The 96,568-nt window shown below is 53.5% G+C and carries 84 protein-coding genes; 54 read left to right on the top strand and 30 right to left on the bottom strand.

Going from position 1 to position 96,568, the window contains the following annotated elements:
* A partial coding sequence (locus AOY24_RS17235; protein ID WP_082366195.1) for an autotransporter outer membrane beta-barrel domain-containing protein occupies nt 1-2,315 on the bottom strand: 2,315 nt, incomplete at its 3' end.
* 600 nt (nt 2,316-2,915) lie between these two features.
* Between AOY24_RS17235 and AOY24_RS17230 the strand changes: the two genes are divergently transcribed.
* On the top strand, nt 2,916-3,626 hold the full coding sequence (locus AOY24_RS17230; protein ID WP_043000746.1) for a YnfC family lipoprotein: 711 nt from the start codon (nt 2,916-2,918) through the stop codon (nt 3,624-3,626).
* A gap of 16 nt (nt 3,627-3,642) precedes the next feature.
* On the opposite strand, the gene speG is transcribed toward AOY24_RS17230, so the two are convergent.
* Nucleotides 3,643-4,203: a spermidine N1-acetyltransferase gene (speG, locus tag AOY24_RS17225; protein ID WP_043000745.1), complete on the bottom strand. Its 561-nt coding sequence runs from the start codon at nt 4,201-4,203 to the stop codon at nt 3,643-3,645.
* A gap of 33 nt (nt 4,204-4,236) precedes the next feature.
* Nucleotides 4,237-4,578, bottom strand: a complete 342-nt coding sequence (locus AOY24_RS17220; protein ID WP_043000744.1) for a DUF1283 family protein — start codon at nt 4,576-4,578, stop codon at nt 4,237-4,239.
* Nucleotides 4,579-4,730: 152 nt separating this feature from the next.
* Here AOY24_RS17220 and AOY24_RS17215 point away from each other — a divergent pair, with 152 nt between their 5' ends.
* From AOY24_RS17215 to AOY24_RS17200, 4 genes are all read left to right on the top strand, one after another.
* Nucleotides 4,731-5,057, top strand: a complete 327-nt coding sequence (locus AOY24_RS17215; RefSeq protein ID WP_043000743.1) for a YnfA family protein — start codon at nt 4,731-4,733, stop codon at nt 5,055-5,057.
* 269 nt (nt 5,058-5,326) lie between these two features.
* A complete protein-coding gene (rspA, locus tag AOY24_RS17210; protein ID WP_043000742.1) occupies nt 5,327-6,541 on the top strand; it encodes a starvation-sensing protein RspA in 1,215 nt (404 codons plus the stop codon).
* Nucleotides 6,542-6,599: 58 nt separating this feature from the next.
* The gene (locus tag AOY24_RS17205; RefSeq protein ID WP_043000741.1) at nt 6,600-7,937 is read left to right on the top strand and encodes an MFS transporter; all 1,338 of its coding nucleotides are present in this window, start codon (nt 6,600-6,602) and stop codon (nt 7,935-7,937) included.
* Between the two features lie 213 nt (nt 7,938-8,150).
* Complete coding sequence (locus AOY24_RS17200; protein ID WP_043000740.1) at nt 8,151-9,617, top strand: mannitol dehydrogenase family protein; 1,467 nt, start codon at nt 8,151-8,153, stop codon at nt 9,615-9,617.
* A gap of 49 nt (nt 9,618-9,666) precedes the next feature.
* Here the strand turns inward: AOY24_RS17200 and ydfZ are convergent, their stop codons facing one another.
* From ydfZ to ydfG, 3 genes are all read right to left on the bottom strand, one after another.
* Nucleotides 9,667-9,870 carry a putative selenium delivery protein YdfZ gene (gene ydfZ, locus AOY24_RS17195; protein WP_042319125.1) on the bottom strand — a complete coding sequence of 68 codons (204 nt, stop codon included), beginning with the start codon at nt 9,868-9,870 and terminating at the stop codon, nt 9,667-9,669.
* Nucleotides 9,871-10,053: 183 nt separating this feature from the next.
* Nucleotides 10,054-10,740, bottom strand: coding sequence for a GntR family transcriptional regulator (locus AOY24_RS17190; protein ID WP_043000739.1), 687 nt, complete (start codon nt 10,738-10,740; stop codon nt 10,054-10,056).
* A gap of 86 nt (nt 10,741-10,826) precedes the next feature.
* A complete protein-coding gene (gene ydfG, locus AOY24_RS17185) occupies nt 10,827-11,573 on the bottom strand; it encodes a bifunctional NADP-dependent 3-hydroxy acid dehydrogenase/3-hydroxypropionate dehydrogenase YdfG (RefSeq protein ID WP_043000738.1) in 747 nt (248 codons plus the stop codon).
* A gap of 138 nt (nt 11,574-11,711) precedes the next feature.
* Here ydfG and dcp point away from each other — a divergent pair, with 138 nt between their 5' ends.
* Together dcp and AOY24_RS17175 are read left to right on the top strand one after the other, a co-directional pair.
* Nucleotides 11,712-13,757 carry a peptidyl-dipeptidase Dcp gene (gene dcp, locus AOY24_RS17180; RefSeq protein WP_054177042.1) on the top strand — a complete coding sequence of 682 codons (2,046 nt, stop codon included), beginning with the start codon at nt 11,712-11,714 and terminating at the stop codon, nt 13,755-13,757.
* A 124-nt stretch (nt 13,758-13,881) separates the two neighbouring features.
* Nucleotides 13,882-15,048: a serine hydrolase gene (locus AOY24_RS17175; protein ID WP_054177041.1), complete on the top strand. Its 1,167-nt coding sequence runs from the start codon at nt 13,882-13,884 to the stop codon at nt 15,046-15,048.
* Between the two features lie 540 nt (nt 15,049-15,588).
* On the opposite strand, the gene mgtS is transcribed toward AOY24_RS17175, so the two are convergent.
* The gene (gene mgtS / locus AOY24_RS25015) at nt 15,589-15,684 is read right to left on the bottom strand and encodes a protein MgtS (RefSeq protein ID WP_000901367.1); all 96 of its coding nucleotides are present in this window, start codon (nt 15,682-15,684) and stop codon (nt 15,589-15,591) included.
* Between the two features lie 103 nt (nt 15,685-15,787).
* Nucleotides 15,788-16,780, bottom strand: a complete 993-nt coding sequence (ftrA, locus tag AOY24_RS17170; RefSeq protein WP_043000736.1) for a transcriptional regulator FtrA — start codon at nt 16,778-16,780, stop codon at nt 15,788-15,790.
* 73 nt (nt 16,781-16,853) lie between these two features.
* Between ftrA and AOY24_RS17165 the strand changes: the two genes are divergently transcribed.
* From AOY24_RS17165 to urtE, 7 genes are all read left to right on the top strand, one after another.
* Nucleotides 16,854-17,255: a rhodanese-like domain-containing protein gene (locus AOY24_RS17165; RefSeq protein WP_043000735.1), complete on the top strand. Its 402-nt coding sequence runs from the start codon at nt 16,854-16,856 to the stop codon at nt 17,253-17,255.
* 151 nt (nt 17,256-17,406) lie between these two features.
* Nucleotides 17,407-18,510, top strand: coding sequence for a cobalamin-independent methionine synthase II family protein (locus AOY24_RS17160; RefSeq protein ID WP_054177040.1), 1,104 nt, complete (start codon nt 17,407-17,409; stop codon nt 18,508-18,510).
* A gap of 225 nt (nt 18,511-18,735) precedes the next feature.
* On the top strand, nt 18,736-20,007 hold the full coding sequence (gene urtA, locus AOY24_RS17155) for an urea ABC transporter substrate-binding protein (protein ID WP_043000733.1): 1,272 nt from the start codon (nt 18,736-18,738) through the stop codon (nt 20,005-20,007).
* Between the two features lie 167 nt (nt 20,008-20,174).
* Entirely contained in the window at nt 20,175-21,749 is a 1,575-nt protein-coding gene (gene urtB / locus AOY24_RS17150; protein ID WP_043000732.1) for an urea ABC transporter permease subunit UrtB, read from the top strand.
* Entirely contained in the window at nt 21,749-22,822 is a 1,074-nt protein-coding gene (urtC, locus tag AOY24_RS17145) for an urea ABC transporter permease subunit UrtC (RefSeq protein WP_054177039.1), read from the top strand. The genes urtB and urtC overlap by 1 nt, the downstream gene beginning before the upstream one ends.
* Nucleotides 22,822-23,619, top strand: a complete 798-nt coding sequence (urtD, locus tag AOY24_RS17140; RefSeq protein ID WP_044268069.1) for an urea ABC transporter ATP-binding protein UrtD — start codon at nt 22,822-22,824, stop codon at nt 23,617-23,619. Before urtC ends, urtD begins: the two co-directional genes overlap by 1 nt.
* A gap of 9 nt (nt 23,620-23,628) precedes the next feature.
* The gene (gene urtE / locus AOY24_RS17135) at nt 23,629-24,327 is read left to right on the top strand and encodes an urea ABC transporter ATP-binding subunit UrtE (protein WP_054177038.1); all 699 of its coding nucleotides are present in this window, start codon (nt 23,629-23,631) and stop codon (nt 24,325-24,327) included.
* A gap of 35 nt (nt 24,328-24,362) precedes the next feature.
* Here urtE and ydeE read toward each other — a convergent pair whose 3' ends face one another.
* A complete protein-coding gene (gene ydeE / locus AOY24_RS17130) occupies nt 24,363-25,550 on the bottom strand; it encodes an efflux MFS transporter YdeE (protein WP_044326680.1) in 1,188 nt (395 codons plus the stop codon).
* Nucleotides 25,551-25,746: 196 nt separating this feature from the next.
* Between ydeE and eamA the strand changes: the two genes are divergently transcribed.
* A complete protein-coding gene (gene eamA / locus AOY24_RS17125; RefSeq protein ID WP_054177037.1) occupies nt 25,747-26,649 on the top strand; it encodes an O-acetylserine/cysteine exporter in 903 nt (300 codons plus the stop codon).
* A gap of 273 nt (nt 26,650-26,922) precedes the next feature.
* On the top strand, nt 26,923-27,276 hold the full coding sequence (locus AOY24_RS17120; RefSeq protein WP_044258874.1) for a nuclear transport factor 2 family protein: 354 nt from the start codon (nt 26,923-26,925) through the stop codon (nt 27,274-27,276).
* A gap of 105 nt (nt 27,277-27,381) precedes the next feature.
* Here the strand turns inward: AOY24_RS17120 and marB are convergent, their stop codons facing one another.
* Genes marB through marR form a run of 3 tightly spaced genes read right to left on the bottom strand, consistent with a single transcriptional unit; the run spans nt 27,382 to nt 28,468 of the window.
* Complete coding sequence (gene marB / locus AOY24_RS17115) at nt 27,382-27,600, bottom strand: multiple antibiotic resistance protein MarB (protein ID WP_043000725.1); 219 nt, start codon at nt 27,598-27,600, stop codon at nt 27,382-27,384.
* A 33-nt stretch (nt 27,601-27,633) separates the two neighbouring features.
* Entirely contained in the window at nt 27,634-28,014 is a 381-nt protein-coding gene (gene marA, locus AOY24_RS17110) for an MDR efflux pump AcrAB transcriptional activator MarA (protein WP_139155862.1), read from the bottom strand.
* Nucleotides 28,015-28,033: 19 nt separating this feature from the next.
* Nucleotides 28,034-28,468, bottom strand: a complete 435-nt coding sequence (marR, locus tag AOY24_RS17105) for a multiple antibiotic resistance transcriptional regulator MarR (protein ID WP_043000723.1) — start codon at nt 28,466-28,468, stop codon at nt 28,034-28,036.
* Between the two features lie 259 nt (nt 28,469-28,727).
* Between marR and AOY24_RS17100 the strand changes: the two genes are divergently transcribed.
* On the top strand, nt 28,728-29,390 hold the full coding sequence (locus AOY24_RS17100) for a MarC family NAAT transporter (protein ID WP_043000722.1): 663 nt from the start codon (nt 28,728-28,730) through the stop codon (nt 29,388-29,390).
* A 34-nt stretch (nt 29,391-29,424) separates the two neighbouring features.
* Here AOY24_RS17100 and AOY24_RS17095 read toward each other — a convergent pair whose 3' ends face one another.
* Nucleotides 29,425-30,621: a sugar transporter gene (locus tag AOY24_RS17095; protein ID WP_043000721.1), complete on the bottom strand. Its 1,197-nt coding sequence runs from the start codon at nt 30,619-30,621 to the stop codon at nt 29,425-29,427.
* Nucleotides 30,622-30,714: 93 nt separating this feature from the next.
* Complete coding sequence (locus tag AOY24_RS17090) at nt 30,715-31,575, bottom strand: LysR family transcriptional regulator (RefSeq protein WP_054177036.1); 861 nt, start codon at nt 31,573-31,575, stop codon at nt 30,715-30,717.
* Nucleotides 31,576-31,674: 99 nt separating this feature from the next.
* Here AOY24_RS17090 and sad point away from each other — a divergent pair, with 99 nt between their 5' ends.
* The 10 genes from sad to AOY24_RS17040 all read left to right on the top strand — a co-directional run bounded on the left by sad (nt 31,675) and on the right by AOY24_RS17040 (nt 44,758).
* On the top strand, nt 31,675-33,063 hold the full coding sequence (sad, locus tag AOY24_RS17085; RefSeq protein WP_054177035.1) for a succinate-semialdehyde dehydrogenase: 1,389 nt from the start codon (nt 31,675-31,677) through the stop codon (nt 33,061-33,063).
* A gap of 101 nt (nt 33,064-33,164) precedes the next feature.
* A complete protein-coding gene (locus AOY24_RS17080) occupies nt 33,165-34,754 on the top strand; it encodes a methyl-accepting chemotaxis protein (RefSeq protein ID WP_054177034.1) in 1,590 nt (529 codons plus the stop codon).
* A gap of 63 nt (nt 34,755-34,817) precedes the next feature.
* Complete coding sequence (gene glsB / locus AOY24_RS17075) at nt 34,818-35,744, top strand: glutaminase B (RefSeq protein WP_044327163.1); 927 nt, start codon at nt 34,818-34,820, stop codon at nt 35,742-35,744.
* The gene (locus AOY24_RS17070; protein ID WP_043000716.1) at nt 35,744-36,103 is read left to right on the top strand and encodes a DUF4186 domain-containing protein; all 360 of its coding nucleotides are present in this window, start codon (nt 35,744-35,746) and stop codon (nt 36,101-36,103) included. Before glsB ends, AOY24_RS17070 begins: the two co-directional genes overlap by 1 nt.
* 183 nt (nt 36,104-36,286) lie before the next feature.
* The gene (locus AOY24_RS17065; RefSeq protein WP_044258890.1) at nt 36,287-37,723 is read left to right on the top strand and encodes a diguanylate cyclase; all 1,437 of its coding nucleotides are present in this window, start codon (nt 36,287-36,289) and stop codon (nt 37,721-37,723) included.
* 74 nt (nt 37,724-37,797) lie between these two features.
* Nucleotides 37,798-38,325, top strand: coding sequence for a GNAT family N-acetyltransferase (locus AOY24_RS17060; protein ID WP_054177033.1), 528 nt, complete (start codon nt 37,798-37,800; stop codon nt 38,323-38,325).
* A gap of 106 nt (nt 38,326-38,431) precedes the next feature.
* Nucleotides 38,432-39,883 (top strand): tagaturonate reductase, encoded by a 1,452-nt coding sequence (locus AOY24_RS17055; protein WP_054177032.1) that lies wholly within the window; start codon nt 38,432-38,434, stop codon nt 39,881-39,883.
* A gap of 206 nt (nt 39,884-40,089) precedes the next feature.
* On the top strand, nt 40,090-41,004 hold the full coding sequence (locus AOY24_RS17050) for a bestrophin family protein (protein WP_043000713.1): 915 nt from the start codon (nt 40,090-40,092) through the stop codon (nt 41,002-41,004).
* Between the two features lie 223 nt (nt 41,005-41,227).
* Entirely contained in the window at nt 41,228-44,011 is a 2,784-nt protein-coding gene (locus AOY24_RS17045) for an autotransporter outer membrane beta-barrel domain-containing protein (protein ID WP_054177031.1), read from the top strand.
* Nucleotides 44,012-44,332: 321 nt separating this feature from the next.
* Complete coding sequence (locus tag AOY24_RS17040) at nt 44,333-44,758, top strand: CaiF/GrlA family transcriptional regulator (protein ID WP_082366193.1); 426 nt, start codon at nt 44,333-44,335, stop codon at nt 44,756-44,758.
* A gap of 2 nt (nt 44,759-44,760) precedes the next feature.
* On the opposite strand, the gene tam is transcribed toward AOY24_RS17040, so the two are convergent.
* Entirely contained in the window at nt 44,761-45,519 is a 759-nt protein-coding gene (gene tam, locus AOY24_RS17035; RefSeq protein WP_054177029.1) for a trans-aconitate 2-methyltransferase, read from the bottom strand.
* A gap of 92 nt (nt 45,520-45,611) precedes the next feature.
* Here tam and AOY24_RS17030 point away from each other — a divergent pair, with 92 nt between their 5' ends.
* The 4 genes from AOY24_RS17030 to dosP all read left to right on the top strand — a co-directional run bounded on the left by AOY24_RS17030 (nt 45,612) and on the right by dosP (nt 52,160).
* Complete coding sequence (locus tag AOY24_RS17030) at nt 45,612-45,977, top strand: glyoxalase/bleomycin resistance/dioxygenase family protein (RefSeq protein ID WP_054177028.1); 366 nt, start codon at nt 45,612-45,614, stop codon at nt 45,975-45,977.
* Nucleotides 45,978-46,380: 403 nt separating this feature from the next.
* The gene (locus tag AOY24_RS17025; RefSeq protein ID WP_044268084.1) at nt 46,381-47,709 is read left to right on the top strand and encodes a glycoside hydrolase family 10 protein; all 1,329 of its coding nucleotides are present in this window, start codon (nt 46,381-46,383) and stop codon (nt 47,707-47,709) included.
* A gap of 636 nt (nt 47,710-48,345) precedes the next feature.
* Nucleotides 48,346-49,728, top strand: coding sequence for a diguanylate cyclase (locus tag AOY24_RS17020; protein ID WP_044268086.1), 1,383 nt, complete (start codon nt 48,346-48,348; stop codon nt 49,726-49,728).
* A 26-nt stretch (nt 49,729-49,754) separates the two neighbouring features.
* Nucleotides 49,755-52,160, top strand: a complete 2,406-nt coding sequence (gene dosP, locus AOY24_RS17015) for an oxygen-sensing cyclic-di-GMP phosphodiesterase DosP (RefSeq protein ID WP_054177027.1) — start codon at nt 49,755-49,757, stop codon at nt 52,158-52,160.
* Nucleotides 52,161-52,211: 51 nt separating this feature from the next.
* On the opposite strand, the gene AOY24_RS17010 is transcribed toward dosP, so the two are convergent.
* Nucleotides 52,212-54,143, bottom strand: coding sequence for a methyl-accepting chemotaxis protein (locus tag AOY24_RS17010; protein WP_054177026.1), 1,932 nt, complete (start codon nt 54,141-54,143; stop codon nt 52,212-52,214).
* A 157-nt stretch (nt 54,144-54,300) separates the two neighbouring features.
* Nucleotides 54,301-54,630: an acid-activated periplasmic chaperone HdeB gene (gene hdeB / locus AOY24_RS17005; RefSeq protein WP_054177025.1), complete on the bottom strand. Its 330-nt coding sequence runs from the start codon at nt 54,628-54,630 to the stop codon at nt 54,301-54,303.
* Nucleotides 54,631-55,032: 402 nt separating this feature from the next.
* On the opposite strand from hdeB, the gene AOY24_RS17000 reads away from it, so the two are divergent.
* Genes AOY24_RS17000 through AOY24_RS16970 form a run of 7 tightly spaced genes read left to right on the top strand, consistent with a single transcriptional unit; the run spans nt 55,033 to nt 61,920 of the window.
* Complete coding sequence (locus tag AOY24_RS17000) at nt 55,033-55,899, top strand: MurR/RpiR family transcriptional regulator (protein ID WP_044267623.1); 867 nt, start codon at nt 55,033-55,035, stop codon at nt 55,897-55,899.
* A 14-nt stretch (nt 55,900-55,913) separates the two neighbouring features.
* Nucleotides 55,914-56,501: a D-alanyl-D-alanine dipeptidase gene (ddpX, locus tag AOY24_RS16995; RefSeq protein ID WP_044267621.1), complete on the top strand. Its 588-nt coding sequence runs from the start codon at nt 55,914-55,916 to the stop codon at nt 56,499-56,501.
* Nucleotides 56,502-56,516: 15 nt separating this feature from the next.
* Entirely contained in the window at nt 56,517-58,067 is a 1,551-nt protein-coding gene (locus AOY24_RS16990; RefSeq protein ID WP_054177024.1) for an ABC transporter substrate-binding protein, read from the top strand.
* A 44-nt stretch (nt 58,068-58,111) separates the two neighbouring features.
* The gene (locus tag AOY24_RS16985; RefSeq protein ID WP_054177023.1) at nt 58,112-59,134 is read left to right on the top strand and encodes an ABC transporter permease; all 1,023 of its coding nucleotides are present in this window, start codon (nt 58,112-58,114) and stop codon (nt 59,132-59,134) included.
* Entirely contained in the window at nt 59,131-60,018 is an 888-nt protein-coding gene (ddpC, locus tag AOY24_RS16980) for a D,D-dipeptide ABC transporter permease (protein WP_044267615.1), read from the top strand. Before AOY24_RS16985 ends, ddpC begins: the two co-directional genes overlap by 4 nt.
* Nucleotides 60,018-61,004, top strand: a complete 987-nt coding sequence (locus AOY24_RS16975; protein ID WP_054177022.1) for an ABC transporter ATP-binding protein — start codon at nt 60,018-60,020, stop codon at nt 61,002-61,004. The genes ddpC and AOY24_RS16975 overlap by 1 nt, the downstream gene beginning before the upstream one ends.
* Nucleotides 60,997-61,920 carry an ABC transporter ATP-binding protein gene (locus AOY24_RS16970; protein WP_054177021.1) on the top strand — a complete coding sequence of 308 codons (924 nt, stop codon included), beginning with the start codon at nt 60,997-60,999 and terminating at the stop codon, nt 61,918-61,920. The genes AOY24_RS16975 and AOY24_RS16970 overlap by 8 nt, the downstream gene beginning before the upstream one ends.
* Before the next feature lie 75 nt (nt 61,921-61,995).
* On the opposite strand, the gene osmC is transcribed toward AOY24_RS16970, so the two are convergent.
* Nucleotides 61,996-62,427 (bottom strand): peroxiredoxin OsmC, encoded by a 432-nt coding sequence (osmC, locus tag AOY24_RS16965; protein WP_043000697.1) that lies wholly within the window; start codon nt 62,425-62,427, stop codon nt 61,996-61,998.
* Between the two features lie 227 nt (nt 62,428-62,654).
* Between osmC and sra the strand changes: the two genes are divergently transcribed.
* From sra to AOY24_RS16940, 5 genes are all read left to right on the top strand, one after another.
* Complete coding sequence (gene sra / locus AOY24_RS16960) at nt 62,655-62,798, top strand: stationary-phase-induced ribosome-associated protein (RefSeq protein ID WP_042319017.1); 144 nt, start codon at nt 62,655-62,657, stop codon at nt 62,796-62,798.
* Between the two features lie 171 nt (nt 62,799-62,969).
* Nucleotides 62,970-64,667, top strand: a complete 1,698-nt coding sequence (gene maeA, locus AOY24_RS16955; protein ID WP_054177020.1) for a malate dehydrogenase — start codon at nt 62,970-62,972, stop codon at nt 64,665-64,667.
* 308 nt (nt 64,668-64,975) lie between these two features.
* Nucleotides 64,976-66,691, top strand: a complete 1,716-nt coding sequence (locus AOY24_RS16950; protein ID WP_054177019.1) for an ABC-F family ATP-binding cassette domain-containing protein — start codon at nt 64,976-64,978, stop codon at nt 66,689-66,691.
* 179 nt (nt 66,692-66,870) lie between these two features.
* Complete coding sequence (locus AOY24_RS16945; RefSeq protein ID WP_043000694.1) at nt 66,871-67,149, top strand: type II toxin-antitoxin system RelE/ParE family toxin; 279 nt, start codon at nt 66,871-66,873, stop codon at nt 67,147-67,149.
* Complete coding sequence (locus tag AOY24_RS16940; RefSeq protein ID WP_043000693.1) at nt 67,149-67,433, top strand: HigA family addiction module antitoxin; 285 nt, start codon at nt 67,149-67,151, stop codon at nt 67,431-67,433. Before AOY24_RS16945 ends, AOY24_RS16940 begins: the two co-directional genes overlap by 1 nt.
* Before the next feature lie 44 nt (nt 67,434-67,477).
* Here AOY24_RS16940 and AOY24_RS16935 read toward each other — a convergent pair whose 3' ends face one another.
* The 4 genes from AOY24_RS16935 to fdnG all read right to left on the bottom strand — a co-directional run bounded on the left by AOY24_RS16935 (nt 67,478) and on the right by fdnG (nt 72,801).
* Complete coding sequence (locus tag AOY24_RS16935; protein WP_044257938.1) at nt 67,478-68,080, bottom strand: inorganic diphosphatase; 603 nt, start codon at nt 68,078-68,080, stop codon at nt 67,478-67,480.
* Nucleotides 68,081-68,206: 126 nt separating this feature from the next.
* Nucleotides 68,207-68,863, bottom strand: coding sequence for a formate dehydrogenase-N subunit gamma (gene fdnI, locus AOY24_RS16930; RefSeq protein ID WP_043000691.1), 657 nt, complete (start codon nt 68,861-68,863; stop codon nt 68,207-68,209).
* Entirely contained in the window at nt 68,856-69,740 is an 885-nt protein-coding gene (fdxH, locus tag AOY24_RS16925; RefSeq protein WP_043000690.1) for a formate dehydrogenase subunit beta, read from the bottom strand. Before fdxH ends, fdnI begins: the two co-directional genes overlap by 8 nt.
* Before the next feature lie 13 nt (nt 69,741-69,753).
* On the bottom strand, nt 69,754-72,801 hold the full coding sequence (gene fdnG / locus AOY24_RS16920) for a formate dehydrogenase-N subunit alpha (protein WP_109740241.1): 3,048 nt from the start codon (nt 72,799-72,801) through the stop codon (nt 69,754-69,756).
* Between the two features lie 235 nt (nt 72,802-73,036).
* On the opposite strand from fdnG, the gene yddG reads away from it, so the two are divergent.
* The 3 genes from yddG to AOY24_RS16900 all read left to right on the top strand — a co-directional run bounded on the left by yddG (nt 73,037) and on the right by AOY24_RS16900 (nt 76,069).
* Complete coding sequence (gene yddG, locus AOY24_RS16910) at nt 73,037-73,918, top strand: aromatic amino acid efflux DMT transporter YddG (RefSeq protein ID WP_044257934.1); 882 nt, start codon at nt 73,037-73,039, stop codon at nt 73,916-73,918.
* A 546-nt stretch (nt 73,919-74,464) separates the two neighbouring features.
* Entirely contained in the window at nt 74,465-75,541 is a 1,077-nt protein-coding gene (gene ompC, locus AOY24_RS16905; RefSeq protein ID WP_044257932.1) for a porin OmpC, read from the top strand.
* An 87-nt stretch (nt 75,542-75,628) separates the two neighbouring features.
* Complete coding sequence (locus tag AOY24_RS16900; protein ID WP_043000687.1) at nt 75,629-76,069, top strand: GFA family protein; 441 nt, start codon at nt 75,629-75,631, stop codon at nt 76,067-76,069.
* Nucleotide 76,070: 1 nt separating this feature from the next.
* Here the strand turns inward: AOY24_RS16900 and AOY24_RS16895 are convergent, their stop codons facing one another.
* The 8 genes from AOY24_RS16895 to AOY24_RS16860 all read right to left on the bottom strand — a co-directional run bounded on the left by AOY24_RS16895 (nt 76,071) and on the right by AOY24_RS16860 (nt 84,015).
* Nucleotides 76,071-77,558: an MFS transporter gene (locus tag AOY24_RS16895; RefSeq protein ID WP_054177018.1), complete on the bottom strand. Its 1,488-nt coding sequence runs from the start codon at nt 77,556-77,558 to the stop codon at nt 76,071-76,073.
* 211 nt (nt 77,559-77,769) lie between these two features.
* Complete coding sequence (locus AOY24_RS16890; RefSeq protein ID WP_054177017.1) at nt 77,770-78,543, bottom strand: 1,6-dihydroxycyclohexa-2,4-diene-1-carboxylate dehydrogenase; 774 nt, start codon at nt 78,541-78,543, stop codon at nt 77,770-77,772.
* Between the two features lie 9 nt (nt 78,544-78,552).
* Nucleotides 78,553-79,569, bottom strand: coding sequence for a benzoate 1,2-dioxygenase electron transfer component BenC (benC, locus tag AOY24_RS16885; RefSeq protein ID WP_044257928.1), 1,017 nt, complete (start codon nt 79,567-79,569; stop codon nt 78,553-78,555).
* A 9-nt stretch (nt 79,570-79,578) separates the two neighbouring features.
* A complete protein-coding gene (gene benB, locus AOY24_RS16880) occupies nt 79,579-80,064 on the bottom strand; it encodes a benzoate 1,2-dioxygenase small subunit (RefSeq protein ID WP_054177016.1) in 486 nt (161 codons plus the stop codon).
* The gene (locus AOY24_RS16875; protein ID WP_054177015.1) at nt 80,058-81,446 is read right to left on the bottom strand and encodes a Rieske 2Fe-2S domain-containing protein; all 1,389 of its coding nucleotides are present in this window, start codon (nt 81,444-81,446) and stop codon (nt 80,058-80,060) included. Before AOY24_RS16875 ends, benB begins: the two co-directional genes overlap by 7 nt.
* A gap of 122 nt (nt 81,447-81,568) precedes the next feature.
* Nucleotides 81,569-82,495, bottom strand: coding sequence for a catechol 1,2-dioxygenase (gene catA, locus AOY24_RS16870; protein ID WP_043000681.1), 927 nt, complete (start codon nt 82,493-82,495; stop codon nt 81,569-81,571).
* A 65-nt stretch (nt 82,496-82,560) separates the two neighbouring features.
* Complete coding sequence (gene catC / locus AOY24_RS16865; RefSeq protein ID WP_044257925.1) at nt 82,561-82,851, bottom strand: muconolactone Delta-isomerase; 291 nt, start codon at nt 82,849-82,851, stop codon at nt 82,561-82,563.
* A 12-nt stretch (nt 82,852-82,863) separates the two neighbouring features.
* The gene (locus tag AOY24_RS16860; protein ID WP_235507532.1) at nt 82,864-84,015 is read right to left on the bottom strand and encodes a muconate cycloisomerase family protein; all 1,152 of its coding nucleotides are present in this window, start codon (nt 84,013-84,015) and stop codon (nt 82,864-82,866) included.
* A 195-nt stretch (nt 84,016-84,210) separates the two neighbouring features.
* Between AOY24_RS16860 and AOY24_RS16855 the strand changes: the two genes are divergently transcribed.
* The 8 genes from AOY24_RS16855 to AOY24_RS16820 form a co-directional block, all read left to right on the top strand.
* The gene (locus AOY24_RS16855) at nt 84,211-85,047 is read left to right on the top strand and encodes an IclR family transcriptional regulator C-terminal domain-containing protein (RefSeq protein ID WP_161215637.1); all 837 of its coding nucleotides are present in this window, start codon (nt 84,211-84,213) and stop codon (nt 85,045-85,047) included.
* Between the two features lie 66 nt (nt 85,048-85,113).
* Nucleotides 85,114-85,692 carry a TetR family transcriptional regulator gene (locus AOY24_RS16850; RefSeq protein ID WP_054177013.1) on the top strand — a complete coding sequence of 193 codons (579 nt, stop codon included), beginning with the start codon at nt 85,114-85,116 and terminating at the stop codon, nt 85,690-85,692.
* Nucleotides 85,693-85,908: 216 nt separating this feature from the next.
* On the top strand, nt 85,909-87,297 hold the full coding sequence (locus tag AOY24_RS16845) for a NarK family nitrate/nitrite MFS transporter (RefSeq protein ID WP_054177012.1): 1,389 nt from the start codon (nt 85,909-85,911) through the stop codon (nt 87,295-87,297).
* A gap of 148 nt (nt 87,298-87,445) precedes the next feature.
* The gene (locus AOY24_RS16840; protein ID WP_054177011.1) at nt 87,446-91,186 is read left to right on the top strand and encodes a nitrate reductase subunit alpha; all 3,741 of its coding nucleotides are present in this window, start codon (nt 87,446-87,448) and stop codon (nt 91,184-91,186) included.
* Nucleotides 91,183-92,727, top strand: a complete 1,545-nt coding sequence (gene narH / locus AOY24_RS16835) for a nitrate reductase subunit beta (protein WP_043000675.1) — start codon at nt 91,183-91,185, stop codon at nt 92,725-92,727. Before AOY24_RS16840 ends, narH begins: the two co-directional genes overlap by 4 nt.
* A complete protein-coding gene (narW, locus tag AOY24_RS16830) occupies nt 92,727-93,422 on the top strand; it encodes a nitrate reductase molybdenum cofactor assembly chaperone (protein ID WP_044257968.1) in 696 nt (231 codons plus the stop codon). Before narH ends, narW begins: the two co-directional genes overlap by 1 nt.
* Nucleotides 93,419-94,099, top strand: a complete 681-nt coding sequence (gene narI, locus AOY24_RS16825; protein WP_043000673.1) for a respiratory nitrate reductase subunit gamma — start codon at nt 93,419-93,421, stop codon at nt 94,097-94,099. Before narW ends, narI begins: the two co-directional genes overlap by 4 nt.
* A 668-nt stretch (nt 94,100-94,767) precedes the next feature.
* Nucleotides 94,768-96,568 (top strand): autotransporter outer membrane beta-barrel domain-containing protein (locus tag AOY24_RS16820; RefSeq protein ID WP_152967208.1); only part of this gene is annotated, 1,801 nt, incomplete at its 3' end.

The raw sequence follows: 96,568 nt of genomic DNA, 5'->3' as shown, positions 1-96,568 counted from the left end.
TAGGCTTTGACGCCAAGACGCGTTTGCAGGTTGCCGTCGGTTTTATCCACCACCCGAGTGCCGTTTTTCTCAACGTGCGTATCAGCCTGCACGTCCATCCAGGTGATTTGCGCTTTAGGCTGGATGTACAGCGCGTTACGCTCGCTGAATTCGGCCAGTTTCCAGGTGTAGCCTGTTTCGACAGAGGCGGTGATACCGTCCGAGTCATACTTTTCAGACGCCAGACCCTGTCCGGACACGGTGTTGTCAAACCAGTTRTAGAGCAGCCAGCCATCGACATACGCACCGGTTTTATCGGCGTCGTTGGCATACCAGGTGCCGTACAGACCGGCGCTGTAGCCGCTGATCTCCCCGCGAGAGGTGTAGCCGGTCAGGCTGGAGTGGCTGCGGCTCTTACTGTTGGCGTAACCGGCCATCAGACCCAGATGCCAGCGATCGAGGCCGTCGGTGCTCCATTGTGCGATATCACCGCCCAGTTGCATCACGTAGCGGTTACTCTGGGTGCTGATCTGCCCGGAACTGTCTTTGAAGCGGTTATGCCCACCGACATGACGCATCCACAGGCTGGTAACCTTCTGCTCGCCGGTAAAGACGTCAGTGTACTGGGTTTCACCCAGACGATCGTGAAGCCGGGTGGTGAACAGCGTGTTGGCGGCAAGGGTGTTCGCCAGATAGCTGCCGGTTTCCGGGCGATACTGGTGTTCACCAGGCTGGGGAATAGGCTGCTCTGGCGTTTCCGGTGAGGCTGGCGCGGGTTCATCTGGCGGTAACGGAGTCGGAATCGCCTCGCTGGTCAGATGCCAGTTCTGGTTGTTCTTTTTAATGATGTTGTAATCGTAAGCACCCGCGACGATACGACCTTCTTTGACGAAGGTCCCGTTAGAAGCACCCTCGACTTCCACAATGGGGATGCCTTCTACCGTCTGCGAACCGCCGCCGCCAGCGTTGGTGACGCTGACACGTGTAGTGCCACTGGTGTCACCACGGACAATCATTTTATCAGTCGCGGAAAGGTCATCACCCAGTACGGTACGCAAGGCCAGCAGACCGTTGTTACCCGCGTAGTTGCCCGCGATGGTTAACGTGGTCGGCGTAAAGGCCGCTCTGGCTTGTGATGGGGAGGAGAGCGTTGCTGTACCTGCCAGATCCAGCGAGTTCAGGGTTTGCGAATAACCATTGAGATCCAGACTGGCGCCTTCGCTGACGGTGTAATCTGACGCGGCGCTAAACGTATTCTCCGCACCTGCGCGCAGCGTACCTCTGGAGACAAGCGTGTTGCCGCTGTAGGTATTGGCTCCTGTCAGCGTGGTGATACCGGACCCAACATGATTGACTTCACCATTACCGTAGATTCGTGATGCCAGCACGAAGTCGTCGCTGTTGTGATTAAAGTTGAGCTCTGCCGTGCTCATACCGCTGGTGTTGCCAAGGTAGATCCACGGCAGGTTCAGTGTTCCCGCAGCCTGTTGTGCTTCGCCCTTTGCGCCGCCAATATTCAGGATGCCGGTACTGCCTTCTCCCACTGCCAGCCAGATTAAGTTACCCGAGCGGACCGTTGCACCGTTGCTGACGGTGAGGATCCCGGTGGCGTCATTGGGCGTTGTTGCAAACCCCCCGAGGTAAATACCTTCCGTCACATCCAGCAGCGAGTTTTCACCGTCCACGAGGGCGACACCGTAGCCATTACGACTGGTGTTACTCGTATTGCCGACGTAGCCAATGTTCATGTGCTCCGTCGTTGAGAGTTTACCTCCATTGGTAATCAATAATTTACCGTGATTCTGATCTCCAACGATAATATGGTTGGTCGCAACGGATGAATTAGCACCGTCGATGGAAAGTAGACCCTCTCCCGTTTCGTAAAATTCGCCGACGCGTAATCCAGCAATACCGGTGATTTTGCTACCGTTATGTACATTCAGTATGCCGGTACCGCCCTCCAGCCCAATTTGAATTAACGAATTATTCAGTTCCCAGGTTGCGCCATTGGTTAATGTCACAGAGCCTGTTGCCGCACGGCCAATTTCCGCCCCTGTTGTTGTCAGAATATCCCGCCCGTCAATGATCATTGATCCGGCGCTAGCGTCTCCAACACGTAATGTACTGAAGTTATTCCAGTAACTCTCAGTATTTTCTGTGTTAGAAAGGGTGAGTGTGTCATTATTATTAACAAGGACAATACTGTTGCCTCCGGTCGGAGGGGTAACAGCTAACAGATTGATATTATCCACATTCGCTGCGGCGGCAGTTTGTACAGCCAGTGCCACAGCGATTGCGAGCATTGATTTTGGGTGGTGCAAGTATTTAATTTTCATAATTGTCTCTTCCATAAGAGAGTGCCTGGTGTTGAAAATAACATTTCGTCTTTAAAACAATCTCTTAATGCTTTTATGTTGAACGCGATATAATATGTGTAAATAAATATTGTTTATCTAAGGCATATTTTATTTGCATCATTGAAAATAACGAAATGGTTTTATCTTTGAATTATTGGAATCTTTAATAGGTTTTATCTATTTAATATAATGTTTATTTTCTTATATAAGATCTTATATGTTTTTTTTGCAAGTAATATATCTTATTAAGGCTATTTAAAATAATAGGAATTGTACAAATAATTATCCTTATACAATGAGATAATGGATAGGCAGGATGAGTCATTTTCATTGTCAAAGGAATGACTCATCGGCTAGTCATTTGACGGGTAATCATTACTTAAATGCCACGAGGCGTATTTTTTAGGAATACTGTAAAAAACAGATACACATTAGTTTGATCTTGATCAATTAACGTGAGAGGAAACCGTGAATTCTGCTCACGATTTACCCTTGTTTATGCCACTTTCGCGCAGGTATACAGTAAACGACAGTCTTTGCTACTATGACTGAAGATCATCTTTTTCTCTTGGGGAACCTGTGAAAAAACAGATATTTCTTTTGTCGCTTGGTGTTGCGCTGGTGGGATGTGACAACAGCGCAACGCCGCTCTCCTTTACGCCGGAAATGGCCAGCTTTTCTAATGAATTTGACTTTGATCCCTTACGCGGGCCGGTAAAAGATTTCAGCCAGACGTTGCTTAATGAGAAGGGAGAAGTGACGAAGCGCGTCAACGGTACGTTGTCTGAAGAAGGTTGTTTTGACTCGCTTGAGTTACACGATCTCGAAAACAATACCGCTGTAGCGCTGGTGCTGGACGCGAACTATTATCGCGATGCCGAAACGCTGGAGAAAAAGGTGCGTTTGCAGGGGAAATGTCAGTTGGCGGAACTGCCGTCAGCGGGCGTCGTCTGGGATACCGATGATAATGGTTTTGTCGTTGCGGCAACGGGAAAAGAGATGAAAGTCCAGTACCGCTATGATGCGGAAGGGTATCCGCTCGGCAAGACCACGATCAGCAAGGACCAGACGTTATCCGTCAGCGCGAAACCCTCGACCGATCCGCGCAAGAAGCTGGATTACACGGCGGTGAGTCTGCTTAACGATCACCCTTTGGGGAACGTTAAACAGACCTGCGACTATGACCGTCATGCCAATCCCACCGACTGTACGCTGGTGATCGTTGATGAAAGCGTCAAACCCGCGGTCGAGCACAACTACACGATCAAAAATACCATCGATTACTATTGAGAGGACCGCGCAGCGGTTACTGCGCGGTAGGTTTTAGCATCGTCGATCCCGGCGAGCGATGCTCTGCCAGGTACTGATGCTGGAAGATACACATCCGGATCGTATTGCGGTATTCCCCGTTGATAAAGAATTCATGAATCAGCTCGCCTTCGACCATAAAACCCAGCTTACGGTAGATGTGGATCGCCTTCTCGTTCTCTTTATCAACGATGAGGTACAGCTTATAGAGGTTAAGTACGGTAAATCCGTAGTCCATCGCCAGTTTAGCGGCCCGTGAGGCGAGACCTTTTCCCTGGTATTCCGGGGAAATAATGATCTGAAATTCAGCCCGACGGTGGACATGGTTAATTTCAACCAGTTCGACCAGGCCCGCTTTTTCGCCATCACATTCCACGACGAAACGGCGTTCACTTTGATCGTGAATGTGCTTATCGTAGAGATCGGACAACTCGACGAACGCTTCGTAAGGCTCTTCAAACCAGTAGCGCATCACGCTGGCGTTGTTGTCGAGTTGATGGACAAAACGTAAATCTTCACGCTCCAGCGGGCGCAGCTTAACACTGAGGGCGCTTGTCATACCTAATCCTTAATGTCTTTTTAACGCGTTATATCAAGGGGCAATCACGCGACCGGTGCGACGATCCAGACAGCGCAGGGTGTTCGGTTCCCAGTACGCATTCAGGTTGGCGCTCTGTTCGCAGTTGTCGCGGTTATCAAAGGCGGCATCCGCTTTATCCCACTCTTTTTCCGCGCGTTTGTTCACTTTCTGACGCAGACTGCGCGTGTCATCCCACTGTTCTTTTTGCATGGCCGCCTGTTGACGGCTCAGGGCGCTATCGCCTGATTCAATCACCAGTCGGCTGGTCTCAGCCTGCGCGGTCGCGGTGTAGACGACAGCACCCAGCAGCAGCATTGCCGTCAGGCACAGGCGTTTGCGAAGCGTAATGTTCATGGCAAGTTCCTTTTATGAGCGACGCAAAAAGCATCATTTGCAGGCAAATTCTACACCATTCCTTGCGCAGGGCATACCCGCCGCAAGGTTATGGATAAGATCGGGGGATTATGGCGTATCATGCCTGAACCTCAGGTCAATGAACGATTCAGATGCTTAAAACCACGCTGCTTTTTTTTGCCACTGCGCTTTGCGAAATTATCGGCTGCTTTCTGCCCTGGCTCTGGCTGAAGCGGGGAGCCACCGTCTGGTTGTTGTTACCCGCAGGCGTTGCGCTGGCACTGTTCGTCTGGCTGCTGACGCTGCATCCTGCCGCCAGCGGTCGGGTGTATGCCGCATACGGTGGCGTTTATGTCTGTACCGCACTGATCTGGCTGCGCGTGGTCGATGGCGTCAAACTCAGCCTGTATGACTGGAGCGGGGCGCTCATCGCACTGTGCGGAATGCTGATTATTGTAGCGGGATGGGGGCGCGGCTAAGCGTTACCTGCGCAAGATGTGTCATGCTCTTGGCGTATGACATGTGTCATTTCTCGTAAATCCCTCTTTATTCTTATTTAAATTCAATGGATTAAGGTGTCTGCTGCTGCTCTGTGCAGGCATCCGCCAGACGTTTTCCCCTGAAAAGCCTCCTTTTATAGCCTGTGATTTTTTGTGATCAAGATTGAAAAATAAATCACTTATACTTGTATGGTAGTATGTGCATTGCGTAGATTCTCACCATCACCACACAGAACCAGGAAGAAAAAATGAAGATTGTAGGGGCTGAGGTTTTTGTCACCTGTCCGGGACGTAACTTTGTCACACTGAAGATTACGACCGAGGACGGTATCACCGGTCTTGGAGACGCCACGCTGAATGGACGTGAGTTATCCGTCGCGTCTTACCTGAAAGATCATCTTTGCCCACAGTTGATCGGTCGGGATGCGCACCGCATCGAAGATATCTGGCAGTTCTTTTATAAAGGCGCGTACTGGCGTCGTGGCCCGGTGACCATGTCTGCTATCTCCGCCGTCGACATGGCGCTGTGGGATATCAAAGCGAAAGCCGCCAACATGCCGCTGTATCAACTGCTTGGCGGCGCATCACGCGAAGGGGTGATGGTTTACTGCCACACCACCGGTCACACCGTGGATGATGTGCTGGAAGACTATGCACGCCATAAAGAGATGGGCTTCAAAGCCATTCGCGTTCAGTGCGGCGTGCCAGGTATGAAAACCACCTACGGCATGGCAAAGGGAAAAGGGCAGGCCTATGAACCCGCCACCAAAGGACAGTGGCCGGAAGAGCAACTGTGGTCGACGGAAAAGTATCTTGATTTCACGCCGAAACTGTTCGAGGCGGTGCGCAATACGTTCGGCTTTAACGAGCATCTCCTTCACGACATGCACCACCGCCTGACACCCATAGAAGCGGCGCGCTTTGGTAAAAGCATTGAAGATTATCGCCTTTTCTGGATGGAAGATCCGACGCCTGCCGAGAACCAGGAGTGCTTCCGATTGATCCGTCAGCACACGGTGACCCCGATTGCCGTCGGTGAAGTCTTCAACAGCATCTGGGACTGCAAGCAGCTTATTGAAGAACAGCTCATCGATTATATCCGCACCACGATCACCCATGCGGGCGGGATCACCGGCATGCGTCGCATCGCCGACTTCGCTTCGCTCTACCAGGTGCGTACCGGTTCACACGGCCCGTCCGATCTTTCTCCGGTTTGTATGGCCGCTGCGCTGCATTTTGACCTGTGGGTACCGAACTTTGGCGTGCAGGAATACATGGGCTATTCCGAACAGATGCTGGAAGTCTTCCCGCACAACTGGACCTTTGACAACGGCTATATGCATCCGGGCGAGAAGCCGGGACTGGGTATCGAGTTCGATGAAAAACTGGCGGCGAAATATCCCTATGACCCCGCCTATCTGCCGGTTGCCCGGCTTGAAGATGGCACCTTGTGGAACTGGTAAGTTAACATTTATACGACACGGATGTTGTTCACCTCTGAACCAACGAAGGTAATTATTTATGGTTAGTTCCGTTGATATTAAAAATGATGTTGATAGCAAACCCGTAGTTCGTCGCGTCGCTTCTGCTTCAGCGATTGGTACAGCTGCTGAATACTATGACTTTTTTGCCTATGGCACTGCGGCAGTGCTGTTCTTTGGTCACCTGTTTTTCCCCAGTGACGATCCGTTAATCAGTACGCTGGCCGCATTTGCCACTTATGCGGTGGGCTTCCTGGCAAGGCCTTTGGGCGGAATTGTCTTTGGACATATCGGCGATAAAGTGGGGCGTAAAAAAGCGCTGGTTATCACGATACTGATTGTCGGGCTCGGGACATTCTGCATTGGCTTATTGCCAACGTACGAAAAAATCGGTGTCTGGGCACCCGTTCTGTTGATCTTCATTCGCGTACTCCAGGGGTTTGGTGTCGGGGGTGAACAGGCCGGGGCGGTCTTGATGACGGCAGAATATGCCGAACCTAAACGGCGCGGATTCTTTGCCAGTTGGGTACAAATTGGTGCGCCGGTCGGCTTTTTGTTACCGATGGCACTGTTTGCACTGCTCAATGCCACCTTATCTCCTGAAGCAATGATGGATTACGGCTGGCGTATTCCGTTCCTGCTTAGTCTGCTGCTGGTGATCGTTGGCCTGTTTATTCGCCTAAGAATCGATGAGTCTCCTGTCTTTGCGCAGATTCGTGAGACGAAAGCAGAAGAGTCCCGTCCACTCATTGAAGTCATCCGCGATTTTCCTGGCATCGTGGTAAAAGGCGTCTGCGCAAAACTGATTGAAGCCTGTACGTTTGCCATGTTCACGGTAATCGTCCTGGCGTACGGCAAAGCCAATAATCTGGATGCCAATATCTTAATGGAAACCATGATTATCGCTGTGGTGATCGAAGTGCTTGCCATACCCATGATGGGGGCGCTCTGTGACAAAATTGGTCGTAAGCCGGTGTATATCATGGGCGCGCTGATTCAGGTCATAATGATTATTCCGTTCTTCCTGGCCATTAATCAGGACAATTTCTGGTTGACGCAGCTGGTGATGATTATCGTCATTAGCTTTGGCCATAGCATGTGCTACGCACCGCAGGCATCGTTCTTCCCGGAGCTGTTCCCGACGCATATTCGCTGCAGCGGCATCGCTTTAATCTGGCAATTGGGTTCACTGATTGGCAGCGGGGTACTGGGGCTGGTGGCAGTGAAGATTTTGCAGATGACCGGTGGGCATTACTACGGGTTAGCAAGCTATGTGATTGTTCTCGGCATCATTTCTGTTATCGGCTTGCTCATGATGCCTGAAACGGCGCCACAGCGACTCAAGCGTGAATACCAGGAGTGGCGCAAGCACGATTAAGAGGATTGTCACCTAATGGCTGCAGGGATGCAGCCATCACTCAGCCCAGGGAGCCTGCCCTGGGCGTCAGGCTCAGCATCAGGAATTGCATCCTGTCACATAACTTTCAAATGATGTTATACCAATTGGCAAAAGATTAATTCAAATCAAAACATACAACCATACAGGCGTTAATCTGGAACCGTCCTGATTTCATTCAAAGTAGGTCATACAATGCAAAACAAGCTCTTAACGGCAAAAGCGACGCTTCCTGACTACGATCGCAACCGACTGTTCCCGCGTATTGTTCATCTTGGTTTTGGTGCTTTCCACCGTGCGCACCAGGGCGTCTATACCGATATCCTGGCGGCGGAGCATAACAGCGACTGGGGATATTGCGAAGTGAACCTGATCGGCGGGGAACAGCAGATCGCCGATCTCAAACAGCAGGATAATCTCTATACCGTGGCGGAAATGTCTGCCGATGCCTGGACCGCGAGAGTCGTGGGGGTGGTGAAAAAGGCGCTGCATGCTCAGGTTGACGGGCTGGAGAGCGTGCTGGCGGCGATGTGTGAACCACAGGTTGCGATTGTTTCACTGACGATTACTGAGAAAGGGTATTGCCATTCCCCGGCGACAGGACAACTGATGCTGGATCACCCGATGATCGCAGCCGATCTGCAAAACCCACATCAGCCGAAATCTGCGCCGGGTGTGGTGGTTGAAGCGCTGGCGCGCCGTAAAGCGGCGGGCTTAGCCGCCTTCACCGTGATGTCCTGCGACAACATGCCGGAAAACGGTCACGTGATGCGTAACGTGGTCACCGCTTACGCGCGTGCCGTGGACGCCGAACTGGCCGCATGGATCGAACAACACGTCACGTTCCCGTCGACGATGGTTGACCGCATTGTTCCGGCCGTCACCACTGACACGCTGGATAAAATTGAAAACCTGACCGGCGTGCGCGATCCGGCCGGTGTGGCCTGCGAGCCATTCCGTCAGTGGGTGATTGAAGATAACTTTGTTGCCGGCCGTCCGCAGTGGGAAAAAGCCGGGGCAGAACTGGTCTCTGACGTGATCCCGTTTGAAGAGATGAAACTGCGGATGCTCAACGGCAGCCACTCATTCCTCGCGTATCTGGGCTATCTCGCCGGGTATCAGCATATCAACGACTGCATGGGTGATGAAAATTATCGGGTGGCTGCCCGCGCACTGATGCTCAACGAGCAGGCGCCCACGCTGAAAGTGCAGGGGGTGGATCTCACTCGCTATGCAGACCTGCTTATTGAACGCTACAGCAACCCGGCGCTGCGTCACCGTACCTGGCAGATTGCGATGGACGGTAGCCAGAAATTACCTCAGCGGATGCTCGATTCAGTACGCTGGCATCTGGCACATAACAGTCGTTTTGATTTGCTGGCGCTGGGCGTGGCGGGCTGGATGCGCTATGTCGGCGGCGTGGATGAACAGGGAAATGCCATTGAAGTCAACGATCCGCTTCTGCCAGTGATCCAACAGGCGGTACAAAACAGTGCGGAAGGCGCAAGCCGTGTTGAAGCGCTGCTGGCTATTGAGGCAATCTTTGGTAACGAACTGCCGCAGGTCGCGTTATTCACGCAGGCCGTGAAAGACGCGTATCAGACGCTGCTGGCGGAAGGGGCGAAAGCCACCGTGGCAAAGTATGCAGCAAACGTGAAGTAAATGCCTCAGGACTGCCGGATAATCAAGGCATTATCCGGCACTCACACCATTAGTTCATGCCGAGACGAATCAGTTCTACCGGGGCAAATTTGCCTTCACAGCCTTCCACTTCGACTGTTTTTTCACGACGAATTTGCGCCGCATCCAGGCCTTCGGTCTCAATCGCTTTAATGCGACCGGTATGGCCGGTGCCACTGATCATCACACGGCTGCCTGTGGTGATTGCGTTACGGTTACGATCGTATGTCATCATGGTATTTTCTCCTTTCTAACTTACCGTCAAAGCCCGTGGGCTCAGGTCCCACGTAACGGGCGCTATATAAATACGCTTATCAGTCAGGATTTTTTTTGTTTTTGATCAATCTCACATCTTTTTTGATGTGGACATGCAGGGGGGACGGAGAGACCTCATCTCACGAGAGATGAGGCAGGGGAATTACTCTTCGCTGAACCAATCGCTGTTTTCCTGGCGGATCAGCAGGACCGACTCGCCGATTTCTTGCAGATGTTGAGTCATGGCTTTCTCGACAGCATCGGCGTCATGTTTTTCCAGGGCTGAAAAAATATCGAGATGCTGGCGAAGCAACATTTCCGGTGGAGAGACGTGATCAAGACTCATATAACGCACACGGTCGATGGTGGCCTTGATATTTTCGATGGTGTCCCAGGCCAGCTGGCAGTCCGCAATGGTTGCCAGCTTCTGGTGAAAATTGTCATCCAGCTCGAAGAAATCATTCAGCTGTTTGCGCTCAATCGCAATCCGCTGCTGATTAAGATTCTGTTCAAGCTGATAGCACTGACTGTCGGTGATTTGGGCTGCGGCCCGCCGCGCCACCGCGCATTCGATAGCCTGACGGACAAAACAGCCGTTTCGCACCTGCGAGAGGGAGATCTTGTTGACGTAGCTGCCGCGCTGCGGACGGATCTGAATCAAGCCGTTTTCCGCGAGCTTAATAAACGCTTCACGCACTGGTTGGCGAGACACATCGAAGCGAACAGACACCTCTTTTTCGGACAGCGGCGTGCCTGGTGCAATGAGGCAGTGCACGATGTCACGGCGAAGAATGCGATAAATCTGCTGATTTACGGGCTGTGTAGGATTGAGTTGCGTTTCGACGGTCATTCGCTCTTACTTTTTAGAAAATTAACCCACAAATTCTACCACTTTTTTGTCGCGAGCTATACCCGGCCCGCGGGCCGGGAGACAAATTAACCGCGATGAACGCTCAGTCCGGCAAAAGATTGCGTCACTGGCATCATTTCTACCGTATTGATGTTCACATGGGCAGGCAGGGTGGCGACCCACCAGACCGCTTCGGTCACATCTTCCGGCGTCAGCGCCGTAGTGTTCTCATAGGTTTTTCCCGCTTTATTGTCATCGCCTTTAAAGCGCACGTTAGAAAACTCGGTGCCGCCCACCAGACCCGGCTCGATATCCGTGACGCGAACGGCCGTGCCGTGCAGGTCGGTACGCAGGTTCAAACTGAACTGACGTACAAACGCCTTGGTCGCGCCATACACGTTGCCGCCAGCATAAGGCCAACTGCCTGCGGTAGAGCCGATGTTGATGATATGCCCACGGTTACGCTCGACCATGCCCGGCAGGACGGCGCGGGTCATGTAAATCAGCCCTTTGTTGTTGGTATCGATCATGGTTTCCCAGTCTTCCACGCTGGCTTTATGCGCAGGCTCCAGACCCAGCGCCAGCCCGGCGTTGTTGACCAGCAGGTCGATGTCACGCCACTCGGCAGGTAACGATGCCAGCATCTCTTCAATGGCTGCGCGGTTACGCACATCCAGTTGCGCGATCAGCACGTTATCACCCAGCGACTCTTTTAACTCTTGCAGGCGTTCCTGGCGACGGCCAGTGGCAATGACTTTATGCCCGTTCTCAACAAAACGACGTGTAATGCATTCACCAAAACCTGCGGTTGCTCCGGTTACTAAAACGATCATCTCACTGTTCCTCAACGCTTTTTACGTTTGACTACCATAGCATGTGATTCGCTCTCACGGGTAACCCTGGTTTTACAGGATTGCGGTCTTTTACCCTGAAGCCTACTCTATTGAACAGATCGTTTTCAGGAGTGAAAGATGTCGTTAACGAATCCGTTCTTTAGCCACAGCCTGTTACCGTATCAGGCGCCCCGTTTTGATTTGATTAAAACGGAACACTATCGTCCCGCCTTTGACGAAGGGATCAAGCAAAAGCGCGCGGACATCGCCGCCATAATTGCTAATAGCGCGGCCCCGGATTTTGCCAATACGGTTCTCGCCCTGGAGAAAAGTGGTGAGCTGTTAACCCGCGTCACCAGCGTCTTCTTCGCCATGACCGCGGCACATACGCATGATGAACTTCAGCGTCTCGATGAGGCGTTTTCTGCCGAGCTCGCGGAACTGGCGAATGATATCTGGTTGAACCGCGCGTTGTTTTCCCGCGTTGATTGCGTCTGGCAACAACGTGATGCGCTGGGGCTCGACGATGAATCCGTGCGTCTGATCGAGGTGACACACCAGCGTTTTGTTCTCGCCGGGGCCCAACTGAGCGATGCCGATAAAGCGCAACTCCGGGCGCTCAATACCGAAGCCGCGACGCTCACCAGCCAGTTTAACCAGCGCCTGCTGGCGGCGAATAAATCTGGCGGACTGGTAGTCGATTACGCCCATCAACTGGAGGGGCTCAGCGCGGAAGAGATCGCCAGCGCGCGACAGGCGGCGAGCGAAAAAGGGCTCGCCGAGGGATGGCTGATACCACTGCTGAATACCACGCAACAGCCGGCATTATGTGCACTGCGCGATCGCCAGACCCGGGAGAATCTGTTTAACGCCGGGTGGCGTCGTGCCGAAAAAGGCGATGACAATGACACGCGTGCGCTGATTCAGCGGCTGGTAGCCCTGCGCGCCCGCCAGGCGCAACTGCTGGGGTTTGCCGATTATGCATCGTGGAAAATCGCCGATCAGATGGCAAAAACGCCGGAGGCCGCACAGGCCTTTATGCGCGCGATCGTCCCTGCTGCGCGCCAACGGGCGCTGAGTGAACTGACCGATATCCAACAGGTAATTGACGATGAACAGGGTGGGTTTACCGCGCAGGCCTGGGACTGGTCTTTTTATGCCGGGCAGGTGCGGCGTGCGAAATACGCGTTAGATGAATCACAGCTCAAACCGTATTTCGAACTGAATACCGTTCTGCACGAAGGGGTGTTCTGGACCGCCAACCAGCTGTTTGGCATCAAATTCATCGAGCGCTTTGATATTCCGGTCTACCATCCGGATGTGCGCGTCTGGGAAATCTACGATCATAACGGTGTTGGGCTGGCGCTTTTTTACGGTGATTTCTTTGCCCGGGATTCGAAAAGCGGCGGTGCCTGGATGGGCAATTTCGTCGAGCAGTCGACACTCAACGAAACCCAGCCGGTTATTTACAACGTCTGTAATTATCAGAAGCCCGCCTCAGGACAGCCCGCGCTGTTACTCTGGGATGATGTCATCACGTTGTTCCATGAGTTCGGCCATACCCTGCACGGACTGTTTGCGTCACAACGCTATGCGTCGCTGTCGGGAACCAATACGCCGCGTGATTTCGTCGAGTTTCCATCGCAAATCAATGAACACTGGGCGAGCCATCCGACGGTGTTTGACCGCTATGCCCGCCATGCGGTCACCGGCGAAAAAATGCCAGAGGCGTTACAGGACAAAATGCGTAAGGCCAGCCTGTTCAATAAGGGGTATGACATGAGCGAACTGCTTAGCGCCGCGCTGCTGGATATGGGCTGGCACCGTCTGTCTGTTGACGAACCCCCTCAGGACGTTGAAACATTTGAAAAACAACGGCTGGCGGCGGAGCAACTCGATCTTCCGGCGGTGCCGCCGCGCTATCGCAGCAGCTATTTTGCCCATATCTTTGGGGGCGGTTACGCGGCAGGCTACTATGCCTATCTGTGGACGCAAATGCTGGCGGATGACGGCTATCAGTGGTTTGTGGAGCAGGGCGGACTGACGCGTGATAACGGCCAGCGGTTCCGTGACGCGATTTTATCACGGGGCAACAGTGAAGATTTAGAACGCCTTTACCCGGCATGGCGGGGTAGTGAGCCACAGATCGAGCACATGCTCAAACATCGTGGCCTGGCGGGATAACACAATCGACACTTCATTATTAGCAACTTGATGTACAATGCGGGCTCCTTTTTCCGGAGTCCGTATTGTACATGTCTGTTTTCCTGCCTTTCTGCGCTGATATCCTTCAGGCGACTTTCTGCTCATGAAAGCGTCCGCGCCACTCCTTCTTTCTTCTGCTCTGCTGCTGACTGGTTGTAGCAACAGCACCTTATCGCAGTTGAATATGCCTGCCGAACAGAGTGCGCAGGCGGTGGTGGGGTACTATGCTCGCGGTATCGATCCGATGATCCACCAGTATATGCAGGAAAAGCAGGTGAGCGGAATGGTGGTTGCGGTCATTCAACATAACGGACCCGCTGAGTTCCACAGTTACGGTGTGACCGACAGCCGACATCAATATCCGATCACCCCAGACACGCTGTTTGCGCTGGGGTCGCTGAGTAAAGGGGTAACGGCCGAAATCACTACCGTGCTGGTGAATCAGGGCGTGCTGCACTGGAACGACACGCTGGCGCAGCTACTGCCAGCAGATACGCCGCTGAGCGATGACGCCAGAAAGATTACCCTGCTGCAACTGGCGACGCATACCTCCGGCCTGCCCAGACAGCCGATGGATCTGCTGACTCTGGAAAATCTCCTGCGCTATTTCAGTTCGGGGGAGAATTTCTATACCCAACTGGATAACGATACGGTGCTGACTTCTCTTGCCGACTTCACCGCGCCCGAGGCACGCGTGCCGCACTATTCCAATATCGGTTACGCGCTGCTCGGTTTCATCGTGCAGCATCGTACCGGCGAGTCGATCCCGTCGCTGGCGAATCGTCTGATCTTCCAGCCATTACAGATGAACAACAGCAGTTTTGAGCCCATGACGCTCAACGCCTATCCGTATCGCGCATTAGGTCACGCGGGAGATCAGCCTAAGCTTATTCGACGCGGTGAACTGACGCCTGACTGGACGTTTAACCACAATATGGTCGGGGCGGCGAGTTTATACAGCAGTGCGCGCGATCTGGCGGGCTATGCGCGAGCGCATTTTGCCTCGCAAGACAACGCCGGGCTTGCCCGTGCATTTGCAGACGTCGCCAGAACCCAGTTTTATCGTCAGAAAGAAGCCGCAAATATTGCATGGGTAACCGATACGTTAGCCGATCGTCAGATCACATATCAGGTCGGATATATTGGCGGTTATTCCAGTTATATTGGCTTTGATAAAAAGAACCAGAATGCGGTGGTGGTTCTGCAAAATAGTTTTAACTGGAGTAATTATCTGGGGCACACCATTCTCAGTCAGTTAGCGCCGCGGTAAATTAAACCGCTAGTTGACGTTTTCGCTGCCAATAATTCGTGGTGGGTTGCCGCCTTTACAAAACAGGCGGTTTATTGACATTAACCTGCACTCGATATGCTACATTCCCTTCAACAAATTGATTAATGGATTAAAGCAGTGACAACCGGAGGTAATATGCAGCTGTTCATGGGCAAGAAATTACAGAGAAAACGCTGGAATTCCCGTCCCGAAACGCAGGACTTACAGAATACACGCTCTGTTGAGCCGTGGTCTTCCCGTACTGCATCTTGCCAGAGTAAAAAAGAGTGGAAACGAGAAACGCCTCAATCTTAGCGCCTGCCGTTTAACATTCATTGAGAATCGGCGTGGTAAGGTGTAAGTGATCCATTGTCGCTGCCGGGAGTGGCGGGACGGTGGAAAAAGTAAAATACAAATCTATCCATGCAAGCATTCACCGTCGGTTATCCGGCGGTTTTTTTTGCCCGTCAGCCATAAAAAATGGCCCCTTGTGCAGTGATGCGACAAGGGGCCTTATCGGTTCAGGACTTTCTCCGTTCATTAGTCATCCCATTTGTGGCTGAAATACGCGGCCAGAAATCCAGAAAATAAAATAATCCCCAGAACGGCCATAAAAACGTTCATATTACCCAGCATGTTTGCCTCCATTTAATGAGTAGTGTGTTTCCTCGCTTACCTTAATTTGGTTGGTGAAAGAGATAATAGCAGCTTTAACCTAAACAAAAGCTGAATTAGGTGATTATTTAGCGATAAGCGTAAATTTCTTTCGATATTGTGAAGGAGACAGACAATACATGTGGCGAAAATGGTGGCGAAATAACGCGGCGCTGCCAAAACCAGTTTGTTCCGCGATCAATTCCACGCTGAGCGGTGAGTTTTCCAGGTAATCGCGCGCCCGTAATAAGCGTTCGTTGAGGATCCAGCGTGCAGGCGTGGTGCCGGTACAATCGGTAAAACGACGCAAAAACGTCCGCGGACTCATCCCGGCGCGTTTGGCCAGCGAGGCGGTATCGTGATTCACCGTCAGATTCTGATGCAGAAAATCAAACAACTGGCCCAGTGTCTGACTTTCACGCTGCCGGGCAACGGGGCGCAGAAGCTGCTGTGGCTGTGCGCCATCGCGATGGGGCTGCACCACCAGCCGTCGGGCAACGCTGTTGGCAACCTCAAGACCATAGTCCTCGCGGATCAGATAAAGACACAGATCGATCCCCGCTGCGCTGCCCGCCGAGGTCAGCAACAGTCCGGCATCATGGTAGAGAACGTCATCAAGCACCTCGATAGCCGGAAAACGCTGCCGGAGCGTGTCCGTGTAGCGCCAGTGAGTGGTGGCCTTGCGCCCGTCCAGCAACCCTGTCGCTGCCAGTACAAACACGCCAGAACAGATCGACAACAGACGGCAACCTCGCGCCCACGCGGCACGCAGCGCGGTACACAAGGCTTCGGGTACCGGCGCGTCGCTGCCTCGCCAGCCGGGAACCACAACGATATCGGCCTCAGCCAACAGTTCCAGTCCCCCATCCACCATCAACCGCACGCCGCCGGTCGCGCGGAGTGGACCAGCATCGACCGACGCGACGGCAAAACGATACCAGTCCGCGCCCAGTTCCGGGCGCGGCAGACCAAAGACTTCGACCGCTACGCCAAACTCGAAGGTGCACAGTCCGTCATAGGCGAGTACGACCACAAGCGGGCGCGGCGATTTTGGCAGAATCCTGGTGTTTTTTGGCATGGTCGAAGGCGGTACGTCAGCTCAGAGATGGTTAAATTATTGTAAACATAATCGTCACTGAGGAGAAAGTAGAATGAGTCATGTCACTGAGTTTCCCGCCGCCGCATCCGCCATTGCGGTCAACCATTTCCTGTCGCGTCTGAGTCTGGAAACCGATTGTGCCGACGTCCATGAGAGTATGCGCAAGGGGGAACCCGATTTCGTCTTACTCCACGTGGTGGGAAAACCGGAGGCGTTTGCACGTCGTCATCTTCCCGGGGCGATTCATCTGCCGCACGCCATGATGACCGCCGAACGGATGGCGCAGTGGCCTGCGGATACGCTGTTCGTGGTTTACTGCGCCGGACCTCACTGTAACGGTGCCGACCGGGCGGCATTAACGCTCGCCAGACTGGGCATACCGGTAAAGGTCATGATTGGCGGCATCACCGGATGGGAAGATGAAGGGTTCGCGTTTTCCTGTCTTGCGGAGTGAAGATGAATTTTTTTCATAAGCCATGAATTTATCTCGTTTGCCTGTCCGACAAGGGTATGTCAATTTGGACGCATAGACATCCAGAAGTCTAAATGTTCAAATAAGAAACTATCACGTCAGGCAACCTTTGCCTGACGACGAAGGAGATCACATGCAAAGACAACAGGCCCCATTTCGCGCAGAAGTCGTAGGCAGCTTTTTACGTCCCGACGATATCAAAGTGGCTCGTCAGCAGTTTTCACGCGGCGAGTTAAGCGCACCGCAGCTGCGCGCCATTGAAGACGACGCCATTCGTCGTGTGGTCGAACAGCAGTGCGCCTGTGGTCTGCATGTAGTGACGGACGGCGAGTTCCGTCGCGCCTGGTGGCATTTTGATTTCTTTGATGGTTTGCAAGGGGTTGAACGTTATGACTCACAGCAGGGAATTCAGTTTAACGGCGTACAGACCAAAGCACATGGCGTGCGGGTCACGGGTAAACTGGCGTTCGGCGATCATCCGATGCTGGAAGATTTTCGCTATCTGAAGAGCATTAGCGGTAACGCCCAGCCGAAGATGACGATTCCCAGCCCCAGCGTGTTGCACTTTCGCGGCGGACGTAAAGATATCGATGCCACGGTCTATCCGGATCTAAAGGACTATTTTGACGATCTGGCGACCACCTGGCGCGATGCGATCCACGCTTTCTATGCTGCAGGTTGTCGCTATTTGCAACTGGATGACACGGTGTGGGCTTACCTCTGTTCCGATGCTCAGCGCCAGCAAATTCGCGAACGTGGTGACGACCCTGATGCGCTGGCGCGAATTTACGCCGATGTGATCAACCGGGCGCTGGCGGAAAAACCCGCCGACATGACGGTGGGACTGCACGTATGTCGCGGCAACTTCCGTTCAACCTGGATCTCTGAAGGCGGCTATGAACCGGTTGCGGAGATCCTGTTCGGCAGCGTCAATGTCGATGCTTTCTTCCTGGAGTACGACAACGATCGCTCTGGCGATTTTGCGCCGCTGCGTTTTATCCGTCCTGGCCATCAGCAGGTGGTTCTGGGACTGGTGACGACGAAAAATGGTGAACTGGAAAACCCGGATGGCGTAAAAGCACGCCTGCAGGAAGCGGCACAATATGTCGACCACGCGCAAATTTGTCTCAGCCCGCAGTGCGGCTTTGCCTCAACGGAAGAGGGGAATTCGCTCACGGAAGCCCAGCAGTGGAACAAAATCAAACTTATCACCGAAATAGCTCAACAGGTCTGGTAAGTTGCCTCAATAATGCACACCGCGTTGCACATAAATAATGCAACGCGGGTACATTGTGGAGCATCCCCCGCGCGAAGCCTTGCAGGCCGCGCACGCCAACGCTTTTTCCTTTCTGCCTTCGTCCTGGCATCCTTTTTGCCTTATTCCTCCTGAACTCTTTTTTGCGCCGTGTTGTTTGTCGGTAGCACCAGAACTCACAGCATTTTTATTTTCAGGAGTGAAATTATGCAACGTCGTACCTTACTCAAAGCGTTTGCCCTCTCGGCCTCGGTGGCTGCGATGGGACTCAGTTTTAGCGTTCAGGCCGCCGATACCATTAAAGTGGGCATTATGCACTCACTGTCCGGCACGATGGCGATCTCCGAAACACCGCTGAAAGATGTGGCCCTGATGACGATTGATGAGATCAACGCCAAAGGGGGCGTATTAGGCAAAAAGCTGGAACCGGTGGTGGTTGACCCGGCTTCGAACTGGCCGCTGTTCGCCGAGAAAGCCCGACAGCTGTTGAGCCAGGATAAGGTGGCGGTAGTGTTTGGCTGCTGGACCTCCGTGTCGCGTAAGTCAGTATTGCCGGTTTTTGAGGAGCTGAACGGCCTGCTGTTCTACCCTGTACAGTACGAAGGGGAAGAGATGTCGCCGAACGTCTTCTACACTGGCGCGGCACCCAACCAGCAGGCGATCCCGGCGGTTGAATACCTGCTGAGTGAGGATGGCGGGAGCGCCAAACGCTTCTTCCTGCTGGGCACCGACTATGTTTATCCGCGCACCACCAACAAGATCCTGCGTGCGTTCCTGCATTCGAAAGGGGTTGCGGATAAAGACATCGAAGAGGTCTACACCCCGTTTGGTCACAGTGATTACCAGACCATTGTCGCCAATATCAAAAAATTCTCCGCAGGTGGCAAAACGGCTGTCGTTTCAACCATCAACGGCGATTCCAACGTCCCGTTTTATAAAGAGCTGGCAAACCAGGGCCTGAAAGCCACCGATGTTCCGGTGGTCGCGTTCTCGGTGGGTGAAGAAGAACTGCGCGGGATTGATACCAAACCGCTGGTTGGCAACCTTGCCGCCTGGAACTACTTCGAATCGGTCGATAACGCCACCAACCAGAAATTTGTTGCCGATTATCGTGCGTACGCCAAAGCCCATAAGCTGCCAAATGCTGACACCGTGGTGACAAACGATCCGATGGAAGCCACGTACGTGGGTCTGCATATGTGGGCGCAGGCCGTCGAAAAAGCCGGGACGACAGATGTCGATAAAGTTCGGGCGGCAATGGCCGGACAGTCCTTCCCGGCACCGTCGGGCTTTACGCTGACGATGGATGCCACCAACCACCATCTGCATAAACCGGTGATGATTGGCGAGATTGAAGGCAATGGTCAGTTCAACGTCGTCTGGCAGACTGAAGAACCGGTTCGCGCCCAGCCGTGGAGCCCGTTCATTGCCGGTAATGACAAGAAATCAGAACAACCAGTGAAAACCGCCAGCAACTAAAATCAACCGCTTCGGCGGGGGCAGACGGCGACATGCCCGATGGCGCAAGCTTATCGGGCCTACACCGAGCAGGGTTAAGCAGATGTAGGCCGGATAAGGCGAAAGCGTCGCAAGGTTTGTCAACGTGCTTATCCCTCCCGCAGAGGGTGACTTCTGGAGATCTTGACATGAAAGCCATGGGCTTTATTCGTGGTTTGTTGCTGGCGTTCGGGCTTCTGCCAGGGTTCGTTCAGGCCAGCGATGCCGACGCGTTTGTCGCCGCCAGCCGTACCGTCCAGGCGCAACTGCTCGAACAGTGGGCGGCAACACCTGACCCTCAGCGTTTGCCGCTGCTGACGGCGCTGAGCCGGGAGGCGCTGCTCACCGACAGCACAAAACAGGCTTTCACCCGCGAGGGAACGCAGGTTGTGCCTCTGGGAACGGCCAGTAGCCCAACGGGAACGGTAAAACCCCTACGCCTGACCAACCGACTGCGCATTCTTGTTGCCGGCGCGCTGGCGACGCATCAACTCATTAGTGACAGTGTCACACAAAGGCTGGCGGCTACCCGTACGCTACAGCGCGACGCACAGCCGTCCATGCTGCCTTTTATCCAACAGCGCCTGGCACAGGAAACTGATGCGGAGGTGAAATCACGCCTGACCCGCGTTCTGGCTAACCTGCAACTGGCCAGTCCATCGGCGGAGATTCGCCGTCAGGCGATCATACTGTTGGGCGACTCCAGCGATCCGGAAATGCAGGCACGCCTGCAACCGTTTACTGACAAAGCTCATGAACCGGATGCCAGCGTGCGCGCGGTGGCCAGTGACAGCCTGGCGCGTATCCAACAGCGAATGGCGATTGGCGATCTGCTTGGACAGGCGTTTATGGGGCTGTCGCTTGGATCGGTGCTGCTGCTGGCGGCGCTCGGTCTGGCGATCACCTACGGCCTGTTGGGAGTGATCAACATGGCGCACGGCGAAATGCTGATGCTCGGGGCTTACTGTACGTGGATGGTGCAACAGGCGATGGCGCAGTTTGTCCCGCAGTGGCTGGCCTTTTATCCACTGGTTGCCTTGCCGGTTGCCTTTATGTTTACCGCAGGCGCGGGAATGATTCTGGAACGCGGGGTGATCCGCCATCTTTACGGACGTCCACTGGAAACGCTGCTGGCGACGTGGGGTATCAGCCTGATGCTGATCCAGCTTGTGCGGATGACCTTCGGGGCACAAAACCTGGAGGTGGCGAATCCGGCGTGGCTGTCGGGTGGCGTACAGGTTTACGCCAGTCTGGTGCTACCGTGGAATCGCATTGTGGTGCTGGGGTTCGCGCTGCTGGTGCTGTTCTTCACCTGGCTGCTGCTGAACAAAACGCGGCTGGGCATGCGGGTACGCGCCGTGACCCAGAACCGCAGTATGGCGGCCTGCTGCGGTGTTCCGACGGGGCGTGTGGATATGCTGGCCTTTGGTCTGGGTTCAGGTATTGCCGGACTTGGCGGCGTCGCCCTGTCGCAACTGGGTAACGTCGGTCCGGAACTGGGCCAGGGCTATATCATCGACTCCTTTCTGGTGGTGGTGCTGGGCGGCGTCGGCCAACTTGCCGGTAGCGTGGCGGCGGCGTTCGGTCTCGGCGTATTCAACAAAATCCTCGAACCGCAGATGGGTGCGGTACTCGGGAAGATTGTCATTCTGGTGTTGATCATTCTGTTTATCCAGAAGCGACCCCAGGGACTGTTTGCTCTGAAAGGGAGAGTCACCGAATAATGACCATGCCAATGACCTTAACACTGGCGCGTAAAGCGCCGCGTATCAGTCGGGTGCTGACGGGGATTATCCTGCTGGCGCTGATGGTGCTGCCGTTTCTTGCCTTGCTGCCCGCCGATCATCCGCTGGCGATTTCCGTGTGGACGTTGACGCTTGCCGGGAAAATTCTCTGCTATGCGGTGGTGGCGGTCGCACTGGATCTGGTCTGGGGGTATGCCGGGATGCTGTCACTGGGACACGGGCTTTTCTTTGCGCTTGGCGGTTACGCGATGGGGATGTATCTGATGCGCCAGGCCTCCGGTGAAGGGCTGCCCGCGTTTATGTCCTTTCTCTCCGGGAGCGAGTTGCCGTGGTTCTGGTGGGGAACCCAGCATTTTGCGTGGGCAATGGCGCTGGTGGTACTGGTGCCCGGCGGACTGGCGCTGATCTTTGGCTACTTCGCTTTCCGCTCGAAGATTAAAGGCGTCTACTTTTCGATCATGACGCAGGCGCTGACCTTCGCCGGTATGTTGCTGTTCTTTCGTAATGAGACCGGTTTTGGCGGCAACAACGGGTTTACCGGTTTTACCACGCTTCTGGGGCTGTCGGTCACTGCCACCACCACCCGTATCGGACTGTTTCTGGCGACGCTAGGGTTGCTGGTACTGGCATTGTGGCTGGGGTTTGCGCTGGCGCGCAGTAAGTTTGGCCGGATCCTCACCGCCGTGCGCGACGCGGAAAACCGGCTGATGTTTTGCGGCTATGACCCGAAAGGTTTCAAATTGCTGGTCTGGACGCTCTCTGCCGTGTTGTGCGGGTTGGCAGGCGCACTGTATGTGCCGCAGGTCGGGATCATTAACCCCAGCGAAATGTCGCCCACTAACTCTATCGAAGCCGCCATCTGGGTGGCGCTCGGCGGGCGTGGCTCGCTGATCGGCCCGGTCATTGGTGCGGTGATGGTAAACGGTGCCAAAAGCCTCTTCACCGTCATCATGCCGGAATACTGGCAGCTGTTTCTGGGGCTGATCTTCATCGGTGTCACGCTGTTTTTACCCCGTGGTGTGATTGGCCTGTTTCGTAAAGGAGACAAATAATGCAGCCGGATGAAGGCCTTTTTACCCGCCAGGTTCCCGGCGATCGCTATCGCCAGCAGACGGACCCGGTGCTGCAACTGGAAAACATCAACGTCAGCTTTGACGGTTTTCAGGCATTAACCAATCTCACGCTGAATATTGGCGTTGGCGAACTGCGTTGCGTCATTGGTCCTAACGGCGCGGGGAAAACCACGCTGATGGATGTGATTACCGGGAAGACGCGTCCGCAAAGCGGAAAGGCGCTGTATGACCAGTCAACCGATCTGACCGCGTTGGATCCGATCGCCATTGCCCGTCAGGGTATTGGCCGTAAGTTTCAAAAGCCGACGGTGTTCGAAGCGCTGACGGTGGCAGAAAACCTTGAGCTGGCGATGAAAAACGATAAATCGGTGTGGGCGTCACTGCGCGCAAAGCTAAACAGCGAACAGCGCGACCGCATCGATGAGATGCTTGGCTTGCTGCGCCTGCGGACCGAAAGAGGGCGTCGCGCCGGAATGTTGTCACACGGACAGAAGCAGTTTCTCGAGATTGGTATGCTGTTGGTGCAGGAGCCGCACCTGCTATTGCTGGATGAACCCGCCGCTGGCATGACCGATGCTGAGACGGAATATACTGCAGAACTGTTTCGTACGCTGGCGGGCAAACATTCGCTGATGGTAGTGGAGCATGATATGGGCTTTGTAGAAACCATCGCCGACCACGTCACGGTGCTCCATCAGGGAAGCGTACTGGCGGAAGGCAGTCTGCGTGAGGTGCAGGCCAACGAGCAGGTGATTGACGTCTATCTTGGGCGCTAAGGAGTACAGATGCTACAGGTAAATGAACTGAATCAATATTATGGTGGCAGCCATATTCTGCGCGGCGTCACCTTTGACGCCAGCCCTGGTGAAGTGACCTGCCTGCTGGGACGCAACGGCGTCGGTAAAACCACCTTGCTGAAATGTCTGATGGGGCTGATACCGGCGCGTAGCGGAACGGTGGCCTGGCAGGAAAAGAACATCACCCATCGCAAGCCGCATCAGCGGGTACAGGCGGGCATCGCGTATGTGCCGCAGGGCCGCGAAATTTTCCCGCGACTGACGGTGGAAGAAAACCTGTTGCTGGGGCTGTCGCGCTTTTCGTCACGCGAAGCGAAAGCGGTTCCGGAAGAGATCTACACACTATTCCCGGTACTGAAAGAGATGAAACAGCGGCGCGGCGGCGATCTCTCCGGAGGTCAGCAGCAGCAACTGGCGATTGGCCGCGCGCTGGCGAGTCGTCCGCAGTTATTGATCCTCGATGAACCGACGGAGGGGATTCAGCCGTCGGTGATCAAAGAGATAGGACAGGTGATCGCTCAGCTCGCCCGGCGTGGCGATATGGCGATTCTGCTGGTTGAGCAGTTCTACGACTTTGCAGCGGAACTGGCGGATAACTATTTGCTGATGTCGCGCGGTAGCATTATTCAACGGGGACGCGGCGAAAATATGGAATCGGAAGGGGTACGCGGTTTAGTGGCTATCTGACAGACGTGCAGGACTTGGACCTGCACGACATCAGCTCAACACAACGCCGGTTGGCCCCAGGGTCTGACACGCATGCCTTTAAGCATCAGCGCCCACGCGACAATAATCGCCACCATCAGGACGATAAACAGCGTCCAGGCGGGGAAAGAGGTCAGAATGACGCCGCTGGCCAACGGGTTAAACGCCGCACCCAACCAACCCAGCGACTGCGCGGAGAAATAACTGGCCTTCATACCCGGTGGGGCGATGTTATCGATCAACATGTATTCACCTGGTGCGTAGATCACTTCGCCAAGCGTAAAGATCGCGGCGGATACGCCCCAGAGCAGCAGGCTGTTGCCGGAGATCATGAATCCGCCGAGACCAATGACAAAACAGACGGTGCCAAAGCCCATCAGCGGACGAATGTTAGCCGGCGTCAGTCTGCGCCCCACGGCATACTGCAAGCTGACGACCACCGCGGCGTTGACGGGCAACACCACCGCCACGACTTTCTCAGCGAAATTGCCATCGGCGACGACCATCACGTACTGAGAGAGACAGGACGCAAACGCACCGGAAACAAACGAGGCCAGAAACGCCGACAGCGTAAACCAGAACAGCGCTTTATCGTGCAGCAGTACCGCAGGCGACCAGGCGACGCTGTTTTCGCTATTAACGGCGGCGGCAGAACGCTTGACCAGAAGCTGGATAAACACCAGCGGAAAGGCGGAGCAGAAGGCGGCGAGCCAGAAGGGTAAGTTGATGCTCTGCATCACCAGCAGCGTGCCGAGCGGCGGGCCAACGGTCCAGCCGATATTCAGTACCGTATAGTTAAGCGAAAAGATTTTTGCCTTCGCGCCGGGCGAAAGATGGTCGGCAAACCAGGCTTTCAGCACGGTGGCAAACACCGAATAAGCGCAGTTGATCAGGGCAAAAAGCAGCACCACCAGCATTACGCTATCAACCAACGGAATGGCGATAAAGCCAAAGGCAAAGGCGGAAATCGCCAGAAGCATGTAGCGCTTCTTGTCGAATTTGTCCGCCAGAATGCCAAAGCCAAGGCTAAAGACCACGCCGATGGTCAACGCAATGGTCATGGCATAGCCGATCAGATCCACGCTCAGGTCGTACTGGCGACTCAGATAAATGGTCATGAAGGGCAGCGTTGCGCCACGACCGATCGTCAGTAACAGTGAGGAGGCGAGTAAAGCAAGGGTGGATCGTCTCAGCGTTTTGTTCATTTCTCTGCCCGACAGTGTGTTTCGTTATATTTGTTTTAGATATGTAAAGAAATAACACGGCAAAAGTGTGATGTATAGCGGATAAATTGTTCTATTGTGCACTGCTATCCCTACCAGAATTAATGATCTGTTGCGGGCTACTCATTTCCGTTACTTTAACTTGTTTACAAAAATTTAAACTTCGCGGAGCGGTGGTATGACGCGCAAAGACGGGCTGTTGGCATTACTGGTGGTGGTGGTTTGGGGGCTGAACTTTGTTGTCATTAAGGTGGGGCTGCATGCAATGCCACCGCTGATGCTGGCGGGGTTGCGCTTTTTGCTGGTGGCGTTTCCGGCGATATTTTTTGTTGCGCGTCCGCGTATTCCGCTGTCGCTGCTGCTCGGTTACGGCCTGACAATCAGCTTCGGTCAGTTTGCCTTTCTGTTTTGCGCGATCAAGTTTGGCATGCCAGCTGGACTGGCGTCGCTGGTATTGCAGGCTCAGGCCTTTTTCACCATCGTGCTGGGCGCATTTGCCTTTGGCGAACGTTTGCAGGGCAAACAAATTGCCGGAATTGCGCTCGCAATTTTTGGTGTGCTGGTGCTGATTGAAGGCAGCCTCAACGGACAGCATGTCGGGATGCTCGGCTTTATGCTGACGCTGGCGGCGGCATTTAGCTGGGCCTGCGGCAATATCTTCAATAAAAAAATAATGGGGCATGCCTCGCGCCCGCCGGTAATGTCGCTGGTGGTCTGGAGTGCACTGATTCCGATACTGCCGTTCTTTGCAGCATCGCTGTTGCTCGACGGCGCGACGCAAATCGTTGAAAGCCTGATTGCCATCGATCTGACCACGATCTTATCGCTGGTCTATCTGGCCTTTGTTGCCACGATAGTCGGCTACGGGATCTGGGGGACGCTGCTCGGGCGTTATGAAACCTGGCGTGTTGCGCCGCTCTCCCTGCTGGTACCGGTGGTGGGACTGGCCAGCGCGGCGCTGTTGCTCGACGAAACGCTGAGCGCATTACAGCTGTTTGGCGCGATGCTGATCATGGCCGGTCTGTACATCAACGTGTTTGGTTTTCGCTGGCGCAGAACGGCGCAGGTGAGGGGATCGTAGGTCGGAAAAAGCAAATAGCGCAGGGATTGCCTGAAGTCGCTGCGCTGATCAGGCCTGGCAGGTAAAAACTGACGTTAATATTATCACAATCATCCATTGTCATTTAATACTTAGAAGTGAATTTAAAAATAGTAACAGATATTTTAATAGAGCAGCCATGTACAGGCTGCTCTATTTTTAAGTAATGGCTATATTTTAAATAAATGTTGAACTTGATAATTTTTTGATGATATGTTACGACGAGGGAATGTTCACAGGTTGGAGGTAAATTATATGACGCCAAAAGAGATACTTTGCCAATGGGTTGACGCATTTAATAATGCTGATATAGAAACTATTTCAGAATTATATGATGAGAATGCAATAAACCATCAGGTTGCCAATGAGCCAGTTATTGGTAAAGAGGCGATAAAGAAAATGTTTGAACAAGATTTTTCTTACACGGATATGGTTTGTATCGTTGAAAACATTTTCGAAGATGGACAATGGGCAATTTTAGAGTGGCGTGACCCATTAGGTCTGAGAGGTTGCGGTTTTTTCCAAATAGTAAATAATAAAATTTTATTTCAAAGAGGCTACTGGGATAAGCTAACTTTCTTGAAGCAGCATAATTTGCCTATTGAATAAAATGAATACGTAAAAGAAGAGCGAAAACGGCGCTGCGGGAAATTTTAAGAATATAACGATCAGGGGGATAAAAAAAGCCCCGCTTTTCAGCAGGGCGAAAACGAATCACAGGCTGTGCCGGTTGTAATAGGGCACGCCCAGTTCGTCGGACTTGTCACTTCCCGCGCCCATGTGATTAAAATCAAACGGCGACTGTTCCTGTGAAGTGGGGACAATCATCGTGTCACGACTGTTTGTCGTGGTGGGCTGCGCGGATTGCTCCGCAACGCTCTGACCTGAGACAACAAGCAGCAGGGCCAGCATTGCAGAAGACAACAGTTTCATGATTTCCTCGATTACGTCGTTTACAGGCGATGGTTAGTTACAATGGTTCAGCGGTAGCAAATACCGCGATTCGCCGCGCATATTGGTAATACGGTATTTATGCGGCGGAACGTCGAAATAGTTTTTGAATGTCCGGGTCAGCGTCTGCTGCGACTCGAAACCGTAACGTTCTGCCAGATATAAAATCGGCTCGTTACTCTCTTTTAATTTCTGCGCTATTTCGGTCATTTTACGGCTGCGGATGTACTGGCCTAATGAATGGCCGGTCTCTTTTTTGAACATCCGTTGCAGGTGCCATTTGGAGTAACCTGAACGCTCAGACACTTTTTCCAGTGAGAGCGGCGATTCCAGGTTATCTTCGATCCAGTCCAAAATGCTATGAATGGTGATAGCGTCAGTATTGCGTCTGGACATCGTCATACCTCTTCTTGTTTTACGGCAGTACTTTCTTAAGCAAATGCTCAAGTGTTGCCACTTCGTCCGCCGTTAAGTTTTTTGTTAATTCCTGGTGCAGGTCTTGTCCTACTAATTGATGACATTGCTCACAAATTGCCGCGCCGTGTTCGGTGAGTTTCACCAGCACACCGCGTTTGTCATGTGGGTTAGGCAGTCTGTCAATCCAGCCTTTGCAGACCAGACGCTCGAGCATGCGCGTTAAGGCGCCGAGATCGACAGACAACACTTTTTTCAGTTCAACCGGGGTAATGCAGCCCGCACAACGGATAGAGCAGAGCACCTTAAACTGTGCTGCCGTGATATCCAGCGGCGAGAGATAGTCGTTCAACAGACGATCTTTCTTCTGATTGACCATGTGGATCAAGCGCCCCAGTGGGATGATTTCATTGAATAAGTCACTGGTGCTTTTCACAATGGTTGCCCTGGCAAGTATTTAGTTACGGCAGATAATATTGCCCAGGCAACTATAAGTCAAACGAATGGATTTACCGATCACACGTTTTGCTAAAAGCGAAAAGACACGCGCTGTGTCACATTTTATTTAGTTAATGATAATTAGCGGTTATCTCTCAGGTCGCTAACGAATGCTTACAGCACCAGAATGGCTAACTTCATGGTTTTCCACTTATACTTGCCGCTAATACATGGGTGAAACAGGAATGACGGCCAATATGATGGATTTGTTTAAAGCAATAGGGCTGGGGCTGGTAGTGATTCTCCCTCTGGCGAATCCGTTGACGACCGTCGCGCTGTTTCTCGGTCTTGCCGGGAACATGAACAGCGCAGAACGGAATCACCAGTCGTTAATGGCATCGGTTTACGTGTTTGCCATCATGATGGTGGCCTACTATGCGGGCCAACTGGTGATGAATACTTTCGGTATCTCCATTCCGGGCCTGCGTATCGCCGGGGGGTTAATTGTGGCGTTCATCGGTTTCCGCATGCTGTTTCCGCAGCAAAAAGCGCATGAATCGCCGGAGGCGCGGAGCAAGTCGGAAGAGCTGGAAGATGAGCCGACCGCCAATATCGCGTTTGTGCCGCTGGCAATGCCAAGCACGGCGGGGCCGGGGACCATTGCGATGATTATCAGCTCCGCCTCAACGGTGCGTCACGGCACGGATTTTCCTGACTGGGTGATTACCGTCGCGCCGCCGCTCATCTTTGCCCTGGTGGGGGTGATCCTGTGGGGATGCTTACGCAGTTCCGGGGCGATTATGCGTCTGGTGGGCAAGGGCGGTATTGAAGCCATTTCCCGGCTGATGGGCTTTCTGCTGGTCTGTATGGGCGTGCAGTTTATTATTAACGGCGTGCTGGAAATTATTAAAACCTACTGATCAAAAAGCCCGGTCGCGATGACCGGGCTGTCTGTCAGGAATGCTGTGGTTGTTCTTCTAATGAGACCGGCCATTTACGGAAGATAATCACCGACCAGATCAGCGCGGCAAGTGCCGGAACGGCCCCCACGTAGCCAATGGTTGACATCGACCAGTGCAGACTCACCTGATTTCCCACCAGCGCGCCCGCACCAATACCAATATTGAAAATGCCGGAAAACAGCGCCATCGCTACATCCGTGGCATCCGGAGCCAGCGCCAGCACCTTCACCTGCATCCCGAGGCCAATCACCATGATGGCAATCCCCCAGAAAACGCTCAGAACAGCCAGATGAGATTCACTGTCAGCGGCAGGTAACAGCAATACCAGGCAGAGCAGCAGCAGCGCGATGGCGATGCTGATGAGCGCCGAGGCATGGTGATTGCCGAGCTTGCCAAAGATGATGCTGCCGATAATGCCTGCACCGCCCAGCACCAGTAACAGTACGGTGGCGAAATTCGCGCTCAACCCGGCAACAGTCTGCACAAACGGTTCGATATAGCTGTACGCGGTGTAGTGCGCCGTCACCACCACCACCGTCAACAGATAGAGGCACATCAGCGCCGGACGGCGGAACAGCAGTGGCAGACTTTTCAGCGAGCCGGAATGTTCACTTGGTAATTTCGGCAGCAGCTTGATCAGGCAAATCAGGGTGATGAATGCCCCCATCCCGATGGCGAAGAAGGTGGTTCGCCAGCCAAAATACTGACCAACAATACGACCAAGCGGTAAGCCCAGCACCATCGCCAGCGCCGTTCCGGTGGCGAGTAAACTTAATGCCTGAGCGCGTTTGCCCGCGGGAGCAAGGCGGATCGCCAGTGAGGCGGTAATCGACCAGAAGATCGCGTGCGCAAAGGCAATCCCGATACGGCTAATCACCAGCACGGTGAAGTTCCACGCCAGGAACGAGAGCACATGGCTGGCAATAAACAGCACAAACAAGCATATCAGCAGCTTACGCCGCTCAACCTGACTGGTCAGCAACATGAACGGCAGGGACAACAGCGCGACAACCCAGGCGTAGATCGTCAGCATGATCCCGACCTGTGCGGTCTGCATACTAAAACTCTGTGCGATGTCTGAAAGCAGACCCACGGGGACAAATTCTGTGGTATTGAAAATAAACGCAGCAATAGCCAGCGTAACGACCCGTAACCACGCGACTTTGCGGGAAACCGTTTGAGTTGTCATAAGAGTGCATCGGTTCGTTGCGAAAAGGAGAGGATGCGATCTTAAAACGTTTGCTGATGAAAAGACAACCGTTTTGTGATTCAGATCTCGTTTTCAGCATTGTTCCGTCAGCAGCTCAATGAACGCCTCCAGTTGGCGCATCTTCGCCCCGCGCCGCCAGACCAGCCAGGTCGTCAGCCAGCGCCAGTTACCGGACAGCGGCCAGGCCTCAACCTGCTGATGTCCGGGCATACTTTCCAGCATCGAACGGGGGATTAACGCGATACCAGCACCGGCGATCACACAGGCCAGCATGCCGTGATAGGACTCCATTTCGTGGATCGTGCCTGGCATTGCCCGATCGGCATTAAACCAGCTTTCGAAATGGCGGCGATAGGAACAATTGGCGCGAAAGGCGTAAATGTGACTGCCGTTGACCTCGCTGGCGCGTGTCACTGGCGGGTGACCGTGCGGCGTAACCACCATCATCTCTTCCTGATACACCGGCATCCCTTCAAGACCGGGGTGGGTAATCGGTCCGTCCACAAAGGCGGCATTGAGATGACCCTGAAGCACGCCGTCCAGCATGTTGCCAGAAGGCCCGGTCGCCAGGGAGAACTGGATTTTGGGGTAGCGCTGATTGTAGCGAGCAAGCGTAGCCGGTATCCGTACCGCGGCGGTACTTTCCAGCGCGCCCAGTGAGAACAGCCCCTGAGGTTCATCACCCGCGACAACCATTCGCGCCTCGTCAACCAGCGCGAGGATCTGCTGACTGTAGCGCAGAAAGTTGTGCCCGGCAGGGGAAAGGCGCAGGCGCTGATTCTCGCGAATAAACAGATCGACGCCGAGATCGGCCTCCAGTTGGCGAATGCGGGTGGTGAGATTGGAGGGGACACGGTGCACCTTCGCCGCTGCCTGGGTGATGCTGCCCGTTTCGGCAACCGCGTTAAACATCTCCAGTTGGGTCAGATCCATGATGTTCTCTAATTGTGAATGGTTTGGTTAATATTATTCATTTTTCGGAAAGAGTAAATGCGTCCATGATGATCGCATCAAGAATGATGGAGAGACTGTATGACGATTTCGCCGGCAACCCACGCCATTTCCACCAACCCGTACAATGGCGAACGCCTTTCAGCACTGCCGTGGTCTACGGCCCAGGACATTGAACAGGCGCTACAGCTTGCGGCCGTGGGATTTCGCGACTGGAAACAGACTACGGTGGCGTATCGGGCGCAGAAATTACGTGACATCGGCCAGGCCTTACGCGTGCGTGGCGAAGAGATGGCACAGTGCATTACCCGTGAGATGGGCAAACCGATTAAACAGGCGCGTGCAGAAGTGGCAAAATCGGCGGCACTGTGTGACTGGTATGCAGAACACGGCCCGGCAATGCTGGACGCTGAACCCACGCAGGTGGAAAACCAACAGGCGGTCATTGAGTATCGTCCGTTAGGTACCATTCTGGCGGTCATGCCGTGGAATTTTCCGCTGTGGCAGGTGCTGCGCGGAGCGGTGCCGATTTTGCTGGCCGGTAATGGCTATCTGCTTAAGCCTGCGCCGAACGTTATTGGCTGCGCGCAAATCATCCGCCAGGTTTTTGCTGATGCAGCGATACCCGTCGGCGTCTACGGCTGGCTGAATGCGGATAATCAGGGCGTCAGCACATTGATAAACGATGCGCGGATTGCGGCCGTGACGGTGACCGGTAGCGTGCGTGCAGGGGCAGCCATTGGCGCTCAGGCCGGAGCCGCGTTGAAAAAATGTGTGCTGGAACTGGGAGGTTCCGATCCGTTTATTGTGCTTAGCGATGCCGATCTGGATCTGGCAGTGCAGGCGGCGGTGGCCGGACGCTACCAAAATAGTGGGCAGGTTTGTGCGGCGGCGAAACGCTTTATTCTCGAAGAGGGGATCGCAGAGTGCTTTATCGCGCGCTTTGTGGCGGCTGCCGCCGCGCTGAAGCAGGGCGATCCGCTGGCGGAGGAGAGCGAACTCGGACCGATGGCGCGTGCCGATCTGCGTGACGAGTTGCATCAGCAGGTGCAGGCGACGATTGCCGAAGGCGCTGAGTTACGACTTGGCGGTGAGATGCCTTCCGGAGCCGGTAACTTTTATCCGGCCACGGTGCTGACCAACGTAACCCCTGAGATGACGGCGTTTCGCGAAGAACTGTTCGGGCCGGTTGCGGCGATCGCCATAGCGAAGAGTGCTGAGCATGCGCTGGAACTCGCAAACGACAGTGACTTTGGTCTGTCGGCGACCCTTTTTACCGCCGATGAAGCCCGGGCACTGGAGATAGCCGCACGTCTGGAATGTGGCGGTGTCTTTATCAACGGCTTTAGCGCCAGCGATGCCCGGGTGGCGTTTGGCGGCGTGAAGAAGAGCGGCTTTGGTCGCGAACTCTCGCACTTTGGTCTGCGTGAATTCTGTAATGTGCAGACCGTCTGGAAGAACCGACGCTAATCTTTCCGGCTCTCTGCGGGGCGCCTTGTCACATTTCTGCCATAGTTTTGTCATTTACGCTTCGTAGACTCGCGCTTAACGTGTTGATACTGAAGAATATTATGAACTTAACTCAAATTTTACGTCGCGTTGCGCGCCGTTTTCTACCGCAGCAGTTTGGCCTGTTAACCGGGATTTTTTGCATCATTGCGCTGTTTTCCGTGCTGCAAATGACGTCGTCACTGATGCTGTCGTTTTCTGTCAGTCAGGCCCGGGAAAACGAGCAGCGTAACCAACAGGCGTTGCGTCAACAGACAAAAGTTGAAGAGGCACGGATTGCGCTTCTGACCGCCAGCGATCTGCTCAATCGGGCGGGTGTTTACTTTATGCAGGATGCCGCCACGGGTTCTGAAGGCAGCTGGCAGCCGTTGATTGACGAAGCCCGGCAGGCGTTAACTCAGTCGACAACCGCGTGGCAGGCATGGCGCGAAATGAACCCGCAGGCGGACGACGGGCTGGTCGACAGCTATCAGCGTTTTAGCGGCGGTATCCAGGAACAGGTGACAGGGCTAAGTAAGACGCAGTCGATTGACGCGTTCTTTGCGGTGCCCATTCAGGCGTTTCAGGCCGACTTCAATGATAACTATGCCAGAGTGCAAAAGGTCACTGCCCAGGAGCGGGAGAGTGGACGACAACAACTGCTGGATCGTCTACTCGATCTTCAGCATCTGTTCTTACTCCTGCCGGTAATGCTGCTGACCATTGCGATCGTGGTCTGGTGGGGGATGTCGCGCTGGGTGATTTCTCCGCTGCGTCGGCTGATCGCACATATTGATATTCTGGCGGCAGGCGATCTCTCACAGCCGCTTCCTGCCGTACCTGGATCTAACCGGGAAGTGTCGCAGCTCCACGTAAGAATTGGTGCGATGCAGCAGGGGCTACGTGAACTGGTCCAGCAGGTCAGTGAGGCAACGACGGCGATGGCTGACAATATCGAAAGGCTGGCGCAGAACAATACGCGCTTGTATCAGCAGTCGGCGAAACAGAGTGAAGAACTGCATAACGTCACCTCGCATATTTCTGTGCTGGAAACGCACGTTGAAGATAACAGCGGATATGCCCAACTGGCGAATCAGCGTGCGGAAGAAGCGCGCGCCATTGCGGCAGGCGGTGACCGAATGATGGATACCGTGAATCGTTCAATGCAGGCGATTGTGACGCGCTCGGCGGAAATGCGCGGGATTATTGCGCTGATTGATAACGTCGCCTTCCAGACTAATATTCTGGCGCTGAACGCGGCTATCGAAGCCGCCCATGCCGGTGAGCAGGGACGCGGCTTTGCGGTGGTGGCAAGAGAAGTGGGATTGCTGGCGCGCAAGAGCAGTCAGTCCACGCAGGATATTCAGGCGCTGATCTATCACTCTCTGCAAGGAATAGAAGAAGGGTCAAGCGCAGTGACGCATCTGGAAGAGAACTTACAGCAGGTGATCGCGCTGGTGGAAAATCTGGGCGCCTCACTGAATGATATCTCCGCCGCGACGCTGCATCAGGGAGCCCGAATCCATCAAATGACGCGTCAGCTGCAAGCGCTGAACCTGGTCGCGCGTGATACCCGCGAACTGGTGGATACGGCATCGGCTTCCTCGCAGCAGTTGCATAATGAATCGCGCCAGTTGATTCACGCCGTGGCGAGATTCCGACTTCCGGCCTGACGTGGGGTATTCCGCTCTGTTATACTCGCAGCCCTTTTCAGACCGGCAGGCAAGGAGCGTGGTGTGGCAATCACTCTGGACAATTCAATTTTAGAGGCCATTCTGGCGGAGGTTCGCCCGCTGATAGGTCAGGGCAAGGTTGCGGACTATATTCCCGCGCTGGCCTCGGTTGACGGGTCCCGACTGGGTATTGCGATTTGCACCGTGGAAGGTCAGCTCTGGCAGGCCGGGGATGCGACTGAACGCTTTTCCATTCAGTCAATTTCAAAGGTACTCAGTCTGGTGGTGGCAATGCGTCACTATTCAGAGGATGAGATCTGGCAACGGGTGGGGAAAGATCCGTCCGGTTCGCCGTTTAATTCGCTGGTGCAGTTAGAAATGGAGTACGGCATTCCGCGGAATCCGTTTATTAATGCCGGGGCGCTGGTTGTCTGTGACATGTTACAGGGGCGACTCAGCGCACCGCGTCAGCGTATGCTGGAAGTGGTTCGTGCGCTGAGTGGTGTGCCGGATATCGCTTATGATGCGGTGGTGGCCCGTTCAGAGTTCGAACACTCCGCCCGTAATGCCGCCATTGCATGGCTGATGAAATCCTTCGGTAATTTTCATCATGACGTGACGACGGTCCTGCAAAACTATTTTCATTACTGTGCGCTGAAAATGAGCTGTGTGGAACTGGCGAAGACGTTTGTCTTTCTGGCGAACCAGGGGAAAGCGTTTCATCTTGATGAGCCTGTGGTGACGCCGATGCAGGCACGACAGATCAATGCGCTGATGGCGACCAGCGGAATGTATCAGAACGCCGGGGAATTTGCGTGGCGTGTTGGCTTGCCCGCGAAATCGGGTGTAGGCGGGGGAATTGTGGCGATAGTGCCGCATGAGATGGCGATCGCCGTGTGGAGTCCTGAACTGGATCCGACCGGGAATTCGCTCGCGGGTATCGCTGCGCTGGAACAACTGACTCAACGCTTAGGACGTTCAGTTTACTGATGAACACGTTTGATCCGCTTTTTGCCCGTCTGTCGCGCTCGCCGTTTCGCTCCCGTTTTCGTCTGGGCACGAAAGAGAGACAGTATTGCTGGGATAAAGGGGCAGAGGTTATCGATCAACATGCTGCGGATTTTGTGGCGAAGCGACTTGCGCCAGCCGCACCGGTCAATGACGGCAAACAAACGCCGATGCGCGGTCATCCGGTATTTATCGCCCAACATGCCACGGCGACCTGCTGTCGCGGCTGTCTTGCTAAATGGCATAATATCGCCCAGGGACAGCCGTTGAGCGATGAGCAACAGCAGTATGTGGTCGCTGTTATCCATCACTGGTTAGTGCTTCAAATGAATACACCGTAATAATTAAATGGTTACGTTAATCCCATAAAATAAGCATGGTTTATTGCTGGCGGATTTAACAAATAAAAATGTTAACGCAGCTGGAGTACGACTACCTTTGAGAATAATTCATGCTATTCTCTTAAATATTATAACCATTACGCAGAGATAATTGCCGACGGCAATTATATGGATAGATATTTAATGCACGTACTCCACATTCCGTCTTTCCGGCTGTTTCAGGAAGGCCATTCACTGCGTAACGCCAGCGTTATTTTTGCTTTAACCACACTGTTCTACTTTATTGGCGCCGAGCTGCGCCTGGTGCATGAACTCTCGCTGTTCTGGCCGCTCAACGGCGTGATCGCCGGGATTTTTGCCCGTTATGTCTGGTTAAACAAGCTGCATTATTATGCTGTTAGCTACGTCGCCATGCTGGGTTATGATGCGATCACCACCGAGTGGGGATGGGTATCGCTGATTATTAATCTCTCCAACATGGTGTTTATCGTGGTTGTCGCCCAACTGGTGATCCGCGATAAGCGACTGGGGAAAAATAAATATGAGCCTATCAGTGCGTTACGCTTATTTAATTACTGTCTGATTGCGGCACTGCTCTGCGCCATAATTGGCGCGATGGGATCTGTGGGTATCGACCGACTGTCATTCTGGCCACTGGTGGCTGACTGGTTCAGCGAACAATTCTCAACCGGGGTGCTGATTGTGCCCTGTATGCTGACGCTGGGTATTCCCGGCGCGGTAAAACGCTTTAAACCTGAACAACTGATGCCGGTGGCGGCGTTAATTATCTCGGTGCTGGCATCGGTCATTATTGGCGGCGCCGGAAGCCTGGCCTTTCCGCTGCCGGCGCTGATCTGGTGTGCGGTGCGCTACACCCCGCAGGTCACTTGTCTGCTGACTTTTCTTACCGGCGCCGTTGAAATTGTGCTGGTGGCAAATTCGATAATCAATATCGCGGTGGCGTCACCGTTGTCTACGCCGCAGATGTTCTCTGCCCGACTGGGAATTGCCACGATGGCAATTTGCCCCATTATGGTTTCAGTCAGCGTGGCGGCGATTAATTCCCTGATGAAGCAGGTTTCCCTGCGCGCTGATTTCGATTTTCTTACCCACGTTTATTCTCGTTCCGGACTTTATGAAGCGCTGAAGCGTCAGGAGTACCCGCGCTCGCAGCATATCACTGTCATGCTGTTGGATATCGACTATTTCAAGAGCATTAATGACAACTTCGGTCATGAATGCGGCGATGTAGTACTCCGCGTGTTTGCACAACGTATTCGCGAGATTATCGGTGACCGGGGGCTGGTGGCGCGTATGGGAGGGGAAGAATTTGTCGTGGTGGTTCCCTCAGTGCATCCTGATGAGGGAATGCTGCTGGCGGAAAATATTCGTACGGCGGTCGCACAGCAACCCTTCACCTGGAACCAGCAGAATATCTATCTGACAGTCAGCATTGGCCTTGGGAATGGCAGTATCGGCACCCATTTGCTGACGGACGTTTTCAACACCTTGATGGTTGAAGCGGACGAGTGTTTGTACCGTTCGAAGAACGAAGGTCGTAATCGGACCAGCGATCGCCGGACGGATAAGACCGTCTTTGCTGGAAGCGATCTGGCATAACAATATCCTATGGAACTCCCCGTTGTGTTATCACAATGTTAAGTGCATGGTGTTGTCTCTATTACGGAGGCAACATGACCCTGGCAAAATCCTGTTATGTGTTGGATGCGGGAGCTATCGAGGCGAGAATTGATGAGCTCTGTGACGTCCTGACCGACTGTGTGACGCGCGGCGCATCAGTCAGTTTTGTATTACCGTTTACCTGTTCAAAAGCACGTGCATTCTGGCATGACGTCGCGCAAAGCGCGGGCAGAGGAGAGCGCGTCGTTCTTGCGCTCGACAACCCCTCAGGCGTGATTGTCGGTACCGTGCAACTCATTCTCAAGCAGCCGGAAAATCAACCTCATCGCGCGGACGTGGCGAAACTTTTAGTTCACTCCAGCGCACGTCGTCAGGGATTCGCTCGTCAGTTGATGACGGCACTGGAAACGTGCGCAATACAGCAGCAAAAAAAGCAGCTGGTGCTGGATACCGCTACAGGAAGCGATGCTGAGTTGTTCTACCACTCTTGCGGCTGGCGCAAAGTCGGTGAGATCCCTGATTATGCGCTGATGCCAGATGGAAAGCTGACCGGCACCACGCTTTTTTATAAATCTCTATAAATTGTTGTCATGAATTGATCAAAACAGGGTTTTACTCTCGTGAAGTTTTGCTAACCTGTTCTACCAATTTAATCAGGTTGTATGACTAATCGAAAGGGAACCCATTGTGAAAACACTTAACCGTCGCGATTTTCCCGGTGCTCACTATCCTGAACGCATCATTCAGTTTGGTGAAGGTAACTTCCTTCGCGCCTTTATTGACTGGCAAGTTGATCTGCTGAATGAACATACCGATCTGAATTCTGGTGTGGTCATTGTTCGACCTATTGAAAGTACATTTCCACCTTCACTCAGTACCCAGGATGGTCTTTACACGACAATCATTCGCGGTCTGAATGAACAGGGAGAAGCCGTCAGCGATGCTCGTCTGATTCGTTCGGTGAATCGTGAAATCAGCGTTTACGGTGATTACGATGCGTTCCTGAAACTGGCGCACAATCCTGAGATGCGTTTTGTGTTCTCTAACACCACAGAAGCAGGTATCAGTTATCACGCAGGTGATAAATTTGATGATGCGCCAGCGGTAAGTTATCCGGCGAAGCTGACGCGTCTGCTGTTTGAACGCTACAGCCATTTCAACGGCGCGTCGGATAAAGGCTGGATCATCATTCCTTGCGAACTGATTGATTATAATGGTGATGCCTTACGTGAGCTGGTGCTGCGCTATGCGCAGGAGTGGTCACTGCCAGCGGCATTTATCACCTGGCTGGATCAGGCAAACGTCTTCTGTTCCACGCTGGTGGACCGTATTGTCACGGGTTATCCGCGCGATGAAGCGGCGCAACTGGAGAGCGAACTGGGCTATCACGATGGTTTCCTCGATACAGCCGAACACTTTTATCTGTTTGTGATCCAGGGACCGAAATCACTGGCAGCAGAACTGCGTCTCGATAAATATCCGCTTAACGTTCTGATTGTTGAGGATATTAAGCCGTACAAAGAGCGTAAAGTGGCCATCCTTAACGGTGCGCACACGGCGCTGGTACCGGTGGCATTCCAGGCAGGACTGGATACGGTCGGCGAGGCGATGAATGACACCGAAATCTGCGCCTTTGTGGAAAAAGCGATTTATGAGGAGATCATCCCGGTTCTCGATCTGCCGCGTGATGAACTGGAGTCATTTGCCAGTGCGGTTACCGGACGTTTCCGTAACCCCTATATTAAGCACCAGTTGCTGTCGATTGCGTTGAACGGGATGACTAAATTCCGCACCCGTATTCTTCCCCAGTTGTTGGCAGGGCAGAAGGCGAACGGCCAACTCCCGGCTCGTCTGACCTTCGCGTTAGCCGCCCTGATTGCGTTCTATCGCGGTGAGCGTAATGGGGAAGCTTACCCGGTTCAGGACGATGCGCACTGGATCACCCGTTTTCAGCAACTCTGGAGCCAGCATGGCGATCGCCAGATGACGACTCAGCAACTGGTGAGTGACGTGCTGGCGGTAGAAGAACACTGGGAGCAAGACCTGACGAAAGTGGCGGGGCTGGTTGAGCAGGTGGCTGCCGATCTCGATGCCATTCTGTCAAAAGGAATGCGAGAAGCGGTGAAACCGCTTTGCTAAAGCAGTGACCCGGCTAAGGCCGGGTTTCTTATACAAGCACTATAGTTACAACATACAATGTATTTAGTAACTATTCCCCTCTGTTAGCCTTGTGCATGAACATGTCTATTAGCATAAGGCAGGTGACAACGTCACGTTGGACATGCTTGAATGTTTGATCCAGATCACGTTTAATAGCAGGATTCGTTTCTTTCCAGAAAACCGTCATGATCGTTCGTCCGCAACAGCACTGGTTACGCCTAATATTCGTCTGGCACGGCTCTGTACTGGCAAAAATCTCTTCCCGCTTGCTGCTTAATTTTCTGCTGTCTATTGTCGTGATCGTCCTGCTGCCGTGGTATACGATGCTGGGTATCAAATTTACCCTTGCACCGTTCAGCATCCTCGGTGTGGCAATCGCTATCTTTTTGGGTTTTCGTAATAACGCCTGTTATTCCCGTTATGTTGAGGCGCGTCAACTCTGGGGACAACTGATGATCGCTTCTCGTTCACTGCTGCGGGAAGTCAAAACGGTCTTACCGGATGACCGCGAGTTAGGGCAGTTTGTCCGACTGCAAATCGCCTTCGCTCACTGTCTGCGCATGACGCTGCGGCGTAAACCGCAGGCTGAGCCGCTGGCGAAGTATCTTGGCACGGCAGATCTGCAACGTGTATTTGCCTCTCACTCTCCGGCAAACCGCATTTTACTGATAATGGGTGAATGGCTGGCGACACGTCGTCGAGACGGGCAACTCTCGGATATCCTGTTTCATAGTTTAAACAATCGCTTAAATGACATGTCCGCCGTTCTTGCCGGTTGCGAAAGAATCGCCAATACGCCGGTCCCGTTTGCCTATACGCTGATCCTCCATCGCACCGTTTATCTGTTTTGCATCATGCTGCCTTTCGCCCTGGTGGTCGATCTGCATTACATGACGCCTTTTATTTCGGTCCTCATCTCCTATACCTTCATCTCTCTGGATGCACTGGCAGAAGAACTGGAGGATCCGTTTGGAACAGAGAATAACGATTTGCCCCTGGATGCTATCTGTAATGCCATCGAAATTGACCTGCTGGAGATGAATGATGAATCGACCATTCCAGCGAAACTGATGCCGGATAAGCACTACCAGTTGACGTAAAAGAAGGGAACATTCCAGTAAATGAACGACAGGCTGGGTGTGTCAATGCGCTAACATCGGTTTTCAGGATTAACTTATCACCGATGATTGAATTTCAGATAATGTCCGCATATTTTCTGCGTGATTAAAAATAACTCTTGATAAGGGTCGTAAGGCGTTCTTAAAACATCGGCATGCCATCAGTGCATATCAGGATGTTAAACGATGATCAGGAGGATTATCTATGAACGCTATTCAATCAGGAATGAATGACACCCCGCGTGTCGATGCAAAGGCGTCGACGCCATCACTGGTATCAATAAAGTCTCTCTCTCCGTTGCCGGTTATTCCAGGACTGCTGCTTGCCACCACCGGTCTTTTTGCCCCGACAGGTCTGTTGGCAGAGGAAATACGCTGCGAAAGTGAAACGGCCGCAGAGTGTATTGAGAAAAAACTCAAAGCGACAAAGACATTAACAGCATCCTGGACGCCCACGACGGCGAACAGTAGTGTTCTTATTAACGAAAATGCCCAGGTCATTTTATCTGCGGAAGTGAATAACGAGCCTGGTTGGCGTGAGTTTGGCTCCCTGACCGTCGGTCAGGGCACAAAAGGTGAACTCACAATAAGAGGACGCACCATTAAATCCTCTGCAAGCGCGATTGGTAATGGTGCTGTCGGAATTGTGACGTTAACCGAAGGTGCGCAATGGGATCTCAGTGGCGAGAATCTGTTTGTCGGCAAAAATAACGGCGACGGAACATTAACCGTTAAAGAGGGAAGTCAGATCTCCAATATTAACGAACTGCGCATCGGTGAATTTTATGCTGATGCAAAAGGACTGACCACGGTAGAAGGTGAGAATTCGTCGATCCGTTCCGGTTGGGCTGTTGTGGGCGATCAGGCAGAGGGCCGACTGGATATTTTGAACGGTGGTCAACTTTCAGTTAGTAGACATATGAATATTGGCTATGTCGGAAAGACGTTAAACTCAACTCTTAAAGGAAACGGCGTCGTGAATGTCGACGGCGAAAATTCTCTTTTAGAGGTTGGTACATTACTCATTTTAGGGGGCTTTAGAACCACGCCAAATGATGCCAAAGGTGAACTTAATATCAGTAATGGCGGCAAAGTTAAGACAGGAGAGGGAATCTGGCTTGGCATAGGGACAGGAAGTACCGCCACACTGAATATAGGTGGCAAACCCGGTGAAACTGCACAAGAAGCAGGATCTATCGAGACGCCGCTCATTATACTGAGTGACACAAACCAGAAAAATAGTACTGCAACACTGAACTTTAACCACACCAGCGAAGATTATTCTCTTAATGCAGCGATAAAAGGCTACGGTAATGTCAACCATAGCGGACCGGGTACGACGCAACTGAGCGGCGATAATCGTTATACCGGAAATACTCACATCAGTCGCGGAACGCTCAGCGCCGGAAGTGTCACAGGTTTTAGCCCGAATTCTGATTTTACTGTCGGGGAGGGCGCCACACTCGATCTGAACGGCTACAGTCAGACCATTCAGTCACTTCAGCTTGGTGGGAGGCTGAGTTTTGGCGATCCGCTGGCCAACCGCGATGCTCTGGCGCTGTCAAGTAGTGTCCTGACGGTCAGGGGCGATTACAACAGTGACAATGGCTTACTGAGCCTGAACAGCACACAGGATCAAGTGCAACAAAAACCGGTGGTTAACCAGCTTAATGTCTTGGGAAACACCGCAGGAACAACCCGGGTCGTGTTGAAGGAATTAGGCAATGTCGCGGTTGGTGATCTGAACGGTGCGCGAGTTGTCCAGGTTGCAGGGGATTCTGCGGGTGAATTTGTTGCCCAAAGCCGTCTGGTTGCCGGGGGGTATGATTACGCGCTTTTGCGCGGAGTTGAAAGTGAAAATGACGACGGGATCATGGATTCCAACCACTGGTATCTGGTCAATACCTGGGCGCCCGTCGACGATATCGATCCTATAGATGACCCGATTATTGAACCGAAAGAGGATGATCCGATTCCCTTGCCTACGCCATCCCCAGGCGTCGAGCGCTCATCCGCGGCGGTGATGCGCCCGGAAATGGGGGCATACCTGGCAAACCGCAGGGCGGCTAACACCCTGTTTGTTACCCGTTTGCACGACCGGTTAGGTGAAACGCAGTATATCGACCCGATCACCGGGGAAACGCGTGTCACCAGTCTGTGGTTACGCAATGTTGGCGGGCATACTCGTTTTCATGACCGTTCCGGCCAGCTAAGCAGCCAAAGTAATCGTTATGTGGTGCAGATTGGTGGCGATCTGGCTCAATGGAGTTCCGGTCTGGAGGATCGCTGGCATCTTGGTGTCATGACGGGTTATGCCAACAGTCAGAGCAATACCCGGTCATCATTATCCCATTATCGTGCGGACAGCACGGTTTCAGGTTACAGCGCAGGCTTGTACGCGACCTGGTATGCCGATAATGCCGCGAAGCAGGGGACCTGGATAGACGCATGGGTGCTCTACAACTGGTTTGAAAACACGGTACGCGGAGAATCTCTGGCGGAAGAACGCTATCGTTCGAAAGGAATGACCGCATCTCTTGAGATGGGACACACCGTTAAACTGGCTGAACAACCGCGTCTGAGTTACTGGTTGCAACCGCAAGCGCAGCTTATCTGGATGGGCGTCTCTGCTGACGATCACCGTGAAGATAACGGCACATGGGTGCGGGATAGAGGGAAGGATAATCTACAAAGTCGTCTTGGGGTAAAAGCCTTTATGCAGGGTTACCCTATTCGCGATGAAGGTAAAGATCGACTCTTTCAACCTTTTGTTGAGCTGAACTGGCTGCATAATACGCGTAATGATACGGTCTCAATGAATGAGATCAGTGGCTCAGTCGATGGAGCGAAAAATATTGCAGAGCTTAGAACGGGCGTCGAGGCGAAAATAAATTCGCGCCTGCATTTGTGGGGAAATATTGGTCAGCAGATCGGTAGTGAGGGATTTAGCGATACCCAGGCAGTGCTTGGTCTGAAGCTGCTCTTTTAACGCTTAACCCCGCGCATTCTGCAGGATGTGCGGGGTTGTCTCTATCATCAACACCTCCCTGAACTATTAACGAAAAGTGTGAATTAATAGACTGCATCACTCTATTACCTGACGAATAACGCAGGAAACCTCCGTTACAAGGTAATTAAAGCGATTTATCTCAGGCGCGTTGAGATCAAATAATTCCACTCTATTTGCGTGATAAATGTATTGGACACTTTTAATCCACCTGATATTCAGACCAATCGTTATTAAGGGAACGCGATGCTTATTAATTCATCGTCCTCCACCACGAAAAGACGCGCGGAGCACCGTTTTCACATGCCCGAGGAAATCCGGCATTTAGGGGAAATGCCGCTGTTCAGAGCCGTTGCCTGGTGGGGATTTCTGCGCAATAAAGAATTTTCACGCAATGACGTAAGCCAGGCATTTCATATTGACCTGCGCCGGGCCAGCGGGATACTGCATTATCTTTGTCACCGCTACGATAAACACGACATCGAATTCAGCGTTCGCAAAACGGCAGTACGGGGCGGACATTGTCAGCTATTAGTCAAAATACATTCACCGGCGACGGCGGGGAACTTAACGGCACCGCCTGCCAAAGCGACACCTGCAACTTGTCAGGTAAAGAAGAGTACCGCAACGGACGATCGTCAGCTTTCACACTGGCTATTATCACGACCAACCGGGAATAATGAAGCGAAGCTGGCCGCCTGGAAAGCAGCCTGTCCGCTGAGAGAGTGAGATCAGGACTGGCGACGCGCAATCACGAACAAGCGCGGAAACGCCAGTAATATCTGGCCATCTTCCTGAAGTGGGTATTGCTCTTGTAAAAGCTGATGATAACGCTCCAGGAACCGTTGCTGTTCGTGTTCATTGAGATCCTGCAGCCAGGGGCGCAACCCTGTCGCACTGACCCAGTCAATAATCGCCTGATGGGAATGCATCCTGTGATAATAGGTTGTGCGCCAGATATCCACCTCACATCCCGCTTCGCTCAGAATGTCGTAGTAAGCGTGAACACCGGGCAGGGCGTCACGACCGCGATTCGGATAATCCTGTTCATAAGCCACTTCACGCATCAGCACGTGTGTAGGTTCCAGCCAGTTATCCGGCATTTGCACGGCCAGAATGCCTTTATCATTCAGCAGGGTGACCAGGCGGGGAAACAGATCATAGTGATCGGGGATCCACTGTAGAGAGGCATTGGCATAAATGACATCGGGCGGAGTGACGGGTTGAAACAGACGAATATCCGCTTCAACAAAGTGACAATTTGGCAAAGCCGTTCGAGCCTCGTCCAGCATCGCGGGAGAGGTATCTACACCGGTAATACTCGCTCCAGGCCAGCGGCTTTGGAGTAACGCCGTACTGTTACCGGGGCCGCATCCCAAATCAACCACGGAAGAGACATGCTCAAGTTGAATTCTGGCCAGCAGTTCAGCGGCGGGTCTTGAACGTTCTGCGCCATACTGCATATACAGCGCCGGATTCCAGTCGGACATCAGTAATTCTCCTGTCAATGGTTCAACTAAGTGTGCATAAGGTATGAACTATACTAGTTTAGTATTGCCAGCGACTGGGAAGGAAATTCCTTATGAATAAACCAGATATCAAAGGTGGCATCGACATTGCGATGAAGGTCCCATCACATCAGTATCAACAGACGATTGATTTTTATCGCAATGTTATTGGATTACCGGAAATTATCGATAAGCCGCCAGCAGTCGGATTCGAACTCGGATCGAACAGGCTCTGGATTGATGAAGCGCCGGGACTCAGTCAGGCTGAACTCTGGCTGGAATTATTCACGCCTAATTTCAGCGCTGCCGAAAAATATGTTGAACAATGTGGCGTAGTCCGTTGTGACGCAGTTGAACCGTTACCCAACGGTTTCAAGGGCGGCTGGATCATGAATCCGTGCAACATTGTCCATATGCTAAGAGAGCCAGAGGCCTGGTGAATATAATTCATTGGAGAGGCTGCAGCGAATTCTGTTTGTAGGCATCAGGAACTGGCGAGAACGCTTGTAATCAGCAGGACAATGACGACCGTGAAATGGCAGATTGTGTCTTAATCTTTATTGGTGCGCATAATGTATATTATGTTAAATACAATATTACCAACCGCACTGTACCGGTGTCTGAGTCATTCCCTGCTGTTTTGGTCTTCAGGACCGCTCTGGTTTTCACTCATACTCAGCGAGATGCGTTCTGGTGATTCGTAAACACATTTTTAAGCCGTTGAACAAATCATTCCTCTCCGCTAGCCTGTTTATTGTACGCCTCACCCCTTCTCCGGCTTGACTTAACGTCGATTAGGAACAAAATAATTTCTCTTTTGTGTTAACCGGATGACTGGCCTATATGGATATCTGTTCTCGTGCCGTTTGCTCTCTGTCTCGCGTTAAAAAAATCAGTACGTTGGTTGTCGCAACGATCTTTCTGGCGAGTTGTTCATCAAAGCCGCCTGTCTCACTGGTGACGCCGCCAAAATCGACGCCGACATCGCCGTATAAGACGCAAAAACTGAATGTGCCTGTTCGCGGCGTGTGGTTGGCGACGGTTTCCCGGCTTGACTGGCCGCCGGTTGCATCCGTGAATGTCAGTAGCGCCACCACGCGGATCGCCATGCAAAAGAAAGCCCTAACAGACAAACTCGATAATTTACAGTCACTGGGTATAAATACGGTCTTCTTCCAGGTTAAACCTGACGGCACTGCCCTTTGGCCGTCATCCATTTTACCGTGGTCGGATATGCTTACCGGGAAGATTGGTGAAAATCCGGGCTACGATCCGCTCCAGTTCATGCTCGATGAAGCGCACAAACGTGGTATGCGCGTTCACGCCTGGTTCAACCCTTATCGCGTCTCCACCAATGTGAAACCGTCAACGGTGAATGAACTGAACCGTACCGTGTCGCTCCAGCCAGCCAGCGTGTTTGTCCTCCATCGCGACTGGATCCGTACCGCCGGTGACCGCTATGTTCTCGACCCGGGGATCCCGGAGGCCCGTGACTGGATAACCAGTATCGTGGCTGAAGTGGTGAAACGGTATCCGGTGGATGGCGTCCAGTTTGACGACTATTTCTACGCTGAATCCCCCGGTTCCGCGCTGAACGACAACCTGACCTTCCGGCGCTACGGCCAGGGATTTAGCTCAAAGGCGGACTGGCGTCGGCATAACACTCAACTATTAATTGAACAGGTTTCGCGGACGATCAGACAGATCAATCCGGACGTGGAGTTTGGCGTCAGTCCAGCCGGTGTCTGGCGGAACCGTTCGCACGATCCGGCCGGATCGGATACCCGTGGCGCTGCCGCTTATGATGAGTCGTATGCTGACACGCGGCTTTGGGTTCAACAAGGCCTGCTGGACTATATCGCACCGCAAATTTACTGGCCCTTCTCTCGTGATGCGGCACGTTATGATGTGCTGGCAAAATGGTGGGCGGACGTCGTGAAACCGACAAAAACACGGCTCTATATTGGCGTTGCGTTGTATAAGGTCGGCGAGCCCTCTCGCAATGAACCGGACTGGACGGTCAACGGCGGCGTTCCGGAACTGAAGAAACAGCTCGATTTAAATGAATCAATGCCACAAATCAGCGGCACGATTTTGTTCAGAGAAAACAATCTCAACCAACCGCAGGCCCAGCAGGCTGTCAGTTACCTGAGAAATCGCTGGTCTAAGTGACACCGTAACGTAAAGAGAGACATCGATCTCTCTTTGCGTCGCCATTTAGGTTCCGTTTCCAGTCCCCGCGCTCGCTCCGTCATTGCCCGTTGTCATCATTTAACGCCTCAACAGGCGGGATAGCATTATTTATGCCAGTGATACGCTTCAGGATAGTGTAATGATTAAATGGGATATCTAAGAGAAAAAGATTATTCAAGACTCCACTGATACGTGATTATTATTACCCGCAGTCAAAACGGGATTTATTTCGTAATGATGACCATATCGCTCAAAAAACTCTCATATCATTTTATGAATTGAAAAAATGCTGACATTAAAAGAGAGTGTGAGCTACCTTACAGGGGGACATGATTCCTCTCAACGATCAAACGGATGGACTATACTTTTCAGACGTCAATACGTTTAAAAAGTCGCTTAAAAAGGATTTTTCTTGCTACTTTTGGCTATATCCATAATTGTTTCAGGCTTACTTCGCCGGAATGAATGAAAATATGGCTTAAGGCATTACACTATTTCATTAATGTCACCCTGCACGCTTTCAGGTGTTTTATGTTTTAGATTCATCTTACTATCCAGATTGTGCATTTGAGCCAGGCAAAATGTTGTTCGCTAACTACTGTAAGGATCTTCACCATGGAGATGTATCTTAAAAGAATGAAAGACGAATGGGTCGCGCTGGTTGAACAGACCGACCCTCACATTCGCAGACTAGCTTCTGAGATAGCGATCGCCCATGCCCATGCTTTAAGCATTGAGTTTTATCGTATTGTTCTCGCCGATCCGCATGCTGAGGAGTTTTTGAGTAATGAACAGGTTGAGCGCCAACTCAAAAGCGCACTTGAAAAGTGGATTGTGGATGTGCTCTCCAGTGAAGTCGACAATATTGATGAACTGATAAAAATACAGCATACGGTGGCTGAAGTGCATGCGCGTATTGGTATTCCGGTGGAACTGGTTGAAATGGGTTTTCGCGTACTGAAGAAAATTCTCTATCCGATCATCATTGACAGCCACCATGAAGCGACACATAAGCTGCTTGTCTACCACTTCTCCATTAACAGTATTGATCTGGCGATGGAAGTCATGTCCAGAGCCTTCTCCTTTAGTGAAAGTACCGCAGCAAAAGAAGATGAAAACTACCGTATTTTTTCTTTGCTGGAAAACGCAGAAGAAGAGAAAGAGCGTCAAATCGCCGCGTTACTGTCGTGGGAAATGGACATTATCTATAAGGTCTTACTCGACTCCGATCTCGGCAACAGCCTGCCGTTAAGCCAGGCGGATTTTGGTTTGTGGTTTAATCATAAAGGACGTCATTATTTCAGTGGTATTGCGGAAGTCGGTCACATCTCACGACTGATTCAGGACTTTGATGGCGTGTTTCACCACACCAGTGGGACAACGAAAACGTTAAGCAATAAAGCATCACGGGTGAAATTCCTGCTGCAAATCCGCAATACCGTCTCGCAGATCATTACGCTACTGCGTGAATTGTTTGAGGAAGTGTCCCGCCATGAGGTAGGGATGGATGTACTGACCAAATTACTTAACCGACGTTTCCTGCCAACCATCTTCAAGCGGGAAATCGCCCATGCTAATCGTGCCGGCACCCCCCTCTCTATTCTTATTATTGATGTCGATAAATTTAAAGAGATCAATGATACCTGGGGGCACAATACCGGTGATGAGATCCTTCGTCGGGTGTCTCAGGCTTTTTATGACAACGTTCGCAGCAGTGATTACGTTTTTCGCTACGGTGGCGATGAATTTATTATTGTTCTTACTGAAGCGACACAAACCGATACGCTACGGATTGCGGAGCGTATTCGCAGTCGCGTCGAGAAAACAAAAATAAAATCGCCTGCGGGGGATTTTATTCCGCTTTCATTGTCCATTGGGGCAGCAATGTTTAATGGTCATCCGGATTATGAACGTTTAATTCAGATAGCAGACGAAGCGTTATATACCGCAAAAAGACGGGGCAGAAATTGTGTTGAACTGTGGAAACCCGCTTCTTAATGGGTATACGGAAGCAGAGGTAATAAATGAAGCTATCCGACGTTAAAAGCACCGGAGACAGCATCTTCATTCCTGCTCTTGAGCAGAACATGATGGGTGCAGTGCTAATCAATGACAATGACGAGGTTTTATTTTTCAATTCCGCTGCGGAAAAACTGTGGGGATACCGTCGTGAAGAGGTGATTGGTCAGGGGATTTCGATGTTGATCCCGCATGATTTACGCGCAGCGCACCCCGATTTTATCCGTCATAACCGTGAAGGGGGTCAGCCCCGCGTTGAAGGCATGAGCCGGGAATTGCTGCTGGAAAGAAAAAACGGGACCAAAGTCTGGACCCGTTTCGCCCTTTCCAAGGTCAACGTTGAAGGCAAAATTTTCTATCTTGCCTTTGTGCGTGACGCTAGCGTAGAGATGGAGCAAAAGGAACAGAAACGCCTCCTGGTATTGGCGGTAGACCACCTGGACCGCCCGGTAATCGTACTCGACCCTGAGCGGCGTATTGTGCAGTGCAACCGCGCTTTTAGCGAGATGTTTGGTTACGACATTACCGATGCAAAGGGTCAACAGCCGGACAACCTGCTCAACCTCCCCGAAGAGCCGTCGGACAATGGCCTGCGACTCACACAGTTACTCTGGAAAACGACCCGCGATCAGGATGAGTTTCTGGTAATCACCCGTGCGGGTGAAAAGATCTGGATTAAAGTGTCTATCAGTCAGGTTTATGACCGGCGAAACGCACTGCAAAATCTGGTTATGACGTTTTCCGATATCACCGAAGAGCGGCAGATTCGTCAGCTCGAAGGCAACATTCTGGCGGCGATGTGCAGTAGCCCGCCGTTTCACGAAATGGGCGATATTATTTGCCGCAATATTGAGGCGGTGCTGCGGGATACGCATGTTTCACTGTATGCCTTAAAAGATAACGTCCGCCAGTTCTGGGCGTCGTCATCGAAAGAGATTGACGCAAAAGAGGTGAACGTCTGGACGCTCACCATCCGTCAACGGGATGGTGAGCCAGCCGGGACGCTGTTAATTAAAACAGCGAAAGGAAAAGAGACCAGCGCCTTTATTGAACGCGTGGCAGACATCAGTCAGCATATGGCGGCCCTGGCGCTCGAACAGGAAAAAAGCCGACAGCATATTGAGCATCTCCTGCAATTTGATCCGCTCACCGGTTTGCCCAACCGCAATCATCTGCACTCCTATCTCGATGATCTCATTCACGGCGCGAAAGGGATTTCACCAGTGGTGTTTCTCATCAGCGTCGATCACTTCCAGGATGTTATCGACAGTCTCGGCTATGCCGTGGCCGATCAGGTCTTGCAACAGGTCATCAATAAAATCCGCGAGCGGCTCAGACCCGATCAGTATTTGAGCCGTATTGAAGGCACGCAGTTCGTGCTGGTCAGTGACGACAATGAAATGAGTAATATTACCCAGTTTGCCGATGAACTGATCAATATCGGCAGTGAAGCCACCCTGTTTGACGACAAACCCTTCCCGCTGACCCTCAGCATTGGAATTAGCTATGAAGCAGGAAAAAATCGTGACTATCTGCTGTCCACTGCGCACAACGCGATGGATTTTATTCGTAAAGCGGGCGGCAATGGCTGGCAGTTCTTCAACCCGGAAATGAACCTCGCGGTGAAAGAACGTCTGCAACTGGGCGCTGCATTGAAAAACGCCATTGCCAATAACCGGCTACGACTGGTGTACCAGCCGCAGATCTTTGCTCAGACCGGCGAACTGTATGGTTTCGAAGCGCTTGCGCGCTGGAGCGATCCGGTGCATGGTCACGTTCCCCCGAACCGTTTTATTCCGCTCGCTGAAGAGACGGGTGAAATTGAGAATATTGGTCGCTGGGTGGTCAGAGAAGCGTGTCGCCAGTTGTCGGAGTGGCGCCAGCTGTCGCTGACCATTCCGACCCTGTCGGTGAACCTTTCTGCCCTGCACTTTCGCAGCAACCAACTGCCGGACCAGGTGTCGGAAGCCATGGTGGAATTTGCTATTCCGGGCGATCAACTGACGGTCGAAATCACCGAAAGCATGATGATGGAGCAGGATGAAGAGATCTTCAGACGCATTGAGATCTTACGCAACATGGGCGTGGGACTGTCGATCGATGACTTCGGCACCGGTTTTTCCGGTCTCTCCCGCCTGGTCAGCCTGCCCGTGACGGAATTGAAAATCGATAAAACGTTTGTCGATCGCTGCCAGACCGAGAAACGTATTCAGTCCTTGCTGGAAGCGATTATCACTATTGGGCAGAGTCTGAACCTGATTGTCATTGCGGAAGGGGTTGAAACGAAAGAACAATTTGAGTTGTTGCGCTCGATGAATTGCCCGGTGATTCAGGGATATTATTTTTCTCGCCCCATACCAGCTGATGAGATCGCCGCCTGGATGCATACGGCGCTGCCATTGAAAATCTGATTCATTGTGACGGAATGCCCGGGGCGTTGGCGCTTACCGGGCTTCCTGGCGTTACGGCAATTTAAACGATGACACTTGTAAGGCCAGCTCTTCTGCTTCCGCCTTTAAGATCTGCGTCCGCGCCGCGGCATCATCAATCAACGACGCGTTCTGCTGGACCGTGCTGTCCATTTCCGTAACCGCGAGCGTCACTTCGGCTACGCCTTTACGCTGTTCTTCCCCTGCGACGCGAATTTCGCCCATTAACTGACGCACCTGACGAACATGTCCCACCAGTTCCTGTAGACGATCGCCGGCATGATGAATTTGCTCGCTACTGTCATTGACGTGCGACACCGACTCATCAATGAGCGCTTTGATTTCCTGAGCAGCGGTCGCGCTACGCTGCGCCAGCGTTCTCACTTCAGACGCCACCACAGCAAATCCACGTCCGGCATCCCCGGCGCGAGCCGCTTCCACAGCCGCATTGAGCGCCAGGATGTTGGTCTGGAAGGCAATGCTGTCAATTACCGAGACAATCTCAACCATGCGGCCCGAGGAGGCGCTGACGTTATCCATGGTTGAAATCACCTCATGCATAACATCACCGCAGCGGTTGGCCGTTTGCGCTGTACTTTCTGACAGTTCATCCGCCAGTTGAGTATTACCCGCATTCTGATGAACGGTCGCATTAAGCTGTTCCATCGCAGCCGCACTCTCTTCCAGCGCAGCTGCCTGCTGGGTAACGCGTGTTGACAGCTCAGTATTACTGTCAGCAAGGCTAACGGCGTTATTCGCCACCACTTCACTGCTGCTGCGCACCGTAAGCAAAATGGCGGCAATTTTGTCCACGAAGAGGTTAAACGCCTCCGCAATCGCTGAAATTTCGTCCTTGCCCTTCACTTCTAAGCGCCGGGTCAGATCGCCGTCTCCCTGCGCGATATCGTCCAGTGCCTGCCGCGTGTCGTCCAGACGGGCAATCAACCGGCGAACCACCAGCCAGGAGCCCACCAGCAGCAACGTCATGACCGGGATCAGCACTTCAAGAACATCGCGCATCATGACTTTTGCCAGCCCGACGATGCGTTCTTGCGGTGTTACCAGTCCCACCACCCAACCGGTATCGGCCATCGGGAACAACATCACGCGTGATGGTGCGTTCAGAATGCCATCATTTTCCAGCGCCAGGGAGCTGACATCGGTGGTTTCAGTGCGCAGTTTCTGCAAACGTTGAGCGACAGGACTCAGCCAGCCTGATGCCTTCACCAGATCGCCGACGGTCTTGTAGTGATCCCGATCGTTTTGTGGGAAATAGAGAATTTGCCCCTGTTTGTCGACCACAAAGGCGTATCCTCCGGTGCGTCCACCCTGCTGCTGCATAAAGCTGGCGACGTTATCGAGTCGAATATCGGTGGTTGCCACACCGGCGAATTTACCCGCCAGTTGATAGGGAATGCTGCAGGTCACCATGTTGATTCCGGAAATGGCATCCTGATAAACATCAGACCAGACACAGTTTTCTTGCGAATGGCCCTTCGCGCCCTGATACCAGCTTTCGTTGTGGTAGCCATTGCCAACTGCTGCGTTGTATTCGTCGGAATACACCAGCTTATCGTCGGCACCGCGCGCCCAGAAAAAGCTGCGCCGTGCAACACCAGGCGTAAACGCGTCCGGCTCAGGCCAGATCCCGCCCCCGGTGATGATCGAATTATTTTGTTCGCCGAGAATATGCGGCACGACAGCGCGGTACAGCGCTTCATCATTTGGCAGGACTTCAGCCAGTCGCGACAAACTGACGGTTTCTCCCTCAATACGTGACAGGACGCTGCTGAGTTGACGCGTCAGACCATGCCCGGTCTCCTCGATCAGTGCCGTATTGACTTCAACGACGCGGGGTTGCCCGCGCCAAAGCATAATGACAACAATCACTAACGTCGTTACGGCAAGTAACGCGATCCCCCCGAGTGTCAAACGAGTCGAAATACGTGACGGATACCAGACCATATAAACATCCTTTTATTTTCAGGGTAATTTATATTCAGTATCGGCACGTATTTTTAGAGCTTTATACAGAATTCCGTATTGACTTAAATTAATAATGTGACGTTGTCACAAATAGCAAAACCCAGCACTCTGGCTGGGTTTAAATACATGCTTAATCTTATTTACTTAATTCTTTTTTGATTTCGTCTTTAATTTTAGTCAGTTCGCTCTGCGGATGTTTTTTACAGATTTCAACGGTCAGAGGAACCGCCGTTGTTACTGTTTCATCGAAAGTAACGTAGTCGCCGCCTTTAAAGTCTTCATCTTCGTTTAATACCCAGAAGGCAACCGGCGCCATTGTCTGCGGGTTCAGGTCAATGAACTCCTGGCAGCTCATGTTTTTAGGAGTGACGTCGGTTTTCGCGTCAGTGGTTGCTGCATTGACGTTGACACTGGTTAACAGCGCTGCCACTAAAATACCTGCTGTAGAAAGGGAAAATTTGTTCATTATGATGGCTCCGTTAATGATATAAATAACCTCTACATGAGCGCTTTAAACCGTTAATGTAGAACGAAAAGAATAATACCCTTCCCCTCACAGAAATAAATACACCCACACTGGTTATGGCTGTTATTGATATTTCCCGGTACCGATCCTGATGTTTGCCGTTTATTTCGTCACGAGAGTGTGATCGCGCCTGCGTATCCGGCAGATAACCGCCCTTTCGCCTTACCGTTGCACCAAAACTGCACTACGCTGCACAAATGTTGATCATAAGTTAACTAATACGGCATTAATTTAACAATTAACGCCCGTCGCGGCGGCGTTTTTGAACATGGCACGCGTCCTGCATTGTTAATGAACTAACAGTCAGTGGACATTTGACAGCCTGGTAACAGCGAGACGGTGATGACAGCAAAACCTGAGTTACTGAACCGAATTGAACAGACCTTCAGCCTGCATACGCCGAGTGAAAAGCGGGTTGCCAGTTGGCTGTTGACCCACGTGGCGCAAATCCCGTTTGAAACCGCCGACAGCATTGGCAAAGCGACGGGAACCAGCGGGATTACCGTTGGGCGCTATCTGCGCAAAATCGGCTATCGCAATCTGGAAGATGCTAAAGCCAGCCTGCGTGAACTGCCTTCTGTCCCCTATCAGCCCTGGGGGATGAACGAGCGTCTGGACTCCTGGCAACAACAGCAACAGTTGCCGGACCGCGCGCGGCAGTCGCTATCGCTGGAGATTGACGCGATCGCCCATGTTTATCAACTGGCGCAAGGGGACGCTTTCCAGCGTATTACCCGACAACTGGCGCAGGCGGAAGCGGTGTATGTCCTGGGGATCCAGTCGACGCGGGGGATCGCCAATGCCTTCTTCAGTCATCTCGAATATCTGCGTCCTCGGGTGAACTACTCCGAAGGGCTCTCCGGCAGTTGGGTGGAATCCCTCAACTCCGGATTTGAGAAACCGTATGTGGTGCTGACCGATACCCGCGCTTACTCCGCCATCGCCCGGCAGTACTGTCGCGTCGCCAGCGAGCGGCACATTCCGCTGGCGCTGATCACCGATGTCTGGTGTCCCTGGGCGCGGGATTACCCCATTGATTTACTGCAGGTGAAAACGGACACCGGACATTTCTGGGATTCGCTGGCGCCGGTGAGCTGCCTGTTCAACCTGCTGCTTTCCGGCGTGGCGGAACAACTGGGCGATTCACTTACCGGGCGGCTACAGACCAACCGCCAGTTACAACAAGAATTTGGTCAATTCGAACAATAAACAGGAAACGTGCTATGTCTGAAACTCCGCAACTGGTCGATCTGTCGGTGATTTTTCCGACGCTGGATATCGACCTCAAATATGCGACCGCCGATAACCTGACCGGCGCGCCGATTTATCGCGAATCGCGCTGCCTGCTGCACCAGGATGCGGTCACCGCGCTGGCGAAAAGCATCAGCATTGCGCAACTGGCGGGCCTTTCTCTGGTGGTGTATGACGCCTATCGTCCGCAACAGGCACAGTCAATCCTGTGGGATGCCTGCCCCGATCCGCAGTACGTGGTCGATGTAGCCATCGGCTCGAACCACAGTCGCGGAACGGCCATCGACGTCACGCTGAAAGACGCCAATGGCAAGATCCTCGATATGGGCGCGGGTTTTGATGAAATGCACGACCGTTCACATGCATATCACCCTTCTGTTCCTGCCGCTGCACAGCGTAACCGGTTGTTACTCAACGCCATTATGTTTGGCGGTGGCTTTGTCGGCATCAGCAGCGAGTGGTGGCATTTTGAGTTACCCGCCGCGAGTCGCTATCCGCTGCTGGAAGACTGTATTGCCTGTTTTCCCGTTACAACCACAACAACACACACCTCTTTTTGATTCCGGAGCGTCGTCATGAAAGTAACTTCGTTGTTTCGTCCCGCGTTGATTGCCGTTTCCCTGGCGATGGCCCTGCCTGCGGTCCAGGCTGCCGTCCCGAAAGACATGCTGGTGATCGGTAAAGCCGCTGATCCGCAAACCCTTGATCCGGCGGTGACTATCGATAATAACGACTGGACGGTGACCTACCCGTCCTATCAGCGTCTGGTGAAGTACAAAACCGAAGGCGATAAAGGCTCAACCGAGGTGGAGGGTGACCTGGCAAGCGGCTGGAAAGCCTCTGACGACCAGAAAGAGTGGACTTTTACGCTTAACGATCAGGCCAAATTTGCCGATGGTTCCCCCGTCACCGCTGAGGCGGTGAAACAGTCCTTCGAACGCCTGCTGAAAATCAGCCAGGGGCCGGCAGAAGCGTTTCCTAAAGATCTCAAGGTAGACGCGGTCGATGCACACACGGTGAAATTTACCCTCAGTCAGCCGTTCGCCCCGTTCCTTTACACGCTGGCCAATGACGGCGCGTCCATCATCAACCCGGCGGTGCTTAAAGCGCATGCCGCAGATGACGCCCGTGGTTTTCTGGCGCAAAACACCGCAGGTTCCGGGCCGTTTATGCTGAAAAGCTGGCAGAAAGGCCAACAGCTGGTGCTGGTCCCGAACCCGCATTACGCCGGTCCAAAACCGTACTTTAAACGCGTATCGGTGAAAATTATCGGCGAGAGCGCGTCGCGTCGTCTGCAACTGTCGCGCGGCGATATCGACATCGCGGATGCCCTGCCGGTGGATCAGCTTAACGCGTTAAAACAGGAAGGCAAAGTCGCCGTAGCTGACTATCCGTCACTGCGCGTGACCTATCTCTATCTGAACAACAGCAAAGCACCGCTGAATCAGGCGGATCTGCGTCGGGCGATTTCCTGGTCCACCGACTATCAGGGAATGGTGAAAGGGATCCTCAGCGGCAACGGCAAACAGATGCGCGGGCCGATCCCGGAAGGCATGTGGGGTTACGACGCCTCTGCGTTGCAATACAACTTTAATGAAGCCAAAGCGAAAGCGGAATGGGAAAAAGTTGCCAGCAAACCCACCAGCCTGAGCTTCCTCTATTCCGACAACGATCCGAACTGGGAGCCGATCGCCCTTGCCACTCAGGCCAGCCTCAGCAAACTGGGAATTACCGTCAAGCTGGAGAAACTGGCGAACGCCACTATGCGTGACCGTGTAGGCAAAGGTGATTACGACATCGCCATCGGCAACTGGAGCCCGGATTTCGCTGACCCCTATATGTTCATGAACTACTGGTTTGAGTCTGACAAGAAAGGACTACCCGGTAACCGCTCGTTCTATGAAAACGCCGATGTCGACAAGCTGTTGCGTAGTGCGCTAAGCACCACCGACCAGACCGCCAGAACCAAGGACTACCAGCAGGCGCAGAAAATCGTCATTGATGAAGCGGCCTACGTCTACCTGTTCCAGAAGAACTACCAGTTAGCGATGAACAAAGAGGTCAAAGGCTTCGTGTTCAACCCGATGCTCGAACAGGTCTTTAATATCGGCACCATGAGCAAATAAGCCACGTTAATGCGGAGCCGTACAGGCTCCGCAAGGGGAAGCCAATGACTTTCTGGAGCATTTTGCGCCAGCGCTGCTGGGGACTTGTCCTTGTGGTGGCCGGCGTTTGCGTCATCACCTTTATTATTTCGCACCTGATCCCCGGCGATCCGGCGCGCCTGCTGGCGGGCGACCGGGCAAGCGACGAAATTGTCGAAAACATTCGCCAACAGCTTGGGCTGAATCAACCGCTGTATGTGCAGTTCGCGCGTTACGTGAGCGATGTCTTCCACGGGGACTTAGGCATTTCCATTCGCACCGGGCGTCCGGTGATGGAAGAACTTCGCGTCTTTTTCCCGGCAACGCTGGAACTGGCCTTTTGTTCACTGCTGCTGGCGCTGGTCATTGGTATTCCGTTGGGCATTCTTTCCGCCGTCTGGCGTAACCGCTGGCTGGATCACCTGGTACGTCTGATGGCAATCACCGGTATTTCGACGCCAGCCTTCTGGCTGGGGCTGGGCGTCATCGTGCTGTTTTACGGCCATCTGCAAATTTTGCCGGGTGGCGGACGACTGGATGACTGGCTGGATCCGCCAACGCATGTCACCGGGTTTTATCTGATCGATGCCCTGCTGGAAGGCAACGGTGAGGTCTTTTTTAATGCCTTACAGCATCTGATTTTACCGTCGTTGACGCTGGCGTTTGTTCACCTGGGAATTGTGGCGCGGCAAATCCGCTCCGCGATGCTGGAACAGCTCAGCGAAGATTATATCCGCACGGCGAAAGCCAGCGGTCTTCCCGGCTGGTACATCGTGTTGTGTTATGCGCTGCCCAACGCGTTGATCCCGTCAATTACCGTACTTGGACTGGCGTTGGGCGATCTGTTGTATGGCGCGGTACTGACCGAAACCGTCTTTGCCTGGCCCGGAATGGGCGCCTGGGTGGTGACCTCTATTCAGGCGCTCGATTTCCCGGCTGTGATGGGCTTCGCCGTGGTGGTCTCTTTTGCCTATGTACTGGTCAATCTGGTGGTGGATCTGCTCTATCTGTGGGTGGACCCGCGCATTGGGCGTGGAGGTGCTGAATGATGTTAACCGAAGAGACGCCGGTACGCGTGACGCGTCGGCACATTGACTGGGCCAGACTGCTCTGGCTGATGAAAAGCAGTCCGCTGACGATGATTGGCGGTGTGATTATTGTCCTGATGCTGTTGTTGATGGTGCTGTCGCCGTGGATTACGCCTTACGATCCGAATGCGATCGATTTAAGTGCGCGGCTGCTGCCGCCAACGGCGGCGCACTGGTTCGGAACCGATGAGGTCGGACGCGACCTGTTCAGCCGCGTGCTGGTGGGCAGCCAGCAGTCGATTGTCGCCGGGCTGGTGGTGGTCGGGATTGCGGGCGGTATTGGATCACTGCTCGGCTGCCTGTCCGGCGTCATGGGCGGTCGCGCTGACGCCATCATCATGCGGATGATGGATATTATGCTGTCGATCCCCTCGCTGGTGCTGACGATGGCGCTGGCCGCAGCGCTCGGGCCGAGTCTGTTTAACGCGATGCTGGCGATTGCCATTGTACGTATTCCCTTTTACGTGCGTCTGGCGCGGGGGCAAACGCTGGTCGTGCGCCAGTTTACCTATGTTCAGGCCGCCCGCACGTATGGCGCTTCCCGCTGGCATTTGATTAGCTGGCACATCCTGCGTAACTCGTTGCCGCCGCTGATTGTGCAGGCATCGCTGGATATTGGCAGCGCGATTCTGATGGCGGCCACGCTGGGCTTTATCGGGCTTGGCGCTCAGCAACCGAGCGCCGAATGGGGCGCGATGGTCGCGATTGGTCGTAATTACGTTCTCGATCAGTGGTGGTATTGCGCTTTCCCTGGCGCCGCCATCCTGATCACGGCCGTCGGTTTTAACCTGTTCGGTGATGGGATCCGTGATTTGTTGGATCCGAAAGCAGGAGGAAAACAGTAATGACTCAACCGGTGCTGGAAATAGACGATTTACACTTGAGTTTTCCGGGATACAAGGCCGACGTTCACGCCCTGAGCCATGTGTCGCTGCGCATTCAACGCGGCGAGATTGTTGGCGTGGTGGGTGAATCGGGTTCAGGGAAGTCAGTCACCGCAATGCTCACCATGCGCCTGCTGCCGGAAGGCAGCTACCGCATTCATCAGGGGCGCGTCTCGCTACTGGGCGAAGATGTGCTGAACGCCAGCGAGAAACAAATGCGTCAATGGCGCGGCGCGCGCGTGGCGATGATCTTCCAGGAGCCGATGACGGCCCTCAACCCGACGCGACGTATCGGCCAGCAGATGGTGGAAGTGATTCGCCATCATCAGACGGTGAGCCGTGCGCAGGCCAGGGAAAAGGCGATTACCCTGCTGGAGGAGATGCAGATCCCCGACGCCGCTGGCGTGATGACCCGCTTTCCGTTTGAGCTTTCAGGCGGCATGCGTCAGCGGGTAATGATCGCCCTTGCCTTCTCCTGCGAACCGGCGCTGATCATCGCTGATGAACCTACCACTGCGCTGGATGTCACCGTACAGTTGCAGGTGCTGCGCCTGCTGAAACACAAGGCCCGCGCCAGCGGTACGGCCGTGCTATTTATCAGTCATGACATGGCGGTGGTATCGCAACTGTGCGATCGGCTGTACGTGATGTATGCCGGCAGCGTGATTGAAAGTGGTCAGACCGATGCCGTTATCCACCATCCTACCCATCCCTATTCGATTGGCCTGCTGAAATGCGCTCCGGAGCAGGGAGAAGCACGCCAGCCGCTGCCGGCGATCCCTGGCACCGTACCGGATCTCACCCGTCTGCCGCGCGGCTGCGCGTTCCGGGATCGCTGCTATGCCGCGGGCCCGCTTTGTGAAACGGTACCCGCGATGAGCCCACATGGCGCTGGCGACCAGCACTCGGCCTGCTGGTATCCTCATCTGGAGAATCCTCATGTCTGAAACGTTACTGGCTTTACACGATGTGCACGTCAATTTCCCGGCGAAGAAAAACTGGCTGGGACGGGTCACCGAACGCGTGCATGCGCTCAACGGCATGGATTTACAGATCCGCCGGGGCGAAACGCTGGGGATTGTCGGTGAATCCGGCTGTGGGAAAAGCACACTGGCGCAGTTGCTTATGGGAATGCTAAAGCCCAGCCAGGGACAGTATCAACAGGATTCATCGTCGACCGAAATGCAGATGGTATTTCAGGACCCGCTCTCCTCACTGGATCCACGTCTGCCAGTGTGGCGAATTATCACCGAACCGGTGTGGATTCAAACACGCAGCAGTGAACGGGAGCGACGGGCGCTGGCGGCAACCTTAGCCAGCCAGGTCGGGATACGTCCGGAATATCTCGATCGTCTGCCGCACGCTTTCTCTGGCGGACAGCGCCAGCGTATCGCGATTGCCCGAGCACTGTCGTCAGAACCGGATGTGATCGTGCTGGATGAGCCGACCTCCGCGCTGGATATTTCCGTCCAGGCGCAGATCCTGAATCTGCTGGTTGCGTTGCAGACCAGTCGCAATCTGACCTACATTCTGATCTCACATAACGTCTCGGTGGTACGCCATATGAGCGACCGGGTGGCAGTGATGTACCTCGGGCAAATCGTCGAACTCGGCGATACCGCGCAGGTGCTCTCCACCCCGGCACATCCTTATACCCGTCTGCTGCTGGATTCCGTGCCAAAAACCGGCGTGCCGTTGGCTGAAGAACGGGTAATTCGCAAAACGGAATTACCTGGCAACCGGGTACTGCCGACGGGCTGTTTTTTTCGCGACCGGTGCCCGTTGGCGACCCACGGCTGCGAAACTCGACAGGCGCTGCGCAGGCTTGATGCGGGAACTGACGTACGTTGTTGGCGTGCCTGATAATGCCCGGGAATCGTAGGCCGAATTCAACGTATTTATGCCCGGTCACCATCGCGCGACCGGGCAATACTGCCGTTACGACTTCAGTTGATAATCGAGGGTGATTTCAGCTTTCAGCACCTGCGACACCGGGCAGCCGGCTTTCGCTTTCTGAATAATACCGTCGAAGGTGGCGGCATCGATTCCCGGCACGTTCACTTCGCTGTGCAGCGCGATTTTGGTAATCGCAAAACCGGCATCAACTTTGTCCAGCGACACGTCAGCCGTGGTGTCGATAGCCTCCGGCGTAAAGCCCGCCTCACCAAGCATCAATGAAAGCGCCATAGAGAAACAGGCAGCATGCGCTGCGCCGATCAACTCTTCCGGATTGGTGCCTTTCGCCCCTTCAAAACGGGTATTGAAACCATAAGGCTGCTGGTTCAGCACGCCGCTTTCCGTCGAAACGGTGCCTTTTCCGCGTTTGATGTCGCCTTCCCAGTGTGCCTGACCTTTCTTATGGATTGTCATCGTTCGCTCCTTATTGTCGTCGGGATAACAAGTATAGGACGCTCACCCGATTTCGTGGCCGTTAGCAGAGACTTCTTAATTCCCTGCTTACACATTGACCTTTCCGATTAAATGTCCGACTATCAATCAGGTCGGTATCCATCGGTACCGTCGACCTTAAGGGTTATATTTCGTCCGCAGTCATATGGACTCATCCTTGAAACCAGTAACAGGATAAAGGAGTTAGAATGAAATCGAACCGTCAGGCCCGTCATATTCTTGGACTGGACCATAAAATCTCCAATCAGCGCAAAGTGGTGACTGAAGGTGATAAATCCAGCGTGGTGAACAACCCTACCGGCAGAAAACGCCACGCAGACAGCAAAAAGTAACCGCACAGTCCGAATATGACGATAAACACCATCGCAAACGCGATGGTGTTTTTGCTTACAAAAGCCTTAATTCATGCACGATGCTTTATACTCTGTGCCCGATGCCCTGGCGGAATGGCAACATATTATAAAAAGTGCCAGGGACGGATATTCAAAAAAAGAGTGAGTGACATGGAAACCAAAAGTAAAAAACTGCGTTCCCTTTATATTCCTTACGCTGGCCCTGTATTGCTGGAATTCCCCTTACTGAATAAAGGCAGTGCATTCAGCATGGAAGAGCGCCGTAACTTCAACCTGCTGGGGTTACTGCCGGAAGTGGTCGAGTCGATTGAAGAACAGGCAGAACGTGCCTGGATCCAGTATCAGGGATTCAAAACGGAAATCGACAAGCATATCTACCTGCGCAATATCCAGGATACCAACGAAACCCTGTTCTACCGACTGGTTAACAACCATCTCGATGAGATGATGCCGGTGATCTATACCCCAACGGTAGGTGCGGCCTGTGAACGTTTCTCCGAGATTTATCGTCGCGCGCGCGGCGTGTTCATCTCCTACCAGAACCGCCACAACATGGATGACATCCTGCAAAACGTCCCCAACCACAACATCAAAGTGATTGTGGTCACCGACGGTGAGCGAATTCTTGGTCTTGGCGATCAGGGGATCGGCGGGATGGGTATTCCCATCGGTAAGCTTTCGCTGTATACCGCCTGTGGCGGCATCAGCCCGGCCTACACCCTGCCCGTCGTGCTGGATGTGGGAACCAACAACCCGCAACTGCTCAACGATCCGTTATACATGGGCTGGCGCAATCCGCGCATCACCGACGACGAATACTATGCGTTTGTCGATGAATTCATTCAGGCCGTTAAGCATCGCTGGCCGGACGTTCTGCTGCAGTTTGAAGACTTCGCGCAGAAAAACGCCATTCCGCTGCTTAACCGCTATCGCGACGAAATCTGTTCGTTCAACGACGACATTCAGGGCACCGCCGCGGTGACCGTCGGTACGCTGATCGCCGCCAGCCGGGCGGCAGGCAGCCAGCTTAGCGAACAGAAAATTGTTTTCCTCGGCGCGGGTTCCGCTGGTTGCGGTATCGCCGAACAGATCATTGCCCAGATCCAGCGGGAAGGATTAAGTGAAGAGGCCGCGCGTGAGAGAGTCTTCATGGTGGATCGCTTTGGCCTGCTGACTGATCAGATGCCGAATCTGCTCTCCTTCCAGACCAAACTGGTGCAGAAGCGTGAAAATCTGCAGGCGTGGGACAGCGACAACGAAGTGCTGTCGCTGCTTGATGTGGTCCGTAACGTTAAGCCTGATATTCTGATTGGGGTTTCCGGGCAAACCGGTCTGTTCACCGAAGAAATCATCCGCGAAATGCACAAGCATTGCCCGCGTCCGATCGTGATGCCGCTGTCTAACCCCACCTCGCGTGTGGAAGCGACGCCGCAGGACATCATCGCCTGGACCGAAGGCAACGCGCTGGTCGCTACCGGTAGCCCGTTTATGCCGGTGGTCTGGAAAGACAAAGTCTATCCCATCGCCCAGTGTAACAATGCCTATATTTTCCCGGGGATTGGGCTGGGTGTGATTGCTTCCGGCGCCTCCCGCATTACCGATGAGATGCTGATGTCCGCCAGTGAAACGCTGGCCCAGTACTCGCCGCTGGTGCTTAACGGTGAAGGTCTGGTGTTGCCTGAACTGAAAGACATTCAGACCGTCTCGCGCGCCATTGCGTTTGCCGTCGGGAAGATGGCGCAGCAACAGGGTGTGGCGGTGAAAACCTCCGCTGAAGCGCTGTTGCAGGCTATCGAAGAGAACTTCTGGCAGGCGGAATATCGCGACTATCGTCGTACGTCTATCTGACGAACTGCCCGGTAGCACGCGCTGCCGGGCCTTCAGGCTTGCGCTGTCTCATCACTTGCGATTACACTTTCGCCATCGATTAACATTCGGATAAATAAAAGGAGGATACTTATGCTGTACTGTGAACGCTTCATCGCTTCACATGCTTTTGGCGATCGCCAGTGCTCAAGCGTTATCGGTATCGTGCTGCGATAACTTCTGCTTGAGCGAAGCTAACTTCTGAATTCCCCTTCTCTCGGGCTTACCGGGTTATCGTCAGCGATGTTTGACGAGGCGTTTTGACGCCTGTAACTCTTGAGTAAGCAACAATGAGCACATTACTAACCGCACAATCCCTGCACGTTGATACCGCGTTCGGCACGCTTTTCGACGATCTGACGTTTACCCTGAAAAAAGGCGATCGCATTGGGCTTATCGGCTACAACGGCTGCGGCAAAAGCACGCTGCTGAAAGTTCTCGACGGTTCGATTGTCCCGACTGGCGGCACCCTGGCGCTGGCGAACCACTGTCATCTTGCGCGTGTCGAACAGCACCTGCCCGACGAGATCCTGCCGCTGACGTTACAGGAAGCCGTTCTGGCACAACTTCCTGAACATGAACGGGCCAGCCAGCTCTGGCAGGTCGAGGCGTTACTCGCGCAAATGGGCTTCAGTGTCCAGGATCGGCAATTAACGGCACAAACCTTGAGTGGCGGTCAGCATACACGTTTACTGCTGGCCCGCGCGCTGATGCGCCAGCCTGATCTGCTGCTGCTTGACGAACCGGGAAACCACCTGGATTTACCGACGTTACTGTGGCTGGAGCAGTTTCTACAGAACTGGTCCGGCAGTTTTGTGGTCGTGTCTCACGATCCGCAACTGCTCGACGCGATCACAAACGGCACGTGGATCTTGCGCGATCGTACCCTACACGCCTTTGCATTGCCCTGTAGCGCGGCACGCCAGGCACTGCTTGAACGCGACGCCAGCGACGCGTTGCGCCATAAGGCGGAACAAAAAGAGATCGATCGCATCACCGCCAGTGCGAAACGACTGGCCACCTGGGGCCGGGTGTATGATAACGAAGATCTGTCGCGCAAAGCGAAGCAAATGGAAAAGCAGGTATTGCGTCTGAAGGAAGTGCAAACGGATCTGACGGCAGGAAGTCAGTGGTCACTAACATTGCGCGGCGACGCGCTGCGGGCAGACCGTCTGCTGGAACTGTCTCAGTTGTCGGTCACGCCTGCCCCGGAGGCGCCGACGCTGTTTACCATTGCGGGCATCCGTTTGAAGAGCGGCGATCGGGTGGCGATCGTCGGGCGCAACGGTTGCGGTAAATCGTCGCTGTTAAAACTGATCTGGCAACATTATCAGACCGAACAGGAATCAGTTTCGCTGCGCCTCCACCCTCGCGTGACGCTGGGCTACTACGATCAAACGCTGCATCAATTACCGGATGACGCGTCGCTGTTTGACGCCCTGGAACCGTTCGCCCCGCAGCCGGATATCCGTAAAATGGCGCTAATTAGCGCGGGATTCCCGTGGATACGCCACGCGCAATCGGTCAGTACGTTAAGCGGTGGCGAGCGCTCTCGTCTGCTGTTTGTCGGTCTGTCGCTGGCGCGCTATAGCCTGCTGATGCTGGATGAACCGACCAACCATCTGGATATGGAAGGTAAAGAGGCGCTGGCGCAGACGCTGCAAAGCTTTGAAGGCGGAGTGCTGCTGGTCAGTCACGATCGGCAACTCATCAGCCAGAGCTGTAATCGGTTTTGGTTTGTTGACGACGGCGAGCTCAGCGAATGGCACGATCTGGACGCCGTCTATGCTCGTATTCGACAATCCGCAACAGAACACTTGCCAGCGGTGTTGGAGGATAATGCTTCACTGGTCGCGGAGCTGGTTGATGAGGAGCAACTGCTGGAAAAACTGCTCGTACTCGAACAGCGTCTGGCTGAGGATCTGGCGCGAAAACCGAGACACCAGAAACCGCAGTTGCAGGCTCAGTGGCGTAAAGAGATAGACGACATCACCGCGCGTCTTTAACCCTCAATGCCCGGCAACGTGAGGTTTGCCGGGCAATTTGCGTGGCGCTTTCCAGTATTCATCCCCTCTCCTTTTCTCTTTGTTCATTTCGCCACACAATCGCACACGCGATGGCGAAAATTGTTGCGCCGAACGGAACACAATGCTAATGTTCCTCATGAAGGAACGAGGTGAAAAGGATGATCATGAATTTCAGGCACAAGGGATTACGCGACCTGTTTCTTCACGGTAAAACGTCAGGCGTGCTGGCAAAGCACGTCAAACGTTTGCGACACCGCCTCGCCGTGATTGACGCCGCAGGCTGCGTGAACGATATCAACATGCCCGGTTATCGGCTGCATCCTCTGAGCGGCGATCGTGATGGCGTCTGGTCAATATCGGTTTCAGGCAACTGGCGTATGACGTTCGAATTCGTCAATGGCGATGCGTATATTCTGGATTACGAGGATTATCACTGATGAAAATGGCGAATCATCCCCGCCCAGGGGATATCATTCAGGAAGCGCTGGACGAACTGAACGTCAGTTTGCGTGAATTTGCCAGAGCAATGGAGATTGCGCCCTCAACCGCCAGCCGGTTACTCACGGGCAAAGCGGCACTCACCCCGGAAATGGCGATCAAACTCTCGGTGGTGATCGGCAGCTCCCCGGAGATGTGGCTAAATCTGCAAAATACCTGGAGTCTGGCACAAGCGCAAAAAAGCGTGGACGTGTCCCGTCTGCGCCGTCTGGCGGTGCAGTAATCGCGTTGACCGCCGGACGGGTAAACCCCGTCCGGCAAAATCGCTTATTGCTGTGGTTTTTTCGCTTTCCAGGCGTCCCATGCCTGTTTGATTTCCTGCTTTGCGGTCGCCGCGTCGTTAAAGCCGTTCAGCTCCACTTTCTTGCGTCCTTCCGGTAATTCTTTGTAGACGCGGAAGAACGATTCCAGGCGCTGAACTTCGATTTTCGGCAGGTCGGCCAGTTCCTTGATATTGTCATACGTAGGATCAATTTTGCTGGCGGGAACCGCCACAATTTTGTCATCCTTCTCGCCGCCATCAATCATTTTCAGTACGCCAATCGCACGCAGTTTGATCAGCGTACCAGGAGCCATCGGCGCGCGGGTATAGAAAATCACATCCAGTGGATCGCCATCACCTGCCAGCGACTGGGTCAGCGAACCGTAGTTTGCCGGATAGGCCACCGGCATCGACTGAAAGCGGTCTGCAACGATAAAGCCGGTATTGGCGTCGGTTTCATATTTAATGATCCCGCCTGCCGGGATTTCCGTCACGGCGTAAAATTCTTCCGGATTGTTCTCCGGCTGTGGGAATTCGAGAATGTTCTGCGCCTGAACTGACGCGGAAAGAAGTACGCTCACAGCGAGCAATTTTTTGACCAGATGCATTGTTGGTTAACTCTTCGGTTATTTGTGAAGACAACACGTTACGTTTAGCTAATGACAGGATCATGACGTTTTTATGGCAAAAAAAAGGCGCTACCTGCGTAGCGCCTTCATCTGCTGAAAAAGGAATTAGTTTAGCCCTTCTTCACTCTCTTTTTTCGCTTCTGCTTTCTCGATATCACGGTACCAGCGCGGGTGGTGCTTCTTCGCCCAGCGGCGACTCACCTTCCCTTCAACCATCCCTTTAATCGATCCTTTCACCCAGAATGCCATGTACATATGAATGAGGATGGCGTGGATCAAAATGATCCCTGCCGCTGCGTGGATCAGCAGGCTGTAACGCACCACCTGCATCGGGAAATACTGCGCGAAATACGGACGCCAGATAATCACGCCGGTCACCAGCAGCACAAAAATCATGCTCATGATCGACCAGAACATCATCTTCTGCCCGGCATTATATTTGCCGACATCCGCCACTTTGTGTTCGTTGCCTTTCAGCACTTCGACAATGTTTTTCAGCCACGGTATGTCTTTCTTGTCCGGGATGTTGTGGTGAACGAAGCGGACAAACATGAACATCAGCGCGATAAAGATCGCCACGCCAAAGAACGGGTGCAAAATGCGTCCCATCTGCGGCGTACCGAAGGTTTGCGTCAGCCATTGCAGCGTCGGGAAGAAAAATGAAATCCCCGACAGCGCGACCAGGAAGAAGCAAATCACCACCGTCCAGTGACAGGCGCGATCGATGAACTTCGTGCGCACAATCATTTTCGATTTACTCATGATGGTCCTCCTCGTCATCGTCCACTTCTTTGTTCGGACCTATACCGATGTAGTGATAGATCAGCCCGGCAAAGGTGGCGATAAATCCGGCGGCCGCCAGTGGCTTCAGCGCCCCTTTCCACAGATTGATAGAGGTGTCGACTTTCGGCTCGTTCGGTAAACCGTGGTAGAGCTCCGGCTGATCCGCGTGATGCAGGACATACATCACATGCGTACCGCCAACGCCCTGCGGATTATAGACACCAGCATGTTCGTAGCCGCGCGCTTTTAGCTTCGCGACGCGCTGCTCGCCCATTTCCAGCATCTCTTGTTTGGTGCCGAAATGAATCGCCCCGGTCGGACAGGTTTTGACACAGGCCGGTTCCTGACCCACGCTGACGCGATCGACGCAGAGTGTACATTTATAGACGCGGTTGTCCTCTTTATTAAGGCGCGGAATATTAAACGGACACCCGGCGATGCAGTAGCCGCAGCCAATGCAGTGCTCGGACTGAAAATCGACAATCCCGTTGGCATACTGGATGATTGCACCCGCAGATGGGCAGGCCTTCAGGCAGCCCGGATCTTCACAGTGCATGCAGCCGTCTTTACGAATCAGCCATTCCAGTTTGCCGTTCTGTTCGGTTTCGCTAAAACGCATCACCGTCCAGGACTTGGCGCTGAGATCGGCGGGGTTGTCGTACACCCCGACACAATGTCCTACCTCGTCACGGATATCGTTCCACTCAGAGCAAGCCACCTGGCAGGCTTTGCAGCCCACACAGGAGGAGACGTCAATGAGCTTGGCGACCTCGGCTTTGTAATCACGCGCCTGCGGTGGCGGCGTAATCGTGTTTGTTGCGGACCGTTTGATGATGTCCTGCGTTTCCAAAGACATATGCTCGCCCCCCTTACGCCTTCTCGATGTTAACTAAAAACGCTTTGTACTCCGGCGTTTGCGAGTTTGAGTCACCGACGTTTGGCGTCAGGGTGTTGGCGATATAGCCTTTACGCGCCACCCCTTCAAAGCCCCAGTGCAGCGGGATCCCGACGGTTTCAACCTCCTGACCGTTGACGTGCAGCGTACGCAGACGACGTGTCACCACCGCAACCGCACGAATGAATCCGCGCTTGCTGCTTACCTTCACGTAGTCACCGTTGCCAATGCCTTTGGCGGCGGCCAGCGTTTCGCTGATCTCCACAAACTGTTCCGGCTGCGCGATAGCGTTCAACAGCGCGTGCTTGGTCCAGGTGTGGAAGTGTTCGGTCAGACGATAGGTCGTTCCGACATACGGGAACGCGTCCTTCTTCCCTAAGCGCAAGACGTCATCTTCATAGATGCGCACGACCGGGCTGGACACCACGTTCGGATGCAGCGGGTTAGTACCCAGCGGCGTTTCCATTGGTTCGTAGTGTTCAGGGAACGGGCCTTCCGCCAGTTTATCAAGGGCAAACAAGCGCCCCAATCCTTCGGGCTGCATGATAAACGGGCCGGTTGCGCTGCCCGGAGGCGCGGTGTTGAAGTCCGGGATATCGTTACCCGTCCATTTCGCCCCGTCCCACTGGATCAGCATGCGTTTCGCATCCCACGGCTTACCGTTGATATCCGCTGAGGCACGGTTATAGAGCACGCGACGGTTCAGCGGCCATGCCCATGCCCAACCCAACGTGTTGCCCAGCCCTGATGGGTCGGCATTATCGCGGTTGGCCATCTGGTTGCCCTTCTCCGTCCAGCTACCGGTGTAGATCCAGCAGGAAGACGAGGTCGTACCATCATCACGCAGTTGCGCGAAGCTGGTGAGCAGTTGCCCTTTCTTCGCAATCAGCACGCCGTTGGCGTCATAGAGATCGGCTAACGCGTAGCCGTTGTTCTCTTTCGCCACTTCTTCTGACTCTGGGTGATCCGGCTGTTTGTAGTCCCAGCGCATTTTCAGCAGCGGTTCCACACCTTTACCACCTTCTGTGCGATACATTTCGCGCAGACGATGGAAAAGCCCGGCCAGAATTTCACCGTCGTTACGCGCTTCACCCGGTGCATCCTGACCTTTCCAGTGCCACTGTAGCCAACGCCCGGAGTTGGCAATGGAGCCATCTTCTTCAGCAAAACAGGTGGATGGCAGGCGGAACACTTCCGTCTGAATGGACGCCGGATCGACATCGTTCGACTCGCCGTGGTTCTGCCAGAAGGTTGAGGTTTCAGTCACCAGCGGATCGATCACCACCATGTACTTCAGCTTGCTCAGGCTGCGAACCACTTTGTTTTTGTCCGGGAAGGACGCAACCGGGTTGAAGCCCTGACAGATGTAGCCGGTGACTTTCCCGCTATCCATCATGTTGAAGTATTTTATGACGTCGTAGGCCTGATCCCATTTCGGCAACCAGTTAAAGCCCCAGTCATTCTCTTTCTGCGCATCATCGCCGTAGAACGCTTTCATCAGGCTGACGGCAAACTTCGGATAGTTGCTCCAGTAGTTCACCTGATCCGCCAGCGTGGCTTTCGGCGTGTTGGCGTTCAGCCAGGTCTGCCAGTCGCTCTGCTTTTCCGACGGCAGCGTCAGATAACCAGGCAGACTGGTGGAAAGCAGTCCGAGGTCAGTCAGCCCCTGAATATTCGAGTGACCACGCAGGGCGTTCACGCCGCCGCCGGCCATCCCCATGTTGCCGAGCAACAGCTGGATCATCGCCATCGTGCGGATGTTCTGCGCCCCGACCGTATGTTGGGTCCAGCCCAGCGCATACAGGAACGTGGTTGTACGATCCGCCGCACTGGTGGAGGCCAGCACGTCACACACTTTCAGGAAGTCAGCCTTCGGCGTCCCGCAAATGTTCTCGACGACGTCCGGCGTATAGCGGGAAACGTGCTGTTTCAGCAAATTCCATACACAGCGCGGATGCGACAGAGTGTCATCGCGTTTGGCATAGCCGTTTTCATCGAACTGGTAGTTCCAGGACGACTTATCGTACTGCCGTTTTTTCGCGTCATAACCGCTGAATAAACCGTCATCAAAGGTAAAATCATCCCGTACCAGCAGGCTGGCGTTGGTGTAATGCCTGACATATTCGGCGTTAATTTTGTTATTTTCAATCAGATACCGCAGCACACCGGACAGGAACGTAATGTCCGTGCCGGAGCGAATCGGCGCATAAATATCCGCAACCGAGGCGGTACGGGTAAAACGGGGATCGACAACAATCAGCGTGGCGTCATTGTTGTTCTTCGCTTCCATCGCCCAGCGGAAACCCACTGGATGGGCTTCAGCGGCGTTACCGCCCATCACCATCACGACGTTGGCGTTTTTGATATCAACCCAGTGGTTGGTCATCGCACCGCGACCAAATGTTGGAGCAAGACTTGCTACCGTTGGTCCGTGTCAGACGCGCGCCTGGTTGTCTACTGCCAGCATGCCGAGTGAGCGCACAAATTTTTGCGTCAGCATGCCGGTTTCATTACTGGCGGCGGAGGCGCAGAGCATCCCCGTGGAAAGCCAGCGGTTTACCGTTACGCCCTGTTCATTTTTCTCGATAAAGTTGGCGTCGCGGTCGGCTTTCATCAGTTTTGCAATGCGGGTCAGTGCTTCATCCCAGCTAATGCGTTGCCATTTGTCGGAGCCGGGTGCACGGTATTCCGGGTAGCGCAGACGGTTTTCGCTATGAATGTAATCCAGCAGACCGGCGCCCTTCGGACACAATGCGCCACGGCTGACCGGATGATCCGGATCACCTTCAATATGATAAAGCGCTTCTTTGGCGTTTTTTGCTCCATCTCCCAGGCTATACATTAATAGCCCGCAACCTACGGAACAGTATGTGCAGGTGTTTCGGATCTCTTTCGCGCGCAACAGTTTATAATTTCGCGATTGAGCCAGTGCCATTTTGGGCGTAAATCCCAGCGCAGCAACCGTTGTTCCAGCCATACCGCCCGCGCAGATTTTAAAAAACTTTCTGCGGCTGACGTTCATTGCTTTCCCTCTTTTTCCAGAGTTGTCATGTCGCCGAGGAAACTAACAGCAATACCCATATTTTTTTTGAGTCAAATCAATAACGAAACGGTTCCGCTACTAAATAGCCCCAATTGTCGGTTTTATATACCACTAAGGTGGTAACCCCTCTTCGGATTCACCTGGATAATTTCGCTAAAAAAGTGCTATATATTTCGACTTCTTTTTAGATAAGGCATGGGAAACGGCAAACGGAATGACGAAACAAAAAGCAACGCTGATTGGACTTATAGCCATTGTGCTGTGGAGCACCATGGTAGGTCTGATTCGCGGCGTCAGTGAAGGACTTGGGCCAGTCGGCGGTGCGGCGGCAATTTATTCATTAAGTGGACTGTTACTGATATTTACCGTGGGATTTCCCACTATCCGTCGTTTTCCTGTTGGTTATTTAATCGCCGGTAGCGTGCTGTTTGTCAGTTATGAAATATGTCTGGCGTTATCGTTGGGCTATGCCGCCACACGTCATCAGGCGATTGAGGTCGGTATGGTTAATTATTTATGGCCAAGTCTGACTATTTTATTCGCGATTCTGTTTAATGGTCAAAAAACCAGCTGGATAATCGTTCCTGGATTACTGCTCGCGATAACCGGTATTTGTTGGGTGCTGGGGGGCGAAAATGGTCTGAATCCAGGGGAAATTATCAGCAATATCACCAGCAGTCCATTGAGCTATTTTCTCGCCTTTCTTGGGGCATTTATCTGGGCGACCTACTGTACCGTAACCAATAAATATGCGCGTGGATTTAATGGCATCACGGTTTTTGTTTTACTGACCGCACTCAGTTTGTGGGTCCACTATTTTCTGACGCCGCAACCTGAAATGGTGTTCAGTACACCGGTGGTGATAAAACTGGTCTCTGCCGCCCTGACATTGGGCTTTGCCTATGCGGCCTGGAACGTGGGAATTTTGCACGGGAATGTCACCATCATGGCGGTTGGTTCGTATTTCACTCCGGTGCTGTCATCTGCGCTGGCAGCCGTGCTGCTGAGCGCCCCGCTATCGTTCTCTTTCTGGCAGGGAGCCATTATGGTCTGCATCGGTTCTCTGCTCTGCTGGTGGGCCACACGCCGCGCATAACACTCTACCGGGTTGGTACGCTTTCTGGCCCGGACTTCACCTTCGCACGACAAATTGTCACTCGTTTATTTTTAGGATATTCATCTTTTGTTAGAAAATTCTTATTTGATTTTTCTGACCACTCAACCATAACTGTATTAATCAATGGAATCGGATTTATTTATTTCATCTTTAGTAAGAGCGTTAACTCTTTAACTTTATGTTAAATTTATGCTAACAAGACGCTAATAAATCAGTGGGTTACATTGTTTGACAATTATTAACCCGTATATAGTACACATTGTTAACTAACTCAATTAATAACCAATTCCGCGTATATAGTCCCCTGTGAAAATATTGCATGAAAGGTAATTTCTAAGAATATCTGCGACTCAGATTTGACTTAAGGCGATCTGGATCACACAAATGGAAATAATCTGCAATTACATGAAACTTATTATTGAATTGATACTGCTGCGTAATTTAAAAATAGCTTGCCATTGATTAAATGATTCGATCGACAATGGTTCAGGAATCACACCAAGAAAATTATAAGGATTGTTAACAATGAAACTTAAATTAGTTGCAGTGGCAGTGACTAGCCTGTTGGCAGCAGGCGTCGTGAATGCGGCAGAAGTGTATAACAAAGACGGCAACAAACTGGATCTGTACGGTAAAGTTACCGCTCTGCACTACTTCTCCGACAATGACGGCGATGATGGCGACAAAACTTATGCACGTCTGGGTTTCAAAGGTGAAACGCAGATTAACGATCAGCTGACCGGTTTCGGCCAGTGGGAATATGAATTCAAAGGCAACAACGACGAAGCGAATGGTAACAAAGGCAACAAAACTCGTCTGGCGTTTGCTGGTCTGAAATTTGCTGAGTTCGGTTCTTTCGATTACGGCCGTAACTATGGCGTTGCTTACGACGTTGGCGCATGGACCGACGTTCTGCCTGAGTTCGGTGGTGACACCTGGACCCAGACTGACAACTTCATGACTGCCCGTACCACTGGCGTTGCAACCTACCGTAACACCGACTTCTTCGGTCTGGTTGAAGGCTGGAACTTTGCCCTGCAGTATCAGGGTAAAAACGATCGTGGCGACGAAGTTAAAGCGAACGGTGACGGCTTCGGTCTGTCCACCAGCTATGAGTACGAAGGTTTTGCAGCAAGCGCCGCTTATGCGAAATCTGACCGTACTGATGACCAGGTTGCTTACGGTAACAACAGCCTGAATGCTTCCGGCGACAACGCTGAAGTGTGGGCTGCTGGCCTGAAATATGATGCAAACAACATCTACCTGGCAACTACCTACTCTGAAACTCGTAACATGACGCCGTTCGGTGATGATCACATCGCGAACAAAACTCAGAACTTTGAAGTTGTTGCTCAGTATCAGTTCGACTTCGGTCTGCGTCCGTCCCTGGCTTACCTGAAATCCAAAGGTAAAGACCTGGGTGCATGGGGCGACCAGGATCTGGTTGAATACGTTGATGTTGGCGCAACCTACTACTTCAACAAAAACATGTCTACCTATGTTGATTACAAAATCAACCTGATCGACGAAAGCAACTTTACTCGTGCTGCTGGTGTAGGCACTGACGACATCGTTGCCGTTGGCCTGACCTATCAGTTCTAATTTTTTAGAATTGAGCTGTACAAAAGCCATCCCACGATGGGCTGGTTTTTTTTCCCCCGAAATCGAATCGGTCATAAGGAGAATGCCGTGCAAACCTATACAGGACGTTGTCTCTGCGGGCAGAGCCATTTCACCGTCGACCTCGAATCCCTCGATGTCTACGCCTGTCACTGTACGATTTGCCAGAAATGGTCCGGTGGGATCGCGATGTATCTGGAAGCCTGTGGGCAGCCGATGATGGATGCCGATGCATCCGACCCGGCGCATTTTGCATCGTCGCCACGCGGGGAACGGTATTTTTGTTCCGGCTGTGGATGTCCGTTGTGGATCAAGTTGACCGACACTGAGCGCTACTTCATTCCCTGGACGTTGCTCGAATTTAACGAGGTCGATCGTCGTCGTCTGATCCTCGCCGCTGAGATTTATACCGAAACGCAACCCGCATTCTGGCGGCTTACAGGTCAGTACGCTCGTCTGAGCGGCAAGGAAGTGGAAGAACTGGACAACCGCTGCCAGTTCACCTACTGAGTTACTCGCGTGCGGCCTTCGCCAGACTGAACCACATGCCGACTGCCAGCAAAATCAGCATGCTCCCGGCGCTGCTTAATGCCACGCTATGCGACCAGGTAAAAGCCTGCTTCGCGGCCAGCAGAACAGGATCCGCCAATGCCGAGGGAAGCGACTGCGCCAGTTGTACCGCTTCACCCATTGAAGACGAGGCACGTTCCATTTCTCCGGCGTTCAGACCATCAGGCAGCACAATCGACGCAGAGAAACTGCGGCTGAGCAACAGACCAAAGATAGCAATTCCCAGCCCCGCCCCCAGCTCATAGGCCATCGTTTCGATCGCCCCGGCCGCTGCCGCTTTCTCAGCTGGCGCCGCCGCCATGATCGCCGCCGTTGAGGCCAACAGCGCGCTGGCGGCACTGAATCCCAGTAGCGCCATTAACATCCAGGCCTGAATTTGCTGGGTACTGAAATCCGTTGCCGCCAGGCCATAGAAACTCAATGCGCTTAGCGCCATTCCGCCGGTTGCCACTTTCCGCAGCCCCAGTCGTGATACCAGCATCCCGGCAATCGGGCCGCTAAACCCACTGGCCAGCATCACTGGCAGCATAAACAATCCAGCCTGATACGGCGTTAAGCCATGAACAAACTGCAATTCCTGCGCCATTAACAGCTCAAAACCGACCAGTGTAATCATCGCTGTCATCGCCATCACCACGCCGCTTAAGATAATACGATGGGTGAACAGGCGCATATCAATCATGGGACGACTCGCCGCCAGCTGAATGCGGACAAACTGCGCCAGCAACAGTGCGCCGCTCACCAGCGCCAGCGCGATAACGCCGGTAGCTATGTGCCCTTTCAGCGCCGTTTTCGCGCTGTAAACCAGCAGCAAGATCGCGACAATCAGCATAATGGCATGTCCCAGATTGAGCGACTGATCGCGAAGTCCGGCCTGACGCGGAACATAGCGCGCGGTGAGCGCCACCACGACAAGTACAATCGGCACATTAATTAAGAACACTGAGCCCCAATAGAAGTGCTCAAGCAACATGCCGCCCACCAGCGGGCCGAATGCCGCTCCGCCAGACCCCACCGCCGCCCAGACGCCAAGCGCCATGTTGCGATGGCGTGCTTGCGAGAAGGTGGCGCGGATCCCGGCCAGCGTCGCCGGTACGATCATCGCTGCGCCAATTGCCAGAATGGCCCGAGTGGCGATCAGCCAGCTGGCGGTGTGGGCAAAGGCGGCAGCCAGTGACGCGAGACCGAACAGCGTCCCGCCGAGGATCAGCAGGCGCTTAAAGCCGATGCGATCGCCGAGCGCGCCCATCGGCAGTACCATCCCTGCCATCACCAGCGAGTAAATATCAATGATCCACAACAGCTCGTTGCCACTGGCACCCAGCGTCATACTCAGCGTGGGTGCGGCAACGTGCAGCACCGTTGCATCAATCGCAACAGGAATGTAGACCAGCACAATAATCACTAACGTTAACCACTGACGAAACATAAAGCTCCCTGTAAATACAAACTGGACACATGTCCAGCTTCCACGATCCTACGGAAAATTGAACATATGTCCAACTTTTTGTTCAGCTACGTGATTATCGAAGATGAGGGTTATTGAATCTGTGAATGATTTTGACGTCGGTGAATGATGGCAATCCAGCGGAATAAAACAGCAAGCCGACCTCCCGTGTCGGCTTACGGGTAGAACAACATCAGCCGAGATCGCCTCCGGCAACCGGTAAGATGACGCCGGTAATATAGCTGGCGTCATCGCTGGCGAGGAACAGGATCGCATTCGCCTGCTCCGCCAGCGTTCCATAGCGGTGCATCAGACTGCTGTCGATGGTCTGATCAATCACCTGCTGATACCACGCCTGCTCCTGGGCGGACGGCGTCTCTTCATTGCGCGGGACGAGACGCGCCGGGGCGTCGGTCCCTCCGGGTGCCACCGCATTGATGCGAATACCGCAGCCGCTGTATTCCATTGCAATCGATCGTGTTAGCGCGTTGACGCCGCCCTTCGCGGCTGAATATGGCACGCGGTTTACCCCGCCTGTGGCAACAGAAGAGATATTCACAATACTGCCGCGCCCCTGTTTCAGCATCCACGGGAGCGCTGCGCGGCAGCCCCACAGCGTCGGAAACAGCGAACGACGGATCTCTTTCTCAATCTGATCCGGCTGGTATTCGGCAAACGGTCGGGCCCAGATAGTCCCGCCGACGTTATTGACCAGCACGTCCAGTTGTCCAAAATGCGCGACGCCTGCGGCAAAAACCTGTTCGGTGCTTTCCCATTGTTCCAGGTCCGCTTCCAGCGCCAGCACCTGACACCCACCCGACGCCAGCGTTGCCGCCAGTTCATGGACGTGGCGGGAACGATCGATAAGCAACAGCCGCGCCCCTTCTTGCGCGGCCTGAATAGCGGTCTGGCGACCAATTCCCTGCGCCGCGCCGGTAATGGCCACAACTTTATCGTTAAATCGCATAGAGGCTCCTTACGCCGCCGCACTCTGGCTGGCGATAAATTTTTCGTACCAGAATCCGGCTGGCGTAATGCCCCGCTCGCGTAACGCCGTGGTGATGGCATTGACCATCGGCGGCGGACCACAAAGATAAATATCCACATCGCCCTGATTGAGCATCGCCTCGCTAAGATGATCGGTGACAAACCCGCGCTGTGGACAACCACTTTGCGCGTCGGCGACAACCGGTAACCAGCGGAAGTCAGCCAGTTTCTGCTGAAAGGCGTCCAGCGCGTCGGTTTTGACCAGGTCGACATCATAGGTCACGCCATACAGTAACGAGATCTGTCGCTGGCTCCCCTGCGCAGCGAGCGTTTCCAGCATGGACAGCATCGGGGCCAGTCCGGTACCGCCAGCCAGCATCAGCACCGGGCGTTCGCCGTGGCGCAGATAAAAACTGCCCATCGGACCGCTAAGCGTAACGGTATCACCGGGTTGTCCGCGCTGGGTCAGCCACTGACTCATCAACCCACCGGGCACATTACGGATCAGAAAGCGTCCTTCGTTACTGCCCGGCAGCGAACTGAATGAGTAGGCACGCTGCTGCGTCGTCCCCGGAACCTGAATGTTGATGTACTGCCCGGAGAGAAAATGGAGCGCGGTATCCGGGCGTACGACCAGTTCAATCGCGGTGTCAGAGAGCGCATTGATCGCCAGCACATCTGCATGCGTCGTCGTGATGCTGGTTTTACACTGTGCCGCAGCGACCGGCACGTCAATGACACAGTCGCTGGCGGGGATCATCTGGCAGGTCAGCACCTGTCGTGCAGTGGCTTCATCCTCGCTCAGCGCCTCTTCCAGAAAGTCCTCTCCCAGCGCGTAATCGCCGCTGGCGCAGTGGCATTTACAGGTGCCGCAAACGCCGTCGGAGCAATCCATCGGCAGGTTCACCTTCTGCCGGTAAGCGGCATCCAGTACCTTTTCACCGGCGTTGCATTGAATAAAACGGGTGATGCCGTCCTCAAAATTGAGGGCAATTGTAAAACTCATAAGCACCTCTTAAATATGGTAAACGTCAATCACCTGACGGATATAGTCGTTATTGAGTCGCACGGTTTTCCGCATGATTTGCGGCTGGCCGTCCTGTTCAACCAGCGTGCAGTGTGTGGTGCCGAAGTAGGCATCGGTATGCTGATAACGGTGGCTGTAAGTGACCCAGTTGTAGCGCACCTCGATGCCGCCTTCTTTCTCGCCCAGCAGTTCGACGTTGCTGATCATATGCGTGGTACGCGGCTCCGGGGTGCTGGCGCCGGAACGTTCGGTTTTGATGCGGTACACCCGATCTTCCAGTCCATCCCGGTTGGGATAATAGATAAGCGAAATCTCCCGCTGTGGGTCGCGGGTGGTTTTATCATCATCGCCCCAGGCGGGCATCCAGAAGACTACCTTCGGGCTATAGCAGTTGAGCCACGCGTCCCACTGGCGATCGTCCAGCAACCGCGCTTCGTAGTAGAGAAACTGGCGAACCTGTTCAAGCGTTAACATCCGCCCACCTCCACGCGTTGCGTAATCGACTGTTCATATTGCTGCTGTTCTTTTTCCACCGCCGCGAGCATCACGTTTTGCCAGTGATGATGATGAGCGATGTAGAGCGCCTCATCTTCGGACTTCACACCACTCAACAGCGGTCTGAATCCTGCCTGTTGCGCATGTTCATCCGGACCATCTACCCAGTGCAGCGCGCCGCGACTGAGATCGCTCCACGCCAGATTTTCTCCCAGATAGCCGCGCTGGCAGGCGCTGAACTCTTCCAGATCGTCGGGGGTTCCCATCCCACTGACGTTAAAGAAATCCTCATACTGGCGAATGCGTAGCGCGCGAGCCTGGTCAGATTCGCCTTTAGGCGCAAAGCACCAGATCGTCACTTCGGTTTTATCGACCGCGATGGGGCGAATCACGCGGATCTGCGTGGAAAACTGATCCATCAGGTACACGTTGGGATAGAGACACAAATTCCGTGTCTCATTGACCATCTGGTCGGCGCGATTTTCACCAAATTCCGCCTTTAACCGCTCACGATGATCGTAAACCGGGCGGACTTCAGGGTTCATCGCCCGCGTCCACAGCAGCATATGACCGTGTTCAAACCCGTAGCCACCGCCGAGACTCTTAGACCAGCCGTTGGCATCCACCGCCCGCGTGCCTTCCGCTTCGTAATTACGGCGCGACATGGTTGAGGCATAATTCCAGTGCACCACGCTGACGTGATAGCCGTCGGCCCCGTTTTCCGCCCCCAGTTTCCAGTTGCCTTCATAGACATAGCTGGACGAACCTTTCAGGACTTCCAGCCCCTCGGGAGCCTGATCGACCATCAGATCGATAATTTTGCTGGTCTCGCCGAGGTAGGTTTCCAGCGGCAGCACATCTTCACTCAGACTACCGAACAGAAATCCGCGATACGAGGCAAAGCGCGGAAGCGATTTCAGATCGTGCGACCCGTCATGCCTGAATGTCTCCGGATAACCACCGGTATTTTCATCTTTCGCCTTCAACAGTTTGCCGTTATTACTGAAGGTCCAGCCGTGAAACGGACAGGTAAAGGAGTTTTTATTTCCCGTCTTTCGTCGACATAACATCGCGCCACGATGCGCACAGCTATTAATAAGTGCATGCAGTTCGTTCTTTTTATCGCGGGTAATAATGACCGGTTGACGTCCCAGGGTCAGCGTAAAATAATCACCGGGTTCCGGGATCTGACTTTCATGCGCCAGAAATACCCAGTTCCCTTCGAAGATATGTTTGAGTTCCAGATTAAATAACTGCTCATCGGTAAATATCGAACGATGGCAACGATAAATATGATTATCACGATCCACAATCAGAGCCTGCGTGATTTTATCTTTTAATGCCGAGAGCGTTTTTTGCATGAGTGTATCCCTCCTGCATAATTCAGGATGTATATACCCGTCATACTTCAAGTGGCAGTTGTGTTGGCTGCGCTCAAATTATGTAGGGTATAAAACGATATGGGTCAGACAGGCGTCGCGTATTATTCCTGAGCGCGCAGTCGGGTAATTCGTTGCTCTTCTTCAGCACGTTGCGCCGCGCACAGCGTAAAGTCGAAACAGACTTCTGTATGTTCACCGGCAAGGTCGCGTTGCTGAATCAACGCCGGATCGCTGATTTTCACCGGGTCGGCAATCAGACCATCACGGGTAGCGAAGGCGAAATCATCCCACAGATACTGGTCACCGTTCAGGTTGATCTGACTGGTCAGGTGCTTAAAGCCCGGCGCAGAGACAAAGAAGTGGATGTGCGCCGGGCGGTTGCCGTGGCGGCCCAGTTGATTGAGCAATTTCTGCGTCGGGCCGTCCGGCGGGCAACCGTAACCCGAAGGCAGAATACTGCGCACGCTGTAGCGCCCTTCAGCGTCGGTACGAATGCGACGGCGCAGGTTGTAGTCGCTCTGGCTCTGATCGAAGAAAGAGTAATTGCCCAGCGTGTTGGCATGCCAGATATCGACAATCGCCCCGGCCACCGGTTGTCCGTGTACGTCCTTGACCTGACCGTGCAACCACATCACTTCGCCAGCATCTTTGCCGTCATCCATCCGGGCATAGCCATCAGCCAGCGGTGCGTTAGCCACATACAATGGCCCTTCGATGGTACGCGGGGTACCGGTCTCTGATGACTGGCGGGATTCGATCGCTTCCTGGCGCAGATCGAGGAAGTGTTCCAGACCCAGACCGGCAGCAAGCAGGGCCGCTTCCTGACGTCCGCCCAGTTCATGCAGATAATTCACCGCATGCCAGAATTCTTCCTGCGTGACATTATAATCATCAATAAGGGTACAAATATCACCGAGCAGGCGATGAATAATCGATTTAAAACGTTCATTCCCTTCCGGCCCATTTAATCCGGCACCTTCACGCAATAATTTCTGTACGTCATCTTGTTGGATAAAAGAATGGCTCATAATGCGTCTCGCTTATTATTGTCTGTAGGGTTATGCCGGATCATTTCCGGCATGCGGTACTGATATTATCGGTCGTTATTCTGAATAGACGATGGATGGCGGCACAGCGCTTCGATGCGAATATCCATGAATGGATATAACGGCAGTGCCATTAATATCCGGTGTAATTCTTCGGGATCATCGACATCAAAGATACTGACATTGGCGTACTGCCCTGCAACGCGCCAGATATGTCGCCATTTACCGTCTCGTTGTAACTGTTGGGAATAGGCTTTTTCCCGTGATTTAATTTCTTCAATTTCATTCGCCGGCATTCCGTAAGGAATATTCACGGTCATATCCACTTTAAATAACATTTGTCTCTCCTGTTATTCCCGACGCTTGCGGGCATAAAACTGCAGTTTTTCCTCATCCAGTTCGACTCCCAGTCCCGGTGCTTGCGGCAGCGTGACACAACCATCGGCGAAGGAGAGCGGAAAGCTGACGATGTCATTTTTTAACAGCAGCGGGCCAAACATCTCTGTGCCCCACTGCAACGGCAGAGTTGACCATGCATGCAGTGATGCCACCGTACCCACGGTACCTTCGAGCATCGTGCCGCCGTACAGTCCGATTCCTGCCGCCTGTGCAACGTGCGCCAGTTTCAGCACGCTGGCCGGTCCACCGGCTTTGGCAATCTTCAGCGCATAGGCGCCGCTGAACCCCTGCTGCGCCAGACGATAACCGTCGAAATGGCTGGCAACGGATTCATCCGCCAGGATTGCCGCGTCACTGCGATGACTCAGGCGTACCAGCGCATTGTTGTCTTCGGCGCTCACCGGTTGCTCAATCAGGTCAACGCCCATGGCCGCCAGTTCCCGGCATCCTTTTGCCGCTGAAGTAGCATCCCACGCCTGGTTGACGTCAACACGGATGCTGGCGCGATCCCCCAGCGCTTCCACAATGGCACGGGTATGACGCAGGTCGGTTTCCAGCTCACGGGCGCCGATCTTCAGCTTAAATGCCCGATGCCGCCCGGCATCCAGCAGCCGCTGTCCCTCGGCAATATCGTTGTCTGTGTTGCCGCTGGCGAGCGTCCATAAGACCGGCAGGACGGTATTCAGCGCGCCGCCCAGCAGTGCGGAAACCGGCAGTCCTAACGCTTTTCCCTGGGCATCCAGCAGCGCGGTTTCAATAGCCGATTTGGCAAAGGTGTTGCCTTTGATTGCACTGCGAATACGCGACGTCAGCGCATTCAGATTCCCGGCAGGCTGGCCTTTCAACAGAGGTGTGAAATAGTGCGTAATCGCGGACTGAATCGCCTCCGGACTTTCCACCCCATAGCTCAGACCACCAATAGTAGTGGCTTCGCCAATGCCGCAGATCCCGTCTGAACGTGTGATCCGGACAATCACCAGCGTCTGACACCCCATCGTGGTCATGGAAAGTTTGTGAGGCCGAATCGTCGGGACATCAACCACCCAGCTTTCAATATGTTCAACGGTCGCAGTCATTCGTTTCTTCCTGAGCATAAATATCATTACTTTTCGTGCCACCGGTGATAACCCACGGTGACGATGCTTTTGACAATAGGTGTGTGCTATGGAGGTGGTCAACGGCGATAATCGAAATGTTGTGCGATTATCAGCGTGATTGTTACGTTGAGGTTAATAGTGTGATCCCGGTGGGAAAATGGGGATATTCCCGGGCTCGCGTTCATTCGCGCGGTATAGTTGATGCGGTTTAAGATTTGCGTTGCACAGGAGAAGGACTCAATGAGCGATAAAAATCAGATAGTTATCAATAGCCCGCCGGCTAAGTCTGACCCTAATTTTATGCTGTCCCTGGCGCGGGGTCTGGAAGTCCTGAATGCGTTTACTCCTCAACGTCAGCGCCTGACGATTTCACAACTCAGCCAGAAAACGCAGATTTCCCGTGCGGCTGTGCGTCGCTGTCTCTATACCCTGGCGGCACTGGGTATGGTGCACAGTCCCGACGGCCGCAGTTATGAACTGCTGCCACGCGTACTGGCCGTGGGTCACGCCTATCTCGCCGGTACGCCGCTGGCAAAAGTGGCGCAGGCCGCGCTGGATAATCTGGGTAAATCACTCGGCGAATCCTGTTCTGCTGCCACGCTTGATGGCGATAACGTACTGTATATCGCCCGCGCGGCGGTGAATAACCTGCTCAGCGTCGACATTGGACGCGGTAGCCGTCTGCCCGCATGGGCCACGTCGATGGGTCGCGTGCTGCTTAGCGCGCTTCCCGAAGAACAGTTAGAGGTGACATTGTCACGCGCTCAGCTCCTCCGCTATACCCCGCATACGATTTGCGACCTGACGGCGCTGCGGGAAGAGATCGCACGGGTACGTATCCAGGGCTACGCGTTGGCTGACCGACAGATCGAAGTTGGACTCTGTTCCCTGGCCGTTCCGCTGCTTTCCCGCAGTGGCAACGTGGTGGCGGCCCTCAATGTCGGGGTGCCGGCGTCATCAATGAGCGCCGCCGCGTTGAAGGAAAAAGCGCTGGCCCCCCTGCGTCGTTCCGCGATGGAACTCTCGCTTCAGTTGTAGCGTGTAACAATTGAACGGTTGTCCAGCTTGTTGATACACTGCCTCTCCGCAAAGAATGGAGGGGATATGAGCTATCTGAACAAAGATGAGCGTCGCGAAGTGATATTGCAGGCCGCCATGCGCGTGGCGCTCGAAGACGGTTTTTCGGCCATGACCGTCCGACGGATAGCCACAGAAGCAAAAGTGGCCACCGGGCAAGTCCACCACCATTTCACCTCCGCTGGCGAACTGAAATCACAGGCTTTTGTTCGTCTGATTCGCACCTTGCTGGATGCGGAACTGGTCGCGGAAGATGCCACCTGGCGCACACGTCTGCACGCCGCGCTGGGCAGTGATGATCGCGGATTCGAGCCCTACATTAAGCTCTGGCGCGAAGCGCAGATCCTTGCGGATAAAGACCCGGAAATCAAAAGCGCTTATCTCCTCACCATGCGCATGTGGCACGAGGAAACGGTCGCAATTATCGAAAGCGGACTCGCCGCCGGAGAGTTCACCCTCGCCTCCGCCCCTGCCGACATCGCCTGGCGCCTGATTGCGCTGGTCTGTGGCCTTGATGGCATGTACGTTCTCGGCATTCAGGAGATGGCCGATCCGGCGTTTGATCGCCATCTTGATCGCATGATTGAGCTGGAGCTTTTTTCCTGAACGAATGAATGTTAATCACTTATACTTTTTATTTACATTTGGTAACACTTAAGCAACCTGTTATTCCCCCTTCGCTCCGCGTGGTTGCGCATTCTTATCTATCCTTTCATCAATATTCCTAAAAGCATTAATAAATTCTAAAAAGGGCGTATAGCGCCCTTTTACGCAGACTATTTCTTATTTTTTTATGAACGATCTGTGCATGTGAGGGGTAATATGGCACGACAAAATGAGAAGAATAATCGTTATCTTTTGAGTGACTGGAAGCCGGAAAATCCTGCATTTTGGGAGAATAAAGGAAAGCACATAGCGCGAAGAAACCTTTGTATCTCAGTCGCTTGCCTTTTACTCGCCTTCTGCGTCTGGATGTTATTTAGTGCCGTTGCCGTCAATCTTAATAAAATTGGTTTTAATTTCACCACCGATCAACTCTTTTTATTGACCGCATTACCTTCTCTTTCTGGTGCAATATTACGTGTTCCCTACTCCTTTATGGTGCCTATATTTGGCGGACGCCGTTGGACGGTGTTTAGTACCGCAATCCTGATTATTCCTTGCGTCTGGCTCGGCTTTGCGGTGCAAAATACCACCACCCCTTTCGAGGTATTTATCATTATCGCGCTGCTATGCGGTTTTGCTGGCGCAAATTTTGCTTCCAGCATGGGCAACATCAGCTTCTTTTTCCCAAAATCGAAACAAGGCAGCGCGCTGGGAGTGAACGGTGGACTGGGTAATCTCGGCGTCAGCGTGATGCAACTCGTCGCGCCGCTGGTAATCTTTCTGCCGATCTTCGCCTTCCTCGGCGTTCAGGGCGTACCGCAACCCGATGGGTCACTGCTCTCACTGGCAAACGCCGCCTGGATCTGGGTGCCGCTGCTGGCGATTGCCACGATTGCCGCCTGGCTGGGCACCAATGATATTGCCAGTTCCAAAGCCTCTATTGCGTCTCAGTTACCGGTGCTCAAGCGCTTTCACCTCTGGCTGTTGAGCCTGCTCTATCTGGCCACATTCGGATCGTTCATCGGCTTTTCCGCAGGTTTTGCCATGCTGGCGAAGACGCAGTTCCCCGACGTGAACATCCTCAATCTGGCGTTTTTTGGCCCGTTTATCGGCGCGCTGGCGCGTTCTGCAGGTGGTGTCATCTCTGATAAGTTCGGCGGCGTCCGGGTGACGCTGATTAACTTCATCTTTATGGCGCTGTTCTCGGCCCTGCTCTTCCTGACACTTCCCGGCTCCGGTTCCGGCAGCTTTATTGCCTTCTATCTGGTCTTTATGGGGCTGTTCCTGACCGCCGGTCTGGGCAGCGGCTCTACCTTCCAGATGATCGCCGTCATCTTCCGCCAGCTCACCATCTACAGGGTAAAACTGCGTGGTGGCACTGACGAACAGGCACAGCGTGAAGCGGTGACCGACACCGCCGCCGCGCTGGGCTTTATTTCCGCGATTGGCGCCGTCGGCGGCTTTTTCATTCCTAAGGCCTTCGGCAGTTCGCTGGCGATGACCGGTTCTCCCGTCGGTGCCATGAAAATCTTTCTGGTGTTTTACATCGTCTGCGTGCTGGTGACCTGGCTGGTCTATGGCCGCCGTAAACCGAAGCAAAAATAACAACATATTCACCGATGTTTTGTAGGTCGGATAAGGCGCTTGCGCCTATCCGGCAAGAATTTTACGCCTGATAGCGACGCCGCGGCGTCGCTATCAGGTCTCCAGGACTTATCCGGCCTACAAGACCCTATGGAGCAGGAGAAATGTCATGAGTAAACTGTTGGATCGCTTCCGTTACTTTAAACAAAAGGGTGACACCTTTGCTGACGGTCACGGCCAGGTGATGCATACCAATCGGGACTGGGAAGACAGCTATCGTCAGCGCTGGCAGTTTGACAAGATTGTCCGTTCCACCCACGGGGTGAACTGTACCGGCTCCTGTAGCTGGAAGATCTACGTCAAAAATGGTCTGGTGACCTGGGAAACCCAGCAGACCGACTATCCCCGGACGCGTCCGGATCTGCCTAACCATGAACCGCGCGGCTGCCCGCGTGGTGCCAGCTACTCCTGGTATCTGTACAGCGCCAACCGCCTGAAATACCCGCTGGTGCGTAAGCGTCTGATCGAACTGTGGCGTGACGCGCTGTCCACCCATGCCGATCCGGTGCTGGCGTGGGAGTCAATCATGAACGACCCGCTAAAGAGCCAGAGCTACAAGCAGGTACGCGGACGCGGTGGATTCATCCGCTCCAGCTGGAAAGAGCTTAACCAGTTGATTGCCGCCGCCAACGTCTGGACGGTGAAAACCTATGGACCGGACCGCGTCGCCGGTTTCTCGCCGATCCCGGCAATGTCGATGGTGTCCTACGCCGCCGGCACCCGTTACCTTTCCCTGCTCGGCGGTACCTGCCTGAGTTTTTACGACTGGTACTGCGACTTACCGCCCGCGTCACCGATGACCTGGGGCGAGCAGACTGACGTGCCGGAATCGGCCGACTGGTACAACTCCAGCTATATCATCGCCTGGGGCTCCAACGTACCGCAAACGCGTACTCCGGATGCACACTTCTTTACCGAAGTCCGTTACAAAGGGACGAAAACGGTCGCCATTACCCCTGACTTCTCCGAAGTCGCCAAACTCAGCGATCAGTGGCTGGCACCAAAACAAGGTACCGACAGCGCGCTGGCGATGGCAATGGGCCACGTGATCTTAAAAGAGTTCCACCTCGACAATCCCAGCGACTACTTCCTTAACTACTGCCGTCGCTATACCGATATGCCGATGCTGGTATTACTGGACGCCCGTGAAGACGGCAGCTATGTGCCAGGACGAATGATGCGCGCCTCGGATCTGGTCGACGGTCTGGGCGAAAGTAATAATCCGGAGTGGAAAACGGTCGCCTGCAACACCACCGGTGAACTGGTAGTGCCTAACGGCTCGATTGGTTTCCGCTGGGGCGAAAAAGGTAAATGGAACCTTGAGTCGCTGGCGGCGGGTACGGAAACCGAGCTGTCGCTGTCATTGCTTGGTCAGCATGATGAGGTATTGGGCGTCGCATTCCCCTATTTTGGCGGCAACGAAAACCCGCATTTTCGCAGCGTGAAGCAGGAACCGGTACTGGTGCGCCAGTTGCCAGTAAAGCAACTGACGCTTGCCGATGGCCGCCGTTGTCCGGTGGTCAGCGTTTACGATCTGGTGCTGGCCAACTACGGCCTCGATCGCGGTCTGGATGACATGTACGGTGCGAAGGATTATACCGAGGTGAAGGCCTATACCCCGGCGTGGGCGGAGCAGATCACCGGCGTGCCGCGTTTCCAGATTGAAACCATCGCCCGTGAGTTTGCCGATACCGCACATAAAACCCACGGTCGCTCGATGATTATCCTTGGTGCCGGTGTTAACCACTGGTATCACATGGACATGAACTACCGGGGAATGATCAACATCCTCGTGTTCTGCGGCTGTGTCGGACAGAGCGGCGGCGGCTGGGCGCACTATGTCGGCCAGGAAAAACTGCGTCCGCAAACCGGCTGGCTACCGCTGGCTTTTGCGCTCGACTGGAACCGTCCGCCGCGCCAGATGAATAGCACTTCGTTTTTCTATAATCACGCCAGTCAGTGGCGCTATGAAAAACTCACCGCCCAGGAACTGCTCTCACCGCTGGCGGATGCCTCGAAATTCACCGGTCATCTGATCGATTTCAACGTGCGTGCCGAGCGCATGGGCTGGTTGCCTTCTGCGCCGCAGCTCAACCTCAACCCGCTGACGGTGAAGGCCAGCGCCGAAAAAGCCGGCTTGTCTCCCGTGGAATACACCGTTCAGGCGTTGAAATCCGGCGATATTCGTTTTGCCTGCGAACAACCCGACAGCGGCAAGAACCATCCGCGTAACCTGTTTGTCTGGCGCTCTAACCTCCTTGGTTCTTCCGGTAAAGGCCACGAGTACATGCTCAAATATTTACTGGGAACAGAGAGCGGCATTCAGGGGGAAGCGCTGGGTTCCCGCGAAGGCATTAAACCTGAAGAGGTTGAATGGGAATCCTCCGCCATTGAAGGCAAGCTCGATCTGCTGGTGACGCTCGACTTCCGCATGTCCAGCACCTGCCTGTTCTCCGATATTGTTCTGCCCACTGCCACCTGGTATGAAAAAGACGACATGAATACCTCGGACATGCATCCGTTTATTCATCCGCTGTCTGCGGCGGTGGATCCGGCGTGGGAATCAAAAAGCGACTGGGAAATCTACAAAGGCATCGCCAGCGTCTTTTCTGAGGTCTGTGTCGGCCATCTGGGACAAGAAACCGACGTGGTGTTGCAGCCGTTGCAGCACGATTCACCGGCAGAACTTTCGCAGCCGTTCGACATCCAGGACTGGCGTAAAGGGGAATGTGAGTTAATCCCCGGTAAAACCGCGCCGAACATTGCCGTGGTGGAGCGCGATTACCCCGCGACGTACGAGCGTTTCACCTCGCTCGGGCCCTTGATGGACAAGTTGGGTAACGGCGGCAAGGGCATTTCGTGGAACACCCAGACGGAGGTCGATTTCCTCGGCAAGCTCAACTACACCAAGCGTGATGGCCCGGCGAAAGGTCGTCCGCTGATTGAAACCGCGCTGGACGCGTCGGAAGTGATCCTCGCTCTGGCCCCGGAAACCAACGGTCAGGTCGCCGTGAAGGCATGGGAAGCGCTCGGCGCGATGACTGGTCGCGAACATACGCATCTGGCGCTCAACAAAGAAGACGAGAAGATTCGCTTTCGTGATATTCAGGCACAGCCACGCAAAATCATCTCCAGCCCGACATGGTCCGGACTGGAAAGCGAGCATGTCTCCTATAACGCGGGCTATACCAATGTCCATGAACTGATCCCGTGGCGTACCCTCTCCGGTCGTCAACAGCTGTATCAGGACCATCAATGGATGCGGGCATTCGGCGAAAGCCTCGTGGCTTATCGTCCGCCGATTGACACCCGCAGCGTCAGCGAAATGCGGGAGATCCCACCGAACGGCTTCCCGGAGAAAGCGCTTAACTTCCTGACACCGCATCAGAAATGGGGCATTCACTCCACCTACAGCGAAAACCTGCTAATGCTGACGCTGTCGCGCGGCGGGCCGATTGTCTGGATCAGTGAAACGGATGCGAAAGAGCTCGGCATTGAGGATAACGACTGGATCGAAGCCTTCAACGCCAACGGCGCCCTCACCGCCCGTGCGGTGGTGAGCCAGCGCGTGCCGCCCGGCATGACGATGATGTACCACGCCCAGGAACGCATCCTGAATATCCCCGGTTCGGAAGTCACCGGGATGCGCGGCGGGATCCACAACTCCGTCACCCGCGTGTGCCCGAAACCGACGCACATGATTGGTGGCTATGCGCAGCTTGCTTACGGCTTTAACTATTACGGTACCGTCGGCTCCAACCGCGACGAGTTCATCATGATTAGAAAAATGAAAAACATTGACTGGCTGGATGATGAAGGTCGGGATCAGGTACAGGAGGCGAAAAAATGAAGATACGCTCACAGGTTGGCATGGTACTGAACCTCGATAAATGCATTGGCTGCCACACCTGCTCCGTCACCTGTAAAAACGTCTGGACCGGACGTGAAGGAATGGAGTACGCGTGGTTTAACAACGTTGAGACGAAACCCGGCATCGGCTACCCGAAAAACTGGGAAGACCAGGAAGAGTGGCAAGGCGGCTGGGTTCGCGACGTGAACGGTAAAATCCGACCACGTCTGGGCGGCAAAATGGGCGTCATCACCAAAATCTTCGCCAACCCGGTCATTCCGCAAATCGATGATTACTACGAGCCCTTCACCTACGACTATCAGCATTTGCACAGCGCGCCGGAAGGCAAACATCAACCTACCGCCCGTCCCCGCTCGTTGATTGACGGTAAGCGGATGGACAAAATCATCTGGGGCCCGAACTGGGAAGAGCTGCTCGGCGGCGAATTCGAAAAGCGCGCGCGAGACCGTAACTTCGACAAGATCCAAAAGGAGATGTACGGCCAGTTCGAAAACACCTTCATGATGTATCTGCCGCGTCTGTGTGAACACTGCCTGAACCCAAGCTGTGTCGCCACTTGTCCGAGCGGCGCTATCTACAAGCGTGAAGAAGACGGCATTGTGCTGATCGATCAGGATAAATGCCGCGGCTGGCGTCTGTGTATCAGCGGCTGCCCATACAAAAAAATCTACTTCAACTGGAAAAGCGGCAAATCCGAAAAATGCATTTTCTGTTATCCGCGCATTGAATCGGGCCAGCCGACGGTCTGTTCCGAAACCTGCGTCGGGCGCATCCGTTATCTTGGTGTGCTGCTCTACGATGCGGACCGCATTGAAGAAGCGGCCAGCACCGAGCATGAAACCGATCTCTATGAGCGTCAGTGCGACGTGTTTCTGAATCCGCACGACCCGGCGGTGATAGAAGAAGCGCTTAAACAGGGCATTCCACAGAACGTGATCGACGCGGCGCAGCGTTCGCCAGTTTACAAAATGGCGATGGACTGGAAGCTGGCGCTGCCGCTGCATCCGGAATACCGCACTCTGCCGATGGTCTGGTATGTGCCGCCGCTGTCGCCGATTCAGTCTTACGCCGATGCGGGTGGACTGCCGAAAAGCGACGGCGTACTACCGGCGATCGAAAGCCTGCGTATTCCAGTGCAGTACCTCGCCAATATGCTGAGCGCTGGCGACACCGGCCCGGTGCTGCGGGCGCTGAAGCGCATGATGGCGATGCGTCATTATATGCGCTCGCAGACCGTGGAAGGCGTCACCGACACACGTGCGATTGACGAAGTCGGGTTGACCGTGGAACAGATTGAAGAGATGTATCGCTACCTGGCGATTGCCAACTACGAAGACCGTTTTGTCATCCCGACCAGCCACCGTGAAATGGCGCGTGATGCCTTCCCTGAGCGCAACGGTTGCGGCTTCTCTTTCGGTGATGGATGCCACGGCTCCGATACCAAATTTAATCTGTTCAACAGTAGCCGTATTGACGCGATCAACATCACCGAAGTACGTGACAAAGCGGAGGGGGAATGATGCAAATCCTCAAGGTGATTGGCCTGCTGATGGAGTATCCGGATGAGCAACTGTGGGAGTGTAAGGACGATGCGCTGGCGCTGGTGCGACACGATGCGCCGATGCTCACCGACTTCACCGAAACCCTGCTCAGCGCGCCGCTGCTCGATAAACAGGCCGAATGGTGCGAAGTGTTTGATCGAGGGCGCGCCACTTCGCTGCTGTTGTTCGAGCATGTGCATGCTGAATCGCGCGATCGCGGTCAGGCGATGGTCGATTTGCTGGCGCAGTACGAGAAAGTCGGGCTACAGCTTGATTGTCGCGAGCTGCCGGACCATCTGCCACTGTATCTGGAATACCTGAGCGTACTGCCGGAAGCGGAAGCGCGCGAAGGTTTGCAGAACGTCGCTCCAATTCTGGCCCTGCTGGGCGGGCGCTTAAAGCAGCGCGACACGCCGTGGTATCAACTGTTTGATGCCCTGCTTTTTCTGGCGGGCAGCCCACTATCAAGTGACAGTGTCACGAAACAGGTGAACGCCGAGGACCGTGATGATACCCGACAGGCGCTGGATGCCGTCTGGGAAGAGGAACAGGTGAAATTTATCGAAGATAACGCCACGGCCTGTGACAGTTCGCCGTTACAGCAATATCAACGACGCTTTAGCCAGGACGTGGCGCCACAGTACGTCGACGTCAGCGCGGGAGGCCCGAAATGATACAGTTCCTGAACGTCTTTTTTTACGACATCTACCCCTATCTCTGCGGGACGGTGTTTATCCTTGGCAGTTGGCTGCGCTATGACTACGGCCAGTACACCTGGCGGGCGTCTTCCAGTCAGATGCTGGACAAGCGCGGGATGGTCCTGTGGTCGAATTTGTTCCACATCGGTATTCTGGGGATCTTCTTTGGTCACCTGTTCGGCATGTTAACCCCACACTGGATGTACGCCTGGTTCCTGCCTGTTGCGGTGAAACAACAGATGGCGATGATTGCCGGCGGGATCTGCGGCGTACTGACGCTGGTAGGCGGCGCGGGCTTGCTGGTGCGTCGTCTGACCAACTCTCGCGTCCGGGCCACCTCGTCCACGGCAGATATCCTGATCCTCTGCATTCTGCTGATTCAGTGCATTCTGGGCTTAAGCACAATACCGTTCTCCGCCCAGCACCCGGACGGCAGTGAAATGCTGAAACTGGTGGAATGGGCGCAGTCGGTTGTCACCTTCCGTGGCGGAGCTTCTGCCCACCTCGACGGCGTGGCGTTTATCTTCCGCGTGCATCTGGTGCTGGGAATGACTATCTTCCTGCTCTTCCCGTTCACCCGTCTGGTTCACGTCTGGAGCGCACCGTTTGAGTACTTTACCCGACGCTACCAGATCGTTCGTTCCCGTCGTTAGGCATTTCGGTGTCGGATGGTAATGCCATCCGACACGCTGCACGTTATGACGCTTCTTCACCTCAGGGAGAATGCTGCTGGTGAAAAGACATCAGGAGCGAGTATTAGTCCGCGAGGGTATTGTCGATATTGAAGTAGTCATTCAGGGTAACCAACTGCTTAAAGTGACTATATTCGTCAATGCGGCGAACTTGTTTCACGCACAGCGGGTAATAGATTTTTAAAAATTCACGGGTAGGAAATATTCCTACCCGTTCGGTTTATTTGTCTGTCATGATACTGATGAGTTTAAATTACGCCATGAAACATCTTAATAAATCTTAAATCGAATTTAAGACATGTTATCTCTTTAAAAATCATAAAGATGACATCAACCCCTCTCTTTTATTATATGCAATACCTGTTGCGAAATTAACGTCATTTCATCTGTAATCCATTATTTCACTTCACACTTAACTGATTTCTTTAGTTACGTAAGATCAATTCATTTGTGATCCATTCAGCAACATGAAAAATAAATCACTGTTGCACGAATGAATTACTGGAAGGAATTCGGCAGATATCGTCTGACTCAAATTGCTTTCGCTCTGTCTGGAAACCAAAACGCAGCGTTGAGAAATATAATTTATTCCGTGCTGTATTTGTCTATTAAAAAAAGCGAATAGGGATATGAAAGAATTTAAATTAACCAGTATGGCGCTGTTGATCGGCAGCCTGTTAATGACAAATAACGTAAATGCAAAAATTTATGATGAAGATGATGGCATTATCACCGGCAGTGGTGCCCTGGTTGCAGGTGGTAGCTATAAAATTATCAGCGTCGCAGGGGAAGACAACACCCTCTTCGTGGAAAACAATGGCGCGATTACGGTAACGGCTCCGGCTGGAACACCGATTGTTAGCGGCATGGGCGAGTTTGAAGATGGCGATTTTTCACTTGCCTCTGGCGCTGTCTTTGTTGCCAATAGCGGCACAATCAATTTGGGGTCAGGTTCTACCATTAATCAGCTTGTCGGGGATTACATTCCGGGTACGGTTGAAGGACGCCCTGACCTGGCGCTGGACAATGATTATCACACGATGTTCGCGGTTGGCATTCTCAATGTCGGCGGATCAAGCGATGCCTATCTTGCGAAAAAAGGCGCGATTATTGCTGATGATTTAACCATAAACATCAGCCACAAACGTGATAATAAGGACATCATGGGTATTTACGCTGATAAGAATAACGGCGTGATTACCCTGACCGGTGACACCACGGTGAATGCAACCATCACCGGAGCGAAGGGACACATTTTTGGCATTTATGCGAAAGAAGGAACCCTCATCAACGCTGAAAACCTGATTGTTAATAACAAGAGTACGGAATACTCCGTGGGGATCGTTTCAGAATCGACAAATTCCACTCACCGCTCGCTTATTCGTTATCAGAATGCCACCGTGAAATCCGTTGCTGATGAGTTTGCAGACGGTATTAATGCTAACGCGGGTTATATTGAAGCCTTTGGTGATACCGCGGTCGATATCACTGCCAATCGCGTTGGGGCGGTTGCTACAGGTATCTGGCTATCTGATGGTATTGATGACATCGATTTGGATTCGTACATCACCACTCATGGAACGACGTCAGTATTGTTAAAATCAGGCGCGGATCAGACGGTTCTTGAAGGCGTCGATTCAATGGGCTCCTCGCAATATACCGGTAATAACCTGACCATTACCCTGGATACTCAAGGGCATCAACAGACGACCGGTTCCGGTATTATGGCCAGTAAAGAAGATGCCCTCACGGCGGGTAAAATCGACATTAATGGTCGTCTGAACATTGATGTTGTCGATACCACCCGCAGCGGGAGCTGGAACTACGTCCGTGCGGACAAGGGCGGCGAAATCACGCTGAACGGTGGGGTACAGATGGGGGTTAACTACAACGACCCGGATGCCACTGCCATTCTGGCGGAAAACGCCGACTCCCGCGTGACGATTAACCCGCAGAAAATCGACGTTGTCGGGACGATTGAAGCCCTGGATTCCGCCGTGGTTGATGTGAATGCGATTAACCAGTCGCGTTTCGTCGGCGGGATGGTCACCCGCGGCAATGCAGTGAATAACCTGTCGCTGGCCGACGGCTCGGCCTGGAACATGACCAAAAGTTCTCAGCTCACCAACCTGACGCTGAATGACTCCACGCTGACCTTTATGCCAGCCGCCACAAAGCGTCGTATGCTGACGCGTGATACCGCGAGCTTCAAAACCCTGACAGTGGACGGTGATTACACAGGCACTAACGGTAATCTCGTGATGAACACCCAACTGGGCGATGACAGCTCACCGACTGACCGGATGATCGTTGCGGGCAACACCTCCGGCAGCACGAACGTTAAAGTACTGAACGCCGGGGGCGCGGGCGGTCTGACGACGTCGGGCATCGAACTGATTAGCGTTGGCGGCAATTCTGACGGTGTGTTTA

This window comes from Citrobacter sp. CtB7.12 (assembly GCF_001297795.1).
GTDB lineage: Bacteria > Pseudomonadota > Gammaproteobacteria > Enterobacterales > Enterobacteriaceae > Citrobacter_A > Citrobacter_A amalonaticus.
The sequence above is the reverse complement of the archived record's forward strand: the minus strand, read 5'-3'. Positions and strand labels throughout refer to the sequence as shown.

What these genes read in the sequence shown, in the direction of transcription:
- speG (WP_043000745.1), bottom strand. Translation starts at nt 4,203, where the DNA reads ATGACAAGCGCCCTCAGTGTTAAGCTGCGCCCGCTGGAGCGTGAAGAT.
- AOY24_RS17220 (WP_043000744.1), bottom strand. Translation starts at nt 4,578, where the DNA reads ATGAACATTACGCTTCGCAAACGCCTGTGCCTGACGGCAATGCTGCTG.
- AOY24_RS17215 (WP_043000743.1), top strand. Translation starts at nt 4,731, where the DNA reads ATGCTTAAAACCACGCTGCTTTTTTTTGCCACTGCGCTTTGCGAAATT.
- rspA (WP_043000742.1), top strand. Translation starts at nt 5,327, where the DNA reads ATGAAGATTGTAGGGGCTGAGGTTTTTGTCACCTGTCCGGGACGTAAC.
- AOY24_RS17205 (WP_043000741.1), top strand. Translation starts at nt 6,600, where the DNA reads ATGGTTAGTTCCGTTGATATTAAAAATGATGTTGATAGCAAACCCGTA.
- AOY24_RS17200 (WP_043000740.1), top strand. Translation starts at nt 8,151, where the DNA reads ATGCAAAACAAGCTCTTAACGGCAAAAGCGACGCTTCCTGACTACGAT.
- ydfZ (WP_042319125.1), bottom strand. Translation starts at nt 9,870, where the DNA reads ATGATGACATACGATCGTAACCGTAACGCAATCACCACAGGCAGCCGT.
- AOY24_RS17190 (WP_043000739.1), bottom strand. Translation starts at nt 10,740, where the DNA reads ATGACCGTCGAAACGCAACTCAATCCTACACAGCCCGTAAATCAGCAG.
- ydfG (WP_043000738.1), bottom strand. Translation starts at nt 11,573, where the DNA reads ATGATCGTTTTAGTAACCGGAGCAACCGCAGGTTTTGGTGAATGCATT.
- dcp (WP_054177042.1), top strand. Translation starts at nt 11,712, where the DNA reads ATGTCGTTAACGAATCCGTTCTTTAGCCACAGCCTGTTACCGTATCAG.
- AOY24_RS17175 (WP_054177041.1), top strand. Translation starts at nt 13,882, where the DNA reads ATGAAAGCGTCCGCGCCACTCCTTCTTTCTTCTGCTCTGCTGCTGACT.
- mgtS (WP_000901367.1), bottom strand. Translation starts at nt 15,684, where the DNA reads ATGCTGGGTAATATGAACGTTTTTATGGCCGTTCTGGGGATTATTTTA.
- ftrA (WP_043000736.1), bottom strand. Translation starts at nt 16,780, where the DNA reads ATGCCAAAAAACACCAGGATTCTGCCAAAATCGCCGCGCCCGCTTGTG.
- AOY24_RS17165 (WP_043000735.1), top strand. Translation starts at nt 16,854, where the DNA reads ATGAGTCATGTCACTGAGTTTCCCGCCGCCGCATCCGCCATTGCGGTC.
- AOY24_RS17160 (WP_054177040.1), top strand. Translation starts at nt 17,407, where the DNA reads ATGCAAAGACAACAGGCCCCATTTCGCGCAGAAGTCGTAGGCAGCTTT.
- urtA (WP_043000733.1), top strand. Translation starts at nt 18,736, where the DNA reads ATGCAACGTCGTACCTTACTCAAAGCGTTTGCCCTCTCGGCCTCGGTG.
- urtB (WP_043000732.1), top strand. Translation starts at nt 20,175, where the DNA reads ATGAAAGCCATGGGCTTTATTCGTGGTTTGTTGCTGGCGTTCGGGCTT.
- urtC (WP_054177039.1), top strand. Translation starts at nt 21,749, where the DNA reads ATGACCATGCCAATGACCTTAACACTGGCGCGTAAAGCGCCGCGTATC.
- urtD (WP_044268069.1), top strand. Translation starts at nt 22,822, where the DNA reads ATGCAGCCGGATGAAGGCCTTTTTACCCGCCAGGTTCCCGGCGATCGC.
- urtE (WP_054177038.1), top strand. Translation starts at nt 23,629, where the DNA reads ATGCTACAGGTAAATGAACTGAATCAATATTATGGTGGCAGCCATATT.
- ydeE (WP_044326680.1), bottom strand. Translation starts at nt 25,550, where the DNA reads ATGAACAAAACGCTGAGACGATCCACCCTTGCTTTACTCGCCTCCTCA.
- eamA (WP_054177037.1), top strand. Translation starts at nt 25,747, where the DNA reads ATGACGCGCAAAGACGGGCTGTTGGCATTACTGGTGGTGGTGGTTTGG.
- AOY24_RS17120 (WP_044258874.1), top strand. Translation starts at nt 26,923, where the DNA reads ATGACGCCAAAAGAGATACTTTGCCAATGGGTTGACGCATTTAATAAT.
- marB (WP_043000725.1), bottom strand. Translation starts at nt 27,600, where the DNA reads ATGAAACTGTTGTCTTCTGCAATGCTGGCCCTGCTGCTTGTTGTCTCA.
- marA (WP_139155862.1), bottom strand. Translation starts at nt 28,014, where the DNA reads ATGTCCAGACGCAATACTGACGCTATCACCATTCATAGCATTTTGGAC.
- AOY24_RS17100 (WP_043000722.1), top strand. Translation starts at nt 28,728, where the DNA reads ATGATGGATTTGTTTAAAGCAATAGGGCTGGGGCTGGTAGTGATTCTC.
- AOY24_RS17095 (WP_043000721.1), bottom strand. Translation starts at nt 30,621, where the DNA reads ATGACAACTCAAACGGTTTCCCGCAAAGTCGCGTGGTTACGGGTCGTT.
- AOY24_RS17090 (WP_054177036.1), bottom strand. Translation starts at nt 31,575, where the DNA reads ATGGATCTGACCCAACTGGAGATGTTTAACGCGGTTGCCGAAACGGGC.
- sad (WP_054177035.1), top strand. Translation starts at nt 31,675, where the DNA reads ATGACGATTTCGCCGGCAACCCACGCCATTTCCACCAACCCGTACAAT.
- AOY24_RS17080 (WP_054177034.1), top strand. Translation starts at nt 33,165, where the DNA reads ATGAACTTAACTCAAATTTTACGTCGCGTTGCGCGCCGTTTTCTACCG.
- AOY24_RS17070 (WP_043000716.1), top strand. Translation starts at nt 35,744, where the DNA reads ATGAACACGTTTGATCCGCTTTTTGCCCGTCTGTCGCGCTCGCCGTTT.
- AOY24_RS17065 (WP_044258890.1), top strand. Translation starts at nt 36,287, where the DNA reads ATGCACGTACTCCACATTCCGTCTTTCCGGCTGTTTCAGGAAGGCCAT.
- AOY24_RS17060 (WP_054177033.1), top strand. Translation starts at nt 37,798, where the DNA reads ATGACCCTGGCAAAATCCTGTTATGTGTTGGATGCGGGAGCTATCGAG.
- AOY24_RS17050 (WP_043000713.1), top strand. Translation starts at nt 40,090, where the DNA reads ATGATCGTTCGTCCGCAACAGCACTGGTTACGCCTAATATTCGTCTGG.
- AOY24_RS17045 (WP_054177031.1), top strand. Translation starts at nt 41,228, where the DNA reads ATGAACGCTATTCAATCAGGAATGAATGACACCCCGCGTGTCGATGCA.
- AOY24_RS17040 (WP_082366193.1), top strand. Translation starts at nt 44,333, where the DNA reads ATGCCCGAGGAAATCCGGCATTTAGGGGAAATGCCGCTGTTCAGAGCC.
- tam (WP_054177029.1), bottom strand. Translation starts at nt 45,519, where the DNA reads ATGTCCGACTGGAATCCGGCGCTGTATATGCAGTATGGCGCAGAACGT.
- AOY24_RS17030 (WP_054177028.1), top strand. Translation starts at nt 45,612, where the DNA reads ATGAATAAACCAGATATCAAAGGTGGCATCGACATTGCGATGAAGGTC.
- AOY24_RS17025 (WP_044268084.1), top strand. Translation starts at nt 46,381, where the DNA reads ATGGATATCTGTTCTCGTGCCGTTTGCTCTCTGTCTCGCGTTAAAAAA.
- AOY24_RS17020 (WP_044268086.1), top strand. Translation starts at nt 48,346, where the DNA reads ATGGAGATGTATCTTAAAAGAATGAAAGACGAATGGGTCGCGCTGGTT.
- dosP (WP_054177027.1), top strand. Translation starts at nt 49,755, where the DNA reads ATGAAGCTATCCGACGTTAAAAGCACCGGAGACAGCATCTTCATTCCT.
- AOY24_RS17010 (WP_054177026.1), bottom strand. Translation starts at nt 54,143, where the DNA reads ATGGTCTGGTATCCGTCACGTATTTCGACTCGTTTGACACTCGGGGGG.
- hdeB (WP_054177025.1), bottom strand. Translation starts at nt 54,630, where the DNA reads ATGAACAAATTTTCCCTTTCTACAGCAGGTATTTTAGTGGCAGCGCTG.
- AOY24_RS17000 (WP_044267623.1), top strand. Translation starts at nt 55,033, where the DNA reads ATGACAGCAAAACCTGAGTTACTGAACCGAATTGAACAGACCTTCAGC.
- ddpX (WP_044267621.1), top strand. Translation starts at nt 55,914, where the DNA reads ATGTCTGAAACTCCGCAACTGGTCGATCTGTCGGTGATTTTTCCGACG.
- AOY24_RS16990 (WP_054177024.1), top strand. Translation starts at nt 56,517, where the DNA reads ATGAAAGTAACTTCGTTGTTTCGTCCCGCGTTGATTGCCGTTTCCCTG.
- AOY24_RS16985 (WP_054177023.1), top strand. Translation starts at nt 58,112, where the DNA reads ATGACTTTCTGGAGCATTTTGCGCCAGCGCTGCTGGGGACTTGTCCTT.
- ddpC (WP_044267615.1), top strand. Translation starts at nt 59,131, where the DNA reads ATGATGTTAACCGAAGAGACGCCGGTACGCGTGACGCGTCGGCACATT.
- AOY24_RS16975 (WP_054177022.1), top strand. Translation starts at nt 60,018, where the DNA reads ATGACTCAACCGGTGCTGGAAATAGACGATTTACACTTGAGTTTTCCG.
- AOY24_RS16970 (WP_054177021.1), top strand. Translation starts at nt 60,997, where the DNA reads ATGTCTGAAACGTTACTGGCTTTACACGATGTGCACGTCAATTTCCCG.
- osmC (WP_043000697.1), bottom strand. Translation starts at nt 62,427, where the DNA reads ATGACAATCCATAAGAAAGGTCAGGCACACTGGGAAGGCGACATCAAA.
- sra (WP_042319017.1), top strand. Translation starts at nt 62,655, where the DNA reads ATGAAATCGAACCGTCAGGCCCGTCATATTCTTGGACTGGACCATAAA.
- maeA (WP_054177020.1), top strand. Translation starts at nt 62,970, where the DNA reads ATGGAAACCAAAAGTAAAAAACTGCGTTCCCTTTATATTCCTTACGCT.
- AOY24_RS16950 (WP_054177019.1), top strand. Translation starts at nt 64,976, where the DNA reads ATGAGCACATTACTAACCGCACAATCCCTGCACGTTGATACCGCGTTC.
- AOY24_RS16945 (WP_043000694.1), top strand. Translation starts at nt 66,871, where the DNA reads ATGATCATGAATTTCAGGCACAAGGGATTACGCGACCTGTTTCTTCAC.
- AOY24_RS16940 (WP_043000693.1), top strand. Translation starts at nt 67,149, where the DNA reads ATGAAAATGGCGAATCATCCCCGCCCAGGGGATATCATTCAGGAAGCG.
- AOY24_RS16935 (WP_044257938.1), bottom strand. Translation starts at nt 68,080, where the DNA reads ATGCATCTGGTCAAAAAATTGCTCGCTGTGAGCGTACTTCTTTCCGCG.
- fdnI (WP_043000691.1), bottom strand. Translation starts at nt 68,863, where the DNA reads ATGAGTAAATCGAAAATGATTGTGCGCACGAAGTTCATCGATCGCGCC.
- fdxH (WP_043000690.1), bottom strand. Translation starts at nt 69,740, where the DNA reads ATGTCTTTGGAAACGCAGGACATCATCAAACGGTCCGCAACAAACACG.
- yddG (WP_044257934.1), top strand. Translation starts at nt 73,037, where the DNA reads ATGACGAAACAAAAAGCAACGCTGATTGGACTTATAGCCATTGTGCTG.
- ompC (WP_044257932.1), top strand. Translation starts at nt 74,465, where the DNA reads ATGAAACTTAAATTAGTTGCAGTGGCAGTGACTAGCCTGTTGGCAGCA.
- AOY24_RS16895 (WP_054177018.1), bottom strand. Translation starts at nt 77,558, where the DNA reads ATGTTTCGTCAGTGGTTAACGTTAGTGATTATTGTGCTGGTCTACATT.
- AOY24_RS16890 (WP_054177017.1), bottom strand. Translation starts at nt 78,543, where the DNA reads ATGCGATTTAACGATAAAGTTGTGGCCATTACCGGCGCGGCGCAGGGA.
- benC (WP_044257928.1), bottom strand. Translation starts at nt 79,569, where the DNA reads ATGAGTTTTACAATTGCCCTCAATTTTGAGGACGGCATCACCCGTTTT.
- benB (WP_054177016.1), bottom strand. Translation starts at nt 80,064, where the DNA reads ATGTTAACGCTTGAACAGGTTCGCCAGTTTCTCTACTACGAAGCGCGG.
- AOY24_RS16875 (WP_054177015.1), bottom strand. Translation starts at nt 81,446, where the DNA reads ATGCAAAAAACGCTCTCGGCATTAAAAGATAAAATCACGCAGGCTCTG.
- catA (WP_043000681.1), bottom strand. Translation starts at nt 82,495, where the DNA reads ATGAGCCATTCTTTTATCCAACAAGATGACGTACAGAAATTATTGCGT.
- catC (WP_044257925.1), bottom strand. Translation starts at nt 82,851, where the DNA reads ATGTTATTTAAAGTGGATATGACCGTGAATATTCCTTACGGAATGCCG.
- AOY24_RS16860 (WP_235507532.1), bottom strand. Translation starts at nt 84,015, where the DNA reads ATGATATTTATGCTCAGGAAGAAACGAATGACTGCGACCGTTGAACAT.
- AOY24_RS16855 (WP_161215637.1), top strand. Translation starts at nt 84,211, where the DNA reads ATGCGGTTTAAGATTTGCGTTGCACAGGAGAAGGACTCAATGAGCGAT.
- AOY24_RS16850 (WP_054177013.1), top strand. Translation starts at nt 85,114, where the DNA reads ATGAGCTATCTGAACAAAGATGAGCGTCGCGAAGTGATATTGCAGGCC.
- AOY24_RS16845 (WP_054177012.1), top strand. Translation starts at nt 85,909, where the DNA reads ATGGCACGACAAAATGAGAAGAATAATCGTTATCTTTTGAGTGACTGG.
- AOY24_RS16840 (WP_054177011.1), top strand. Translation starts at nt 87,446, where the DNA reads ATGAGTAAACTGTTGGATCGCTTCCGTTACTTTAAACAAAAGGGTGAC.
- narH (WP_043000675.1), top strand. Translation starts at nt 91,183, where the DNA reads ATGAAGATACGCTCACAGGTTGGCATGGTACTGAACCTCGATAAATGC.
- narW (WP_044257968.1), top strand. Translation starts at nt 92,727, where the DNA reads ATGCAAATCCTCAAGGTGATTGGCCTGCTGATGGAGTATCCGGATGAG.
- narI (WP_043000673.1), top strand. Translation starts at nt 93,419, where the DNA reads ATGATACAGTTCCTGAACGTCTTTTTTTACGACATCTACCCCTATCTC.